Annotated in this window: 105 protein-coding genes, 1 tRNA gene and 2 other annotated features (1 of these 108 running past the window's edge); of the genes, 4 read left to right on the top strand and 102 right to left on the bottom strand. The window is 47.7% G+C overall.

Annotation, left to right across the window (positions count from 1 at the left end; genetic code table 11):
• The 20 genes from DWY25_RS11285 to nusB form a co-directional block, all read right to left on the bottom strand.
• Nucleotides 1-1264, bottom strand: the 5' portion of a protein-coding gene (locus tag DWY25_RS11285) for a LamG domain-containing protein (RefSeq protein WP_117895317.1). Its footprint begins 1094 nt before the window's first position; the window shows 1264 of its 2358 coding nt (coding positions 1-1264); it begins with the start codon at nt 1262-1264; its stop codon lies off the left edge, out of view.
• A gap of 4 nt (nt 1265-1268) precedes the next feature.
• Nucleotides 1269-1577, bottom strand: a complete 309-nt coding sequence (locus DWY25_RS11280; RefSeq protein ID WP_117895316.1) for a hypothetical protein — start codon at nt 1575-1577, stop codon at nt 1269-1271.
• 111 nt (nt 1578-1688) lie between these two features.
• The gene (locus DWY25_RS11275; protein ID WP_117895315.1) at nt 1689-2531 is read right to left on the bottom strand and encodes an ATP-binding protein; all 843 of its coding nucleotides are present in this window, start codon (nt 2529-2531) and stop codon (nt 1689-1691) included.
• Nucleotides 2532-3567: 1036 nt separating this feature from the next.
• A complete protein-coding gene (locus DWY25_RS11265; RefSeq protein WP_117895313.1) occupies nt 3568-3873 on the bottom strand; it encodes a hypothetical protein in 306 nt (101 codons plus the stop codon).
• Between the two features lie 62 nt (nt 3874-3935).
• A complete protein-coding gene (locus DWY25_RS11260; RefSeq protein ID WP_117895312.1) occupies nt 3936-4169 on the bottom strand; it encodes a hypothetical protein in 234 nt (77 codons plus the stop codon).
• Nucleotides 4170-4203: 34 nt separating this feature from the next.
• Nucleotides 4204-4500 carry a hypothetical protein gene (locus DWY25_RS11255; RefSeq protein ID WP_117895311.1) on the bottom strand — a complete coding sequence of 99 codons (297 nt, stop codon included), beginning with the start codon at nt 4498-4500 and terminating at the stop codon, nt 4204-4206.
• Nucleotides 4501-4563: 63 nt separating this feature from the next.
• Entirely contained in the window at nt 4564-4743 is a 180-nt protein-coding gene (locus DWY25_RS11250) for a hypothetical protein (protein ID WP_117895310.1), read from the bottom strand.
• Between the two features lie 186 nt (nt 4744-4929).
• Nucleotides 4930-6111 (bottom strand): phosphopentomutase, encoded by a 1182-nt coding sequence (gene deoB / locus DWY25_RS11245; protein ID WP_220412945.1) that lies wholly within the window; start codon nt 6109-6111, stop codon nt 4930-4932.
• Nucleotides 6101-7015 carry a tyrosine-type recombinase/integrase gene (locus DWY25_RS11240; protein ID WP_117895308.1) on the bottom strand — a complete coding sequence of 305 codons (915 nt, stop codon included), beginning with the start codon at nt 7013-7015 and terminating at the stop codon, nt 6101-6103. Before DWY25_RS11240 ends, deoB begins: the two co-directional genes overlap by 11 nt.
• A gap of 34 nt (nt 7016-7049) precedes the next feature.
• Complete coding sequence (locus tag DWY25_RS11235) at nt 7050-7670, bottom strand: stage II sporulation protein M (RefSeq protein ID WP_006060739.1); 621 nt, start codon at nt 7668-7670, stop codon at nt 7050-7052.
• 45 nt (nt 7671-7715) lie between these two features.
• Nucleotides 7716-8909, bottom strand: coding sequence for a DNA polymerase IV (gene dinB, locus DWY25_RS11230; RefSeq protein WP_244925969.1), 1194 nt, complete (start codon nt 8907-8909; stop codon nt 7716-7718).
• Between the two features lie 229 nt (nt 8910-9138).
• On the bottom strand, nt 9139-9972 hold the full coding sequence (gene spo0A / locus DWY25_RS11225; RefSeq protein ID WP_039865139.1) for a sporulation transcription factor Spo0A: 834 nt from the start codon (nt 9970-9972) through the stop codon (nt 9139-9141).
• 163 nt (nt 9973-10135) lie between these two features.
• Nucleotides 10136-11140, bottom strand: a complete 1005-nt coding sequence (gene spoIVB, locus DWY25_RS11220) for a SpoIVB peptidase (RefSeq protein WP_117895307.1) — start codon at nt 11138-11140, stop codon at nt 10136-10138.
• 210 nt (nt 11141-11350) lie between these two features.
• A complete protein-coding gene (locus DWY25_RS11215; RefSeq protein WP_117895306.1) occupies nt 11351-11641 on the bottom strand; it encodes a hypothetical protein in 291 nt (96 codons plus the stop codon).
• A 346-nt stretch (nt 11642-11987) separates the two neighbouring features.
• Nucleotides 11988-13658: a DNA repair protein RecN gene (gene recN / locus DWY25_RS11210; RefSeq protein WP_117895305.1), complete on the bottom strand. Its 1671-nt coding sequence runs from the start codon at nt 13656-13658 to the stop codon at nt 11988-11990.
• A 23-nt stretch (nt 13659-13681) separates the two neighbouring features.
• Nucleotides 13682-15547, bottom strand: coding sequence for a 1-deoxy-D-xylulose-5-phosphate synthase (dxs, locus tag DWY25_RS11205; RefSeq protein ID WP_117895304.1), 1866 nt, complete (start codon nt 15545-15547; stop codon nt 13682-13684).
• 24 nt (nt 15548-15571) lie between these two features.
• Entirely contained in the window at nt 15572-16414 is an 843-nt protein-coding gene (locus tag DWY25_RS11200; protein ID WP_117895303.1) for a polyprenyl synthetase family protein, read from the bottom strand.
• The gene (gene xseB, locus DWY25_RS11195) at nt 16411-16632 is read right to left on the bottom strand and encodes an exodeoxyribonuclease VII small subunit (RefSeq protein WP_006060764.1); all 222 of its coding nucleotides are present in this window, start codon (nt 16630-16632) and stop codon (nt 16411-16413) included. Before xseB ends, DWY25_RS11200 begins: the two co-directional genes overlap by 4 nt.
• Nucleotides 16629-17960, bottom strand: coding sequence for an exodeoxyribonuclease VII large subunit (gene xseA, locus DWY25_RS11190; protein ID WP_117895302.1), 1332 nt, complete (start codon nt 17958-17960; stop codon nt 16629-16631). The genes xseB and xseA overlap by 4 nt, the downstream gene beginning before the upstream one ends.
• The gene (gene nusB / locus DWY25_RS11185; protein ID WP_039865145.1) at nt 17957-18334 is read right to left on the bottom strand and encodes a transcription antitermination factor NusB; all 378 of its coding nucleotides are present in this window, start codon (nt 18332-18334) and stop codon (nt 17957-17959) included. Before nusB ends, xseA begins: the two co-directional genes overlap by 4 nt.
• A gap of 141 nt (nt 18335-18475) precedes the next feature.
• On the opposite strand from nusB, the gene DWY25_RS11180 reads away from it, so the two are divergent.
• The gene (locus DWY25_RS11180; protein WP_117895301.1) at nt 18476-19033 is read left to right on the top strand and encodes a DUF5662 family protein; all 558 of its coding nucleotides are present in this window, start codon (nt 18476-18478) and stop codon (nt 19031-19033) included.
• A 286-nt stretch (nt 19034-19319) separates the two neighbouring features.
• Entirely contained in the window at nt 19320-20912 is a 1593-nt protein-coding gene (locus tag DWY25_RS11175; protein WP_117895300.1) for a hypothetical protein, read from the top strand.
• A gap of 313 nt (nt 20913-21225) precedes the next feature.
• Here DWY25_RS11175 and DWY25_RS11170 read toward each other — a convergent pair whose 3' ends face one another.
• The 17 genes from DWY25_RS11170 to DWY25_RS11095 form a co-directional block, all read right to left on the bottom strand.
• Entirely contained in the window at nt 21226-23331 is a 2106-nt protein-coding gene (locus tag DWY25_RS11170; protein WP_117895299.1) for a LamG-like jellyroll fold domain-containing protein, read from the bottom strand.
• A 56-nt stretch (nt 23332-23387) separates the two neighbouring features.
• On the bottom strand, nt 23388-24626 hold the full coding sequence (locus DWY25_RS11165) for an amidohydrolase family protein (protein WP_117895298.1): 1239 nt from the start codon (nt 24624-24626) through the stop codon (nt 23388-23390).
• 152 nt (nt 24627-24778) lie between these two features.
• Nucleotides 24779-26179, bottom strand: a complete 1401-nt coding sequence (locus DWY25_RS11160; protein WP_117895297.1) for an ATP-dependent nuclease — start codon at nt 26177-26179, stop codon at nt 24779-24781.
• 38 nt (nt 26180-26217) lie between these two features.
• Nucleotides 26218-27675: an ATP-binding protein gene (locus DWY25_RS11155; protein ID WP_117895296.1), complete on the bottom strand. Its 1458-nt coding sequence runs from the start codon at nt 27673-27675 to the stop codon at nt 26218-26220.
• Complete coding sequence (locus tag DWY25_RS11150; protein WP_117895295.1) at nt 27672-28676, bottom strand: hypothetical protein; 1005 nt, start codon at nt 28674-28676, stop codon at nt 27672-27674. The genes DWY25_RS11155 and DWY25_RS11150 overlap by 4 nt, the downstream gene beginning before the upstream one ends.
• A gap of 147 nt (nt 28677-28823) precedes the next feature.
• The gene (locus DWY25_RS11145) at nt 28824-29750 is read right to left on the bottom strand and encodes a tyrosine-type recombinase/integrase (protein ID WP_462439532.1); all 927 of its coding nucleotides are present in this window, start codon (nt 29748-29750) and stop codon (nt 28824-28826) included.
• Between the two features lie 39 nt (nt 29751-29789).
• Nucleotides 29790-29912 carry an Arm DNA-binding domain-containing protein gene (locus tag DWY25_RS18110; protein WP_462439531.1) on the bottom strand — a complete coding sequence of 41 codons (123 nt, stop codon included), beginning with the start codon at nt 29910-29912 and terminating at the stop codon, nt 29790-29792.
• A 340-nt stretch (nt 29913-30252) separates the two neighbouring features.
• Entirely contained in the window at nt 30253-31560 is a 1308-nt protein-coding gene (gene guaA / locus DWY25_RS11140; protein WP_117895294.1) for a glutamine-hydrolyzing GMP synthase, read from the bottom strand.
• Between the two features lie 181 nt (nt 31561-31741).
• Nucleotides 31742-33244 (bottom strand): IMP dehydrogenase, encoded by a 1503-nt coding sequence (locus tag DWY25_RS11135; RefSeq protein ID WP_006060786.1) that lies wholly within the window; start codon nt 33242-33244, stop codon nt 31742-31744.
• Between the two features lie 147 nt (nt 33245-33391).
• Nucleotides 33392-34741 (bottom strand): dihydrolipoyl dehydrogenase family protein, encoded by a 1350-nt coding sequence (locus DWY25_RS11130; RefSeq protein ID WP_181981798.1) that lies wholly within the window; start codon nt 34739-34741, stop codon nt 33392-33394.
• Entirely contained in the window at nt 34732-35727 is a 996-nt protein-coding gene (locus DWY25_RS11125; RefSeq protein WP_181981797.1) for a lipoate--protein ligase, read from the bottom strand. The genes DWY25_RS11130 and DWY25_RS11125 overlap by 10 nt, the downstream gene beginning before the upstream one ends.
• Before the next feature lie 4 nt (nt 35728-35731).
• Complete coding sequence (gcvPB, locus tag DWY25_RS11120; protein WP_117895291.1) at nt 35732-37162, bottom strand: aminomethyl-transferring glycine dehydrogenase subunit GcvPB; 1431 nt, start codon at nt 37160-37162, stop codon at nt 35732-35734.
• Nucleotides 37159-38481 carry an aminomethyl-transferring glycine dehydrogenase subunit GcvPA gene (gene gcvPA, locus DWY25_RS11115; protein ID WP_117895290.1) on the bottom strand — a complete coding sequence of 441 codons (1323 nt, stop codon included), beginning with the start codon at nt 38479-38481 and terminating at the stop codon, nt 37159-37161. The genes gcvPB and gcvPA overlap by 4 nt, the downstream gene beginning before the upstream one ends.
• 3 nt (nt 38482-38484) lie before the next feature.
• Complete coding sequence (gene gcvH / locus DWY25_RS11110) at nt 38485-38868, bottom strand: glycine cleavage system protein GcvH (RefSeq protein ID WP_006060791.1); 384 nt, start codon at nt 38866-38868, stop codon at nt 38485-38487.
• 175 nt (nt 38869-39043) lie between these two features.
• A complete protein-coding gene (gene gcvT, locus DWY25_RS11105; protein WP_117895289.1) occupies nt 39044-40126 on the bottom strand; it encodes a glycine cleavage system aminomethyltransferase GcvT in 1083 nt (360 codons plus the stop codon).
• Nucleotides 40127-40245: 119 nt separating this feature from the next.
• Nucleotides 40246-42258, bottom strand: a complete 2013-nt coding sequence (gene feoB, locus DWY25_RS11100; RefSeq protein ID WP_117895288.1) for a ferrous iron transport protein B — start codon at nt 42256-42258, stop codon at nt 40246-40248.
• Nucleotides 42255-42488, bottom strand: a complete 234-nt coding sequence (locus DWY25_RS11095; protein ID WP_117895287.1) for a FeoA family protein — start codon at nt 42486-42488, stop codon at nt 42255-42257. The genes feoB and DWY25_RS11095 overlap by 4 nt, the downstream gene beginning before the upstream one ends.
• A 140-nt stretch (nt 42489-42628) precedes the next feature.
• Here DWY25_RS11095 and DWY25_RS11090 point away from each other — a divergent pair, with 140 nt between their 5' ends.
• Nucleotides 42629-44329: a proline--tRNA ligase gene (locus DWY25_RS11090; protein ID WP_117895286.1), complete on the top strand. Its 1701-nt coding sequence runs from the start codon at nt 42629-42631 to the stop codon at nt 44327-44329.
• Between the two features lie 447 nt (nt 44330-44776).
• On the opposite strand, the gene DWY25_RS17740 is transcribed toward DWY25_RS11090, so the two are convergent.
• From DWY25_RS17740 to DWY25_RS10790, 63 genes are all read right to left on the bottom strand, one after another.
• On the bottom strand, nt 44777-45523 hold the full coding sequence (locus tag DWY25_RS17740) for a TIGR04076 family protein (RefSeq protein WP_181981796.1): 747 nt from the start codon (nt 45521-45523) through the stop codon (nt 44777-44779).
• A complete protein-coding gene (locus DWY25_RS11080) occupies nt 45523-46347 on the bottom strand; it encodes a PfkB family carbohydrate kinase (RefSeq protein WP_117895285.1) in 825 nt (274 codons plus the stop codon). Before DWY25_RS11080 ends, DWY25_RS17740 begins: the two co-directional genes overlap by 1 nt.
• A 113-nt stretch (nt 46348-46460) precedes the next feature.
• Complete coding sequence (locus tag DWY25_RS11075) at nt 46461-46661, bottom strand: hypothetical protein (protein WP_006059257.1); 201 nt, start codon at nt 46659-46661, stop codon at nt 46461-46463.
• A gap of 457 nt (nt 46662-47118) precedes the next feature.
• Nucleotides 47119-47268: a hypothetical protein gene (locus DWY25_RS17880; protein ID WP_156788879.1), complete on the bottom strand. Its 150-nt coding sequence runs from the start codon at nt 47266-47268 to the stop codon at nt 47119-47121.
• A gap of 240 nt (nt 47269-47508) precedes the next feature.
• Complete coding sequence (locus DWY25_RS11070; protein WP_117895284.1) at nt 47509-48780, bottom strand: alkaline phosphatase family protein; 1272 nt, start codon at nt 48778-48780, stop codon at nt 47509-47511.
• Nucleotides 48773-49339: a hypothetical protein gene (locus tag DWY25_RS11065; protein WP_006059253.1), complete on the bottom strand. Its 567-nt coding sequence runs from the start codon at nt 49337-49339 to the stop codon at nt 48773-48775. The genes DWY25_RS11070 and DWY25_RS11065 overlap by 8 nt, the downstream gene beginning before the upstream one ends.
• 71 nt (nt 49340-49410) lie before the next feature.
• Nucleotides 49411-50748, bottom strand: coding sequence for an extracellular solute-binding protein (locus tag DWY25_RS11060; RefSeq protein ID WP_117895283.1), 1338 nt, complete (start codon nt 50746-50748; stop codon nt 49411-49413).
• A 47-nt stretch (nt 50749-50795) separates the two neighbouring features.
• The gene (locus DWY25_RS11055) at nt 50796-51635 is read right to left on the bottom strand and encodes a carbohydrate ABC transporter permease (RefSeq protein ID WP_006059251.1); all 840 of its coding nucleotides are present in this window, start codon (nt 51633-51635) and stop codon (nt 50796-50798) included.
• A 15-nt stretch (nt 51636-51650) separates the two neighbouring features.
• Nucleotides 51651-52571 carry a carbohydrate ABC transporter permease gene (locus DWY25_RS11050; RefSeq protein ID WP_117895282.1) on the bottom strand — a complete coding sequence of 307 codons (921 nt, stop codon included), beginning with the start codon at nt 52569-52571 and terminating at the stop codon, nt 51651-51653.
• Nucleotides 52564-53616 carry an ABC transporter ATP-binding protein gene (locus DWY25_RS11045; RefSeq protein ID WP_117895281.1) on the bottom strand — a complete coding sequence of 351 codons (1053 nt, stop codon included), beginning with the start codon at nt 53614-53616 and terminating at the stop codon, nt 52564-52566. The genes DWY25_RS11050 and DWY25_RS11045 overlap by 8 nt, the downstream gene beginning before the upstream one ends.
• 163 nt (nt 53617-53779) lie before the next feature.
• On the bottom strand, nt 53780-54709 hold the full coding sequence (locus tag DWY25_RS11040; RefSeq protein ID WP_117895280.1) for a transketolase family protein: 930 nt from the start codon (nt 54707-54709) through the stop codon (nt 53780-53782).
• Nucleotides 54702-55523, bottom strand: coding sequence for a transketolase (locus tag DWY25_RS11035; RefSeq protein ID WP_072684405.1), 822 nt, complete (start codon nt 55521-55523; stop codon nt 54702-54704). The genes DWY25_RS11040 and DWY25_RS11035 overlap by 8 nt, the downstream gene beginning before the upstream one ends.
• Nucleotides 55524-55860: 337 nt before the next feature.
• On the bottom strand, nt 55861-56127 hold the full coding sequence (locus DWY25_RS18045; RefSeq protein WP_117895279.1) for an IS66 family transposase: 267 nt from the start codon (nt 56125-56127) through the stop codon (nt 55861-55863).
• A 5-nt stretch (nt 56128-56132) separates the two neighbouring features.
• The gene (locus DWY25_RS17970; protein WP_181981795.1) at nt 56133-56633 is read right to left on the bottom strand and encodes an IS66 family transposase; all 501 of its coding nucleotides are present in this window, start codon (nt 56631-56633) and stop codon (nt 56133-56135) included.
• 45 nt (nt 56634-56678) lie between these two features.
• Nucleotides 56679-56843: a hypothetical protein gene (locus DWY25_RS17735; protein ID WP_181981794.1), complete on the bottom strand. Its 165-nt coding sequence runs from the start codon at nt 56841-56843 to the stop codon at nt 56679-56681.
• Nucleotides 56844-57255: 412 nt separating this feature from the next.
• Nucleotides 57256-57411 (bottom strand): hypothetical protein, encoded by a 156-nt coding sequence (locus tag DWY25_RS17730; RefSeq protein ID WP_181981793.1) that lies wholly within the window; start codon nt 57409-57411, stop codon nt 57256-57258.
• Nucleotides 57412-58302: 891 nt separating this feature from the next.
• The gene (locus tag DWY25_RS11020) at nt 58303-59340 is read right to left on the bottom strand and encodes an N-acetylneuraminate synthase family protein (protein ID WP_117895277.1); all 1038 of its coding nucleotides are present in this window, start codon (nt 59338-59340) and stop codon (nt 58303-58305) included.
• Nucleotides 59341-59360: 20 nt separating this feature from the next.
• Complete coding sequence (locus DWY25_RS11015; protein WP_117895276.1) at nt 59361-60959, bottom strand: cytidylyltransferase domain-containing protein; 1599 nt, start codon at nt 60957-60959, stop codon at nt 59361-59363.
• A 26-nt stretch (nt 60960-60985) separates the two neighbouring features.
• Complete coding sequence (locus DWY25_RS11010) at nt 60986-62386, bottom strand: lipopolysaccharide biosynthesis protein (RefSeq protein WP_117895275.1); 1401 nt, start codon at nt 62384-62386, stop codon at nt 60986-60988.
• Entirely contained in the window at nt 62383-63795 is a 1413-nt protein-coding gene (locus DWY25_RS11005) for a DUF6418 domain-containing protein (protein ID WP_117895274.1), read from the bottom strand. Before DWY25_RS11005 ends, DWY25_RS11010 begins: the two co-directional genes overlap by 4 nt.
• The gene (locus tag DWY25_RS11000) at nt 63779-64906 is read right to left on the bottom strand and encodes a polysialyltransferase family glycosyltransferase (protein WP_117895273.1); all 1128 of its coding nucleotides are present in this window, start codon (nt 64904-64906) and stop codon (nt 63779-63781) included. Before DWY25_RS11000 ends, DWY25_RS11005 begins: the two co-directional genes overlap by 17 nt.
• An 18-nt stretch (nt 64907-64924) precedes the next feature.
• Complete coding sequence (locus DWY25_RS10995; protein WP_117895272.1) at nt 64925-65905, bottom strand: glycosyltransferase family 2 protein; 981 nt, start codon at nt 65903-65905, stop codon at nt 64925-64927.
• Between the two features lie 101 nt (nt 65906-66006).
• Entirely contained in the window at nt 66007-67128 is a 1122-nt protein-coding gene (gene glf, locus DWY25_RS10990; protein ID WP_117895271.1) for a UDP-galactopyranose mutase, read from the bottom strand.
• 8 nt (nt 67129-67136) lie between these two features.
• Nucleotides 67137-67901: a DUF4422 domain-containing protein gene (locus DWY25_RS10985; RefSeq protein ID WP_220412943.1), complete on the bottom strand. Its 765-nt coding sequence runs from the start codon at nt 67899-67901 to the stop codon at nt 67137-67139.
• An 11-nt stretch (nt 67902-67912) separates the two neighbouring features.
• Nucleotides 67913-68896: an NAD-dependent epimerase/dehydratase family protein gene (locus DWY25_RS10980; protein WP_117895270.1), complete on the bottom strand. Its 984-nt coding sequence runs from the start codon at nt 68894-68896 to the stop codon at nt 67913-67915.
• A 291-nt stretch (nt 68897-69187) separates the two neighbouring features.
• On the bottom strand, nt 69188-69484 hold the full coding sequence (locus DWY25_RS10975) for a hypothetical protein (protein ID WP_220412942.1): 297 nt from the start codon (nt 69482-69484) through the stop codon (nt 69188-69190).
• Nucleotides 69485-69963: 479 nt separating this feature from the next.
• Nucleotides 69964-70725, bottom strand: a complete 762-nt coding sequence (locus DWY25_RS10970) for a tyrosine-protein phosphatase (RefSeq protein WP_117895269.1) — start codon at nt 70723-70725, stop codon at nt 69964-69966.
• The gene (locus DWY25_RS10965) at nt 70722-71477 is read right to left on the bottom strand and encodes a CpsD/CapB family tyrosine-protein kinase (protein WP_117895268.1); all 756 of its coding nucleotides are present in this window, start codon (nt 71475-71477) and stop codon (nt 70722-70724) included. The genes DWY25_RS10970 and DWY25_RS10965 overlap by 4 nt, the downstream gene beginning before the upstream one ends.
• Nucleotides 71477-72211, bottom strand: a complete 735-nt coding sequence (locus DWY25_RS10960) for a YveK family protein (RefSeq protein WP_244925968.1) — start codon at nt 72209-72211, stop codon at nt 71477-71479. The genes DWY25_RS10965 and DWY25_RS10960 overlap by 1 nt, the downstream gene beginning before the upstream one ends.
• Before the next feature lie 12 nt (nt 72212-72223).
• Nucleotides 72224-73282 carry an LCP family protein gene (locus DWY25_RS10955; protein WP_117895266.1) on the bottom strand — a complete coding sequence of 353 codons (1059 nt, stop codon included), beginning with the start codon at nt 73280-73282 and terminating at the stop codon, nt 72224-72226.
• A 114-nt stretch (nt 73283-73396) separates the two neighbouring features.
• A complete protein-coding gene (locus DWY25_RS10950) occupies nt 73397-73972 on the bottom strand; it encodes a transcription termination/antitermination NusG family protein (protein WP_147336686.1) in 576 nt (191 codons plus the stop codon).
• A complete protein-coding gene (locus DWY25_RS10945; RefSeq protein WP_117895264.1) occupies nt 73909-74589 on the bottom strand; it encodes a sugar transferase in 681 nt (226 codons plus the stop codon). The genes DWY25_RS10950 and DWY25_RS10945 overlap by 64 nt, the downstream gene beginning before the upstream one ends.
• Nucleotides 74590-74959: 370 nt before the next feature.
• Nucleotides 74960-76009, bottom strand: coding sequence for an endonuclease/exonuclease/phosphatase family protein (locus DWY25_RS10940; RefSeq protein ID WP_244925967.1), 1050 nt, complete (start codon nt 76007-76009; stop codon nt 74960-74962).
• 122 nt (nt 76010-76131) lie between these two features.
• Nucleotides 76132-77886, bottom strand: a complete 1755-nt coding sequence (locus DWY25_RS10935) for an NADH-dependent [FeFe] hydrogenase, group A6 (RefSeq protein ID WP_117895262.1) — start codon at nt 77884-77886, stop codon at nt 76132-76134.
• A 16-nt stretch (nt 77887-77902) separates the two neighbouring features.
• Nucleotides 77903-79789: an NADH-quinone oxidoreductase subunit NuoF gene (gene nuoF / locus DWY25_RS10930; protein WP_181981792.1), complete on the bottom strand. Its 1887-nt coding sequence runs from the start codon at nt 79787-79789 to the stop codon at nt 77903-77905.
• 21 nt (nt 79790-79810) lie between these two features.
• Nucleotides 79811-80305: an NADH-quinone oxidoreductase subunit NuoE family protein gene (locus DWY25_RS10925; RefSeq protein WP_006059211.1), complete on the bottom strand. Its 495-nt coding sequence runs from the start codon at nt 80303-80305 to the stop codon at nt 79811-79813.
• A 43-nt stretch (nt 80306-80348) separates the two neighbouring features.
• Nucleotides 80349-81104 carry an ABC transporter permease gene (locus DWY25_RS10920; RefSeq protein WP_006059210.1) on the bottom strand — a complete coding sequence of 252 codons (756 nt, stop codon included), beginning with the start codon at nt 81102-81104 and terminating at the stop codon, nt 80349-80351.
• Nucleotides 81105-81226: 122 nt separating this feature from the next.
• Nucleotides 81227-81991 carry a class I SAM-dependent methyltransferase gene (locus DWY25_RS10915; protein WP_117895261.1) on the bottom strand — a complete coding sequence of 255 codons (765 nt, stop codon included), beginning with the start codon at nt 81989-81991 and terminating at the stop codon, nt 81227-81229.
• A gap of 41 nt (nt 81992-82032) precedes the next feature.
• Nucleotides 82033-83469, bottom strand: a complete 1437-nt coding sequence (gene pepD, locus DWY25_RS10910) for a beta-Ala-His dipeptidase (protein WP_181981791.1) — start codon at nt 83467-83469, stop codon at nt 82033-82035.
• A 150-nt stretch (nt 83470-83619) separates the two neighbouring features.
• Nucleotides 83620-84582, bottom strand: a complete 963-nt coding sequence (locus DWY25_RS10905) for a substrate-binding domain-containing protein (RefSeq protein ID WP_117895259.1) — start codon at nt 84580-84582, stop codon at nt 83620-83622.
• Nucleotides 84579-86321 (bottom strand): threonine--tRNA ligase, encoded by a 1743-nt coding sequence (gene thrS, locus DWY25_RS10900; RefSeq protein ID WP_220412941.1) that lies wholly within the window; start codon nt 86319-86321, stop codon nt 84579-84581. Before thrS ends, DWY25_RS10905 begins: the two co-directional genes overlap by 4 nt.
• Before the next feature lie 45 nt (nt 86322-86366).
• Nucleotides 86367-86573 (bottom strand) — a binding site (T-box leader).
• Between the two features lie 75 nt (nt 86574-86648).
• Nucleotides 86649-87389, bottom strand: a complete 741-nt coding sequence (locus DWY25_RS10895) for a hypothetical protein (protein ID WP_147336685.1) — start codon at nt 87387-87389, stop codon at nt 86649-86651.
• Nucleotides 87390-87443: 54 nt separating this feature from the next.
• Nucleotides 87444-87953: a hypothetical protein gene (locus DWY25_RS10890; RefSeq protein ID WP_117895257.1), complete on the bottom strand. Its 510-nt coding sequence runs from the start codon at nt 87951-87953 to the stop codon at nt 87444-87446.
• A 65-nt stretch (nt 87954-88018) separates the two neighbouring features.
• A complete protein-coding gene (locus tag DWY25_RS10885) occupies nt 88019-88804 on the bottom strand; it encodes an aspartate dehydrogenase domain-containing protein (protein ID WP_117895256.1) in 786 nt (261 codons plus the stop codon).
• A 79-nt stretch (nt 88805-88883) separates the two neighbouring features.
• Nucleotides 88884-91517 (bottom strand): pyruvate, phosphate dikinase, encoded by a 2634-nt coding sequence (ppdK, locus tag DWY25_RS10880; RefSeq protein WP_117895255.1) that lies wholly within the window; start codon nt 91515-91517, stop codon nt 88884-88886.
• A gap of 208 nt (nt 91518-91725) precedes the next feature.
• Nucleotides 91726-92679 carry an alpha/beta hydrolase gene (locus tag DWY25_RS10875; RefSeq protein WP_117895254.1) on the bottom strand — a complete coding sequence of 318 codons (954 nt, stop codon included), beginning with the start codon at nt 92677-92679 and terminating at the stop codon, nt 91726-91728.
• Between the two features lie 86 nt (nt 92680-92765).
• Nucleotides 92766-93320: a dihydrofolate reductase family protein gene (locus DWY25_RS10870; protein ID WP_117895253.1), complete on the bottom strand. Its 555-nt coding sequence runs from the start codon at nt 93318-93320 to the stop codon at nt 92766-92768.
• Between the two features lie 529 nt (nt 93321-93849).
• Nucleotides 93850-96459, bottom strand: coding sequence for a valine--tRNA ligase (locus DWY25_RS10865; RefSeq protein ID WP_117895252.1), 2610 nt, complete (start codon nt 96457-96459; stop codon nt 93850-93852).
• A 55-nt stretch (nt 96460-96514) separates the two neighbouring features.
• Nucleotides 96515-96722 (bottom strand) — a binding site (T-box leader).
• Nucleotides 96723-96844: 122 nt separating this feature from the next.
• Nucleotides 96845-97513, bottom strand: coding sequence for a DJ-1/PfpI family protein (locus DWY25_RS10860; RefSeq protein WP_117895251.1), 669 nt, complete (start codon nt 97511-97513; stop codon nt 96845-96847).
• A 192-nt stretch (nt 97514-97705) separates the two neighbouring features.
• Nucleotides 97706-98482, bottom strand: a complete 777-nt coding sequence (locus DWY25_RS10855) for a LysM peptidoglycan-binding domain-containing protein (RefSeq protein WP_117895250.1) — start codon at nt 98480-98482, stop codon at nt 97706-97708.
• Nucleotides 98483-98557: 75 nt separating this feature from the next.
• Entirely contained in the window at nt 98558-99160 is a 603-nt protein-coding gene (gene yihA, locus DWY25_RS10850; RefSeq protein ID WP_117895249.1) for a ribosome biogenesis GTP-binding protein YihA/YsxC, read from the bottom strand.
• Nucleotides 99161-101479, bottom strand: a complete 2319-nt coding sequence (gene lon, locus DWY25_RS10845) for an endopeptidase La (protein WP_117895248.1) — start codon at nt 101477-101479, stop codon at nt 99161-99163.
• Between the two features lie 60 nt (nt 101480-101539).
• Nucleotides 101540-102814, bottom strand: a complete 1275-nt coding sequence (tig, locus tag DWY25_RS10840; RefSeq protein ID WP_117895247.1) for a trigger factor — start codon at nt 102812-102814, stop codon at nt 101540-101542.
• A 58-nt stretch (nt 102815-102872) separates the two neighbouring features.
• Nucleotides 102873-103604 carry a hypothetical protein gene (locus tag DWY25_RS10835; RefSeq protein WP_117895246.1) on the bottom strand — a complete coding sequence of 244 codons (732 nt, stop codon included), beginning with the start codon at nt 103602-103604 and terminating at the stop codon, nt 102873-102875.
• Nucleotides 103605-103749: 145 nt separating this feature from the next.
• Nucleotides 103750-103826 (bottom strand) — tRNA-Arg (locus tag DWY25_RS10830).
• Nucleotides 103827-104216: 390 nt separating this feature from the next.
• Nucleotides 104217-104690 carry a metallophosphoesterase family protein gene (locus tag DWY25_RS10825; RefSeq protein WP_006059184.1) on the bottom strand — a complete coding sequence of 158 codons (474 nt, stop codon included), beginning with the start codon at nt 104688-104690 and terminating at the stop codon, nt 104217-104219.
• Between the two features lie 40 nt (nt 104691-104730).
• Nucleotides 104731-105717 carry a GerMN domain-containing protein gene (locus DWY25_RS10820; RefSeq protein ID WP_181981790.1) on the bottom strand — a complete coding sequence of 329 codons (987 nt, stop codon included), beginning with the start codon at nt 105715-105717 and terminating at the stop codon, nt 104731-104733.
• 198 nt (nt 105718-105915) lie between these two features.
• Nucleotides 105916-106650, bottom strand: a complete 735-nt coding sequence (locus DWY25_RS10815; protein WP_117895244.1) for a glutamate racemase — start codon at nt 106648-106650, stop codon at nt 105916-105918.
• A complete protein-coding gene (locus tag DWY25_RS10810) occupies nt 106647-107660 on the bottom strand; it encodes a M15 family metallopeptidase (protein ID WP_117895243.1) in 1014 nt (337 codons plus the stop codon). The genes DWY25_RS10815 and DWY25_RS10810 overlap by 4 nt, the downstream gene beginning before the upstream one ends.
• A 59-nt stretch (nt 107661-107719) precedes the next feature.
• Nucleotides 107720-107923 carry a helix-turn-helix domain-containing protein gene (locus DWY25_RS10805; protein WP_006059179.1) on the bottom strand — a complete coding sequence of 68 codons (204 nt, stop codon included), beginning with the start codon at nt 107921-107923 and terminating at the stop codon, nt 107720-107722.
• Between the two features lie 48 nt (nt 107924-107971).
• A complete protein-coding gene (uvrC, locus tag DWY25_RS10800; protein WP_117895242.1) occupies nt 107972-109735 on the bottom strand; it encodes an excinuclease ABC subunit UvrC in 1764 nt (587 codons plus the stop codon).
• A complete protein-coding gene (locus DWY25_RS10795) occupies nt 109732-112065 on the bottom strand; it encodes an endonuclease MutS2 (protein ID WP_117895241.1) in 2334 nt (777 codons plus the stop codon). The genes uvrC and DWY25_RS10795 overlap by 4 nt, the downstream gene beginning before the upstream one ends.
• Before the next feature lie 2 nt (nt 112066-112067).
• Nucleotides 112068-112745 (bottom strand): CvpA family protein, encoded by a 678-nt coding sequence (locus tag DWY25_RS10790; protein WP_117895240.1) that lies wholly within the window; start codon nt 112743-112745, stop codon nt 112068-112070.
• Between the two features lie 88 nt (nt 112746-112833).
• On the opposite strand from DWY25_RS10790, the gene rnhC reads away from it, so the two are divergent.
• Entirely contained in the window at nt 112834-113736 is a 903-nt protein-coding gene (rnhC, locus tag DWY25_RS10785) for a ribonuclease HIII (protein ID WP_117895239.1), read from the top strand.
• A gap of 217 nt (nt 113737-113953) precedes the next feature.
• Here the strand turns inward: rnhC and DWY25_RS10780 are convergent, their stop codons facing one another.
• The gene (locus tag DWY25_RS10780) at nt 113954-114262 is read right to left on the bottom strand and encodes an RpnC/YadD family protein (protein ID WP_117895238.1); all 309 of its coding nucleotides are present in this window, start codon (nt 114260-114262) and stop codon (nt 113954-113956) included.
• An 88-nt stretch (nt 114263-114350) separates the two neighbouring features.
• Nucleotides 114351-115343 (bottom strand): Rpn family recombination-promoting nuclease/putative transposase (locus DWY25_RS10775; RefSeq protein WP_117895237.1); only part of this gene is annotated, 993 nt, incomplete at its 5' end.

The raw sequence follows: 115343 nt of genomic DNA, 5'->3' as shown, positions 1-115343 counted from the left end.
CCGTTGTATTAGGTGTATCAATAACATCCCAATCATCCCGATGCCAAACCAAAGACGGACAAGTAACATTAAATCCTAAACGATGAGCAAAAACCCAATTATCCTGTATAAAACGCCGAGTTAAAGCCGCTCCATACTTGCCGTTACGATCAATCGCATATGATGTCATAGCCTCACCATTTATAAACAAATTATGATAATTATTTAAAGGATACCAAATACCATCACCACTTTTTTTAGCAGGTATATTTGTTTTATTAACATCAGATAAATACGCCCGCCACTCAATACTAAAATCACCGTTCATTGATGTATCAACAGTAAATTTATGTTCGATATCCGGACTAAAATATAAATAACCTTGAAAATTACTATCTACCGTTAAATAATCGGTACTAGCACCACTATCCCATTTCAAGGGCAAATTATTAATACTACTATCATAAGTATCACCATTAAAATGATATAAAGCTAAAGTCCGATCATTATCATATACAGTATCATAATTTGTAATGTTATAATTAAGCACATAACCCTTTATATCATCCTCAGTCATATTAAAACTACTTCTGCCATCCGGCAATTCAAAATAATATTTTTTACTCGCTTCCTGGCCATTACTATCAATCATAGTATAATATGTATAATTATAAGTATATTGATATTTATAAGTATAATTGTTATTTGTAGTATAATAATAATTGTTTTTTATATCATAATACATATTTGTATAATTATTAGTAACATACTCATTATTATTAGTAACGTATGTATAAGTATTATTTGTTGTATTGACAAAGTTATTATAAACCGTATCACCAGCATTATAAATCGTACCATTGCCACCAGTATAATAATTTCTACCACCACTATAACCCTTTGTATAACGTCCATCTGCTTCATTTTCTTTTACTCGTTCATCCACGTACTTGCAAGACGTATAATTACCATCTGCAAAACATTTTAAACTATGCTCAAGTATCTTTTTCTGCGCGTCAGCATAAACTGAGTTACCGCCTAAAATACCCTTAACTAAACGATAAGCGCCATCAAGACCGCTTTGAAAAAAATCAGCCGCCGCTTTACGATTATCCGCCGCCCACTCCTCATAATTTTTATATCCATCTTGGATAATGCCCCAAATATCTACACCATTAACATTTAAAATACCGTTACTAGCGGCATAAGCTGGCGTTATTTGAGCAAAAAAACAAGGCGCTACTAAGCAAACACATAGCAACACCTTAACCCATCGTTTAATCATATAATCACCCCTTTAAAAAATCCCTTACAATAACGTAAACCAGCAACAACGCCAACAACGTCAAAAGTCCAAAATGTATTTCACGATCACGCTTATACAGCTGATCAACAATCAAATACTGATCAGCCTGATCTTGCCGTATCAGCTCAAGCGCCGCAGTAACCGGACTAAGGTCCACAAATTCCACCGCAGACGACCCAGCACCCTCAACAGGTGCAGGTGCTGGCGTACCTTCCAAATCAGACGTTTCATTATTCGTTTCACCTTCTTCAGGTAACGCCGTTTCTTCTGGTGCTTCTTCATATACATTCATTAAAAATTCGACCGTCCTTTCACCATTGCTATAAAAAAGCTTAAAAGTCTACTGCACACCGCAAATAAGACAGCAATCGGCGCAACTTGTGCCGCCATTGCTACCGCCATATCAAACCCCGCTTGTATCTCGATCATGATCGTATATATCTCCCTTCTTGAGTTCATTACTTACAAATTTAGTTTTAGATATTGTATAGTACGTATCGTAACGACCATACATTTTAGGATTATGTATACTCCAAAAATTGCGAAGCACTTTACCCTCAACATGCATATCATCTTTATTACTTTCTACACTATCGCGATCAACAAGGCTGTTTTTTTGTATACAGCCAAAATATTTTTTACAGCTGATAATCGCACTAAACTGCTCTCTTAGCGGCTTAGCCATACGCCCGAAGATCTGGCTTGTACAAACTATATGCTTACGCTGTTTCCTTTGTTGTGCGATCTGCGTCATAACTTCCGGATTGATATTTTTACTTTCTAAGCTGTTAAAATATAAATGGATTTCATCAATTAAGTATATAACCCCTTCCTCGCCATTTTCATAACGCGAAAGATCATCGGCGTCATTAAACGGGAAAACCCGGTTTGTACGAAGATATAAGTCATACATATACGCATGTTCCCAATACTCCATCTGTGCGGCAGTATAACGGTTTGATACCGCTATACTAAACTGTTTTAACCATGCGTCATAAGTGACAATAGGATAATCCTTAAGCATTAAGTTTGTTACAAGTTTTGCTTTTGGATACATCTCCATAAGCTTATAAACATAATTAACCGCACTTAATGTTTTGCCCGTACCCTGAGCACCTACAAAGCAAACAAGTCCATCAGGGTTAAAATAAGTCGGATGTGATACATTAAAATCAATCTTGTACCTAAACCACTCTAAAGCACTTTTTAAACTAAATGGCTCTTTAGCCGCTACTGCGTCAATCATCTAATCACCTCAATTACTAAATCCTTTACCTGTGCGACCTCATCCCCCGGATGGGTTAGATCAATGTATAAATCAATGCCAGTGATCAACCATAACAATTTATACGCTGGCAATATAAAGTCACGTAAATAAAACCGTGATGTAAGCGTCTTTAAGTCACAAACTTGATATTTTACAGATATTTTATAGACCACGTTAGCCCTCCTAACCGTCGGGGGCTGTCAGCGCTGTAACCGTCACACGTCTAAGACGTGTAACACAGCACCGACAGCAAGGAAGCATTATTTTAAATCGCTATCGCGATCTTTACCCCTAACGCTTTGCTAAATTTGCTTTAAAAAAACATATTTTACAAATTCAAAAAAGAAAATCGGCAAGAACAGAAAAAACCAAAGATAAATTAAAATTTTAAACATCATTTCTATCAGCATAACTATCTCCTGATTTATAAAAATACTCGCGTGAGCAACTATCCAAATACAAATCCCACTTCAAAACAGCAAAAAAGCCAACCAAAAAAAACGGGAACAGAAACAAATAAAACAATGAATCTCGGATTAAAAAAAACGTACAAATACAAGTGAAAAAATGGCAGAAAAATATCAATTGATATAATCTCCGGTTTTTCGATAACTTCGATTTTTTAAAACTTTCAACAAAAGAAATAATAGCCCATCTTATAATTAAACATATCAGAAAAGCAAAAGGCGAAAATAAAGCGACTAATAAAAAACGGATAGCTGAATTCATTTTTAAAATATCTCCTTTTTAATTTAAATTGATAAGCAACGTAATAAGTGCCAAACCTTAGGGGCGTGCCCCTCGTCGCAAGCTCCTCACCCACTCTATGGCCTGCGTCTCTATCTTAGTATTTGCCTGCGCAAATACAGAGATTGCCCGCCATCCGGGCAGACTACAAGCCAATGAACCGCCACTATAAAGCCGATAGGGTGCGCCCCACGCTCGCGCTCAAGGGGCGGGCGACCGTGCACCACCGCCGACCCTTTACGGCTGGCGGTGGTTCGAGCGGCGCTAGCTAGACTTCTTCGCCCATCCCAAGCAGAAAGCCACGTAAATACTGTACACCCTCTAACTCATTTAAATGACCAGCATATTTAATTGCCGCTTTAATTTGCGTAAGCTGATCAATAAGCATAATTGTGTAATGCACCATTACATTAAACTCATCAGCTTCAGATTGCGACATTTCTTCATCCGGCTCAATATATCCAATAACCTTATACCCAATATATTCCGTCGCAATTTTTGACGCTAACGCCGCCGCTAAGCGTACCAACTCAACCATCAGTTCATCATAATTCATTTCTGTAACTTTCTTCATTTTCTTTTTCTCCTTTAAAAATCAAAGGACTGGAGCTTTAAGCCCCAGCCCCTTGAAGGTTGTTAAACGCTAAGTCTGCCCTTGAATACAGCGGATTGGAACATCTGCTTAGACTTGCGGACGCCGAACCACATCAAGACAAAGCCCATGCCCACGCCGATGATCGTTGCCAACACTGCAAGCAACGCTTCAGGCGTTAAAGCACCCGTCATTGCCGTAATAAATGGGGTTAAATCCGGAATTGTTGCGCCGCCAACTTCTTCAGCGAGTGGTACTAAAGCCATAATCATTTTCATTTTTTTCTCCTTTTCGTTCTACACAAATTTCAATTTATATCAACGATTGCAGTTGCGCACCTGCATTCGGCGATACCGTCAATATCGGAACGATGTACCAAGTAAAATAGGTATCACCATCCCACTCATCAATCCAATCAAAGCTTTCGACGTATGCCGCCATAGACGGTAAATGCTTAACCCGCATATCTGCCGCAAACGTCATAACATCGCCCATTTTGATCAGATACCGCTTTGTTACGACCTTAGCGGTCATTGCGGCTACATCTAAATCCTGATATATCTGACATATCCTTTTTAGATCATCTTTATAAATGTGGTTGGTAAACATTTCCAGCCCTCTTTTATTGTAAAGCTTCGTTTACAAAAAAATTACTGGTAAATTCTAAAAATCTTACGCTTTTTGCTGATTACGAATCTGATCTGACAAAATGCCCTGAAGCATGTACTTCTCAGCAGGCGATAAAAAAATCATTTTGTCATAACCATTAGGGAAACTCAACGCCAAATACTCAAATGGCTTACCTGCCTTACTCACTCCTGTTTTTAATTCTGCTTCTAACTTGATTTTCATTTCTCTTTTTTCTCCTTTTCTATCGGAATAATAACTATTAAATTTTTTTGATATTTAGATTACTATTAAATATTTTTGCTAATGTATATTTATCCAATTTTTATATTTAGAATAAGGGATTTGATCGTTGTAATATAGAAAATAAACGCCGCAGAGAGAACACTCCCGTCTGCGGCGTCGCTGGTTTTATTTCAAATATGATAAATACGATTCGCCATATTCCGGCATAGAAACTTCAAAATTCTCGGCTACCGTCGCGCCCAGATTGGCAAACGTATTCGCCAGCGGCAATAAACCGGAGCCTTGATGCGACGGCGAATACAGGATCAAAGGCACCATCTCACGCGTATGGTCTGTTCCAGTATGACAAGGATCGTTGCCGTGATCGGCGGTAATGATCACCAGATCCTCTTCCCGCAGTTGTCCCAAGAACGTTGTTAACAGCTGATCATAATCCTCCAATTCCTGCGCATAACCCTGCGGGTTGCGGCGATGCCCCCATTTCGCATCAAAATCAACCAGATTCACAAAACACAGACCGGTGAAATCCTTCTGCGTCAATTCGATCGTCTGTTCCATGCCGTGATGGCTGCTTGTCGACTTATACGCTTCCGTAATCCCTTCACCGTCAAAGATATCTTTAATCTTGCCAACGCTGATCACATCATAGCCCTTATCCTTCAGCTCATTTAACACAGTGCGGCCAAACGGTTTCAACGCCAGATCATGACGATTGCTGGTGCGGGTGAAATGGCCTTTGCCTTCACCGATAAACGGCCGGGCGATGACGCGCCCCACCTTCCATTCATCCTTCATCGTCAGCTCGCGGGCAATCTCGCAGCAGCGATACAGCTCCTCTAAGCCGAAGACTTCTTCATGGGCAGCGATTTGCAGCACGGAATCCGCCGATGTATAAACGATCATATCCTTGGTCTTCATGTGATGCTCACCCAGTTCATCCAGAATCTCCGTCCCGCTGGCTGATTTGTTGCCGACAATCTTATAGCCTGTGCGTTTTTCCAGCTCGTCGATCAATTCCTGCGGAAATCCGGTGTCCGTAAACGTCTGGAATGGTTTATCGATGTATAAGCCCATCATTTCCCAATGACCAGTCATGGTGTCCTTGCCGACCGAAGCTTCCAGCATTTTTGTGTAATACCCCTGCGGATCGCGCTGCGGTTCTACGCCCAGGATCGAATGCAGGTTGCCATAGCCCAGCTTTTCCATCGCCGGCATCGTCAAGCCACCGACCGTTTTTGCGATATGACCGATCGTATCCGCCCCGCGGTCCCCGTAATGTTCGGCATCCGGCATTTCACCGCAGCCGACAGAATCCATTACAATTGTAAATATCCGTTTATATTTCATCGTCATTTTCTCCTTCTTGATCCATCAATTTTCCAAGCCCTTCATCATAAGCCGTCCGCAGCCGGTTGCGGTCGATGTGCGTGTAGATCTGCGTCGTCGTGATATCGGAATGACCTAATAATTCCTGAACGCTGCGCAGATCCGCGCCCCCTTCCAGCATGTGCGTGGCGTAGGTGTGGCGAAGCTTATGCGGCGTGATCGGCTTCTGAATTCCAGCCTGGATACACACTGATTTTATCATACTTTCGATGGAAGCAGTAGTCGTTTTCTTGCCCAGCCGGGTAATAAACAGCCAGGACGTCGGTTTTTTCTGATATAGCGGGCGGACGGTATCGACATATTCGCGTACAATTTTTATCGTCTGCTTCGGCATCGGCACTAACCGCTCCTTATTCCCTTTGCCCCAGACTCGCAGCATCCCCAATTCCAGATCCACCTGATTCATTGTCAACGCCGCGCATTCGCTGACGCGCAGCCCGCATCCATAGAGAAGTTCGGCAACCGCATGCCAGCGGATATCCTCCGGGCTATGTCCGAACTGTGCCATGATCTTCTCTATTTCATACCGCGTGCAGTAGACCGGCAAGGACTGCGTTCGCTGCAGCTGCTCCAGATATTCCGCCGGATCTGGTTCGTCAAAGCGAAAGGCCAAAAACTGATGGAATCCGCGGATTGCGGTGATTGCGTGATTAACAGAAGCGGCGGCGTGATCACGCGCCAGAACCCGCACATATTCCTCCAGCATCGCCGAATTAATCTGATCGATCCGGTCGATTTCTTTCTGCGCAAGAAACTGAAAATACCGGCTGAGATCATTGCGATAGCCGGCAATCGTTTTTTCTGATTTTGGGAACTGAATTGAGATGTAAATCAGATATTGCCGGAAGGCTTCCTCTAGCGTCATATTCTCCCTGCTTTCCAGCTTTATTATACCAGAGTTATTCCATCATGGCGAAAATTTCCATCAAGCGGATGACCAGCGTTGATTTAATCCAGGCGGAAAAGAAGATCAGCAGCAAGGAAACGATTAAAACGTTTAAGCGGCTGTTGATCAGCTGGATCAATGAAAAATCACTGCGGCTGTAACCCAGACAGCGCTGGATCAAAGCATAGGAGATTTCCGTGCTGATCACCGAGACGAGAAACAAGGCGATCAAATCGAACAGAATCTGCGGAATCAGCGTTAACAGGATCCCTAAGACCCCTTTCAGCTGATAGGTCAGAACGTATAAAACGCAGGAAAATCCGATCTGGACGCCCTTGGTGAAGACGATAAACCCGATCAGCGGAATCCCGGCCAAGGAGAAGCCGAGAAAAAAGATCGCCAGCATGAATAAAATGTTGGTGACAAACTGACTTGTAAAAAACGACTGCGGTTCCACGCTGGTGATCACCGTCGTCAATAAGTAAGAAGACAGCCGCTCGACATCGGCGCTGCTGATCCAGCGGGAAAGCAGGACGCCGGTAATCATGCCGAAAATCAACAGAATTAATAAGAAGTTGATGGAGTTTTTATGCTTATTGGAAAAATTCTTCAACTGGGGTTGTATTGTTTTCATAATTCCCTCCTGGTATCAATGTATGACAGCCAGGAAAGATTAGACTTATTTCTTATGCTTGTCAGCCGCTGTTTTTTTAATCAGTGCGGCGGCGGTTGTCAGCTTGCCGCCCAAAGTGAGCTGTTGATTAAGCTGACTGATGAGATCGAGCGTTGCGCAGGCCGGATCGACGGGCGGCGCTTCAAACAGATTCATCTGGATTTTCTGGTCATGGATGCTGCTGAGCGAACCGACGCCAATGCCTAAATGACGCATTGGCTGATCTTCATAGTTTTCATCGAACAGCTCCATCGCCAGCTCGAACAAGTCTTCGCTGCGGTACACCGGATGATCCAGCTTCCGCGAACGGACGTTGGTGTTAAAGTCGAAATAGCGGATGGAAATGGAAACGATCGTCCCCATTTTATCTTCTTCGATCATGCGTTCGCTGAGCTTATTCGCCAGCTTGCGAAACAGCGTCCGCACTTCTTCTTCAGTAGAGAAATCATAATTCAGCGTTGTTGACTGGCTCATCGACTTAATTTCGGCATCGCTGATAATTTCGCGGTCATCCTCGCCGTTTGCCCGCTGAATGTAGGTCATCGTATTTTTTCCCAGCAACGGCCGCAGCTGTTCTGGATCGGCCGCAGCCAGATCGCCGATCGTCTTAATCCCTAACGCTTTCATCTGCGGGGCGGTTTTCTTGCCGATTCCGCGCATGTCTTCAATCGGCAGCGGCCACAGCTTCACCGGAATCTCCTGTTTCCGCAAGACGGTGATCCCCATCGGTTTTTTCATATCGCTGGCCATCTTGGCCAGAAATTTATTCGGGGCGACGCCGATCGAACATTTTAAATGCAGATCGGTCAGCAATTCCTGCTGCAGCTGCCACGCTAAATCCAACGGCCGCGGGAAACGATGAATTGCCTGACTCATATCGGCATAGCATTCGTCAATGCTGGCCTGTTCAACACGGTCAGTGTACTTCTTTACATACGAAATGAACTGTTCGGAAAGCTGCTCATAATAGCCGTGATGTCCTTTGACGACGACTAATTGCGGGCATAATTTCAAGGCTTCGTTAATCGGCATTGCCGAGTGAACGCCGAACTGCCGGGCTTCATAGGAGGCGGTGGACACGACGCTGCGCTTGGTCAGACCGCTGACGACGACCGGTTTTCCTTCCAGCGAGGGGTCAAGCAGAATTTCTGCGCTGGCAAAAAAAGCATTTAAATCAATATGATAAATAACCCGGCCCACGCGGTGCTCCCCCTTTCTTTCTTTTCTATAGAACAATTTTATCGACTGCTTCTTCAGAAACTGAACCTGATTCACGTCGAATATTTCGGCTCAACGCAGAGTTTACGCAAATTGCTCAGATCCTATTTTAGCGAATCCATCGTGATTTATTATAGCACGGACTTGAAGATCTTTCATCTTTCAGGTTAGAAAAAACGGAAGATTTCTCCTCCGTTTACAGGTGATGCTGTTATCCGATTTTAGCGTAGCTGCCGGTATTGTTTTTAATCCGGTGTTCCAACCGCAGCTTGTCGGCGATCATGGCGATAAATTCTGAATTGGTCGGTTTGGCTTTGGACGCGCTGATTGTATAGGCAAAGATTTCGTCAATCGCATCGATGTTGCCGCGGTTCCAGGCGACTTCGATCGCATGCCGGATCGCCCGTTCTACGCGGGAGCTGGTCGTCATATAGCGGCGGGCAATTTCCGGATAGAGTACCTTGGTGATCTGACCGAGATAATCAACGTTTAAGTAAGTTTCCAGAATCGCGGTACGCAGATACATATACCCTTTGATATGCGCAGGAATACCGATTTCATGCAAGATCTCCGTGATTTCCCGTTCCAGCTGAAGGCGCATCATCCGTTCATCATCTTGATTTTCGTTGGCGTTGGCTGGCATCGCAGACGGTGTTGGAGCAGTGACTTTCTGATAGCTGCAGACCTGAGCGATTTTCTCGCTGACCGTCTTGGGATCCACCGGTTTCATCAGAAAATAATCAACTTGGTATTTCTGCATTTCCGTCACCATGAAGTCGTTGATAAAACTGGATGTACATAAAATTTTTCCAATCCGAATCCCCTCCCGGCTCAATGTGCTGAGGACTTCCATCCCGTCGAGTTTAGGCATAATGCAGTCAAGGACCAGAACGTCAGGATGGCTCACCCGTATTCGTTCAAGACATTCCTGGCCATCTTTGCAGCTGGGTAAAAGCAGCCAATCGTTTTTCTTCCGCAATTCCTGTTCCATTTGTTCTCTGATCTCGCTGTTGGATTCACACAACAGGATTCTGATCTGTTTCATCTTGTTCACTCCTCTGTTCGATGTTTCCATTTTATGGAATTTTGAATGAAAAAGAAGTCGAAACAGGTCGAAGTCCACGGAAAAGTTTCTGCTATTTTGCCTATTTTTGAGTTCAAGTCAAAAGAAATGCCTGAAATTCAGGCATTTCCTTAGTTTGTGTCTGTTATTCGCTCTGCGCTTCTTCCAGCATCCAGTCGATGTAAATCCCGTAACCGTTGTCGGGCTGACTGGTGACCATGTGTGTTACTGCACCGATAAGCTTGCCATTCTGCAAAATCGGCGATCCGCTCATTCCCTGGATAATCCCGCCGGTTTGGTTAAGCAGTGCAGGATCAGTAACCTGAAATTGGATTCCTTTCACGGCTTGTCCATTTTGCTTTCTTACCTCGGTAATCTGGATTGTGTAACGCTTTGGTGTAGTTCCCTGAATGACGGTATAAATTTCTGCCGGCCCAACAGTGACTTCCTCACGCGAGGCAACAGGGACGCTCTGCGCGGCAGAAGGCAATGTCTGAACTTTCCCATACAATCCGTAAATCGTGTTTTTACTGACGGTTCCAATGGGAACCAAGCTCTCCGATTGACAGATCTTCTCACCGGGGTTGCCGGAGGTTGAACGTCGGACTGAAACGACGGTGGCTTCAAAAATCTGCCCCATCGTCACATCCGCAGGATGACTTTGACCTTCTTCTGCGATTTCATGTCCCAAAGCCGCGAACGTCTTTGTCGAAGGATCATAGAATGTCATCGTACCGACCCCCTTGATCTTATCTTTGACGTACAACCCTGTTTTAAACACTTTCTCGGATTCCAGATAACAGACAAACAGCGAAGCAGCTTCCCGCTGTCCATTACGGATGACGGTGACAGGAACCTGGTTTCGTTCCTTCTGCAGCGTCTTCAGATTCGCAAACAATTCTTCCAAGGAAGTCACGGCTCGTCCGTTGGATTCGATAATCCGATCCCCTACCTGTACCGTTCCTTCCTTCGCTGCGGACAACGTCTCCCCCTTAACTTCAAAATCATACATACCGCTGACATATACGCCTTCGTAATTGACTGTGATCGCAATCGTATCGCCGCCCAGAATTACGGTTTTCTCCTGGGCTTGAACAGGCAAAAGCGTTAACGTCAATAGGAAGGCCGTCAGACTCAAAAATCTTCTCATGGCCTCACCTCCGCAGTACTGATAGTATGGCGCTTCCGCTAGTCAACTATATCCAGAAAATCTTACCAAGACTTTAAAAAACAGGAAAACAAGCGAACCTGGCCGCCAATAAATCACGGATTAACTTAACTCAAATCACTCTAAAGAAGCTCAGACAATAGGCCGAGCGAAAGATCGATCAAAAGAAAAACGCCGATTCAGTGTCAAAGATTACAAATCTTGGCGTTGCTCGGCTTCAATCTCAGCTCTTCGTTCTTCCTTTGCCAGCTGAGCCGTCCATTGACGACGGATCCCCCTGTAAATGAAATAAAACGGTATACCTCCAATATCAAATGCCAAAGCAATGAGAAACAAGAGCGGCTGGAAAAGCAAAAAACTGACAACTGTCAGAATGACTCCTAAAATAATCGATCCTTTCGCAACTTTTTCCGCGATGATCATCTTGTTTAGAAAATCGTTCGCTTTTTCCTCTTCTGAATTAGTATCATTACCATATCTCATCTTTTATCCCTCCGCTTCTTTGCTGCATTTTAACTCTCGATGCTGCGTCCGCGGCATCCATTACAATCTCTGAATTTCGCTAAGAACTTCGCATTTTTGCACCTTACTAATAAAGCTTCACGCTTTCGTTCATTCATACTTTATTAAATCATATAATGAATTCGTTATAAAGGAAAGTTATTTTAAGCCCGCTGATTTCTAATCCTAGACGCCGGATTTACCCTTTTCTTCCTTAATGATATTGTCTGCGCCGATGCTAAGTCCTCGTTCGCTCTGCGCTATGCCCCGGCGGGAAAAGCCAAGCTCCGGAAGACCGTATGGAGATCTTTGCGAAAGAAAAGCACAGTCAAGCTGACCGTGCTTCCGTTACTTTCTTTTGATTGCGTTGATATAACTCCTGGGCTGCCTGCCGGGCGGTATCGGACAATTCGCCCTGGGAGATCAGGGCCAGCTGATCTACCCGTTCATCTTCGCTCAAACATTGGATTTGGGTTTCCGTGAAATCCTGTCCCTGACGCTTGGTGACATGGTAATGTTGATCTGCGCACGCCGCAACCTGCGCCAGATGCGTGACCGAGAAAACCTGCGCATCGCGGGCCAACAGACTCATCTTCAAGCCGATCGCAGTTGCGACCTGACCGCTGACGCCGGTATCAATCTCATCAAAGATGACGGTCTGAATACCTTCCAACCGGGTAAAGATTGTTTTCAGGCCCAGCATTAAACGGCTTAATTCACCGCCGCTGGCAACCTGCGCCAGGGAGCGGACCGGCTCGCCGGGATTCATGGAAATCATAAAATCGGCTTCGTCCAGGCCGTGCGCCGACGGCTTCGCGTCTTTCAGCTGCAAAATAAACCGTGCGTGCGGAAGCATTAAATCATGCAGATGAATTTCAACTTCCTTCTGCAGCGCCAGAGCTTTCTGCTGCCGGACCTGGCGCAGTTTCATCGCGGTTTCTTCAAATTGCTTGTAGGCGGTCTGCACCTGTTTCTGCAGCTCTTGCAAGTATTCCTGACGGTGCTCCTGTTGATTTAACTGCAGCCGGAAACTTTCTCCTTTTTCCAGAATTTCATTCAGGCTGCGGCCGTATTTTCGCTTTAAACGATTGATTTCAAACAGCCGGCTCTGAACTTCGTTGATTTGTTCCTCGCTGAATTCCAGCGATTCAAAATAACGCTGCAGCCGTTCTTTCAAATCCTGCAGACCGTAATAGTGCTCGTTCAACGCTTCGCTGATTTCCGCCAGTTCCGTTTCTTCCGGAAATCCGCCAGTCAGCCGCGCCGCCTCGTACAGCTGCGGAACCGTGCTTTGTTCGCCGTCCAGAATTTCCAGACTTTCCGCTACCCGCTGGTAGATTTTCTCGCGGGCCGCGATCCGCCGTTCGATCGCTTCCAGCTCCTCATCCTCACCCGGTTTCAGCTGCGCTTGTTCAATTTCATTCAGCTGAAACCGCAGGAATTCCAAGTCCTGCTCAGCCTTCGGGCTTCGCGCTTCCTCAAGTTGATCCTTCAGCTGTCGGTACGCTTTAAACTGAGTTTTAACGCTGGATAATAACGCTTCGTCATCCAGATATTGATCCAAAAGATTTAAAAACGAACTACGGTTTAATAAATATTGCGTATCATGTTGGGAATGAATATCAATTTCATGCCCCAGCAGCTCGCGGATGAAGTTCGCCGTGGTCACCCGGTGATTCAGCCGCATCTGGCTTTTGCCTTCCGCGCCAATCTCCCGGCTGATGACCACGTCCTCATCCCCATCAAAGCCGGCTTCCTGCAATAACGCCAGCACCCGCGGATTCGCGGAAAAATCAAAGACGCCTTCAATCAGTGCCTTATTTTCACCCTTTTTAACAAATCCTGCCTGAGCGCGCTGGCCGCAAAGCAAACTGATCGCATCGATCAAAATCGACTTGCCCGCGCCGGTTTCTCCGGTGAACACGCTGAAGCCCGCATCAAAATCCAAATCGGCCTCATCGATCAGAATGAAGTTTTTGACATACAGATGTTTAAGCATCAGCTTCCTCCTTCCGGAATGATTTAAGCTTCGCAGTATTCTTTAATCACATCGAACAAACTCAGAATATCTATTGATTCCAGCCGTCGGATTTTATTCAGCGAGCCCTGCGGTACGTAAGTATCGCCGATGCCGACGCGCCGGATGGACATCGCTGCCTGATGATCTGCCGCCCATTCCAGAATTGCACTGGAAAGCCCGCCTGCCAGCATATCTGTTTCATACACGATAACCGGTTTGCCTTCCTCCGCCAGCCGCTGCAGCATGACTTCGTCCAGCGGCTTGAAGAACCGGGCATTGACAACCTGAACCGGCAGCGAATTGGTCAGCACTTTGGATACGACTTTATCGACATCCGGACCATAAGTCACGACGGTGCATCGGTGATCAGGCTCCGTATTGACAAGCGTCCAGCTGCCAACCGGAATTGGTTCAGCCTGCGCCAGCTCGTTATACAGCGCAGTCCCGCGCGGATAGCGGATCGCCATCGGATGCGGCTGGGCAAACGCCGTTGCCATCAGCTGCTGGGCTTCCCCAGCATCTTTAGGCTGAGCTAAAATCAGATTCGGCAAAGAACGCAGGATCGCGATATCGAAGACACCGTGATGCGTATCGCCGTCTTCCCCCACCAGTCCGGCCCGGTCAATACCGATCACGACCGGCAGATCCATCCGGCAAATATCATGATTGATCTGATCGTAACAGCGCTGCAGGAATGAGGAATACAACGAGATAAACGGCCGTTTTCCGCTGATCGCCAGTCCGGCGCAGAACGTCGCCGCATGTTCTTCGGCAATCCCGCAGTCAAACGCGCGCTCCGGGTAAACCGCGAAGAATTTTTCCAGCTTGCTGCCGGTGATCATTGCCGGCGTCACCGCGACGATATCTTTGTTGTCCTTCGCTAAACGAACCAGTGTCTCACTGATGACTGAGGACCATGAAAGATAGCCCGCCGGCGTTGCCGACAACGGTTTTCCCGTCTGGGGATTGAACGGTCCGACGCCATGCCAGACACCTTCTTTATCTTCCTCGCAATAGGAATAACCCTTGCCCTTTTTCGTCAGTACATGCACGACGACCGGCCCTTGATGGGATTTCGCAACCTTCAGGATCTGAATCAGGCTCTTGATGTCATGGCCGTCGACCGGTCCGAGATATTCCAGCCCGAATTCGCCGAACACACCGGTATCGATCACGCCTTTTTTCACGGCGTCCTTCATGTTCTGCAGACCGGTCAGCACCGCCTGACCGACATTGTTGCGGTTCAGCGCTGTCTTGAGATCGTTCTTTAACGCGTTGTAGGGCTTGGATGCGCGCAGCTTGGCAAAGTTCTGCGTCAAAACGCCGACATTTTCTGAAATCGACATGTTGTTGTCATTAAAGATGATGATGATGTTGCGCTGTTCGCTGCCGATTTGATTCAACGCTTCCAATGCCATTCCGCCGCCCAAGGCGCCGTCGCCGATGACCGGCACGACGTGGTATTGTTCATGGTTGAGATCCCGGGCAACTGCCATGCCTAACGCCGCCGACAATGACGTCGAGGAATGTCCTGCCTCCCAGACATCATGCTCGCTTTCGGCTCGTTTCTGAAAGCCGGACAGCCCCTCATACTGACGGAGCGAGTCAAACTGGCCGGCCCGGCCGGTCAAAATTTTATGCGTATAACATTGGTGTCCAACGTCAAAAAAGATTTTATCCTGCGGCGAATCAAACACCTTATGCAAAGCGATCGTCAGTTCGACGACGCCCAGATTGCTGGACAGGTGTCCGCCGGTCTTGCTGACATGATCGATCAGGAATTCCCGAATCTGTTGCGCCAGCGCTTTAAGCTGCCGCTGATCCAGCTGCTTTAAAAACGCGGGATCGTGTATATCGGTTAAATCCATTTCCGCTAACCTCCTTATCTTCACTTAATACTGACGGAATTCCATCGCGTCCAGAATCGCGATCAACCGCTGCGTATCCAGGTTCATCTGACGGATCGCATCGCGCGTCTGACGGTAAACCTCGGTCATCGCATCCTGCGCCTGACCTAACCCCAATAAAGTGACATAAGTCGATTTTTTGTTATCCAGATCACTGGCTGATTTTCCCAGCTCCTTGCTGCTCTTGGTGACGTCCAGGATATCGTCCTGAATCTGAAAGGCCAAACCCATTAAAGCACCGATCCGCCGCCATTGCGGAATGGCCGCATCCTGACCGGCCAGAATCGCGCCCATGACCAGCGGCGCAGTAAACAGACAGCCGGTTTTATACAAATGGACTTCTTTGAGCTGTTCCAGCGTCACAGCTTGGCTGTTTTCCGCCTCCAGATCCTTGATCTGACCTAAGATCATGCCTTCCGCTCCGCCGGCCGAGGCCAGCTCCTTTACGATTTTTAACGCTTTGACCGGATCGTTGCTGCTGTTGGCGGCTAAGGCAAAGGCCTGCGTCAGCAAACCATCGCCGGCCAGGATCGCCGTCGCTTCGTTAAACTGTTTATGACACGTCTTGCGGCCCCGGCGGTAATCGTCGTTATCCATTGCCGGCAGATCGTCGTGAATCAGGGAATACGTATGCATCATTTCCAGCGCTCCGGCAGCCATAAAGCCCGCTTGCGCTGATAGCCCATAACCCTCCGCGACCGCGAACAACAGCTGCGGACGGAGCCGTTTTCCCTTGCCCATCAGCGAATATTCCATGGCTTCGCTGACCTCGGAATGTTTCAGCAGCCGGCACTGGCGCTGCAGGAATGCTTCAAATTCATTCATCATAAGTTTTCATCCTGACTTTCTTTCGGCTGATGCCGCAGCATCAGTTCCTGTACCTTATTTTCATATCCCTGCAGCTGGGTATCGAGATCCTGAACTAGATTCAGGCCCTCCTCAAACAATCCGATCGCTTGTTCCAACGCGATTTCATTGCGTTCCAACAGCGAAACGATCTGATCCAGCCGGTCCATTGACTGTTCAAACGTCGGCTTTTCACTCATGCTTGTTCCTCCTTTTCCTTGACAAGGGCCTGGATCTGACCGTCATGCAGCCGGATTCGCAGCTCCTCGTTGATATTAACTTCCTGGATAGAACGGACTAAATGCCCGTTCTGAGCGATCAGACCGTAGCCGCGCCCCAGAATCTTTAACGGGGAATAGGCGTCCAGCAGCCGGATCTTTTCTTTCAGCTGCTGCTGGCGAAGCATCAGCTGTTGTTTCTCATGGTGATTCAGATTCAGCCGCAGCTGTCCTAAGCGCTGCTGCTGAAGATGGACCTGACGCGAGGTCTGGTTTAACAAAACCGCGCTCAGCTGATCCAGCCGGGCCCGCTGGCCGCGGATCCGCTGGGTTGTGTTCTGCAGCCGTGAACTGTCGTAATCCAGCCGCATCTGAAGCGGCTGAAGCAGACTCATCGGATCCTGAAAGATCCGGCTTTCAACCTGCTGCTGATAACGCTGGCGCTGCTGACGCAGTTTCTGATTCATCAGATAGATCAGCTGCTGCCGCTGGCGCAGGCAATGGCTCTGCACCTCCGCTAACTGCGGCGTTGCCATCTCAGCCGCGCCAGTGGGCGTCGGAGCCCGCCGGTCAGCGACCAGATCGGCAATCGTGACGTCGACTTCATGACCGACGCCGCAGATTACCGGTGTTTGCAAACCGGCCATCGTTCGGGCTACGCATTCTTCATTGAACGACCACAGGTCTTCAATCGATCCGCCCCCGCGGGCTAAGATCATGACGTCAAAGCCTAACGTGTCCGCCTGCCGCAGCGCTGCGCAGATCTGTGCGGCCGCGCCTTCCCCCTGCACCAACACGGGGACTTCGCTCACCTGGGCAATCGGCCAGCGCCGGGCCAGCGTCGTAACAACGTCTTGGCGCGCCGCGGTGTTTTTTCCAGTGATGACGACAATCCGCATCGGATACTGGGGCAGCGGTTTTTTCCGGGCCGGATCGAACAGACCTTCCTCATGCAGCCTGCGTTTCAATTCTTCATATTTTAAATACAAATCGCCTAAACCGGTCGGCTTCATCGCCGTAACATAAAGCTGAAGCTGTCCGCTGGCTTCAAAGATCGACGTGTTGGCCTGCACCAGCACGGAGTCGCCTTCCTTGGGAATAAACTTGCAGCGGGCCGCATTGGAAGCAAACATCACACAGCTGATGCGTGATTTCTCATCCTTTAATGTAAAATACCAATGACCGCTGCGATGGGCTGTGAAATTGGAAATCTCGCCTGCAACGATCACACGCTGAATCAGCGGATCCTGATCCAGCTTGCCTTTCAGATACCGGACTAAGGCGCTGACGCTCAGCTGCCGGTTTCTCATATTCTGTCCAGAACGCCGTTGATCAATCGGTAGGCTTCGTCGTCGCAGTAATCTTTCGCTAACCGCACGGCTTCATCAATGATGATCGCTGCCGAGGCCGTCTGGTGATCCAGTTCGCTGCATGCCATCAGCAGGATCGCCTGTTCGAGAACGCCTAAGCGCTCGAAGCTCCAATCCTTTAAGGTTTCGTTAATGTATTGGATATATCGGTTTTCATTGTCCAGGGTATCCAGGATCAGAATCCGGCTGAAATCATCCAGCTCTCCGGTTTTCATCTCCATGACTTCCTCAATGATTTCATCCATCGGTTTGTTCAGCAGACGATGCTGATACAAACAGATCATCGCTTTTTCTCTACAACTATGTCGGTTCATGTTAACCCTCCGCTCATTGTATTATTTTAGCATGAAAAACGGTTTGGTGAAACTCTTTCTCATGCCTTTTTGCGGACTTTTGATTTGCCTTTTTTTTAACATTCCTATAGAATGGAAAACAGAACAGAAAGAAGGATCGATATGCGTTCTTCCTCATTCCCCGCACGTTTCTGGGGACATTTAAAGACGATTACGCTGCACAAGCTGCGGGTGACGCGGCTGTGCTTTAAAATGGGCTTGATCAAGCAGGGTCTGCTTCATGATCTGTCGAAATACAGCCCGGTTGAATTCTGGGCGGGAGTTCGTTATTTCCAAGGCTACCGCTCGCCGATCGACGCCGAAAAAGAAGCCAAAGGCTATTCCGAGGGCTGGCTGCATCACAAAGGGCATAACAAGCATCATTGGGAGTATTGGATTGATCGGAACAAGCAATGTCAAGGCTTATTTTGCGTGGAAATGCCGAAGCGGTATGTCGCAGAGATGGTCTGCGACCGGATCGCAGCGTGTCAGACGTATCAGAAAGAGAAGTATACAAACGCTTCGCCGATTGAGTATTTCCTTCAGGGCAGCGACAAGCAGTTCATGCATCCGCATACCGCAGCGCTGCTTCAGCAGTATTTGGAATGGGTTAGAGATTTCGGGATCGACGCGGCATTTAAGAAAATTCAGCAGGATTTGCGGCGCTCGGAGGTTGTTTAAAGTATTTTGAATTCATGTTTTAAAGGCTTGATCGCTTGTTTAACAGATTTTTACAGAGGACAAGCAAGCGGCGCAGAACAGCCGCTTTTCTTCCTGTTGAAGACCGTTCTTCCGGCAAAAAAGATACATTCCTAAAGAAACAGTGCGCCGCCCTTCCCCCATTGCTTTGCTTTCAGCATTCCGCTTTCATTAGGATTTTAAGCGCAGACTGTTCCGTAAATCTCTTTTTATTTACAGTTAAGTTCTATATCAGAAACAATCCGTTGGATAAAAGCGAGGTGATCCCATGCGCTCTGTTGATTTATCCGGACTCCCCCGCGATGCGCGTCATTTCATAGCCTGGAATCAGTCGGAAGGCTATGACATTCCCTTTCAGTATGATGATCAACAGGGCCTGCTGACGATCCTGCGGGCTGGAAAAGGAAATCATGGCGAAGCGGTGCTGGATATCCTGTATGCCGGCCGGATTATTCCCGCGGTGCCGGCTAGCTCCGTCAAGCATTGTATTTTAGGCAGGATCCTTCAAACTCGCCATTTCGATTTTGTTACGTCGCTGGGGCAGCGGTTTGCGGACACCCGGCGGGATTATACGATTATAGATCAGCGCCGCGGGCGTTTAAAATCCAATTCCAGGATGACGCAGCGCGAAGTTCTGATCCTGTGTTCGCGGTGCGGCGCTAAAACCTGGATGGCGGAAGAACGAGTCCTGCCGCCAAAAAGCTGTGCCTGCGGACGCTGCCGGTATTCGCCTCTGTCCGGCAAGCGTTCCATCGCTCAAACCGATCGCTGGATGATCCCCTTTTTCCCCGGCGGTGAAGACGAAGCCCGACAATACACCCGCGGGCAAAACAAAAAGCTTCGCTTCCGTTGTCCCTATTGCGGTAACGTGCGCGAAAAAGCGATTGCGATTTCGACGCTGCATCATACGCATTCCATCGGCTGCGCCTGTTCTTGGTCTGTCGGGCGCTCCTTTCCGCACCGGCTGATTAAATCCGTGCTGGATTATCTTAGAATTCATTATATCCAGGAAGCTTCCAGAAAAGAGCTGCCTTGGGCGCAGTCGTTTTCCTATGATTTCTATCTGCCGGATTTCGGCGTGATCCTGGAAGCGCATGGAAAGCAGCATTATGAGGAAGGCACTGGTTATTTTAAGAATACGTTAAAGAAAAACAAAGTGAACGACGCGCAAAAAAGAAAGCTGGCCCTGGACCATGGCATCACCGCTGAGCGCTATCTTGAAATTAACTGTAAGAAAAGCGAAACCGAAGCGATCAAAGCTGATCTGCTTCGCTCCTCACTTTCTCAAATCCTGAAATGCGATCTGGCTGGTCTGGATTGGATCGAACTCACAAAAGCCGCGTGGAAATCAGAAAAACTGAACATCCTGGAAATGAGCGTTAAAAATCCTGAAATGTCAGTACGGGCCCTGGCGGAACACTTCGGCGTCAGCCGGGATTTAGTAAAAGAAGTCCAGGTCAACGCCGGAATTTATAATAGTCAGAAGGAACGAAAGCTGGGCGTAAAGCGGCAGCAGGCCCGTTATCATCATCGGACCCAAGCGCGGAATGAAAAGATCTGCCAGCTGAAAAAGGATCGTCCGCAAGCCTCCACTCAGGAAATAGCTGAGCTTGTCGGCATGGAGCGTCATGCGGTTTACCGGATTTTGAAACAGAGCGGGCTCTACGACGAACAGACAGAGAAACAAAACAAAAATAATAAAATTTCCACGTCTAAAAAGAAAATTAAAGATTGCGATATTCAGACGATCTGTCAGATGAAACTGGATCATCCGCTTCTGTCTGCCAGAGAGGCCGGCCGATTAACCGGTCACAGTCACAGTACAATTTTATCCGTCTGGAGAGAATTCGGATTAGCTTAAAGTGTCGAAGACCCTTTCCTTCCGGGGCAAAGAATGACAACTTGTTATCACTTGCCTGATCTGGTAAAAGGAAGACTTGCGGTGCAAGGAAGGCCTACATGAAATACGAAAAGCGAAGCAAAAGATCAGAGAAGAAGACGGAACTTTGATCTTTCCGCTGTTACAGAAAAACGTTTCTTAAATCAGTCCCGGTTGAAGCCAGGGCTCGAGTAAGAAACGTTTTTCATTAGAACATGGATGAATTAAAATTAAACTGTCCAACGCGGATTCGCGGCGATCTCAGCTGTCCTGTTCAATCCCTGACCGTTAAAAATCAGGAATAGGCTTGCAGAATGCGATCGAGTTCTTTCTGCGTTACCGGGATCGCGGAGCCATGCCGGACGTCGTTGTTGGGCAGCGTATAGTCGCCTTCTGCGAGCCACTCAAAATCAGCGTCTTCTCCTAATTGGGAAAAGCGGGCGACATAGAAACGCTGATTCGGGTAATTGTCTACGTACAGATAGAAAACGCCGGACTCATGCAGTGACGGCAGCGTAAACGGTCCTTCAATATACTTGCGGTTATAGATGAACAAATCATCATAACGGCGCGTAAACCCCGCAGTCAGATCCTGGGTGCCCGCATAGAAGATCGTCTGCGCCGCCTCACGTTCATCTTTATAAAGCATCCAATACTGACCATGCATGCGCAGGATTGTGCCGTCGATAACTTTATAGCCCGGATTGAACAATGATTTGGGATAAGTAAAGGTTTCAAAATCCTGGGTTGTCACCGCAAACATGGATCCGCTTTTCGGATCCTGCGCATCGGAATAATAAATCACATACTCCCCGGCAACGAAATCATACGTCATTTCCGGCGCCCAGGCCCGGCTTCCGGTGCTGTACAGTCCTTTATCGAACCAGGCGATCCGATGCAATCCATGATCGCTTAAATTTACAAGGTCTTCGCTTTTCCAGACATAGATCGAAGGATTATCATACCCTTCCGTCGCCAGAATCACAAATTGACCTTCGGCGTCGCGGCCGATAAACGGGTCGCGGACCCGTCCGGTTCCCAGCTTACTGGTCAGAATGGCCTGTCCCTGATTCAAATCAGTCCAGTGCAGACCGTCCAGACTGTACGCCAGCTTTCCCGTTTCCTTACCGAGATCGCCGTTGAAATACGATAAGATATAACCGGCATAAGCGTCAAGCACAACGGCTTCGATCGTCACCGTTTCCTGCTGATCCCCCTGCCGGAGCGTCGCTTCCAGTTGAACCGGCACACGTTCGTCTTCCGGATTTATTTTGATCAGAACATTGTTTTCCAATCGAATTTCACCTGAAACCACCTTCCATTCGATCACGCTGTCATTTTCGCCCACAGTTGGCAGCGGACTCCCCGCATTCAGCAATGTGCCCAATGTAATCGGCAGCGCTTTGACATCCCGAAGCAAGCGGGTTGCCGGCGTCTGGGCCCGGATTGTGATCGGGAAGTCGCGTTGGAACTGACGGTTTTTGATTTTAGTTGAGAGCGTCAGCGTAATCTGTTGATCTCCCTGTTCCGGAGTTGGAACGGTGATCACACCTTCATTGTTTTCGACTTTCAAAAAAGCTGGGTTGCTGCTGGTCCATTGAGCTTCGTACTGACTGTCCACCTCAGGATACAGCGTCAGGTTTTCTCGCAGATCTTCCGCATTCGGAATGGTGATTTCACTGAGCAATACCTCTGGATAAAAACGGTCGAACTCATCTTCGATTTCTGAAGCGCTCAGGGCTTTTTTCCGAATCTGAAAATCCTGAAACTGTCCTTCCATGCAATCGCCGTAAGCAATCGCATCCTTGCCGACGACAAGCCAAGATTTTTCGATCTGATTGATCGAAGCACCCATTTGCCCTGTCATTGCCGCCTGTCCATTGAGATAGACCGTTGCTTGCGTTCCTTCAAAAACAATCACAATTTGATTGTAACGATGGGTATTCAGCGTAAATTCGCTGTTGGAAATCAGCCACTGTTCCTGCCCTTCGGCTTTCATCTGCAGCGCCATTCCCTGCAAAGTTCCGTCTTCCCGGGCCGTCAGGTTGGTCAGCTTCATCATTTCCTGCTGCTCGTTGACTACGGAGATCAGCGGCAGATCCGGAACGTTTGTCGACGGCTTGATCCAGAAGCTGAGGGTCGCGGTATCGCTGCCGTTCAGGATCGTGCTTTCCATCGTATGCTCCGCGTCGCTGGTTAAAAGATAGGCATCCATTTTAATCCCTTCGCGCCATGTCCATTCCGGAGCTTTCGTTGAGTTGTAATATTCGACCTCCGCAGTATCCGCCGCCAGACTGGTATCGGCCACGTGTGTTGTCTTTGGGTTTTTCTGACAACCGCCGAGCAGACAGAGACTCAGCAGTGAAAGGATCATTTTGTTCAAGATTGACAGAGAAATCATTCCTTTCTTATTTTCTTATCTTTTAGTATACAAGAAAATAAGCATGAACACCATGCTTACTTCAAGGTTTCCGATATCAGTTTCTTCATCAGCTGCCGCTGTCGGGCAACAAGCTCAGCTTCGTTAAGAACGCAAACTTTCCGATTTTTGACTTTCCATTGCCCGGCGACCATGACATGTTCGATCCATTCAGAACGGCCGTCGAGGACCCAATTCTGCAGGACGTCGCTGAACTGCGGAGTGCTGATCAGCGGCTGAAAATCCGGCTCGTCCATTCGGATAAAAATGAGATCTGCCTGCATTCCAGGCTTCAGAAGGCCGGTTTCCGGCCACCCGCAGCAGCGCGCGCCCCACTCGGTCGCCATTTTCCAGACGATTTGCGCTGGATTGAGAACATGTTGATCCCGCAGAAGCAGATACTCACATTTCATAACATCCATAAACTGCAGTCTTCCCCAATCTGTGCCCAACCCGATTTCAATCCCCTGATCAAGCATCATTTTCAGCGGACTGACGCCGTTCTGCGACTTTAGATTGGAGATTGGACAGTTGATCATCCGTGCGCCTCGTTTTGCGGCAAGCTGGATCGCCTCTGCCGGAGCTTTACAGTTATGAATGAGAACGCTGTGTTCATCGAGCAGATCAGCTTGAGCATAAGCTTCAATCGTATGTTGATAGCCTTTGGATCGAATGGCCTCGGCGGCCAGATCCGTTTCCATGCAATGCGCTTTGAATATTGTCTGCGGATGATTTTGTTTCCAGAACTGTGCTTGACTGCAGCGATCCTGTGACCAGCTGCTTTCCTCCGGCAACGGCAGCGCTGCTTTCAACAGTGGCCGATCTTCTAATAGAGATGGATCGTCCGCTTCCAACGTCAGACGGATTCCGCACAGCTCGCCAGCTCTTTTCTTGGCTTGGTAATCTTGTTGAAACAAGCGGCAGTCAAAAACGGTCGTTACGCCTTGCTTTAGCATCGATATATATTCATACAGCGATAGTTGAATCTTTTCTTCTTCTGTGCAACGGTTTAACGCATTGATAAATCGTTGTTGAAGCTGTCCCTGCGACGTGTCGTTGAGCCATTGCGCCACTGGCATATCCATAAACAAGCCGCGCGTGATGGTGCTGGTACCGTGAAAGTGGGCGTTGACCATACCGGGAAGAACTAACAGATGACTGCAATCCAGTTCTTCTAAGTCATTGCAGAACTCAGCGATCTGATCCTGATGAATAACTAAATCACCTTGAATTAAGTGATCCTCCTCATTGAGATACCAAGCATTTTTTAATTTCATAGAATTTCCTCTTTTTTTATTTTGTGATTGCTCGATTTGAATCTCGTAGAAAATCGATATGATTACATTTCAAGCTATGCCTTCGGCTATATTCATTGTTACCCATAACTTACCCTCTCATAACCATTCTATATATAGAGTTGACTAATATACTAATTCTGAAAATACGAGTTAATCTTGGCAAACAATAAGGTTATCTCATCTTTATACTCGTCCTTCAAGTCACCACCTTGCGTCATCATACCTAATTTTTCTGGCTTGTTTACACTTGGTTTATCTCTTACATCTGGTGCAGAGATAATTAATCCTTCATATTCGGGAAATTGATCTTTAAATTTTTCCAAATCATTAGGCTTGTCCCCATCAAAAATGGCAACAACCTTTTTATAACCCAAATCTTTTAGAATTGTTGCTATTTTAGCTATATTTGAGGAACCTCCAGATCCCCATCCAAAAAACGTGCCATTTAACTGCAAATCTACGATATCTGCAGCTTTGCTATACATAATCACATCCTCTTGTCCTTCTGTAATAATGATTCTATCTTCTAGGAAGAACATTTCTCTTGCTTCAGTACCCAAAGTATGAGGCTGATTTATGTTTTTTAGAAACCCTTCAATGCTTTTTTGAGATTCATTCGAAAGATGGAAAACATCTATATCTCCATTCTCGTTTTTGATCGTGCGATAGAGATAGGCGCCATTAACCAATGAATTCATATCAACAAAACAAGGTGAATGGGTATTGATTATAATTTGTCTATCTTTCGCATATTCCTTGAACAATTGAAGAATTCTTTTCTGATATGCTGGATGGAGAGATAGTTCTGGCTCATCTATAGCTATTGTGCTATTTTGTTCTGAGTCATATAGTGCATCGCATATAGTAAATACGCTCCATATGCCATCACCAAGTCCTTCACTACTATGAGTACATCCATTTATTATTAATTTAAGATAAAACATTCCATTATCATTTTGCTCTATTGTCCACTCTAGGTCATATCCAAGAACTTGCTTTAGAATTGGATCAAATGCTTCTTTGTTTTTTTGCATCTTAAATAGCCGAGCATTGAATTCATATATAGATGATGTTCTATTGTGAATGTTTGCTTGTTGATTTCGAAGATAATCAGATCGTTCCATAAAATTCTGACCAAATTCATAATCAACGAAGCGCCTTGATTGAAGTACAAACACTCTGGGCCCATCAAACCATGTGCTCTCATCTGCTCCGACTTTGGACATAGTTGTAGAGCTACCACCGCCATTTATTGTATCAATTCTGTAATCTCCAATGTCAGTTGTCTGTAAAAAGAGATGTACTTTTCCATTTTCGCATTTACTATTCCTTTTCCTTTCGGAAAAAGACGGAGGATTGTCTTTTGATGAATTAAAAGAACGAAGTGCCTCCAAGATAGTGGTTTTTCCAGAGTTATTCGCACCCACTAAGATAGTAATGCCACTACCGAACTGACCGTTTGGAACAGCAAATTGAATTGTCTTTTTTTCGCCAAACCCTCTAAGTCCATGTATTGTAAGACTGTCAATCATATGTTAACCTCCTATTATGAACCCTTACGTCACATTCTTTACGCTTCTATAGTCTTATCCAGTAGTTGACCTTCCAACAAAATCACATGCTCGTTCGGTACATAGTGATAGATAGAAGCAATGATAATTTGATTATTGGGGAAATCACGCTGAAGAATCTGCATCATCTTACCAATGTTTATATCGTCTACTTCCTTGCCTTTTGGAGAATCCAAAAGAATCGGCAATTTGATCCCAAGTGCTTTTTCTATTTCGATAATATAAGCCAGGCGGAACGAGAATACAGTTTTATGAAGTATCGCACCCGACAGTTCTTTAAGATTGCTTGTAAAAAGATATCTCCAAGTCATCTTTTCTGCCTCAGAATCCCCAAGCTCACCCATGTATTTCTGCACAGTTTTTATCATAGACTGGGTCACATCATTGCTGTCATTCGTAAATTGAGAAATCTGATCTCCCAACGCTTTTCTCTCTTTTTCCAGGTCGCTGATCACTCTTTTCACATCAATAGGACTAATATCAACATCGGTCATCTTACGATCAAAGACATCTGCCAATGATTCAGTTGGAAACAGGGCTAATTGTTGTTCTTCTTCCTTAATCTCAAGCTCCAAAGTTTCTATCTCTTTAAGGATTCGTTCCAATCTTGGAATAAGCAATTTCTTCTTTGCCTGAAGGAGATCAATACTATCAGTTGCACCAACAACCATATCACGAGTAACGCAAATCTCCTCGCCACTGTCCAATCTGATTACCAGCTTCATGTTATCAATTAACTCGATGGCCTTTTTGTTATTCTTGATATTTTCATCCAAACGCTTGATTTCTTTTTTTAACACATCTCTCTCAACTCGAAACTGATCCAGTTTTAACAACCTTTTACGATTGTAGCTGTCCCGCGTAAACGAACCGCTGGCAAATGCGATAGATTCTCTGTACTCCGCAATATTCAATATCTGCTTATACTTCTTGAGATTTTCCTCTATTTTTTTCTTTCGCAATAATATATCCGCGCAGTTTCTACCAGACAAACCTCGAATCAGTTCGTCAATGTTGAAATGTACACCGGCTATTGCTTTTCCGCGATTCAACAGGGTCCATCCTTTTTCTTGATCAGCATATATGGCTCCAAGCAAATTATTGAGTATATCTTCGTTGTCGGTTCCATAGATTTTTTCATGCAGTTCCTTGGTCTGCACCGGAAGAGCATACGAATTCTGAGTATCGCCTTCTGTGAGTTCTATGGAATCAGATGTGTTTCTGTTAAGCACTAAAAGTGTCCCGTCATCTTTTTCAATGACAACCCTTATACTGCAGGTCTCAATATTAAACTTCTTTGTCCCCGGAACCGCATAACCAAGTCCGTATAGAATACAACGTATAAGTGTCGTTTTACCGGTACTGTTCTTTTCGCTGAAAATAAGGTTAAATCCTGGTTCAAAAGAACGTTCTGTGCAAAATAAACCTTGAGAAATGTATATTGATTTGATTTTCATAACGACACCTCTCTGCTGATATTATCGATTAAATATCTTTGGTGAATCACTTTTGCGAGGATTATTTTTGTAATCGCTTCCTGAACTTCGGTGTTTAATGATTCAAGAGAAAAAACAGAGATATAATCCTGCCACCTATCCTTTATAAATGTGCGAGTACGTTCCTTCATCGACAAAGTATCATACGATGAATTATAGTCAAACAGAATTTTCGTTATGAGATCATATCTTTCAATTATAGAGTTAATGAGATAGGAATACTGGGTTGTAACCTCATTTATAAGTCCTTGATCATATTCATCAATGTACTCAGAAGGTATGTGCTTATCCAAAGTCAGAACTATTACTGGCCATACAACTTCTTTTTTATTCAACTTAATTGCTGTATCGGTTTGAGAACCATTGTGAAATAGATCATTCTGCCATACTTGCATTAGCTCGGTTGCACTTATAATCTGTCCTAAGTTTAGCTGATTGATGAAATCTCTAATCTTCTCTTCAATAACCGCATATCGTGTCTTCAAATTATTTGTTTCAAACATAAAATAGTATATTTGAAACTTATTCTTATCAAACAGCACGCCGAGTCGTTCAATAATATCATCAATTACTTTCTTTGCTTCATCAGACAAATCGTTATAGCCTACTACCGCTGGAGGACCATAGAAGAAGCCTTTAGAAGTGTCCTCCTTCAACGGGTTCTTAGAATTGGTGATAAGGATCAATTCTTCTACCGACTTGTTATCGGCAGAAGAGAGCGTACCTATTGCTTTTCGAAGATTTCTTCTCACATTTGAAAAATCACTACTGCCTTTTACTATACCTTTCGCCTGAGCCATGATTTGTTTTCCATCATTCATGGTCAGTTCAATATCTTCAGAGGCTCCTTCCATGCGAACTGTTTTTACTTCTCTTATATTATCTAATAACAGGAAAATAGTGGCGTTGACCTGAAAATCAAAGCCAAACACTTCCGGACTAGCATTAGAACCTTTAGCCATGCTCAGTTCCTCCTTCGTTATTTATCTGTATATGGAATAATTATGAGTCTGTTATTCAAAGAAAACAAAAACCGCATGGAATCCCTTCCACACGGTTGACTTGACTGGGCCAAAGCCCACCGTTGATAAATTATACCACAAAAGTCGTCATTTTTCAATGCGATCCGCATTTTTGACAATCAATTCGTCGAGTTTTGCGTCAACTTCTTGCTGAGTTGACGCAAACACATACGCATACCGATAAGTAATATTAATGCTCTCATGCCCCACCCGTTCTGCGATGGCAACGGCATTGAAGCCCGTATCAATCAACAAGCTGATGTGGCTATGATGGATGTCGTGGATGCGTATGCGCTTTACTCCGCTGGCAGAACAGCCACGGCGTATCTCATGGTACAGATAAGATTTTGTGAACGGGAAGATACGGTCATTTTCTGCAAGATGCAGTGTTTCGATATAGGTTGCCATTTCGTCGGCATAGAAGTCCGGCATAAGGACACAGCGGATGCCTTTCTCTGTCTTTGGCGACGTAATAATATCCTCGCCTTTGATGATTTGAAAGGATTTGGTGACATGGATTATCTTTCGTTCAAAATCAAAGTCTGCAGGAGTTAATGCCAGCATTTCTCCCAGCCGCAATCCGCACCAGTAGAGTGTTTCAAAGGCATAGAAGGACATCAGCTTATCCTTGAGAACTGCAATGAATTGCAGACATTCTTCCTTTGTCCAAACCAGAACTTCGCCGCATTTCTCCTTACCCATATTACCAGCTTTGGCGACAGGGTTGTCGGGTAATCCATAAAATCGCACAGCATGATTGAACATGGCGCTGAGCTGATTATGAATCGTCTTGAAATACACCGGTGAATAGGGCATACCGTTTTCATCCTTCGTCTTCATAATCGTATTTTGCCAATGCAGAATGTCAATCGGTCGAACATCCCGCACACGCTTGTCACCAAAGTAAGGGAGAATCTTCTTTTCGATAATACTGCTCTTTGTTACCCATGTGTTTTTTCGTAGCCGATTCTTTAAGTCATTTTGATAGGCCTCGTAGAAGGATGCAAAGGTCATGACCAAGCTTCCTGCGGATTTCTGCAGAAATTCTCGTTCTCATGCCAACGCATCTCGTTTGGTGGTGAATCCTCGCTTCGTTTTTCGTAATGCTTCTCCCAACCAGTTTTTGTAGCGGACGTACACGTACCAACAACCGCCTTTGTCTTTGTAAGCTCCCATAAAAAGCTTTCTTGTGAATTCATATACTTGACCCCAAAGCCACTTGGCACAACTTTTTTACAGTACCAAATAATTTCTCTGGGACGGCAGGAAGCGTTACAAAATCGGTTCTTTTTTCTCCGAAAGCCTATTATGATGCAAAAAATCCGCACACCTTTACTCGCATAAGGGTGAGCGGATATACTATAAGGCCACTTGAATTTATTCTGTTTTTGGTATCAAATTGACCACAGCATTTTATCCGATTTTTGAGAATACGGAGAAAACGCGCGATAAATCAATCTTTTATGAGAAAAATGAGGCTTTACGATACCTCAGAGAACTGAGAGAATTTTGACCCTTATTCCCACTCAATCGTCGCACATGGCTTCGGCGACAAATCATAACAGACCCGGTTCACGTTCTTGACTTCCTTTAAAATCCGATCCGTGATCTTTGTCAGCACCGGCCAGTCGATCTGTTCAATCGAAGCGGTCATCGCGTCGATCGTGTTGACCGCGCGGATGATCACCGGATACTCAAAGCAACGCGCATTGTTCTTGACGCCCACCGATTTGAAATCCGGAACAATCGTGAAATACTGCCAAACTTTCTTATCCAGTCCCGCCTTCGCAAACTCCTCGCGCAGGATCGCATCCGATTCCCGCACCGCTTCCAGCCGTTCTCTTGTGATCGCGCCCAGACACCGGACACCCAGTCCCGGCCCCGGGAATGGCTGACGGAAGACCATGTCGTGCGGTAAGCCCAGTTCCAGACCACATGCCCGGACTTCGTCCTTGAACAGATAATACAACGGTTCTACTAAGTCGAATTTCATGTCTTCCGGCAGACCGCCGACATTGTGATGCGACTTGACGACCTTCGCCGTCTTCGTACCCGATTCCACGATATCCGGATAAATCGTGCCCTGCGCCAAAAAGTCAATCCCTTCCAGCTTGCGCGCTTCTTCCTCAAACACGCGGATGAACTCAGCACCGATAATTTTACGTTTCTGTTCCGGATCCGCTATCCCTTCCAACTTCGTTAAGAACCGTTCGCACGCATCCACATAAATCAAGTTCGCATCCATCTGATTGCGGAACACTTCAATTACACTTTCCGATTCACCCTTGCGCATCAAGCCATGATTGACATGTACGCACACCAGCTGCTTGCCGATCGCTTTGATCAACAACGCTGCGACGACCGAAGAATCAACGCCCCCGGACAACGCAAGCAGCACCTTTTTATCCCCGACCTGACGCCGGATCAATTCGATCTGGTCGGCAACGAAGTTTTTCATATTCCAATTCGCTTCCGCATGGCAAGTGTCAAACAAGAAGGAATTCACGACCGCTCGCATCGCATCTTCCTCCATCGGCCACTGATCAAGGCAATGCTCACCCTTGGCCGCCGCATAATTCACCGCCAGCACCGGAACGCCTGCGTTATAGATAAAATCACGAACTTCAATCGCCTTACCGTCGACGATGTTCAGCGGGCCACCGTTAAGGATGATCCCCTTGACATTATCCAGCTTCGTCAGTTCTTCTTCCGTGATATCATGTGGTTTAATCTCGCTGTAGACGCCCAGATCACGGATCATCCGCGCCAGTACGGTATTTTCATCACTGCCTAAATCTAAAATTAAAATCATATCCTGTTTCATCGCTGTTCCTCCTTCGACTTCCTTTTTATTCCAGTCCTAATGTAACAAAATTCGTGTTTCTTTGCAATCGCCGATTGCCTTTCTTACCAACTTTTGAATTTTGCCAACTTATCTTGATCCCCTAACTCCTTTAGAAAAAGACCGGAGGTTTCCGATCTTTCACTCAAGGTAAGGGAAAAGCTTATTTCATCGAACTCTTGTCTTTGACAATGACGTCGTGCGCCCCGCCTTCGACAATCGAGGTCGCGGAAACCAGGGTCAGCCGGGCGTTCTGCTGCAGCTCAGGAATCGAGAGCGCCCCGCAGTTGCACATGGTCGATTTCACCTTATACAACGTCAGCGTGACGTTTTCCTTCAACGTTCCGGCATACGGAACATAGGAATCGACGCCTTCCTCAAAGCTCAGCTTCTGAGCGCCGCCCAAATCGTAGCGCTGCCAGTTGCGGGCGCGGTTGCTGCCTTCGCCCCAATACTCTTTGACATAGGTGCCATTGACCATCAGCTTCGTCGTCGGCGATTCTTCAAAACGGCTGAAATACCGTCCCAGCATGACGAAATCCGCGCCCATCGCTAACGCTAAGGTAATATGATAATCGTAAACGATGCCGCCGTCCGAGCAGATCGGGATGTAAATTCCGGTCTCTTCAAAATATTCGTCACGGGCTTTTGCAACTTCGATGACCGCTGTCGCCTGACCGCGGCCGATGCCTTTGGTTTCACGGGTGATGCAGATGGAACCGCCGCCGATGCCGACTTTAATGAAATCTGCGCCGCTCTCCGCTAAGAACCGGAATCCCTCGCGGTCGACGACATTGCCTGCGCCAACCTTAACGGAATCGCCGTATTTCGCGCGAATCCAGGAAATCGTGCGCTTCTGCCATTCACTGAAGCCTTCCGAGGAATCGATGCACAGCACGTCGACGCCCGCTTCCACTAACGCCGGAACACGCTCTGCATAGTCGCGCGTGTTGATGCCCGCGCCGACGATATACCGCTTGTGGCAATCCAGGAGCTCGTCTGGATTTTCTTTATGTGTGGCATAATCCTTACGGAAAACAAGATACAACAGGTGCTGATTCTCGTCGATGATCGGCAGCTGGTTCAGCTTGTGTTCCCAGATCAGATCGTTGCAGTCCGACAAGGTATCGCTCTCATGACCGACGATCAATTTATCATACGGCGTCATGAAGTCCGCAACCTTGGTTTCCGGCGCCATCCGGGAAACCCGGTAATCGCGGCTGGTAACCATGCCGACTAAGCGTCCGTTGGCAGTTCCGTCCTCAGTGACCGGCATCGTGGAATGTCCTGTTTCCTCGACCAGTTCAAGAACCTGTGCCAGCGTCATATCCGGCGTAATGTTGGAATCGCTGACGACAAAGCCGGCCTTGTGATTTTTCACGCGGGCAACCATCGCCGCCTGACTTTCAATCGACTGTGATCCAAAGATGAACGAAACGCCGCCTTCCTTTGCCAGCGCCACCGCCATCCGGTCATCAGACACCGCCTGCATGATCGCGCTGACCATCGGGATGTTCATTTCGATCGCCGGTTTTTCACCTTTCTTGAACTTGACTAACGGCGTCTTCAGGCTGACAGACGTCGGGATGCACTCGCTGGAAGAATAGCCCGGAACCAACAGGTATTCGCTGAAGGTATGAGACGGTTGATCATAGTAATATGCCATAGTATTCGCTCCTTTTCCCTTTTTGTATTATCCATGATTATAATGAAATTGTGCCCCAAAGTAAAGGATTAAATGATCCGTTTTGAAAATTTTTACAATTCTTACGATAAAAGGCGGTCCTCCGGTAAAAGAAAGCCCGCCTTTTCGTTATTTTGTACGTTTATATAAGGTATGGATGGCATGCTGATCAAAGTCCATCAGCGCTTCGTGCAGCGCTTCGCTCCAGGTTGGATGAGCCATGATCACGCGCTGGCAGTCGTCAATCGTCAAATGCTGGCTGACGGCCTGGGCTACCGTGCCGATCCAGTCGCTGGCATGCGCTCCGGCAATCACTCCGCCAACCAACTGACGGGTGGCTGCGTCGGCAATCAGTTTGACAAAACCGCGCGGCGCCTGCTCAATCATGGATTTGGAATTGCTTAAGGTGCTGGTCTTGCCCACGATGACCGATAACCCCTGCGCCTGCGCTTCTTCCTCCGACAAGCCGACCCACGCCGCTTCCGGATGGGTGTACAGACATGACGGCACGCAGTTCAGATCAAACTGCGGCGAGCGCCCCAGCATCGTATCCACCGCATTGATCGCCTGCGCGCTGGCCAGATGCGCAAGCTGAATCCGGCTGGTCACATCCCCAGCGGCATAAATCGTAGGAACCGACGTCCGGCCGCAGGCATCCGTGATCAAACGGCCGCGCTCCTGCGCCAGCGCCTGCGCGCACTCGCATAACACCGGTTTGCGTCCGGTTGCGGCGATGATCCATTCCCCTTCCGCGCGCATCGGTTTTTCTTTTTCACTATAGTCTACGGCGTTTTCATGAATCTGGGTAATCGTAATGCCGCAATGCAGCTGCGCACCCCGGCGCTTGAGGATCATTTGAAGATTCTGCGCGATTTCTCGATCCGCCTGAATCAACGGCCGCGGAGCAGCTTCCAACAGCGTTACCCCAACCCCCAGATCCAATAATAAATCCGCGAATTCCAGGCCGATCACGCCGGCCCCGATAATCACAGCCTGCTGCGGCAGCGGACGATCCCACTGCAGCACCTGGTCCGAGGTCATCGCCAGTTCAATTCCCGGAATCGGCGGAACTGAAGTCCGGGAGCCGGTCGCGATCAAAATATGCTCAGCTTCAATAGTCTCATCATTCACACTGACCGTCTGCGGGCCGGTAATTTTCGCTTCGCCATGAAGAAACTGGATTGAATTGCCTTTGATCAACTGGGCAATTCCCTTCTGCAGCTTCGCCACGGTGTCTTCCTTCTGCAGCCGCAGCGCTTCGCCGTCGATCTCGATCTTGGCGTACTGCGCCGCAATCCGCAGCTGATGCGCCTGGTATAACAGGCTCTTGGTCGGAATGCACCCGCGGTTAAGACATGTGCCGCCGACCTGGTCTTTTTCGATCAGCACGACCTGCATGCCGCATTGAGCGGCGTGAATTGCCGCTTCATAGCCGGCCGGGCCGGCGCCGAGAATCACAAGCTCGGTTTTTAATCCCATTTTGCTTCCTGCCCTTCTATTTCTTGACTGATCCATGCAATGCATTCCGGGATCAGCGGATGGTGCGGACTTGCGGATAAAGCACGTTTCTGCAGCGCCTGGGACGTCAGCGGACAATCATGAAGCAAAGCTTCCAGCTCCGTGATCGCCGCCGCATCCATCGCGTCGGTATACAGCCGGCAGGCGCAGATACGCTGAGACTGCAGCTGCAGCTGCGCCTGGATCTCCCCCCAGCCGAAACGTTTCTCCAAGCATAAATCAGCCTGGAATTTCTCTGGAAACAGCCAGGCGTCGCTGCGGTAAAACTGAGCCAGCGCTTTGATTTCCGCAATCTGCGCCGGCGTCCATTCCCACATCGTTCCCGGTTCTCCATAAACCTGTTCCATCGCTTCCCGCAACGCGGTTTTCAGCTGGCTGATCGTCATCTTTGGCGCGCATTCCTTTAAATTGATGACGCGCTGACGGACGGAATCGACGCCGTTGCCTTTCAGCTTCGCGGCGGATACCTTCAGGTATCTGGCCACTTTCTCGCTGTCCGTATCGACGAGCAGCGTACCGTGATGAAAGCTGCCGTGGGGCCCGTGATAAAAGGCGTTGCCGGAAAATTTCCGGCCCTGCGCCGTCAGATCGTTGCGGCCTGAAAACTGCGCGTCCACCCCGAACTGACGCACAGCCTGCAAAAGCACGGAGCATTGCCGATGCAGATCAAACTGATCGTTGGGAACCAACATCGTAAAGTTCAGGTTGCCCAGATCGTGATAGACGGCCCCGCCGCCGGAACAGCGCCGGGCTAACAAGCCGCCGTCCTGCTTCAGCGCCGCCAGCCGGCATTCCTTCAGCGGATTCTGGTTTTTGCCGATGACAACGGTATGCTCGTTTTGCCACAGATAGAGAATTCGCCGGCCGTCGAGATGATCGCACAGCCACTTCTCCATCGCTAAATTAAAGTAAGGGTCAAAAGTCTGACCCTCTGTAAAATACAGCATTTTGCTATTCGTTTCCCTTTTGCCAGCGCAGAATCGGATGCCGGGCCGCCTGGACCTCATCGATCCGGCCGACCGGCGTCGTCGTTGGACACGCCCGCAGTGCCTGCGAATCGCTGGCCGCCAAGTCAAGCAGTTCACTCAGCACGCGCACCGCTTCATCGAGCACTCCCTTTGGTTCGGTTTCCGTCGGTTCCACCATCAGCGCTTCTTCCACGATCAGCGGGAAATACATCGTCGGCGGATGGATGCCGCGGTCGATCATCCCTTTGGCGATATCCATCGCACTGACACCCAGGTCGTGGTGCTGACGTTTCAGCGTCATAACGAATTCATGCATGCACGGCTGGTCAATCGCCATATCGTAGTTCCGGCTCAGTTCATGTTCCAGATAGCGGGCGTTGAGCACCGCGACCTGACTTGTCCGGCGCAGCCCTTCCTTGCCTAAGATCATGACATAGGTTAAAGCCCGGACCATGACGCCGAAATTGCCGTAGAACATTTTCATCCGGCCTAAACTTTCCGGACAGTCTTCATGAATCCGTCCGTTTTCGATCCGCGGCGACGGCAGATAGGGAATCAAATGGCGCTTGACGCCGATCGGCCCGCTGCCCGGTCCGCCCCCGCCATGCGGCGTGGAGAACGTCTTATGCAGATTCAAATGGACGACGTCGAAGCCCATATCGCCTGGACGCGCAATGCCCATGATCGCGTTCAGATTCGCGCCGTCGTAATAAACTAGACCGCCGGCGTCGTGAATGATTTTTGTGATTTCCATAATATCTTTTTCAAACAGCCCCAATGTGTTTGGATTCGTCAGCATCAGCGCCGCGGTCGTTTCATCCGCCATCGCCCGCAACGCTTCCACATCGACGTTGCCTTCCGCGTTGCTTGGAATCTGCTTGACCGTAAAGCCCGCCATCACCGCGCTGGCCGGATTGGTTCCATGAGCGGAATCCGGCACGAACACGACGGTGCGCTGATCTTCATGATGGCGTTTCAAATAGTTGCGGATCGTCATCAGGCCGCTGAATTCGCCATGCGCGCCCGCGGCCGGCTGGAAGCAGAACGCATCCATGCCGGTGATCTGCGTCAGATATTTTTCCAGCGTTGCGACAACTTCCAGACAGCCCTGCACGTCCTCTTCCGGCGCCAGCGGATGGATCGCCGTAAAGCCCTCAAGGTTGGCCGCGTCTTCATTGACTTTTGGATTGTATTTCATCGTGCAGGAGCCTAATGGATAAAAGACGTGATCAACGCCTTTGACACGCTGGGAACATTCGGTGTAATGACGCACGACCTCCAGTTCGCTGACCGAAGGCAGCTGCGGTTTCTCAGCGCGCAGTTTTGTTTTTAAAGTATACGCAGGAACCTGAAGCTTTGGCAGCGCCACGCCCCGATGTCCCTGGGTTCCGCGTTCAAAAATCAGCTGGCTCATGCGGCCACCTCCCCGATCAGTTCGACCAGATGATCCATATTTTCCTTATTGTTCACTTCCGTCGCGCACCACAGAATCTCGTGATCGCTCAGCGGCAGTCCGCCCAGGATGCCGTGATCTTCCAGATGTTTGAGCAGCACGCCGCTCGGTACCTCGCTGACCGTTACGAATTCATGGAAGAATTCGCCGGGATATTTCAGCCTGAGCTTAGTTTTTTCACATAGCTCGTGCGCTAAATAGTGGGCGTTGCTGACACAGTGCGCGGCGACCTGTTCGATGCCTTCCGTCCCCATCGCGCTGCAGTAGATCGCCGCTCTCAGCGCGCATAACGCCTGATTGGAACAGATCGAGCTACTGGCCTTTTCCCGGCGGATGTGCTGTTCACGGGCCTGCAAGGTCAGAACGTAAGCCCGCCGGCCTTCGTGATCGGTACTCTGGCCGACAATCCGGCCGGGCAGCTTGCGCATCATCGCCGATACGCTGGCCATAAAGCCCAGATACGGCCCGCCGAAGTTCAGCGGCATGCCTAACGGCTGGCCTTCGCCGACCGCGATCACAGCGCCGGCTTCCTTCGCTGACGGCAGCAACGCCGCAGCGATCGGATTGATGTGCAGAATCCCTTTTACCTTTTTCTCCGCCGCCGCTGCAAACAGCGTTTCTGCGTCTTCAATTAAACCGAAATAGTTCGGCTGCTGCAAAAGCAGACAGGCGATATCCTCGCTCAGCGCTTCCCGCAGCACGCTTTCTTCCAGCACGCCGTGCGGACATTCCAAGACAGTGATTTCCATACCGTAGGCTTCGCCGTACGTCCGGATCACCTGCAGGATCTGCGGATGCACCGACGCCGGCACCAGCACACGGCGATGCTTCGGATCCCGGCACATCAGCAAGGCTTCAGCCGCGGCCGTCGCGCCGTCATACACGCTGGCGTTGCTGACGTCCATGCCCGTCAGCTCGCAGATCATCGTCTGATATTCAAAAATGGACTGCAACAGTCCCTGACTCATTTCCGCCTGATACGGCGTGTACGCCGTCAGAAACTCGCCGCGGCTGGACAGTGCGTTGACGAGACTCGGGATGTAATGGCGGTAAGCGCCCGCCCCGCGGTAGAGATCTTCATAAATCCGGTTGTGCGAGGCCATTTTCTTCAGCTTCGCCAACGCTTCAAATTCACTCATGCCCTCCGGCAGATCCCAGCCGTCTTCTTTTAAAAGTACCGCTTCGGGCAGATGCCCGGTTAAAGCGTCTAAATCTTTAAGCCCCAGCGAATCGAGCATCGCCTGCAATTCTTCCGGGCTGGATGCAATGTAATCGCTCATGGGCTACTCCAGCGTCGTCAGATATTCGCTGTAGGCTTCCGGACTTAACAGATCGTCTAATCCGCCGACGTTCTCCATCACGCAGATCCAGTTGCCGTAGCAGTCCTCGTTCAGCTTTTCCGGAGCGTCGATCAATTCCTCATTCGTTTCTTTGATCGTTCCGGCGACCGGTGAATAAATTTCACTGACGGCTTTGACGGATTCGACATCGGCTAACGCGCCTTCCGCTTCGACTTCCTCGCCGGCAGGATGCATGTCGACAAACACGATATCGCCCAGACTGTCCTGCGCGTAATCGGAAATTCCGATTTTCACTGTGCCGTCCGGCAGCGTTTCAACCCATTCGTGCGACTTGCTGTAAAGCAGACCTTCTTTTACGACTGACATTTTGTGTGTCCTCCTTCATTTCTTATTTTATTTTTATTGTCCCAGTCCCGCCGGCTTTTTCCATTCCGGCAAGGACTGCAGGTTTCCTCGTTCAAGCGGAAGCTGAGGCCGCTGAGGCCTTGTTTCTGCGCTTCACAAACGATGGCCTCCGCCCTTTTCCGCCCTTTGATCCGCGTTATTTCCGTTTGTAAAACGGCATCGGCGTGATCAGCGCCTTCATGCTTCGGTTTCCATGAACAACCTCAACCTCAGCGCCGTCCTGAGCGTGATCGACGTCGACATAGGCCATCGCGATCGCTTTGCCCAGCGTCGGCGCCATCGTCCCGCTGGTGATATGGCCGATGACTGTCCCATCCTGGCGAACCTCGTAATGCTCGCGGGCAATGCCGCGGTCGAGCAGTTCCAGACCGATCCGGACCTTCGTCAGACCTTTTTCCTGAATTCCCTGCTTGCCGATAAAATCAGCTTTATCCAGCTTCACCGCGAAGTTCAGACCTGCCTCTAACGGTGAGGTCTCGGCGTCCAGCTCATGCCCATACAGCGGCATCGCCGCTTCTAAGCGCAGCGTGTCGCGCGCGCCCAGTCCGCACGGGATTAATCCCAGCGGTGTTCCGGCCTCCATGATCGCCTCGACGATCGCCATCGCGTCTTCATTGCGCATGTAAATTTCGACGCCGTCCTCGCCGGTATAGCCGTTGCGCGAAACCAGACAGGTCTTGCCAGCGACCGCGATCTGATCGGTAAACCAATACGATTTTGCCGGCAGCAAAGTCAGATCGGCAATCTTGCCCAGGATCTCAATCGCTTTGGGGCCCTGCAGCGCAACTTGCGAAATGAGCGATGAAACATTGCGCAGCCGGACGTCGTGACGGCAGTTCTGATTAAACCACTCCCAATCTTTCTGCTTGTTGGAAGCATTGACGACACATAAAAAATGCTCGTCGTCAAACCGGTAGACAATCAGATCGTCGACCGTGCCGCCGTTTTCATAACACAGGCAGCTGTAGAGCATCTGTCCATGTTTCAGATTGGCGATCTTGTTGGTCAGCAAATGATCGAGAAAAGCGGCCGCTTCCGGGCCTTCGACGAGAAATTCGCCCATGTGCGACACGTCGAACAGTCCCGCTTGTTCACGGACGGCCTGATGTTCTTTCAGAATGCCGGTTGGATACTGGACGGGCAGCCAGGAATCGGCAAATTCAACGAGCTTGCCCTGGTGGCTTTGATGAAAGTCGTATAACGATGTTTTTTCTGTCATCTTCGTTTCCTTTCCTTTTCAGGTTCCTCTTGTAGCTTTATTATAGCGAAAATGAAAGCGCTTTTCCATAAAGTTCTGCACTTCACAAGACAACTCTGTTCTTTTTCCTATCCAACCGATTACAGCCAGAACAGCAAGCGTCCTAATTGGAACAAAAGCAGACTGACCGCATACGGCAGTGCCAGCATAATCACGATGGATTTCAACATCAGCTTCGTTCCATATTCCTGCCGCAGAGCGTTAAGCGTCATGATGCAGGGAATCGAAAACAGACAGTAGACAAGGAAGCAATAGGCCCGCAGCTTGCCTAACGGATCCGGAAAGAGCGCGCCTAGTTCGCTGATCAAACCGGCATCCTGCCCTTCCTGACTGAAATCCGCCAGGTGCACGACACTGTTTTTCACCGCTTCGCCCAGACCTGAAATCAGGTTCCGGGATTCCTCGGCAAAGTCCGGCGGTGTTTCCGTCGACTCACTTAACACCGAAGCCAGAAACCCGACGACTGTTTCCTTGGCCGCGATGGATCCGGGCAGGCTGGCAACCAACGGCCATTGCGTGCCGAAGCCCAGTGGTTCGTAAATCACAGACGCTGCCTTGCCAAACTGTGCGGCGTAGGACGTGGCGATCTCCCCGGTCGGAAAATAGGTCAGGCCCCACAGCACCGTCATTGCCAGCATCACGACAGTCAGCGCTTTACGGGTGTAATTTTTGACTTCCTGGCGGACCTTGTTGAACACCACCGGCAGCGATGGGCGGCGATATACCGGCAGCTCCAGCACCATCCACGGCTGTTTGCGATGCTCCGGCAGCGACAGCACCAGCGATAACACCAACGCGCTGACCAGGCTTAATCCATAGAGCGTAAACACGACCAACCCGCCCTGCCCGGGAAAAAATGCCGCCGCGAACAACAGGTAAATCGGCAAACGCGCGCCGCAGCTGATTAATGGAACAACCAGCGCTGTCCGCCGGCGGCTGCTTTCTTCTTCGATTACGCGCGTCGCCATCACGGCCGGAACATTGCATCCCAGGCCTAACAACAAGGAAACAAACGCTTTGCCGCTGCAGCCAAACGGCCGCATCAGCCGGTCCATTAAAAACGCGATCCGGGCCATATAGCCGCTTTCTTCCAGCAAGCCGAGGAAGAAATACAAAAACGCCATTAACGGTAAGAAGCTGAGCACGCTGCCGATCCCGGCCAACAACCCGTCGCAGATCAACGATTGCACCCAGGCCGGCATTGAGGCCAATAAGAGCCGGCAGCCGTGCTGCATCCAGAGAGTTAATTGATTCAGCCAAGCCACATACGGCGCGCTGCCATTATAGATAAGCATCAGCATCCCAAAGCTCATCGCCAGAAGCAGCGGCAGCCCCCAGATCCGGTGCAGCAGCACCGCGTCGATCCGCTTGGTTTTTAACAGCCGCCGCTGAGGATCCTGATGAACATGGCTCATCAAGCTGTCAATCGCCTGGTACAGCGCCTCATGCATCGCTTGCGGCTGGCGGTCACAGAGCTTTTGATAGGCTTGTTTCTGCAGCGCCAGCGGCGAGGCAAAGGATTCTGCCAGCTGCAGGGCGTTGACTTCATCGACCCACGCCTGTTCCAGCGGTTTTGGCAGCAGCGGCCGGTAGCCGTCAAAGGGCTGATGCAGCATCGCCAGAACGGTGTCCTTCACCTGCCGGCCGGCCTGCTTGTCAAACGCGCTGGCGCAAAGAATCGGACAAGCCAAACGGCGGCTCAGCTTTGCCGCGTCGATCTCAATTCCATTTTTCAGCACCTCATCGTAAAAGTTAAAAATCAGAATCATCGGAATCTGCAGCATCCTTAATTTCAGCGTCAGCCGCAGCGCCCGCTGTAAATGCGTCGCATCCAGGACGTTGATCAGACAGTCGATTGGCTGGGATTCCAGAAAGTCCTGGGTGATTTGTTCCTCGTTGTTGGTTTTCTGTAAATCATAAATACCCGGCAGATCGATCAGAGTGATCGCTTCCTTATCCCATTCAACCTGTGCCTGCTTGCGCTCCACCGTAACGCCCGGCCAGTTGCCGACTTCAAACCCAGCATCCGACAGCGCGTTGATCCAGGCAGTTTTCCCGGCATTGGGATTGCCGACAAAAGCTACGATCTTCATTCGGTTTTCTTCAAAGCGACATGGATCCGCGCGGCATCCGGCCGGCGCAGCGCGATCAGACTGCCGCCGACGCTGTATTCCGCCGGATCCTGCAGCGGCGCACTGCGGACAAATTCAATGTCCTCGCCCACCCGCAAACCCAGCGCTTCCAGCCGGTCCGCCAGCGCCGGCGGCAGGTCGATTCGCGTGATGACCGCGCTGAGGCCGGACGTCAATTGTGTTAGTTTCATCGCTGACTCTCCTTTCCTTACAGACTATGCTTATAAAAAGCCCTTCCTTCCGCGCAAATTTCGACATCCTCACTCTGGTATAACAGGCAGATTGTGGTATAATCAGAAAGGTTAATTTCAAAGAATAGGAGAGAAGTGTTATGAGATTAAGTCAAAGTTTCTTTACGACTCTGCGTGAGAACGTAAAGGATGAAGATTCCGTCAGCGGTAATCTGCTGGTTCGCGCGGGCATGATCAAAAAAAGCTCGGCAGGAGTCTATATGTACCTTCCCCTTGGGTATAAAGTGCTGAAAAAAATTGAAAACATTGTCCGTGAAGAAATGGATCAGGCGGGAAGCCAGGAATTGTTGATGCCGGCATTGATCCCGGAAGAAGTTTACGTCGCATCCGGCCGGCGGGATAACTTCGGTTCCAGCATGTTCTCGCTGAAGGACCGGTTTAACAAGAGCTATGTTCTCGGTCCGACGCATGAGGAACTGTTTGCCGTTGCGGCCGGCATGAAAATCCGCTCATACAAGGACATGCCGTTCAATTTATATCAGTTTCAGACGAAGTACCGGGATGAAGCGCGGCCTCGCTATGGTTTGATCCGCGTCCGTGAGTTCATCATGAAGGATGCTTATTCCTTCGACAAGGATGAAGCAGGCATGGATGTCGCCTATCAAAAGATGTTCGACGCTTACAAGCGGGCGTTTGACCGGATGCACATGGATTACAAGATCGTCCGCGCCGATACCGGCGTTATGGGCGGACTCTTGTCCGAGGAATTCCAGGCGGTCACGGAAATCGGCGAGGATGTTTTAGTTCTGTGCGATCAATGCAGCTTTGCTTCCAACCTGGAAGTTGCGCCGTGCAAAGATGAGGGCACCGACAGCACAGAAGCGCATCTGCCGAAGGAATTGGTGGAAACGCCGAATGCGCGCACGATCGAGGAAGTTACCGAGTTTTTGCATGAAGCGGCTAATCAATTTGTCAAAACATTGATTTACAACATCGACGGCAAGCCGGTTGCGGTGATGGTCCGGGGCGATCGGGAAGTCAATGAAACCAAGGTTCTCAAGCTTGTCGGCGGATTGGAAATCGCGCTGGCAGAACCTGAGATGGTCGTCAAAGCGACGGACGCCAAAGTCGGCTTCGCCGGTCCGATCGGTCTGCATTGTCCGTTAATCATGGATCTGGAAGTTTCGCATATGGCGAATTTCATCACCGGCGCCAACAAGACGGGATATCACTATATCCATGTCAATCAGGAAGATTTCAAAGCGGATTACACGGCGGATGTCCGGCAGATCATGGAAGGCGACACCTGCCCGATCTGCGGCGGCAAGATCGTCTTTAAAAAAGGCATTGAAATCGGGAATACGTTTAAATTGGGAACGAAATATGCCCAGGCGATGGATCTGGAATATCTCGATCAGGAAAACAAACTGAATCCAGTCTGGATGGGTTCGTATGGCATCGGCATCGGCCGCTGCATGGCCGCGCTGGCCGAACAGCACAGCGATGAGCATGGCTTATGCTGGCCGATCAATATCGCGCCGTATCCGGTAGCGATCGTTGTCATTGCCAAAAAGGATGAGCAGCAGATGGCTGCCGCAGAACAGCTGTATGCCCAGCTGCAGGCCGCCGGCGTCGATGTCATGCTGGACGACCGGGATGAACGGCCGGGCGTTAAGTTCAAGGATATGGATCTGATCGGCACACCGATCCGGCTGACTGTCGGTAAGAAAATCGGCGATGGTCTCGTTGAGATGAAGCTGCGCAAGGCTGAAAAAGCGGAAGACATCAGCATTGACAACGTAGTCGCTAAGGTTTTAGAGCTCATTCATCAGGGCGAGTAAGCCAAAAGGACAATCAAGATAAAATAAAAAGTGATCTTCTGGATTCAATGTCAGAAATCACTTTTTTATTGGCGTGAATAGCGTCATTCACTTTTATTCTGATAGATGTTGGATCTCGCTTCCAAGCTTCATTGGCATGACTGTTAGTTTTTAATTGAAGCTCATAATCGGCAGAACCTGGCCGACTTGATCTCCTCCCCTTTTCCAGCTTCTCCAGGCCAGCTTTCGCTTCCAGGAATCAAGGAATCACAAACCTTACAAAACTGTGAGGATTTTGTCATGCCTGTCCATGGTAGATCCGCCAGGATAAGCATAGAATAAAGACAAAGGAGGAACATCGCTTATGAAATCATTGTTGGAAGTCATCACCGCTCTATTCGGCAGTCTTCTGTTCTTCCGCCGGAAGACCCCTTTCCGTTTAGGTCAGGTTCCGAAACGAACACAGCTTTAATTGATTATCCTGTGATAAACCAGAACGCTTTGATCCTCAAAATCGAAGCGTTTTTCCAATTTATAATTCAAACGGCTTAAAAGGCGCTGACAGGCCGTGTTCTCCATGGCAACATAGGCTTGCAGTACAGAAACATTCAAAGTTTGACTGGCAAAATCCTTTGCCCAGCTCAGCAATTCCTGTCCCAATCCGCAGCCCCAGGCTGGTTCATCCAGAAACAACGTCACATCCCGCATTTCAGGCTTCTCCGTTTGCTTTAATGCCAGCACGCCCACCGGTTCCTGCGACGATTTCCTGGTCACAAGCCAGGCATTGTTAATTCCCGCGGTCAGCTGCAGGATTAAGTCCACGGCCTCTGAATGAGATTTCAACGTCGAAAAGCGCATATAGCGGGCAACGGATTCCTTGCCGGCCATCGTCAGAACCGTATCAGCATCCTTGACAGTCAATGGCGTGAGCTCCAGTCGTTCTGTATCCTGACTCACCAGTTTTTCAATCCGGTAAACATTGATCGTGTCGACATCCGGGCAGCAGAACACCGCGCGGTTTTCCGGATTGCTGGGAATCTGTCCGCCATAGCGAAGAATATCGATGTAAGGAAACGCGACGTGCGCGGCCATGGGGCACAATTGTCCGCGTTCTGTGTCAAAGTCATAACCATCGCCGATCTGATGTCCCCGGTGACAGCCGTTGGGGCCCTTCCGATCGATCAGCGTGATGATGATCTTAGCTCTGGAATTCATCATAGAATCCCCCGGTTTTCAGTGATGGCCTGTTCGATCCGCAGGCCCCGATATAAATCGGAATTGTACTGATTTTGACGAATTAACGCTTCAACGGCATCCATTGCTTTTTGACACGCTTCCGGCAGCGTTTTCTTTTGCAGCAATGCCCCTGCCAAAACGGCGGAGAACACATCGCCGGTACCGGGAATCCGGACGTCAATCATTTCAAACGGGAGATCAAAGCTGATGCCCTGTTCATCCCGTCCACAAACATAATGACCGCCCTCTTCCGCGAAGACGACGCTGGTGATCACGGCCGAGCTGCAGCCTAACGCTGTCAATTCGTCCAGCAGCTGATCCTTCTGTTTCCGGGTCACGCTTATCCCCCAGTCAGGATGCGAGCATAACAGTGCTGCTTCCGTTAAATTAGGAACGATCACCTGCGCCGAAGCGGCTAATTCTCTGCGCAGTTCGACGGCGGAAGGATCCACACCCGGATACAAATGCCCTTCATCGCCCAGAATCGGATCGACGATTTTCAGCGCCTCCGGATGACGGACAAACAATCGTTTTAATAATTCTACCTGTTTTTCTGAAACGAGAAATCCTGTGCAGATACAATCGAAATGAAAGTTCAGCTGATCCCAGGCATTCAGCGTATTTTCCATGAATTTCGTCGTATCCTGAATATCAAAAACACCGTAATCCAGCGTATTGGACACCAGCGCGGTCGGCAGATTATGCACGATATGTCCCTGTGCTGACAACAGCGGAATCATAACGGACAAGGCGACTTTCCCAACGCCGCACAAATCGTTAACCAGTAGAATTTCTTTTTCCATATCCAACTCTCCCTTTAAATCACAGCGTTATTATAGCATGCCCTCAGAACAAACGTCCGCCTCAATCGCAGAGATTGAGAGAAAACCATTCTATCCAGCGAAATATATTTAGTCTATAATGAACTTTCCTTTTCAGATTTTTCGATATCACGTTGAATGAGTGATTTAATATAATTTGTTTTATCTGCTTGCTTTTCCAAGTGATCGATAATCGCTTGATCTTTTTTCAGACTGAAACGAAACGCATACTGTTTATAGAACTTTTTCTTATATTCATTGACATAAGCCGCTTGATTAAAAGTCTTTTTTTCCATTGTTTTCTGCCTCCTTTTTGCATATAATAGAGATGGGAAGGGAATGGCTTAAAATAAGCCAATTTCCCTTAAGAATGTAAGAACTACGCCGATTAAACTGATAATTGCCGTTATTAGTTTAATGATTTCAATGATCAAACTGATTTGGTTTTGATTATTGGGCGTAGTTCTTTTTTTCTTGCCCTTGGATTTTCCCATCTCTTCACATCCTTCCTCGGGCAACTTAAGTTTAGCATAGACTAGTCTATAACTCAATAGTGATCTTAACTTATTTGAGTTTGATAAAACGAACTAAATCTAATCCAATTCACTTGGCAAAATTTCTTAGTGGCGTTTATAGATGGCAACATATAACAATGACTTCATTTTAAGCTGAGTCCCAACGAATGGACTAAAAAATTTTGCGATTGTTTTCTATCTCTTTTTTGCATATAATAGAGATGGGAAAGAGAAAGGCTCAGAATAAGCCGATCTCTTTAAGAAAAGGAAGAAGCACACCGATTAAACTGATAATTGCCGTTATTAGTTTAACGATTTCAATAATCAGACTGATTTGGTCTTGATCATTGGGCGTGCTTCTTTTTCTCTTGCCCTTGGACTTCCCCATCTCTTCACATCCTTTCCTCGGGCAATTTAAGTCTAGCATAGACTAGTCTATAACTCAATAATGAAATCAACTTATTTGAGTTTTAAAAATAAGATATCCAAGGGTAAAAAAAAGCAATGATCGACGGACTTGGCAGTGTTTCTTTCACTAGAAACAAGCTCTTTCCGATCATTGCTTTTTTTACATTCTATTCGTTACTCTCTGAGTTATTGACCCTGATCTTCGATGAAAGCTGAAAGGCTAACGCACAACATCGAGCGGATGACCGTCAATATCTTCCATGACAATACCATAAATCTTCATAATCGTCGGCGCTTCGTCCACAAGCTTCGCCCCTTGAATCTGGACGCCCATCTTAATATCCGGACCGCTTAGAATAAACGGCGGCTGATCACCTTTCGTCGGCAGATGTCCATGCGTGGCAACTGAGAATTTATAGTCGGAACTATCAACGGACTCGATCAGATCGCCGGTCAGGTTCTTGCCAAAGGAAACGGAGGTCGCTGCTTCCACCACGAACTCGAAATCCCCCTTCATGTGCCACTGAGCCAGGGCTTCTTCAGCCGTCCAAACTTTTTCAATTTCCTGCGGATAGGTTTGTTGAATTTCTTTCAGAATCGCCGCCGCTTCATTCCGATCCATCGCCGGGCCTAAATGAATATGCGCAGAGAAAGCGCAGGATTGAGCATACATCCGCCAGCCTGTAATCTTCCCCTGTTCATCGACGTCGATCAATCCCCGATCATAAAACAACTTGTTCAGATTGAACAAATGGGATACATTGATCTGACCATGATCGCCCAGGATGACGATGTTGGTCTTGTCCAATAAATTCTGGCGGTTGAGCGCAGCGATCAGCGTGCCGATCTTACCGTCCACAAACCTCAGCGCTTCATTGACTTTTTCGCCTTTTACGCCGTTTTGATGTCGCTGATGATCGACATAGGAGAAATGGATAAACATCAGATCCGGCTGGAACGTTTCGATAATTTCCGCCCCGCAATGTTCGGCATAGTTATCAAACTCCGGCGTCAGCATCCATTTTAAACGGCCTTTGTTGCGTTCAAAAATTTCTGCGACTGCCGGACTGTTAGCCTGAGTGCAGATGTCTGTCGGGTCGTCGTGAATCGTCGGCGCCCAGATTTCCGCAATGTTGTAATCGGCGGCGGAACCGGCCATGACCGGCCAGGTCACTGTGGCGGTGCTCAGTCCCGCCGCTTTCGCGTAGTCCAGCATCGTCTTGACCCGGATATCCTTGTACCACCAGTTCCACTGCGGCTTCGGCACATTGACCTGCAGCCGCTCATTGTGAACGATGCCGTGCTTATCCGGATAACAGCCCGTCATGATCGAAACATGACACGGGTAGGTCAGCGTCGGATAGATGCACTCGATATCGCGCACCTGCGCCGCGCCTTTTACAATGGGTCCTAAATTCGGCAGCGTTTCCAACAACGGGATATCATCGCTGATCAACGCGTCGATCGAAATGACAAGCGTCTTTTTATTCATGATGTCCCTCCTGGTTCTCTGCCATCAGCGCCCGCAGCTGTTGCTTCCAGGTGTTTTCCTCCACCTGCACCTCAGGGATGACCTGACTGGCTTCATCCAGGAAATGCAGATAGCCTCGTCCCATCGCACGGCCTTTTTCCGTGTGCATGTCATACACGAAGTCCGGCAGCTCAATCCCCTTCGGATCGCTTTCCAGCTTCCGCTTGATCAGACTTTTCAGATTACAGGAATCACGGTTTTTATCGCACAGACAAAGATAACGAACCGCATGCACCGTGAACATCCAGCGATCGGATTCGCCATAGTCGAAATCCTTGCGGAAATGATCGAGGCTGTCGATCACCGGCGCCGCCTGCGGCTGACCCATGCCGATATCCTCTACGCAGATCGCTTTTAAGCGTTTCCAGACAAAGTCTTCCAACGCTTCGCTGCTCATGCAGCATTCCATTGCCACCGTCGCGGCCTGTTCCGTTTCTGCGCGGCGGATCAGCTTCTGCAGGGCGGAGATCAATTCCTCAGCCTGATATCCGTGTTTTGTTTTCAAACCTTTTAAATCCATGGCGTTGCGCCTCCTTTCATAAAAAGAAAGGGAAGCGAAGTCAAACCGGCACTCCCCTTCCCTGTCGTTGGTTATTTCAGGCTGTTCAGGCAAACTTCGATGGCCGCTGCCGGATCTTTGAAATTGACCAGCACTTCATCCATCATCGTCTTCACCGCTTCATAAACTGCGCTGGATGTGTAGTCGTCCGTCGAGAACGCCGGCAGGAAGAAGTAAGCGTCAGACTGAGCCGGACCGGAGATCTTCGTGTCGTTAGTGCCCGCTTCCACGAATGCTTTGTATTCCGCATCGTCAACCACGCTCTGGCGGATCGGCAGATACCCCGTGTTCAGCGTCATCGGCAGGTTGGATTCCTTGCTTGACATGAATTTGATGAATTCATAAGCCGCATAGCTCTGTTCCGCATTGCCGGATTGGTTCAGCGCCGCTAAAACGTAACCGTTGGAAATGACCTGCTTGTTGGCAGCATCAGCCTGCGGAATTGCTGCGGAAGCCCAGACAACCTGTTCCGGGTCCGCGATCTTGCTGGAAATGTACTGGCTTTCCACGGTTCTGCCGATATACATCGGAACGATTCCGTTGGCAAACGGACCCGAGAAGAACATGTCTTCGCCCGCTAACCGGAAATTGCCGTTCTGGATATTTTCCTGCATGTAGGTCAGCGCTTTAATCGCTGCCTCGCTGTTGAATAACAGTTCGCCCTTGACGTTGGTGTAATCGCCGCCGAACTGTTTGGTCAGCGTGATGAACATATCCGCCGGATAGTCGGTGCCAAATGCCGGCTTGCCTGTGATCGCCTGGATCTTCGCAGAAGTTTCAGCCAGCTCCTCCCAGGTTGTCGGCACAGTTAATCCGTTGGTTTCAAAGAATTTCTGATTGTAGTACAGCACTTCCGTATACATCGTAAACGGCAGCGAATACGTTCCTTCAACGGAATAATTGGCGCCGAATGTTCTGAACGATTCATAGATATCGTCGTAGTCCGTCATGCCGACCGCCGCATCATTGATATACGGCGTCAGATCGACCACCGCTTCGGAGGCAAGCAGATCTTCCACATAGGTTTGCTGAGACAGAACCACCGCCGGAGCGTTCTTTGCCTTGACCGCGCCGACAACCTTGTTGTTGACTTCCGCACTGGAGCCCTGGTTGATCGCGGTGACGGTGATGCCTTTTTCCTTACCGATCGTGCTGTTGAATTCCTCAACCCGCTGGTTGACGATTTCCTCTTGGATGTTGGTGCAGTTATGCCAGAATTCAATGCTGATCGGGCTGGTGATCTCTGTGACTAAAGCGGTCTTGTCCGAGCCGCTGTTCTCCGGTTCTGTTGTCTTGCCGTCATTGGACGAGCAAGCGCCTAAGCCGAGAACCATCATCAGAGAAAGAATGCAAATTAAGCCTTTTTTCATGTTTTCTTTCCTCTCTTTATTTTATATATCAAAGGGTCTGCCCAAGGCTACCCTTTAATACCACCGCGGGCAACGCCGTTGATAATCTGCTTTCTGAAGATCAGATAGAAGACGACCATCGGCAGGATGACGACACAGGCGCCGGCCATCTGCAGATTCACGAAGGATGAAGCGTCGTTGTTGAAGTACATCAAGCCGGTCGTCAGCACCCGCTTGTCCGGACTGTTGGTGACCATCAACGGCCACAGGAAGGAATTCCAGGTCGTGATGAAGTGCAGGATCGAGATCGTTGCGATTGCGTTCTTGCTCATGGGAACCATGACCTTCCACAGATAGCGCCAGTCGCTGCAGCCGTCGATCTTCGCGGCTTTATATAAGATTGGCGGTACCTGCATGAAATATTCGCGCAGCATATAGATGTAAAACCCGCTGGCCAGGGTCGGAATAATAATGCCCTGATAGGTATCCAGCCAGCCCAGATGGGAGACGGTGACATAGTTCTGGATGATCAAGAGCTCCGTCGGCACCATCATCGTCGACAGAAACAGCCAGAACCAGAATTTCTTGCCCTTGAATTCCAGAACGGAAAAGGCGAAGGACGCCAGCACCGTGACCACAACCGCCAGCAGCGTGGAGATCGTCGCGATGATGCAGGTGTTGATGAAATACTGCCCGAAAGGAGCGGTATCGAAAACCGTTTTGAAGTTTACCGCCATCCATTCCTTCGGGAACCAGATCGGCGGAATCCGGATCGATTCGTCCAGGGTTTTGAACGCCGTCAGAATCATCCAGAGAAATGGGAACAGCATCGTCAGCGCGCCGGCGATCAGGAAGGCATATTTGAGCAGTGTGCCCAACTGACCTGGCAGCTTGTTTTTCTTTTTCATCACGCTCTCCCCTTCCTAGTTATAATGGATGAACCGCTTGGACACTTGGTTCTGGATCATCGTCACAACCGTAATGATGATGAACAGAATGATCGCGGCCGCCGAGGCATAATGAACCTGATTGCGGTTATAGAACATATCATAAATGTAATAAACAACGGTGATCGCGCTGTTGGCCGGACCGGCCTGACCGGAGAACAGCGAGAAGATTTCATTATACAGCTTGAAGGCATAGATCACCGATACCATGATGACCATCCAGAGCGTCGGCGATAACAGCGGCAGCGTGACGTGAAAGAACGTCCGCAGCTTGCTCGCTCCGTCGATCCGGGCCGCTTGATAGTATTGCTCGTCAATTTTCTGCAAACCTGCCAGAAACAACACGATCTTAAACGCCAGGCCGCTCCAGATATAGAAGATCGTAACCGCCCAGATCGCCAGCTTCGGATCCGACAGCCACTTCATTGCCGGAATCCCGAACAGGCTCAGAAAATAATTGATATAACCGTATTCCGAGTGGAACAGCCAGCGGAACACAATGCCGATCGCGATGATCGAGGTGACATACGGAAGAAAATACACCGTTTGGAAAACGCCTTTGAATTTGACTTTGGAGTTGATCAGGACGGCGATCACCAGCGCGATGATCAGCGAAATCGGCAGGCCGACCCCAAAGATGATCAGCGTATTCTTGAGCGCCAGCTGGAAGGAAGGATCGCCGAGAACATGCTCGAACGCCTTCAGGCCAAACCCCTTGCCGACTTCCGTCAGGTAGTTATACTTTGTATAAAAGCCCATCCGGAACACTTTCACCAGCGGATAGAGTACGAAAACCAGCATGACTAAAATCGCCGGAGCGAGATAGAGATAGGCTTTATAGCTCTCGTAGAATTTCTTCCACGCGGAGCGCTTTTTTATCGCAGGAGCCTTATTCATACTTAAATTCCTTATTCAGCCGCCGGCCCGATTCTTTGTCAAACAGATAAATGCGCTTACCCTTAATAGCCAGGGAGAGCGGCGCGCCGGCTTTGACTAAATGCACGCTGTCGATCAAAGCGTGAACCGGAGTGGCGTTGAGCGTGAAGGTGATCAGCTGGTCGCGGCCGCGGATTTCCACGGATTCCACCAGGACCGTCAGTTCCTCTCCCAGCGTAAACGATTCCGGACGGATGCCCGCCAGCACCGTTCCGCTGATGTCTTCCTGCACCGGATACTGCGCTTCGTTCAAGCGGATCATCCCCTGCTCAGCCTGAACCTCCACGAAATTCATCGGCGGATTGCCTAAGAAGCCGGCGACAAACTGATTAGCTGGTTCCAGATACATCCGCTGCGGGAAGCATTGCTGCTGAATAACGCCTTTTTTCATCAACACGATTTCATCGGTAATGCTCATCGCTTCTTCCTGATCATGGGTCACGAAAATCGTCGTGACGCCGGTTTCTTTCTGAATGCGGCGGATTTCTTCACGCATTTCCAAACGCAGGCGGGCATCGAGATTGGACAGCGGTTCGTCCAGCAACAGAACCTTCGGCTGCTTGACCAACGCCCGGGCGATCGCCACCCGCTGCTGCTGACCGCCGGAAAGCTGCGACGGTTTACGCTTCAGCAGATCGTCGACCTTGACCAGTTTGGCCATCTCCATACACCGCGCCAGCGCTTCCTCTTTTTTCACTTTTGCGTTGACTAACGGGAACATGATATTCTGCTGCACGGTCATATGCGGATACAAGGCGTAATTCTGGAATACCAAGCCGATACCGCGCTCCTCCGCCGGTACCTCGGTCACATCTTCCCCGTCGAACAAGATCTTGCCTGAAGTGGGCTGTTCCAAACCGGAAATCATATACAGCGTCGTTGATTTGCCGCAGCCGGACGGACCTAACAATCCTGTCAGCGCGCCGTCTTTTATCGTCAGATTGACGTGATCGACCGCCACGGTCTGACCAAAATCCTTAACCAGATCCACTAATTGGACTTGCATGTTTCCCCTCCTGAAATATTTTAATTGAATTGTTTACATCATGAACATTATAAAGCATTTCACAGCCTTCGTAAATAAAACTAAAATGCTTTCTTTGTTAAAATTGTGATAATTGCGTAAAAAAAATCCTGGCTCGCATAAGAAGCAAACCAGGATAAGTGTGTTACTTTAAATTGTTGAGAACCGCTTCCACAATCGCGTCGCTGTCCATTTTGTATTTGTGCAGAAGTTCCGCCGGCTTGCCGCTTTCGCCATACACGTCGCGCTGCCCGACACGGACAAGCTTGCGCGGACATTGCTCGCTCAGCACTTCCGCCACCGCGCTGCCTAACCCGCCGATGATGCTGTGTTCCTCACAGGTGACAATCAGCTTGGCATCTTGCGCAAATTTCACGATTGTTTCCGCATCGATCGGCTTGATCGTATGGATATTGATCAATGTCGGCGTAATTCCTTTTTCATTCAGACTGTCGCAGGCTTTCATCGCTTCCTGAACTTCCAGGCCGGTAGCCAGAATGACGACGTCCTTGCCTTCTTTTAAGACATCTGCCTTCCCGATTTCGAAGTGGTAGTTCTCGTCATGGATGACTTCTACAGCGCTGCGGCCTAACCGGATAAAACATGGCCCGTTGATTGCCGCAACGGCTTTCACCGCGGCTTCCGCTTCCACCGCATCGCAAGGACAGATTACTTTCATCCCCGGAATTCCACGCATCAGCGCGATATCTTCAAAGGTCTGATGGGATGCACCGTCTTCGCCGACTGAAATTCCGGCGTGCGAAGCGCAGATCTTCACGTTTAACTGCGGGTAACCGATGCTGTTGCGGATCTGTTCATACGCACGGCCGACCGCAAACATCGCAAAGCTGCTGGCAAATACCGTGTTGCCGCAGGAAGCTAATCCCGCAGCCACAGCCATCATGTTACCTTCTGCGATGCCCATGTTGCAATGGTGATCCGGCGCCACTTTCTTCGCCATGCCTGATTTTGTGGAACCGCTGAGATCCGCGTCCAGCACGACAATATTTTCATTTTCACTGACCAGTTCAGCCAGCGCTTTTCCATAAGCTTCCCGGGTTGCAATCTTAGCCATTGATCTGTGCCTCCAATTCCTGAATCGCAGCTTCCGCCTCTTCCGGCTTTGGCGCTACGCCGTGCCAGTTTGCTTTGTTTTCCATGAAGGAAACGCCCTTGCCCTTCACCGTGTGTGCCAGAATCAACGTCGGTTGTCCCTTGCATTCTCTGGCCGCCGCATAGGCGTTTTCAAGCTGATCGTAATCGTGTCCGTCAACCTCGATCACATTCCAGCCAAACGCTCTGAACTTTGTATCAAAAGGAGTTGGATTCATAACGTCGGTAATCTTACCGTCAATCTGCAGTCCGTTAAAGTCCAAAATTGCGACGAGGTTGTCCAGTTTGTAATGGGCGGCCGCCATCGCCGCTTCCCAGATCTGACCTTCTTCGCTTTCTCCATCTCCGACTAACGCATAAACGCGGAAGTCCTGATGATGGATTTTATACGACAGCGCCATACCTACCGCGCAGGATAAGCCCTGACCTAACGAACCGGTCGACATATCGACACCTTTGATGCTCATGTTCGGATGTCCCTGAATGTGGGAATTGATTTTACGGAACGTCATTAAATCTTCCTGTGAAATAAACCCTTTTTCTTTTAATACGGAATAGAGCACCGGCGAAGCGTGTCCTTTGGACAGTACAAATTTGTCACGGCAGACGTCGTCAACATTCTCTTCTGTGATGTTCATTTCGTTAAAGTACAGGGAAACTAAAATTTCCACTGCCGACAACGATCCGCCTGGATGGCCTGACTGTGCTGCACAGGTCATGCGGATAATATTTTTGCGCACTTCGGCAGCAATCTTCTTCATTTCAGTTTGATTCATTTCCTTCACTCCTTTTAGCCTTCCCTATTCTATCATTATTGGTACAGAATGTAAAAAAGAAAACGGGTAAATTTCACAAAATAAAAAAATCACAGAAAGTTGTTGATCAACGGTGATAAGGAAGCACTTTAAAAATAATTTAACGGCTGGCAAACAGAGAACAAAAGAAAAACATCATATAGAAAACTTAGTTTAAGGAAATCTAGAAATAACCGTTAAACTCTTTAATTCTTTATAAGGAAAAGCGGGTTTTCAACTAATGCGCTCTTTTCATTTCCGCTGAATGGTAACAAAATATATTACTATTCACCGAGAAGTGAGGGAAAAGAAAACCGGATCAGCTTAAAACTGCCGGTTGATTCTGAGGCCATCCTGAATTCAGGATATTCTCGAAGGTTTCCAAGGTATTCTGTTTTTGTTTCGTTGCCGTTTGAAGTACACTCAACATGGCCATTTTATGCTTTCCTGTTTCCACAGTTGCGTACTGACCTGAGATCTTTTTAAAGATCTTACAGATTCTTGCCTGTCTTTCGGCTTCATTATTATCAAAAGCCACATTAAAATTCCGAAGGAACAGAAGATGTTCCTTGACGTATTCCTTCATCCGTTTCAAGGTCTTGATCGCCTCCAAACATATTTCGTTTCAATATCCGGATGTTCGTCATAGTATTCCTTGACCGTTTGTTCCGCGATGTTCAGAAATTTTTCTTCAATGGCCTTGTATTCTTCTTCTGCCATCTGCTGGATTCCCTGTGCCTGCAGTTCGTGTTTTCGATGCAGAGCTGTCTGAAGCAGAATGATCATCTCATGGCATTTTTTGACATCATCAAAATCAACGCCACCCTTCAAAGATCTCAAGATGTGTTCGTTACATTCGGCATGAATACAAGGCCCAAGATCATAGTAGGCTTTGTAATGATCATGAATTATGACGTTCTCAAACATTTCCAGAACCTTTAACGGTCCATTTTCTATATCTTTCCTTTTTTTAGTCATCATAAAATACGCACAGTATTCTGTGCTTAGAATATGGATCCAAGCTTGATCTCCGTTGATTTTGTAGCCTATTTCATCCACATGCACAACCCATGATTTTAAAATCTCATCCAAGATCCACTTCCGGTATCCTTCACTTTTGCGGCCAAACTCCGCCATCTAACAGGTGACGGTAGACGGCTGGATGGACAGCGCTCCATGACTTAACTCGTTGAGGATTGTGCACAGTCGATCCAGAACGATCACGCCCTTATTATTGAGATAAAGAAACTGGGCTTTCAAGGATGACGAATATGTGACACTGTTAATCGCATACTTCCTCATTACCGACTGTCCAATTGAATCCCTGTTTTCTTGAGGTGATATCGGGTCTCTGTCACCGAGGTAATGAACTCTGCATGAATTTTCTGGGTTCTATAATAGCGAACTTTTTCACGCTCCTTGACTGCTTGGGCTCCGGAAAGCGCTTTGACAACCCACTGATCAGAAGGATATCAGGATGCGTACTCATTTTATTATGATGGGCAACGTGTCCTTTTTGCCCGCCTTTCTTTTTGCCTGTAGCTTCGCGCAGGTTTACCGGCTGAGGTTTTCTCGGTTCCTTAGCTTGGGATTCCTGGGTTTTAACTTCATTATCAAAAGGATACGCTGAGATCGGATTATTCGTATTGGTCGTATCCGCGAATCGATATTTCTTTAACTGTCTGCGAAGCTCATTGATGACCTCATTCTGTTCTTAAATGATTTTATCCTGTTCTTCAATCGTTGTATCCCGACTTCCAATCTGATCATTAAGAATTTCATAAATCTCTTCGATTTCATGATCGAGATCCTCAATCGTAGTTTCCTTATCCCGCTCCTTGTTTTTCAGATTATAAAGCTGAACTTTCATATCTTTTGTTTTCAGTGTCAAGCTTTGAATTGTATTCTTATTTCTTAAAGCACTGACTTGATAGAGAGAGAAATACGATTGGAGAGAATCTGATTCTGTTTTACCTGATTTTCCAGAGACAGAATTAATCCTTCATCAAAATAATCGGCATTCGCAAAGTAGAGCTCAGGCGACAAACGATTAATATTTCGTGTTAAAGTGTTTGTATTTTTCATAGCTTCAGTGTAACACGCTAAGCACGGGCATGCAATGTGGGGAACTTTTGAAAAGCGCCGTCCATTCCGAGAGAGCGGAAGGATTTAGAAGTCATTAGAGGGAGCCATAATGACTCGAAAAGATTGAATATCAGCCCTAGAGCTATATATGTGAAATGACCTTAATCTGTATTTTTTTTTAGCCTTCCAGATTACTTTATCTATTCTTCCTTTTTCTTCTCTTTCTGTTGTCCTTTCTTCCTTCTCGGTGAATAGTAACAACTACTGAACTGCTTGATTCTTTTATTGGAGCTCTTTTGTCGCTTGATGGTATACTTACTATTGCAAGCACTTGCCTTAAATTCATTTTAGTACCCTCTCTTTTGTTAGATTGGGTGACCAAAAAGCAACTAAAGAAGCAATAGAAAATAAGTTTAGAATCACCCAATGATTGCTTTTTAAGTAATATATGGGCCCTTCACTTATCCACCCTTTGGATGCTTTATAGGCAAGCTCTCAAAATATATTTTTTTAAAAATTACAAATTTTCGCATTATTTTGAAAATCTATATTCTCAATAATAACGAACTTTGTAATACTTAGTCGATACAATTATTATTATATTCACAATCATTTGCATAAAAAAGCACAGGTTATAGCTTACACTATTTCCTGTGTTTTATATGTTATTTGATTTTTAAATCATATCCCATGTTAAAATTGTATCTTCTGGTAAATCTCTTGTAACTTTTCTACCTACTACAATTTCAACATATTCTGGAGAAATACCAGTTCCAGGTCTTTTTGGCATTAAATCAGTTTCTTTAATTACTTCTCCTGCTTTCATATCTCTAGTTAATACTAATGATCTTCTAGCTTCTCTTCTTGGAGTTAATTCGCAATCTAAAACTGTTTTTTCTGATGATCCTAGTACACTATCAATCCATTGGAAATTTGAAATAGCTTTTTTAAAATCGTCTGGATCTCCAGAATGATAATGGTCATTTCCCGGCAATGTTTTATCTAAAGTAAAATGCTTTTCTATTACTTCTGACCCAAGCATATATGCAACAGCCAATGTCATCATTGCATCATCAGGAGCTACATGATCAGAAAATCCTACTTTTACATTTGGGAATGTTTTCTTTAATGTTTCAATAATTTTTAAATTTGCATTCTTTGGATCAGTTGGATATGACAATACGCAATGTAAAATTGTAATATCATTATTACCAACTTCAATCATAGCTCTAATTGCTTCGTCTACTTCAGATAAGTAAGCAGCACCAACTGATACAATCATCTTTTTCCCTTTTTTAGCAACATGACGAATAAAAGGTAAATTTGATAAATCAGAAGAAGAAATTTTATAAAAATCTACCATATCTTCTAAGTAGTCTGCTGAAGCGTAATCGAAAGGAGTTGATGTAAAATCTAATCCCTTTGAATGTGTGTAATCACACAATTCTTTATAGTCTTCTTCATTAAATGAATCATGCTTTTGAAATAATGCATGTTGTGTTTTAGTTGGCTCTTTTGATAAATCCCAATAAGCAGGTGAGTTTTTGGATACAATAGTATCAGCTTTATATGATTGGAATTTTGCACAATCAACACCTGCTTCTGCTGCTTTATCAATATACATTTTTGCTGCCTCCATTGGAGTTATATTTAGTGCTTTTGCTGTATCATAAAAATTAACTCCCATTTCTGCAATTAAATAAGGTTTTTTCATTGTTTTTTCCTCCATTTTCTTTAAAGACCTTTAATTAAACTAATTACTCTTTTTCTTCCACCACGTAAATCATGACTTAATAACATACTGTGGTAATGCTCTCTACCTTTTTTCGACATCTTTAAATACATATCTAAAGTGCCTTTTATAACTTCATCATCAGGATTTAAACCAATATAACTAAAACCATTTTCATTACATACAAATCCATGTTTTTCTTCCCTTTGATTTTGAGCCATTGAAATAGATGGAATTCCTAAAATTGCTAGCTCATACCCCGTTCTTCCTCTAGAAGTAACTCCAATATCACACGAACTCATTAATTCTGGCATATTTAACACATCATATAATACTTCGATATTTTCATATTTGTTATATTCTAATAATTTATCAACATTGTATTTTGCTCTACCCAAAACAACAACAAATTCATAATCTTTATATTCGTCCTGACATACAATTTCAAGTAATCTATCAGAATAATTTTGAGGATCAGCTCCCCCAAATGAAATAAATACTTTTTGCACCTTATCTTTTATTTCTATTGGTTCATAAAACATAAATGTTTTAGCTGAAATATAATATTTTTCCCCCGCTTTTACTTGAGGTAAAGAATCATCGTGATATAACGCATTGAATACTAAATCGGCTTTTAATATACCTTCTCCATCATCTTCAAAGTTAATTATTTTAGCTTTTGGTAAGACTGATTTTAATCCAATCATGTAATCAATAGTTGTAATCAAAATATCATTTATAAATATTGTATATTCTTCTTTTTTACATCGTTCAAATAAATCTGCAATTCCATTTACCGGGATTAAATTGTGTGTAGTTTCTCCAAATACAGTTGGGTCTGTCTGATTTAAATCATAATATATATCTGGCTTAGAATAAAACTCATCAGCCATTTCTAGTGCCCTATATATATGCCCTATTCCTCTTTTGTTATTACCATTTACATAAATCGCTACTTTTTCACGTTCAAGAGTTGCAGCAACACTTCTTAAATCTTCAAAGTTATCTACATCTTGAGATTCATCTTCTGGTATTTCATAAACATCAACCTTAGCACCAATTCGTGTATCAGGTGTTACAACTGAAGCTTTAGAAATTACAAATGCCCCAGTCTCCATATAACATGGTGGTAAATATTGGCGATTTAATCTTTCTGTGTAATTTGGGACTTTTTTTCCATCTTTTTCTCCCCATGACAGATGTGGTGCATTAATAGCAGAAATAACTGTATCTAAATTTTTATCAATAGCATATTTAATCGCACAGTCTAGCGTTTCCACTCTTAATGTAGGTGAAGTAGGCTGCATTGTTACAATATAGTCCCATTCTTCATCAGTGACTGCATCTGCGATAACTGAGTCTAATGTCACAGCATCGCCACATAGTTTAGGATTTCTAATTTTAACCCTAGCGCCCATTTGCTCACCAATTATTCTAACTTGATCTGAATCAGTGGTAATTATTACATCCGTAATAAATTTTGAATTCAGTGCATTTTTGATTGAATAATATATCAGAGGGTGTCCTCCTACAATTCTTATATTTTTATTTGGAATCCCTTTTGAGCCTGCCCTCGCAGGTATAACAGCTAATATTCTCATATCAAAATATCCTCCTTGCTTTCATCTTAAAACAAACTTTTATTTAATTTTAATTCATATAGTATTTTAAATCCAATTAAAACTGCTAAAACCCATCTAATAATCGCAAAATCAATAAATAGATAAAAAATACACACAATTACTAAAATTTTAAATATATTAGTATAATAAAATTTAGGTGTAAACATATACTCATTATCACTAATTTTTCTAGCACAAATTTCGTGAAAAACAAATAATAATAAATAGGAAAGTAGTGTAGCTACAGCTGCTCCAGTAGCTTTATATTTAGGAATCAATAATAAATTCAGTAATATATTACACACTGCAGATGCTGTTGTTCCAATTGCAATCAGTTTAGTCTTCTTATGGTATATCTCGTAATTAACGGCAAACGAATACAAAAACACAAAATATGTTGCAAGAGCAACTAATGGAATTAGATATATTCCTTTCCAATAAGAATTATCGGCAAATATTTTAACAACCTCTGGCGCTAATAAAATAAACCCGAATACCAGATATGTAAAAAAATTATTGTATTTTTTTGCCCTTGAACACAACGTTAAGTTATCATTATTTTTTATATAGTCATAATATATTGGAACCCAAGTATTATTCAATGCAGTATAAGTCGAGTTTAATACATGAACAAATGTAACGATAAAACTATAAATTCCAACTATACTTGCATCACTTAAAAGTTTTTGAATCATTATTTTATCTGTTTGAGATAATACTATTTGCGATATACCATGTAACATCAACGGCAAACAAATAGGAATACAAAATTTCCAATATTCAATTTTTTTTGTAGACGGTATACCACGTTTAAATATAGAAAGTGTGGAAAATATTGAACAGATAATATAAGGCAAAGCAAGACCAATTATCCTACCATAATAATCAGGTATTAGATTTTCCAAAACATTCATACCAAGAAAAGAGAATACTATCATCATTATAGATAAAAGGAATGAAATAACAAATGTATTTTGAGATTTCTTTAAATAAACATATTTTATACTTATAAAATTAAAACAGAACACTCCATATCCATGAAACACCATTAAGAAAATAAGTATTGGGGACAATTGTGTAAAATTTGATATCTGTTTAATAAACAAAATAACTATAACTAGAATCACAAGCAGACTACCAAGCGCTAACAATAATATACTATAAAGATAACTATCTTGTTCTTTTTCATCAATATGAACAAACGCCGGACCAATTGTACCTTGAACATTTAAACCAACAATAGCTGCTATAAAAAGTAAATAAGCTTGATAAATGGAAACAATACCATAATTTTCAGTTGAAAGGAATCTTGTAAAAACCATTACTAAAACAAAATTAGTTCCATTTAATACAATTTGAGACATTATATTAAAGAAAGCTTGTGAATTTATACCATCTTTTTTCATTTACTCACTCCTCCATATTTATTTTTATAACGAATTAACATTAACTTTTTCTTTTTTATAACTAGCATTTTATTATTCATAAATAAAAGATATAAATATGATAGAAGCGATATAACATCGGTAATATCAGATAATACAAACATAGTCAAAAATGTACGTTCAATCATGAAAAATCGCAGTAAAATTAACGCTTTAATGTAGTCTCTTTTAGTCAAACAATTTATAAATCCGTTTATAGTTTTTACAATAATAAATCCAATAAAATTCGAAAATAAAATTAATCCAATTGGGCCAAAATAATAATTTATTAATGCCATGCCAGCCTCAGTATATCTTGATCCTGTAGAAAGCTTAAAATCAACCAATTTATTAGGAGCGCAATAGTACATCATTTTATAGATACCATAATCAGCACCAATATTATTCGAAACAGAATTATCTTGAGAGAACGCACTACTTATTTCTTCGTCAAATTCTTCAGGGTGTATTTCTCCGTTTGACAATTCGTATGATTTCCACCATAATTGCCCTTGCTGAGCCGCTCTAGTTGATATATACTCAAGCGACGTAAAATCACTACTCATTTGAGAAAAATAAATTGTAAAAGCAATCAATAGGGTAAATATAATTACTAGTAAACCAGTTACTCTTTTAATATATTTCTTTCCTTTTTCGATCAATTTATTGCTATAGATTAAAAGGAAGATACATATTAAAGTAAAAAATGGTCCAAATTTATTTCCAGTCCACAAAGCATAAAAAAAATACAATAATATTGTAATTGAACTAATCACCCTTTTTCCATTTATAAAATACAAAATAGGAAATACTAACAATAAAGGACTTATATTCGAAATAATAGACCATATGCCAGAAGGCTGGTAATACATAGAATATGCAAACCTATCTATACCAAGTAAAAAAGCAGGATACTTAATTACTTTAAGAAACATTAATAAAAATATTAAGCAAACACCCCAAACAAATATTCTCAATATTTTAATTTCAGAATTATTCAACTTTAAACTATCACTTAGATTTTTGATTTGTTTTCTTGTATCAAATATTCTAAAAGATACTAATAAGCACCAATAACCTAGTATTAACAATGGAAGCGATCCAACGTACGAGGATTCACATTGTAGTTCAACAAGATATAAGTTAAAAAACTCTATTACCGTAGTTCCTAGTATAGCGGAGAAAGCAATAAATATAAAAGCTAAATACTTAATATAATATAAAATATCTATTTTTAACAAATATATACAATATGCACCAAACCCAATCAGAGAAAGTATAGATGACCATTCACTTTCAGAAAATAATACGCAAGATGTAAACAATAAAAATAAAATACATGTCAAGGATATTTCTTCACGACTAATTGTAATTCTACATTTTGTGTTCATGTTTTCTCTTCATATCTTCCGTTTCATCTAGTATTGATACTAAACTACTCAAAAGTTCTGCTTCTGATTCAGGTATAATAATTTTTCCTTTATTTTGGTATACTCTTTTTATTTTATCAACTATGGGCTTAAATCGTTTATCTATCACCGTTTTATCTTTAGGATTAAATAATTTATATGTAAATATAATCCATGGTTCCTTTCCATACATTAATTTAGGGATTAACTGAGCAGTTGAACATGAAGAAATTAGTACATGATCATCTGTAATTGCCATATTACAAATCAATTCCCAAAGTGTAGATGAAGCATCAATTTCAAACATAGAAAACGATTCAGCACAATCTCTTGGGTGTAATCTAATTATTCCTTTATCATAAAAATTATTCAAGCAATTTTCTATTGACTTCTTACACTCTGTTGGTTTGACAAATAATTCTTCCAGTGGCTGCGTTAAATATACAAATTTCTTTTTATTATATTTATCACCATGTTCTTTTTTGTAATTAAATATATCAGAAATCATATTTTGATAATTTTCATTTGCCTCGTTAATTCTAATCAATTTTTCCTTTCGAAGTGATAAACTACACTCACAAAACTCTTTATTGTTTACATATAAAACTTCTGGGGAAATATTTTTTGTTGTCCTTCCCAATATTCTCCAAATTAAATTTAATTTGTGATCATGAACAATATCTCCAGTATAGCTTCCTAAACCATCATCATAGGCTATCGTTTTTGCATTTTTAAACACCCTTGTTAAAGCCACTTCTAATTCTGTGCCCGATGTAATTGTGATATAATCATAATTTTTATTACTTTTTACCCATTTATCTTTTACTATACTTCTAATAAATAACGCAGGGAAAGACGCTTGAAGAAAATCATTGAATAAATATGAAATTATTTTATTTTTGTTTTTAAGATTATATTCAAAAATGTTAATAACAATGTTGTATTCTCGTATTTTACTCAAAATTGCGTTTGTTTCTTCGGTAAAATTTCTAAAATATAGATCAATTTCATCTGATTCACTTAAATGATTGCACAATAAGTTGATTGCATTTAAAGTTTGATACGGAGTTGCACAACAAATAGCATATTTCATTATAAATTACCTCCGATTCTATTCTTTCATTTTTCTTTTACGATATTTACTCCATATCAACTTATACAAAGGATAACTAACGTTTAATATTACAACTGCGACTTTATCCCTTGTAGGAGCTTTTTTATCACTTAAAATATCAAAAGAGTGGCTTTTTACAAATTTAATTATCTCTTTTTTTTCTTTTTTGTGAGTTGTAATATCTAACATTTGATTTAAAGTACTAAATCTAGCATAAACCATACGTCTTAAAACAGCACGATTTAATAATGGGTATTTTTCAACAACATCTGCAGACATTTTATCAGTCATTTCTAGCAACTGTAATTTATTTTCATTAAAATTACTATTGACAATGGAATTAGAGCGAATTACATAATTGTATTTAGACTCATAACCAATTGCAATATCCTCACTTTGAATCATAAATAAATATGTAGTTCCTATATCTTCAAATATTTTTCCTTTTGGATATCTTATTTTATCGAACAAAGAGATATGATAAAGCTTAGCCCAAGCAGATGTATCAATAACATCATTATATAGCATTCTTTCCAATGCTTTTTCAGCACAAAGAATTTCTGATCCATCTAAATTTAATTCTATTACTTTACCATTGCTATAACATATTCTATGTTGACAAACCGACATTTTTGTGTTGTATTTTTTTATTAATTTAAACAAATATTCAATGTAATCAAGATCAACATAATCATCCGGATCAATGCAAGCTATAAATTCTCCACTAGCTCTTTCTATCCCATAATTTCTCGCGTCTGATAATCCGCCATTTTTTTTATGAAAAACCTTCACTCTACCATCAATTTGTAAATAATCATCACATAACTTAGCGCATACGCTATCAGAGCCATCATCTACCATAACAATTTCAATATTTTCATAAGTTTGGTTTATTAAGCTTTCCATACATTTTGGTAAATAATTCTCTACGTTATATAAAGGTAGTATGATTGATATCAAAGGTGTATTTAAATTCATATAAATTTCTCCTATCTCTGATCAATAATTTTTAGGCTCATTGACATTAATCAGAAAATTTATCCATTTGTTGGTTTTGTATTTTCTTACTGTAAAAAAATTTACATATTGCTATGAAATATATTGTCAACAAGATTTAATGACATGCTAATAACTTGATCCATATCATAATATTTATATTCGCCGAGCCTTCCACCAAAGATGACTTTTTCTTCTTTAGAAGCTAATTCTTTATATTTTTGATATAAAGAACTGTTCTTTTCATCATTGACTGGATAATATGGTTCATCCCCTGGTTTCCACTCAGAACTATATTCTTTTGAAATAATTGTTTTAGGTAAATCATTACCTTCTTCATCTTTTCCAAATTCAAACCATTTATGTTCAATAATACGTGTCCATGGTGTTTCTTCATCTGTATAATTTACTGCTGCATTTCCTTGATAATTTGGTATATCTAATACTTCATTTTCAAAGCGAACAGATCTGTATTCTAAAGTGCCTAAAGAATAATTAAAGTAAGCATCAATTGGTCCAGTATAAATAACTTTATCAGCTAACTTATCTAATTCTTCTTTATTTTCTAAGTAATCTACACCTAAGCGTACTTCGATACCTTCTAACATATTTTCAACCATTTTAGTATATCCACCTACTGGAATACCTTGGTATAAAGCATTGAAATAATTATTATCAAAAGTTAATCTTACAGGTAATCTTTTAATTATAAATGAAGGCAAATCTTTACAATCTCTTCCCCATTGTTTTTCTGTATATCCTTTAATCAGCTTTTCATAGATATCACGACCAACTAAAGAAATAGCTTGTTCTTCTAAGTTTTTAGGTTCCCCTTTGATTTCTTGACGTTGTTCTTCTATCTTAGCCATTGCTTCTTCAGGTGTAACCACACCCCACATTTTATTAAATGTATACATATTAAAAGGAAGTGAATATAATTCTCCCTTATAATTCGCTATAGGTGAATTTGTAAAACGATTGAATGTAGCAAATTGATTTACGTACTTCCATATTTTTTCGTTATTCATATGAAATATATGAGCACCATATTTGTGAAAGTTAATACCTTCTACTTTTTCTGTATAAACATTTCCTGCAATATTTGGACGCTTATCGATGACTAATACTTTCTTACCTTTTCTTTTTGCTTCATGAGCAAATACCGCTCCATATAAACCAGAACCAACTACTAAATAATCGTACATATACATAATCACCCTTTCAAACCAATTTTTCGTTTAACAAAATTAAATCCTTTTACTAACCAATTTTGTTTTTCCATAAAGATATAAGGTAAATCTTTATACTTGTAATTTTTAGTATAAAGCCAAACATCTAATAGTCTTTCACTTACAAAACCAAAAACTCTTGCATCATTAACACTATAGTTTGAAATATCAAGTCTATTTTCTAATTCAAATAAAATGTCAAATAACCAACTACAATATTCATCAAATTTATCTTTTTTCATAATAAACATGTTAAATCTATGACCAATTGTACTTTTCATACTTTCATCAAACGCTTTTAAATAATTAGGATATTTTCCCTCGATTATTTTTCTAGTTTCATCCAAGTCGATAGCATGATGAGCATGCACATATTGATTATAATTAGTTTCTATAAAATAATTTCTTGGTTTAGGCAGTAAAATATCAACATCTTTTAGCAATTCTTCAACTTGTTTTTTTGTAATTATGCTTTCTTTTTTACCACCTTTAATTTTATTTAAACAAAAATGTCTTCTATAATGCGCCAATCCAATAAAATCTGCATCAAGGTTTTTCCAAACCCAGTATAAACCAGTAAGTTCACAATAGTTTGCATTTTTTTTGCTTATATTCTCTCCAACATTATCCTTTTGATACCCAAGATCTAGTGTTTTGCCTTCTGCTCCAACATGAATTGGTAAATACATATCATCTTGTGGCATCCAATACTTTTTGTGTGTTGCAATAATAATTTTAATATTTGCCAAAATAGTATCTCCTACTTTAAATACTCTCTATTACAATCTTCAAACCAATCTTTGAATGATTCTTCTAAAGTCCAATGAAATTTATATCCAGAATTCTTTAACTTATCCCCATTAATATTTGTACTAATCATTAATTTCTTAACTCTTGCCGGATGAATTCCAACTGCTTTTCCACCAAGTGGACCAACAATTCTAGCAACAAACATCAAGAATTTTCCATTAACACTAGGATTCCAACTATTCATTCCTGTAGCCTTTTTCATAGTTTCGCAAATTTGTTCAATATTGTAAGCTGGTTCAAATGTACAATTCCATACACCTGATTTTCCACTTTCTAAACTCCACATAAATAAATGTACTAATTCTTTAACATAGATACATGCTTTGATAGTGTCTTTTCTAGTGTAGAAGAAATAATGCTTTTTGATTCCAGAGTAAAGACGCGTCATATTTCCATGCTCACCTTTACCATAAACAATACCTGGGCGAACAATTACAAGTTGCCCTTTAATTTTTTCTGCCCATTTTTCATGGATTTTTTCCGCAACAAGCTTACTAATGCCATATGCAGTATTAGGTGTTGGAAGAGTTTCTTCAGTTTTTAATTCTTCAGCTGCACCATATGGAGCAATTGATGATGTAAACAAAATTTTCTTAATTCCATGTTTTTCACACCATTCAGTTACGTTTTCAGCACCTCTAATATTTGTTTCAAAATATTCACGGTCTTCATGACCAGGTGTTCTATGAACTGCTGCCAAGTTAAATACAATATCATTTTCAGTTGTTTGAATATCCCACTCGATAGTTTTTCTAACATCTACTCTTTCGTAAATAACTCCATCATTTTTTTCTACAATTCCAGGCACAACACCTTCTTCACCTGGCATTACAATATCTAAATCGTAAATATTTGCTTCTGGATTTGTTTCTTTCAACAAATGAATTAAATGTGTCCCAATAAAACCAGATCCACCAAAAATAATATAATTCATAACATCCTCCTCAATCAATTAATTATAATGACTATATTTAGCTCATAAATTTGGGTGAAATAAGCTAATCAGAAAGTCATCCCTTCATTATCGACTTTTTCACCCTATAACAGTGTTCTTTTATTTAGTGTAGATATACGTAATAGCGCTAAATTATTACTTAAAAGGTACTCATTCCTGGTACCTTTGATTATATCTACGAACCCATGAACCGTTGCGATACATCTCTTGCCGAACAGCTTTGGCAGCCACGACATTGCACATGGTCCCTCTGCGTGGAAGTGAACCACATCATATCTTCCAAACACAGCTTTTAAAGCAGCAAAAAAAAGACGAATTCATTGCAGCCAAGCCCTTCTTATCAATCGTACAGACTGATTTAAGGTGAACACCCTTGTAATCGCTCAATGAGCTATCATCGAATTCTTTGCCGCTTACATGATGTCCTTTGCGATTATAGCAAGTTACTTGATGACCCTGCTCAACCATCCGGGTAGATAATTCTTCTACAACAATTTCAATTCCGCCTCCTCTCGACGGAATTCGTTTATGCCCCAATATTGCTATTTTCACTTTTTCATTCGTCATTTACTATACTCTCCCAAAAATAGTCCCATAATGGAAGCTTTTACTTTCATCTAAAACCATCCTCAAAACTGGTTTTGAAACTTTTTCTTCTTCACCCACGACAAAAAGCGGGTAGATTTCCTTTATCCGCTACGACATACCTACCCTCCTTATGTCGACCAAAAGTCCCGGTTTACGCTTTTTGTTTATTTTTCGGGTAAGAAAATATGAACTAAGAGACGAGCCTTTCATTCTCTGCTATCTCTTGTCCCAATTATAGTCATAATTATATTAAGATTACTGCTGGCTATATGGAGAAATACGAAATGGATTACACGAATTAAGAAAGTATCAATTGAACATAGATAATGAACAAGTTACTAAATAAAAAGGCCTACTTGCCAAAGTAGACCATTAAACAAATTTCTTTGAACTCTGGTAAATTTCGTTGATCTTTTGAATAATGAAAGATATACGCAGTAGTATGACCGGAATCAATGTCAGGAATAAAATATTTTCAAATTTAATTTCCATCTCTTTTTCTGAATTATCTTTCCATGATAATGAAGAATCTTTTCATTACTCAAAATCTTTCTTGGATTCTCCTCAATCAGTTGGAATGCTATAGTATTTCCGAATTCTTCTTCAAGCAATGCTTTTGCTTCTGAGAGTAGACAAGGTCGATGTTCGTTATGTGCATCACTAGCCACAAAGCTAACAAATCCATGTTCGATCATAGAAACAAGAGCTTTTTTCGTCTCTTTCTTAAACAAACTGTTTTGGTTAGCTTGTAAATAATATCCTTCATTCAGCCAGCGCAGACAGAAATTTGGATCTTCCTGAACATATCGATACCGTTCTGGATGTGCGATAATGATTCGATATCTTAGTGCCAGCTCATAAAGAATTTCATCATATTCATCTTTGTAGTCTCGGAATGGAAACTCGACTAAGATATAATCTGATTCAGCTAAGGTTAAGATTTCACCCTTTTCTAATAGCTCCGGTAGATCAGGATGAATATAAAGCTCATTTCCTAAATGAAGTTTAATAGGACCTTTATAAGCTTGTTTCAGTTCATTGAATCGTTGTACAAGCTCTGGCGCTTTTGTCCTGAACTCTCCATTCTTCATAAAATGGGGAGTTGTAATCAGTTCTGTGATTCCATCTTGTTCAGCCTGCTTCAATAAAGAGAGCGATTCTTCTAAGCTCTGACTTCCGTCATCCACTCCTGGAATCAAATGACTATGAATATCGATCATTTCTTTTTATCACTCTTTTTCGTAATGGATGAAATGATTGAATTCTTCTTTTTCTTCTGTGTTGTCTTTTTCTGCGTATCACTATATCGATAGCCATAGCTGTTATAGTATTTTCGCTGAACAGGCATCATGGTCATGACAATTCCAATGACATTCACTTGTGTCTGTTCTAACTGATCTTTAACTCGAAGCAATTCTTTCCGATCATTCCGATTCGAAGCACAAACTAAAATCGTTCCATCACAGTATGAAGCTGCCACGATGCCATCCGTCACCAATCCAACCGGCGGGCAATCTAGTAGAATTAAATCGTATTCTTTCTTTCTCTCCTCGATGAATTCTTTTAAGGCGTTCGATTGGATAAACTCGGAAGCAAATGGGATCTTGGTTCCCGCAGTGATCACATCCACGTTTTCGTAAGGTTGTAATACCACTTCTTCAAATTCAGCCTGATGACTAATGATATCAGAAATACCCTTTTTATTCTTTAACTTCAGTTTCTTGTGAATCGTTGGCATTCTTAAGTCTAAATCAATAACTAAGACTTTCTTCTGTAATTGGGCATAAACCATGGCTAAATTAAGTACACAGGTACTTTTTCCTTCCTGGGCAGTCGTTGAAATAATGTTGATGACCTTCATATCCCGATCGAAGTTCCGCATGAGAATATTAGTTCTCAACGTTCGATAAGCTTCGGATGCAGGCGCATCCGGGTCGATTAAGGTAATCAGTTCGTCGCCAACTCTCAGCATTACTCAGCACCTCCTGTTCCATGCGTCATATCAGGTATTAAACCGATTATCGGATAATCAAAGATCTGTTTCATTTCTTCTTCAGTCCGGATATTTCTGTCATTTAATAAGAGATAAACAACAATGCAGCCATCAATAACGCAGCCCAATAAGAAGCCAATCAGAGTATTTTTAATATTCGATGGACTGGATTTTTTCTCTGGAATCTTTGCGGAATTTAAAACAGTCACATTTTCAATATTCATAATAGAATAGATCTTATCTCGAAATACATCCACGATCTCATTCGCAATCACTGCGGCTTCTTTTGGATCTTTTGACGTTACCGCAATCGTGATGACTTCCGTATCTTTCACTGAGCTGATCTTAACGATCTTCTGATATCCTTCCGTATCTAAGTCTTCTAATTTTAGATTCTGAATTACCTCATCGCTGATTGCTTCACTCTTCAAAATCTCGCTGTAGGTATTCACCAGCTTTTGTGATATCTGAAGGTCGTTATAGCTGATCTGTTGACTATCTGGATTGGATTTCTGGACAATGATCAGCTTTGCTTCCGCCGTATATTTTTTTGGTATCAGAAACAGTGTGATCAAAGCCGCTACAATCGAAGCGGCCAGAATGATCAGTGCGAAAGGTTTGAAATGTTTTTTGATGATTTCAAACACTCGCGACAAATCAATTTCAATTTCGTCATTCTCATTCATTTTTCTTTTCTCCCTTTTCTCTCTCACTAAAAAAGAACCTTATTCAGGTCCTCCGAATTTCTCATAGATTGACTTCTCAAGTTCAATTACCTTTGTACTTGGCTGATAATTTTCCATTTCATAGATGTTCTCATGAATATCCTTCACCATCTGTTGATAACTATCCATTACATACAATGGACTGAAATCATTATATTCTACAGTTTTGTAGATGGCTTCCATTCCAGTAGAAGGAATCTGGTATTGATCAATATGTTTTAAATCAAAGGTCAATAAATTCATAATATAATTCTTAATTTGATCGTTAGTCAGATTCGTTTCGATCCAAGGCATCATGTCTTCAACGATATCCATCAGTTCCCAGAAGTTCTTCGTTCTGAGTTCTGTCAGGATGACCATAATGACGGTATTCTGACGTTTCATGCGATGAAAGTCATCGTCAATAGTCCGGATCCGGCAATACTCTTTCACTTGTTGACCATTCAGATGATAGACCCCATCATCACCGTCAATTTGTAAATCACGAATCTTTTGATGCGTTTCTTCGGCTGTCAGATAAAGATCAATTCCGCCGACTAAATCGACCAACTTTACCGTTGCTTCAAAACTGAATCCTACATATTGCGTAATATCCATATCAAAATTCGAATTGATCGTCTGAATCGCTAACTCAGGACCTCCGCGCCAATGGGCATGATTCAACTTATCATAATCATTGTAGGGTTCAGGAAGATAGACTAGAATATCTCGTTGCAATGAAGTAATTTTGATTTTCTTCGCGTTAAAATCTAAAGAGATAATCTTTGTCGCATCGGACCGCTGCATTTCAGTGTCAGTCCACTCGTTCCAATCCTGATTGTCGGAACCGAATAAAGCAATATTTACAATTTTATGGTCCTGCACTTGATCTTTAACTTCCTGATTTACCAAAGCTTCTTCATCTGTCAGTTTCTTTGAACGATTTGTTTTGTTTAATAAAGAATCTACATACAAATTTCCGCTGATGCCAATCACAGCGATTAAACCTATTAACGTGCACGCTACAATCAACAAAATCTTTGTTTTGTTTCTTTTCTGTTTTTTTTTCAATTTTGTCACATCCTTGTCGATTAATAAAAAAAGGTAGGCTTCGCCACCTCAAGCTTCCGATGAGTTTGTAAAAATAACCATGAAACTGAATTGGAAGTGCCCATGCAACTATCCAAATCAAATTCAATCACTTTGTTTAACAATCAATCCCAAGTAAAGCAACATCATCTGACCGCAGATCTGAAACTGAACCTGCGCGGTTCGCTGATGCCGGTCAATCTTCTTTATCCGTGATTCCACCCCTTGCAAGGGTCCGGATTCGACAATTAATTGCTTCTCATTTAAGACGCCGGTTGAAATCGGAATTACGCGCTGTTCATTCATTAATGAATTTAGAAAAAGCCGTTCATCTTCCTGGAGGAAGAAATATTCTTTTTCTTCTAAATGAATTAGCTGGGATAAATCGGAATGCTGAGAAAGCCATTCGTTGAACTGTTTTGTAAATTCAGCTTGAGGGAAATTACTGACAATCATGATCGTTCCTGGAAATAACAACCGCTCTACCCAGGTCACCAATTCCTGCTTTTTAAAATAACGTTGTTTCTTGGGCAGAAAAGCTTCGAAAGGTGAGCTTTTCATCAATTCCAGGACATCTTCTTCATGCTGCTTTTCAACTTCAACAAAATACCAGCGCATCACATTGCCCCCTTTCTTAAAAGGACAATTTGCAACGTTTTCAACAGAATCTTGAAATCCCACAACAGGTACCAGTTTTCGACATATTCTTTATCCAGTTCGCAGCGGTCGTGGAAGCTGAGATCACTTCGCCCCCGGACTTGCCACAACCCGCCTAAGCCGGGTTTGACCTGAATAATCTGATTATAATATTCGCCCATATCTTCTTTCTCTCGCGGCAGATAAGGACGCGGACCGATCAACGTCATTTCACCCTTCAGAACGTTGATTAACTGCGGAAATTCATCGAGCGACGTCTTTCTAAGAAATTCACCCGCAGCGGTAATGCGCGGATCCTGTCTTAATTTTTTATGTATTGTATATTCTTCCCGGATCTTGGGATCCGTCTTCATCAACTGTTCAAGGACGGCTTCTGCATTCGGAATCATCGATCGAAATTTGATCATTTCAAACGTCTTGCCATCCTTGCCAATCCGTGTCTGTTTAAAGAACACCGGGTCATAATCGCCTTCCTGATGATTTTTATGGCGAACATAGAAGTAAAGCGGAATCAGAAGCAGACATCCGACAATCCCCGCCAGAATATCGATGAGACGCTTAATCCCTTTGCCGATCCATTTTTTAATCGATAATGATACCGATATCCTTGTTCTAAGCTCGATGCTTTCACCTTTGGTCATGCTGCTCCCCCTCTCTCGATGGGAATCAGTTCATAAAAAAAGAACTGCTTCCTTCGCCCCCTGCGAAATCTCTAACAGTCGCTAACCGTCAGATAATGTACACTATTATTGACACAAGGAAATAAGCCATTTATAATGGGACATGTATTAAAAATAAACGATTTTACCAGTTTTTGGCATTGGATTTTGTTTGTCAAAAAATGTGTGATTTTTTTGCCATAAAAAGGGGCATAAATGTAATCAACAACCAAATTCATGTCCTGTATGGTTATTCATCAACGCAATTATAACGAAGCAATTCCTAACAAATTCATAAAAAAAGACCCCGGCCATTATGCCGGAGCCTCCTCTATCACGCTCTAACCTTCAACTAATTCATTCTGAATTTCAATACGACCGGATTATGATCGGAATACCGATAGTCATTCTGGATATTCTCCGCTGTCGCCGTAAGATTATCCGAAACCAAGAATCCGTCGACAATCGCCTGGTACGTGACCCCCGCCTCAAACGGAATATCCGCGCCGCGGCAGGTCGCGGTTTCATCAGCGTTATCTGCCCGAACAAAGTGATACCCTTCTGCCAAATCCGCGGTGTTCATCGCAAAAATCCAATCTGGAACCTGCTGCTGGGAAGGAAAGAAATCCAACGTACCGGCGATGTCATGATTAAAATCACCGCCCGCGATCACATAATTTCCCTGTTCGCGCTCCTGAATCAGCACCTGGTTGAGCAAGGCCAGCTGCTGCACGCGGATCGTTCCGCCCTGATCGTAGGCCGACAGATGAATGTTAATCAGCACCAGCTCTTTTCCGTTGTCTAATCCTAACCGACTGATCAGAAAACACCGGTCCAAGTCGGTAAACTTTGTAATAAAAGGGCCGTCGACAGGAAACTGCCGCCGCACATTTTCATCCACATGCCAATTCGACAGCGTCAACAATCCGGACTGTACCGAGCCATGCGGTTCCTGCAGCGGGACGATTAAATACGGACTATGGAAGTTCAAGGCAAAGACGCTGCCATATCCCGAAAATGCAGAGCGAAGGATTGCTGCCTGATCGACGCCATAACTCCGCGACGACTTCACATCGACTTCCTGCAGGAAAATAAAATCTGGCAATGATTGTTGGATCAGGGCGAGACTACCCTGCGTATTTGCAATCACTGCTTCCTTGCTTAAAGCCCGGCCATGCTTTCCCCGCGTTGCTTTCCCGTCTTTCATCTTTCCAGTATCCATGAAGAAAGAATAGTCGTCCGAATACGCTCCAAAGCCGACATTGTACGTCATCAGCGTATACTCCTGATCAGCATCGAGCCGCGCCGGCGGATTGTTCACCGTCTCCACGCTTTGAAAATCCGCGATCCGGTAATAATTAACCTGCAAGAAAATCCCATAGCCAACAATCAAAGCGATCAATCCGGCGATCGCCGCACCGACACCTTTTAAAATCTTTTTTAATGTCCCGCACTCCCTCCGCAAAAAGCAAAAGAAGGAAAAACATGAAGTCCTTCCCTCTTTGCTTTATCTTAATGACTATCTTATTTGAAACGTTCTTTTTTGGAATATGTCGTATGAAGCAGCTCATGCGCCAGCGGACTTCCCGGTTCTTTCAGGAATTGATCATACAGCGCGATGATCTGCGGATTCTCATGCGATTTACGCACGCTCTGCAGCGCATCCTCATCATATAACGCCTTTGCCCGTTCCTTCTTCCAGTCAATCGGCCGGAAGCCGTTGCGGATTGAAGCGTTGATAATCGGCTGACCGCCGCCGTTGATGCAGCCGCCCGGGCAGCCCATGATCTCGATGAAATGATACGGCGAGGTGCCGGCGCGGATTTCATCCAAAAGCGGCTTGGCGCAGCTCATACTGGAGGCAACCGCAACTTTAACCTGCATCCCCGCGACCTCCAGCTCCGCCGTCTTCACGCCTTCCATGCCCCGGACAACTGTGAAGTCCAGACTATCCAGCGGTTTGTTTTCCAGCGTTTCCTTGACGGTTCTTAGCGCTGCTTCCATGACCCCGCCGCTGGCGCCGAAGATCACGCCGGCTCCGGAATATTGTCCGAACATATCCTGATCAAAATCTTCATCCGGCAGATTCTCAAAATTGATTCCATACATCTTGATCAGCCGCCCTAATTCTCTCGTCGTCAGGACAACGTCCACATCCGCCACGCCATCCTTGCGCATTTCCGGACGGACAACCTCCGCCTTCTTCGCGGTGCACGGCATGATGGAAACGACCGTGATCTTGCGCGGATCCAGATTATGCGTTTGCGCGTAATAAGATTTCAGAATCGCGCCGAACATCATGTGCGGCGACTTGCAGGAACTCAGATGCTCCAGCAGATCCGGATATTCAAATTCACAATACCGGATCCAGCCTGGCGAACAGCTCGTGATCATCGGCAGCACGCCCTGATGCTGGACGCGTTCAATGAACTCATGCCCTTCTTCCATGATCGTCAGATCCGCGGCATAGTTGGTATCATAGACACGGTCAAACCCGATCCGCCGCAGCGCCGCGGCCATCTTGCCGGTAACCCGTGTGCCGATCGGCAGGCCGAACTCCTCGCCTAACGCCGCGCGTACCGCCGGGGCCGTCTGGACGACGACATGCTGCGCCGGATCGTTCAGCGCTTCGATGACGCGGTGAATGTCTTCTTTTTCAAACAAAGCGCCGACCGGGCAGGCGTTGACGCATTGGCCGCACTGCATACAGTTGACGTCGTTGAAGCTCTTATCAAAGACCGGCGCGACCTTAGTGTTGAAGCCGCGGTTGATAAAGCTCAGAATGCCCAGTCCCTGAACCTTCTTGCAGGTCTCGATGCAGCGTCCGCACAGCACGCACTTGGACGTGTCGCGGACAATCCCCGGCGCAACCTCGTCAAACGTCGGCGGTGTTTTCTCCCCTTCATAACGCACCTTGCGGATCCCCAGCTGCTGCGCCAGCTTCTGCAGCTCGCAGTTCTGGTTGCGAATGCAGGAAAGACAATCGCCGCAATGGTTGGACAGGATCAGCTCGACGGTGTGCTTACGCGCTTCCAAAGCGCGTTGGGAATTGGTGAAGACCTCCATCCCCTCGCTGACCGGATACACGCACGCGGCGCCCAGGCTTTTCGCGCCTTTGATTTCAACTGTGCAGACGCGGCAGGCACCCGTCTTGTTGACGTCTTTTAAATAACAGAGCGTTGGGATCTGGATGCCTGCGGCCCGCGCCGCTTGCAAAATAGTGGAACCCGGCTCGGCCTGAACCGGAATATTATTGATCTTTAAATTGATTTTCGTCATGTTTCCGCGGCCCTCCTTAATCGCGCTTGACCGCACCGAAGCGGCAGGTCTCCATACAAGCGCCGCACTTGATGCACTTGTCGTGGTCGATCACATATGGTTTCTGGCCCGGAACGCCGCTGATCGCGCCGACCGGACAGTTGCGGGCGCACATTGAACATTTGCGGCACTTCTCCGGATCGATCGAGTAATGCAGCAGCTTCTTGCAGACGCCGGCCGGGCAGCGTTTTTCTTTGACGTGTGCTTCATATTCGTCGCGGAATAAGCGTAGCGTCGACAGCACCGGATTGGCGGCGGTCTGACCTAAACCGCATAACGCGGTATCCTTGATCATCTTGCCCAGCGTTTCCAGCTCGTCCAGCGTTTCCATCGTTCCGCGGCCTTCGCAGATATCCGTCAGCAGTTCCAGCATGCGCTTGGTGCCGACGCGGCACGGCGTACATTTGCCGCATGATTCGTCGACGATAAACTCCATGTAGAAGCGCGCTACGTCAACCATGCAGTTGTCCTCATCCAAAACGATCATTCCGCCGGACCCCATCATTGAGCCCAAAGCGATCAGATTGTCAAAGTCAATCGGTGTATCCAGATCCTCGACGGTCAGGCAGCCGCCGCTTGGACCGCCGGTCTGGACCGCTTTGAACTTCTTGCCGTTCGGGCAGCCGCCGCCGATTTCATAAATCACCTCACGCAGCGTCGTGCCCATCGGAATCTCAACCAGTCCGGTGTTGACGATTTTACCGCCTAACGCAAAGACCTTGGTGCCCTTGGATTTCTCCGTGCCGATCGCACTGAACCAGCCGGAGCCCTTCAGGATAATCTGTGCCACATTAGCATAGGTTTCAACGTTGTTGATAATCGTCGGCTTGCCCCAGACGCCGCTGACCGCCGGGAACGGCGGCTTCGGCACCGGCATGCCGCGCTTGCCTTCGATCGACTGGATCAACGCGGTTTCCTCACCGCAGACAAACGCGCCCGCGCCCAGGCGGATCTCGATATCAAAGCTGAAGTCCGTGCCTAAAATATGCTCACCGAACAGACCCAGTTCCTTCGCCTGTTCGATCGCAATCTGCAAGCGTTTCACCGCGATCGGGTATTCCGCGCGGATATACACATACCCCTGCTGGGCGCCGATCGCATAGCCCGCGATCGCCATTGCTTCCAAGACGGCATGCGGATCGCCTTCCAAAATCGAACGATCCATAAACGCGCCCGGATCGCCTTCGTCGGCATTGCAGATAACATACTTGTCGCCCGCCGGCTGATCTGCCGCAAACTGCCATTTCACACCGGTCGGGAAGCCCCCGCCGCCGCGGCCGCGCAGGCCGGATTTCTTAATTTCGTCGATCACTTCCTGCGGCTGCATTTCATGCAGCGCTTTCGCCAGTGCTTCATAGCCGTCGCGGGCGATATATTCGCGGATATTCTCCGGATCGAGCTGACCGCAGTTTTTTAACGCGATCCGCTGCTGCTTGGCATAGAAGCGGATCTTGTCGATATCAAAGATCTTTTCCTGCGTGATTTCATCAATGTCGTTCATCTCCAGCCGTTTTACCGGCTGCCCGCCGATGAAGTGCTGTTCGATAATCTCACCGACATCGTCCGGTTTGACATGACAGTAGAAAATTTTATCGGGATAGACCGCAACGATCGGACCTTTCTGGCACAGGCCGAAACAGCCGGTCTTGATGACGCGGACTTCCTGATCCAGACCACGGGCGGTTAACTGCTGCTGCATCTGCTCCATGATCAGCGCCGAAGATGACGATGTGCATCCGGTGCCGGCACAGACTAAAACATGCAGCCGTTCTGGCCCCGCAGCAGCCGAAGCTCCTGGATTGCGCAATGCGATTTCCTTCGCCGCGCTCGCCCGGAGTTCGCGAAGTTCATTCCATGATTTCATGTGCTTCTCCTCTTTCTTCTTTTACTGAACGCCGGACTCGGTTTTAATGATCGCTTTGATCCGGTCCTCCAGCGCGGTGGAGCTGGTCGCGTTGCCGTATACCTGATCGTCCAGAATCGCTACCGGCGCTAATCCGCATGCCCCCAGGCAGCGCGTTGCATCGAGCGAAAACAGACCGTCGGCGCTCGTCTGATTAACCTTCGTTCCGGTCAGATCGCAAATCCGCTGCAGTAAATCCGCCGATCCTTTGACATAACAGGCTGTGCCCATGCACACATTGATGACATGCTTGCCCTTCGGTTCGGTCGTAAACTGCGTATAGAACGTGACGACGCCATACACCTCAGCGGCTGAAACACCTGACGCTGCGGCAATTTTCTCCATTGCTTCAAACGGAATATAGCCCAGCTCTTTCTGGACGTCGTGCAGCATCAGCTTCACCGGTCCCGGCCGGCCGCGATGCCGATCGACGATCCGATCGATGACCTGCACCGACTGTTCGTTGAGTTTCCCCATCCTTTCACCTCCACGTGTTATTTGGGTTTCTATATTGAAAACATCACAGGGATGATTCAACCTTTTTCTGCAGCCAGCTGAACAAGCCGTCCGCCGCCGCGCTGATCAGAATAATCCACAGCGTCCAGGCGAACAGACCCGTCATATCCAGCGCGATCCGCGCCGCATACGACATCTGCCGGCCGATTCCAATTCTCACCTGCGTCAGCACCTCCGCCATGACGCAGACCCGCAAGCCTAAGCCGAAGCCGGTTTTCATCGCCGCCAACAGATGCGGCAAAGCCTGCGGAAGACGCACTTTCCAGAAAACAGACACCGATCTTTCCGGGTAGCAGCGCAGCACATCCTGCAGCTCGCTGTCCAATAGATCCTGGCTTAACAAAACTGCCGTATAAAAGACCGGGAACAGCACGCAGAAGCTGGTAACCATGACACTGCCTTCGCTGCCCAGCCAGATCAGGAAAATCATAATGTAGGACAAATTGGGAATCGTTTTAACGATCACCTCAAGCGGTTCGATCAAGCGCCGGATCACCGGCTGCATCGCCGCCGCAAACCCGCAGACCAACGCGAGGATCAGCGAAATTCCAAAGCCTTTGAGCATCCGTCCCAGAGTGCTCAGCGTCTGCGCGTAGAAGGCCGGCTGCGATACATCCGCAAGCATCCGCCGCGCCACGTCCAGAGGCATCGGGATCAAAATGTCGTTATTGACGCTCAGCGCCAGCAGCTGCCAGAGGATCATCAGGATCACGATCGTAAGGAACTGTTCTTTTTTCAAACCGGTTCGCTGTTTTCTCATGGATTTATTATATCATCAGTCTGAATGAAAACGCTATCTTTATTTCCCATTTTTCGCCCTTTCCCGACCTTGCGAATCAATGCACAAAAAAGGCGGTCAGCTCCGCCCTTTTGCGATATTTTTCACACTTTATCCAGCCTGAAAACAACATGATTACTCGCGCCCAGCATCGCCGGTTTCTCGCACATCGCCCAGTGAAACGCAAGCCATTGCTGAAACTGTTCGGCGCTCAGCGTGTTCACTTTGTCCGCCAACAGCTCGGCCATGCCGTCCGCAGCGAAAACCTGAGCCGGTTTCCAGCCGAGCGTATCCAGCCAGCGGCGAACCTGATCCAGCGTCAGAAAAACAAACGGGATATCCGCCACCTTAAACGTGCTGCGGTCATACCGGCCGTTGTCCAGAAAATCCGGATTGTAGACCATCGCTTCCGTTATGAACACCATATCGTTATTGATAAAAGCGAAGAACGCGGATCCGCCGGGTTTCAGCACGTGAAGCACCTGTTCAAGACAGCGTGTCCGCTGCGCTTCATGCTCAAGATGATAGAGCGGTCCCAAACACAGGACGACGTCGAACGAAGCGGCTTCCAGCATCGTCAGATCGAGCGCGTTGCCTTCCAGGATCGTCAGATCCATGGCCGGCCGGCGTTTCGCCTTCATGAGCGCACAGTGCTTTTTCACCGGTTCCACCGCGGTGACCGCATAGCCCTCCTGGGCATAAGCCAGACTGTAGGCTCCGCTTCCAGCCCCCACATCCAGAATCTGCATTCCCGGTTTCAGCACTTTCGCAATCTGCATTCTCGTCGTCAACAGTTCAATGCTGCGGGCGGGCGTCGCGGTTAAGCGATGTTCCTCGTCAAAATAATCGTAAATCAGATCCAGATCCATACGCGTCCCCCTGCCAAGCAAAAACTAATCAGAATGAAGCGTTAATCTTCCAAGCTTGCCAACAGCTCGCAAAGCAGGTCGTATGTCCGTTTAAACGACTCCAGGTTCAGCTTTTCCTGCGGCGTATGCGCGCCGCTGGCTTCCGGTACGATCGTCACGATATCAATCCCCGGAATCATCTCGCAGAACACGCCGCATTCCGTACCGCCATGGCCGGCTTCCGTTTTTAATTCCTTCCCGGTTTTCTGTTGAACCAGGGCCGCCAGCTTCTGCCGCATCGCGCTCTTTTCACAATAATCCCATGCTGGATAGCCGTTAGCAAAGCTGCAGGTCCAGCCATACAATCCCGCCAGAATCGTCAGTTCATCGCTCATTTTTTCAATCCAGCTCTTTTGCGCTGAACGCATCGAGATCGTGACGATCAGACTGGATCCGCGCCGCTTGATCGAAGCCAGGTTTTCTGAAGCCCAGGTCAGGCCCGGAATTGCCATGCTTTTGGCGCGCAGACCGCTTGGCAGGACGGTGATGAAATTGATGAATGCTTTCGAATCCTGTGCGGAGTAAACCGCGCTGATCGTGGAATCGGCTTCCAATGTAATGGCAACATCCGGATCGCTGGCCTTCAGCTCCGCCTTCACCTGTTCCGCTACCTGCTCGACACACTTCTGGACCTTGCGTGAATCCTGGCTGGCGAACCGAATCCAGCAATCGCGCGGAATTGCGTTGTCCTTATTGCCGCCGTCCCAATCCGCGATCCAGACCTCCAGCTCGTTTTTGACCAGCTCCCGCAGACAGCGGACCGCGATTTTGTTCGCATTGCCCAGCTCTTTATCGATATTCGAACCGGAATGTCCGCCTTTCAGTCCGGAAACTGTCAATTTCCAGCCGCTGCCTTCAAATCTTTCCTGCGGCCGCACCATCGTCATCGTACAGACTAACCCGCCCGCGGTGGAAACCACGGTTTTATCTTCGCCTCCGCAGTCCATGTTGATCATCCGTTTCGCCGTAAAATAGTCTTTCTTTAACCCTTGCGCGCCATTGAGACCGATTTCTTCCATGACTGTGAACACGCATTCCAGCGGCGGATGCGGTTTCTGGTCCGCTTCCAGAAGCGCCAGCATCATCGCGACGCCCACGCCGTCGTCCGCCCCCAGCGTCGTGCCGCGGGCTTTCAGCCAGCCGTCTTCCACATAGGTATTCAACGCCTGCGTTTCAAAGTCAAAATCCACGTCCGCTTCCTTCTCGCAGACCATGTCCATATGCGCCTGCAGAATCACCGCGCCCGCCTTTTCCAGACCGGCGGTGCCGGCTTTATAAATGATGACATTGTTCATCTCATCCTGAATCCAGCGCAGGCCGTGATCCTTCGCAAATTGAACGAGCCAGTCGCTCAGCTGTTTTTCGTTACGAGATCCGTGCGGGATCTTTGTCAGTTCGTTAAAGTAATAAAAAATCCGTTCGTTTAAGTCCATCGTCATTGGTGTACCACCCTTTCTCTGATTTCTATTATATCGCTTGGTTTCATTCGTTTTCAACATATTCTGAAAATTATTTCTTTTCTTAACAAAATTTTTACAATCCATAAAAAAAGAAGGCCGGCTTGACCTTCTCTCAGTGAATCTTTTGTTTTATTCCGCCAGTATGCCCGCGAGTTCCGTAATCTCAAACAGCGTGAGGAAGGATTCCAGTTCGCTCTGGACTTCCTGTGCGTTAACGATGTTGAGATTCATCCGCGTCCACGTCTTAGCGATCACAGCACTGCCAGGCACGCCCAGCGTCTGAGCGCCCAGTGTTTTAATATCCGCTTCGACGATCGACGGATCCTGTTCCGCCTGATCCAGATAATCGCGCATCGACTGCAGCATGGTTTCAACGGCTGCTTTCTTTTCTTCCGGCAGATCCTGACGGACAAACAGCGCCGCCTGCGGATAGCCCTGGGTTCCGGTAGCCGTCTTCCATTGTTCCTGCAGATCCATGACGATCTTCAGCTCCTGACCTTTCTCCTTCGCCTTGGCGATTGTCGCCGTCGCCGCCGGCTCCGCCATCAGCGCTACGTCGGCTTTCCCCGCCAGCATAGCGCCCTGGACTTCCGCCACACTGGCATACCAGGTGATTTCCGGCGTAACCGGATTAGCCTGCAAAACTGTTTCCAGCACCTTGCCCGGTACCGCACCCTCGCCGAAAGCCGCAAAGACACCCGCGTTTTCCAAGGCCGCTTCATCCGCCGCGACCAGATACAGATTTCCCCAGGTTAAGACGCTTTCCATCCGGTAGGTTGTCTTGCCATTGGCGGCCAGCTTCGCACCCAGATTGCTCGGCGCGACGATCACGTCATATTCCGGATTCGGATTGACGAACGCGGCCTGCAGCACATCCGTACCGTCGACAAGCGTCACATCCTGTCCCGCCTTCATCGGCGCGATCAAGGCCAGCGCCGGAGCCCCGGTCGGACCCAGGATTGACAAGGAAGCCGGCGTGGTTTCCGCAGTCGGCTCCGGCGATGTTTCCGGAGTTGTTTCGGGTGTTTTAGGATTGGCGGCGCACCCTGCCGTCAGCGCAAGAACGCTGAGGAAACAAAGCCATTTCTTCATACGCGCGCCTTCGTTTCAATTTCGTTGAGAATGCTTTCCAGCAGTTCCTCTTTGCTGAGCGTCACGGAGTCTTTCTTGCCATACCGGCGAACCGTCGCCGTGTTGTTTTCAACCTCGCCGTCGCCGACGACAATCTGCATCGGAATCTTATGCGTCTGCGCTTCACGAACGCGGTAGCCCAGCTTTTCGTTGCGGCCGTCGACCTTCACGCGCACGCCCTTGGCCAACAACATCGCTTCCAATTCTTTCGCATAGTCCAGATGCCGTTCATGATGCACCGGTACGATGACGACCTGCTGCGGCGCCAGCCACATCGGGAAAGCACCGGCGTAATGTTCGATCAGAATGCCGATAAAGCGCTCGATCGAGCCGAAGATGACGCGGTGCAGCATGATCGGACGTTTCTTGGAACCGTCCGCGTCGACATAAGTCAGATCGAAGCGTTCCGGCAGATTCATATCCAGCTGGATCGTGCCGCACTGCCAGACCCGTCCCAGACTGTCCGTTAAATGGAAGTCCAGCTTCGGTCCGTAGAACGCACCGTCGCCCGGATTGATCTTGCAGGCCTTGCCCGCTGCATGACACGCCGCTTCCAGCGCCGCCTCCGCTTTATCCCAGATTTCAATCGATCCGATATATTTCTTTTCCGGCCGTGTCGACAGCTCGATTTCATAGCTTAAGCCAAACACCGAATACACACGGTCGATGAAGTTGATCAGCCGGACGACTTCACTCTCGATCTGATCCTCGCGCATGAAGATATGCGCATCGTCCTGAGTGAACGTTCTGACGCGGAACAATCCGTTCAAGGCACCGCTGGCTTCGTGACGGTGGACCTGTCCCAGCTCGCCGACGCGCAACGGCAGATCTTTATAGGAATGCAGACCGTTTTTATACACAAGCATTCCGCCCGGGCAGTTCATCGGCTTGATCGCAAACTCGCGGTCGTCGATCATCGTCGTATACATGTTTTCCTTGTAATTTGCCCAGTGTCCGCTCAGCTCCCACAATTCCTTGGAAAGCATGATCGGCGTCTTGATGAACTGATAGCCTTCCTTAGTGTGTTCTTCGTACCAGTAGTTTTCCAGCACATTGCGCAGGATCATGCCGTTCGGTAAAAAGAACGGGAACCCCGGGCCATACTCGCTCATCATAAACAGATCCAGCTCGCGGCCTAATTTCTTGTGATCGCGCTTCTTCGCTTCTTCCAGGAAATTCAGATAGTTCTGAACTTCCTCGTCGGTATCAAAGCAGATGCCGTAAACCCGCTGCAGCATCTTGTTGTTGGCATCGCCCTTCCAGTACGCACCGCTGACTTTCAACAGCTTGAAATGCTTCAGCTCCTTGACGCTCTCGACATGCGGGCCGCGGCACAGATCGGTAAAATCCCCCTGGGAGTAGCAGCTGATCACCGTATCGTCCTCGTCCATGTGCCCAATCAGATCGAGCTTGTACGGATCGTCCTTGAACATCTCCAGCGCTTCCGCTTTCGAGATTTCATGCCGGACAATACGCTTGCCATCCTTGGCGATCTTCTTCATTTCTTTTTCAATTTTCGCCAGATCTTCTTCATGCAGCACATCGTCGCCCAAGTCGATGTCGTAGTAAAAGCCGTCGGTAATCACTGGTCCAACCCAGAACTTTGCGTGCGGATACAGATGTTTGACAGCCTGCGCCAACAAATGCGCACAGCTGTGGTTGAGCACATGCAGATGCTCGTCTTCTTTGATGTTGATCATAGTTCCTTCCTCCTGTTTTTCTAAGACCACAAAAAAACGCCCTTGATTAAGGACGTTGTTCAACGCGGTACCACCTTATTTCCTGTTTCTTTCATGAAACAGGCACTCAAGCTCAATAACGATGAGAATCGTCGCTTTTTCAAAAGCGATACTCGCAGGCGGTAACCATTTCCCTTTTCAGCTTCCTCGCACCTTCCGGAAACCTCTCTGATCCAAGTTCTGAAACGATCATGTCCTGGTCTTTGTATGTACCTCTTTTATACACCGGTTTTCCCGCCTTGTCAATGGAAATGAATTTTTTCCAGAAATTCAGAACGATGAACGGGTTTAAGGCTGCACCCAGGTCGTTTGATCGATCTGTGAAAAATCAGCCTGGATATGCAGCTGATCCAGCGTCATCGACAAATTGCCGGAAAGTTCCTCCGTTCCGCCGCTGTCCAGCGTTAAGCGGACGGGTTCCCCGGTTTCCTCCTTTACCGCAAACCGAACAGTCAGCGTTTTTTGACTTTCGATCATTGCGGCGATCGGATCTTCCAGACCCCATTCTCTGAAAAAAGCCGCGGCTGAAACCGCATCCAACGTCAGACTGACCTCAGCACAGCGGACGTTCCCGATCGTTTCCTGCATCGACCAGCGGCCGGCTTTTAAAACAGCCAGAATGGCTTTCCAATCCGGCAAGGCTGGTTTAGCTCCCGGCTGATCAACCCATTGTTTCTGATTCAGATCATACTTTTGCCAGCGGTCCTCTTGCCAGCGCCACTGAGCTTGAACATGCAGCGGAATCTGAAGCACGCCGCTGCCGCCCTGCCAGCGCAAATCCAGCTTGACCGCGGGTTCTTCCTTTCGTCCCTGCAGCACGCCCTGCCCGGCAACATGATAGGGCAGCCATAGATAGCGGTTGCCAGCCTTACCTTCAGCCTCAATCGTGATGTCTGCGGTCACGGATTCCATCGTCGTCAGCGCCCGGCTCGTCTTGGCCAGAATCCACAGCTGATCCAGCCAGCCGCAAGCGCTCAGCATCACCATCATCGCAAGCAATGCCGCAATAAAGCTTCCTTTTCTGCGCATCGTCATCCCTGCCCTTCTGCCTTCATTATATCACGGGAAAGAAAAGGCAGAGTCTTATTGACCCTGCATTGTGGAATTGCGGTATTGCGAATAGATTTCCTTCAGGTCTTCGATCATTTCCTTACTGTCGTAGATCAAAGCTGTATTGCCGTTGACATACGCGTAGTATTCGGTTTCCTGACCGTTAGCGTTGACCTTCATCCGGCCGTTCTGACTCGCATAGTTCAGCATTTTCTGACTTTCCTCGTTGGCCGGATCAAAACGATAAAGGTAATAGACCTGATCGTTGTATTGAAACGAGGTGCCTTCCAGCGCGTTGAAATCCGTGTTTTCAATCGGCGTCACCTGGTTGAAGGTGTAATTGTTATTCTGGAAGTGATCCAGAACATCCTGAATGCTGGCAATCGGTTCCACCGTTTCCGTCGGTGTCATCGAGCTTTCCGGCGAGGCCGAAGGGGTCATCGACGGCGTGGGTGTGGTTGAATTGTTGTTTCTGCTGCAGCCGCCCAAAATCAAAGCAAATCCCAAGCAGACCGCAGCATACCGCAGAATTGTTTTTTTCATTATTGATTCCTCCTGCCAGTATTCTCGGCGTTTTTTTCCGATTTATACCTGCTGGGAAGGAAAAACTACTGGAACTGAATCGGGGAGGCGATGTTGTTAAGCAAAGCCACAACGCTGTAGCCGGCAATTGCACTGGTGCGGGAATAGATCGCAATTTCCGCCTTGATTTCCTCGCCTTCCACCCGGATCGTATGGGTATCGCCGATAAAGCCCGGCGTACTCTCGATCTTCACGCCGGTATGCTCTGGCCCATTGGTGGCCAGCGACGTGGCTACAGCGACGTTCACCCGGCGGGGAAGCAGAGCGATCGCTTCCTTAGCGCTGCCTTCAAAAGCAGTCAGCGTCGTTTCGCTGGCCGCCATTTCTTCACGATAGACCGGCGTTGTGCGCAGATACTGCGGTCCGGTCTCGGAAGTGATGGAGGCTTCGATCGGACTCATCACAGCCGCGGTGCGCATTAAATCAAAACCCCCGATCGCGCCGGAAGCGATGTAAACCTTGCGGCCGGCCGCGCGCGCCACCGCCTGCACTTCTTCATAAAAATCAGCGTCCGCAAACGCCCCGATCGCCAGCGTGACGAAATCCGCTCCGCCTTGTAAAACCGCGATCGCATTGGCTTTCACGGCCTCGACGGAAGCCGCTTCGGCAACGATCTGCGGTTTCCACCTCAGCAGCTCCTCCAGTTGGGTTGTCCAGGCCACGCCGACCTCCTCCGCCAAGGCTTGAGCGGAATCCGCCGTCCGGCTGAGAATGCCGACCAGTTCATATTCCGGCATCTTGCCGGCTTTCCAGGCCCGCGCCACAATGCTGCCCAGCTTGCCAGCCCCTAAAATCGCAAATTTTGTTTTCATGTTCTTCTCCTTTGATTCCCTGTATGATTGAGCTTCTATGAAGCAAAGAGCAGAGACATTTTCTCTGCTCTTCCTTAAATTAATTTTTATCGTTCTTAATCGCTGCCTGCGCTGCGGCCAAGCGGGCGATCGGGACACGGTACGGACTGCAGGAAACATAGTTCAGTCCGACGCGGTGACAGAATTCGATCGAGCTTGGATCGCCGCCGTGTTCGCCGCAGATGCCCAGCTTGATGTTCGGGCGGGTCTTACGGCCCAGCTCTGCCGCCATCGCGACCAGCTTGCCAACGCCATGCTGATCCAGACGGGCAAACGGATCCTGCTCGTAAATCTTCTTGTCGTAATAATGCGACAGGAATCCGCCGGCGTCATCACGCGAGAAGCCGAATGTCATCTGCGTTAAATCATTGGTGCCGAAGCTGAAGAACTCCGCTTCCTCCGCGATCTCATCCGCTAACAGAGCGGCCCGCGGGATTTCGATCATCGTGCCGACCATGTATTTCATTTCGATACCGGAAGCGCTGATGATTTCATCCGCAACCTTGGTGACGATATTCTTGACATATTTCAGTTCGTTGACATCGCCAACCAGCGGAATCATGATTTCCGGCGTAATGTGATAATCCGGATGTTTGCGGTTGACGTTAATCGCCGCTTCAATGACTGCGCGCGTCTGCATTTCTGCGATTTCCGGATAGGAGATCGCCAGACGGCAGCCGCGGTGACCCATCATCGGGTTGAACTCATGGAGCGAAGTAATGATGCTCTTGAGATCGTCGATATTCAGGTTCATGTCCTGAGCCAGCGTCGCGATGTCATACGAGGAAGTCGGCAGGAATTCATGTAAAGGCGGATCCAGATAACGGATCGTGACCGGACGGCCTTCCATCGCCTCATAGATGCCTTCAAAGTCGGAACGCTGCATCGGCAGCAGTTTCGCCAAAGCCGCACGGCGCTGTTCTTCCGTGGAGGAAACAATCATTTCCCGCATTGCTTTAATGCGGTTGGAATCAAAGAACATGTGTTCTGTTCTGACTAAGCCGATGCCCTGAGCGCCGAAAGCGACAGCCTGCTTCGCATCCTTAGGCGTGTCAGCGTTCGTTCTGACCTGCAGCACGCGGCGTTCATCCGCCCATTTCATAAACGTTTCAAAATCGCCGGAGATCTGCGCCGGAACTGTTTTCACGGCTTCGCCGTAAACATTGCCGGTCGAACCGTCTAACGAAATCCAGTCGCCCTCTTTATAAGTGTGACCGCCGACAGTAAAGGTTTTTTCTTCTTCATGGATGTCGATTTCACCGCAGCCGGAGACACAGCAGCGTCCCATGCCGCGCGCGACAACCGCCGCATGCGAGGTCATGCCGCCGCGAACAGTCAGGATCCCCTGAGCGACGTTCATGCCTTCGATGTCTTCCGGCGAGGTTTCCAGACGAACCAGCACGACTTTTTTGCCCTTGTTGGCTTCCGTGATCGCATCTTCCGCACTGAAGACAACCTGACCGCAGGCCGCTCCCGGCGAAGCCGGCAGGCCGCTGGCAATCAGATGCGCCTGTTTCAATTCAGCCGGATCAAACTGCGGGTGCAGCAAGGCGTCCAATGCCTTCGGTTCGACCATCATCAGCGCTTCGTCTTTTGTAATCAGGCCTTCCGCCACCATATCGCAGGCAATCTTTAACGCTGCAGCCGCGGTACGCTTGCCGTTTCGGGTCTGAAGCATGAACAGCTTGCCATTTTCAATCGTGAATTCCATGTCCTGCATATCGCGGTAATGCTTTTCCAGCTTGCCGCAGATCTCCACGAAGCTGTTGTATGCATCCGGCATGACTTCTTTTAATTCGTCGATCGTCTGCGGTGTACGGATTCCCGCGACGACGTCTTCACCCTGCGCGTTCATTAAGAATTCTCCGAACAGTTTATTTTCGCCGGTCGCCGGGTTACGCGTAAACGCGACGCCGGTGCCGCAGGTGTTGCCCATGTTGCCAAACACCATCATCTGGACGTTGACGGCTGTTCCCCAGGAACCCGGGATATCGTTCATTTTGCGGTAGTAAATCGCACGCGGATTATTCCAGGAACGGAATACCGCTTCAACGGCGCGGATCATCTGTTCTTTCGGATCCTGCGGGAAGTCCTCGTTCAGATTTTCCTTGTAGAATTCCTTGAAACGCGCAGTCATTTCCTTCATATCGTCCGCATCCAGTTCCGTATCGAGCTTAACGCCCTTGCGGTCCTTGAGTTCGTCGATGATCACTTCAAACTTGCTTTTCGGCAAGCCCATGACGACGTCCGAGAACATCTGAATGAAACGCCGGTAACTATCGTAAGCAAAGCGCGGATTCTCCGTCTTTGCCGCGATCGTTTCGACGACTTCATCGTTAATGCCCAGGTTCAGGATCGTATCCATCATGCCCGGCATGGATGCGCGGGCGCCCGAACGAACGGAAACCAGCAGCGGGTTTTCCTTATCGCCCATCTTCTTGCCTGTCATTTCTTCCAGCGTTTTCAGATTGCGGTTGATTTCCTCCGTAATCTCCGGCGCAATTTTTTCTCCGTCTTCATAGTAACGTGTGCAGACTTCCGTCGTAACGGTAAAGCCCTGCGGAACCGGCATGCCCAAATTGGTCATTTCTGCCAGATTTGCCCCTTTTCCGCCGAGCAGTTCGCGCATTTTACCATTTCCTTCAGAGAAAAGATAAACATATTTTTCGCTCATTGTTCCTCCTTATAGGCGTATTTTCCAGCCAACTTTCATAGACTTATTATAGCGGAACTGACCAGGAATTTCCATAGTTTTTGTAAACGTTTACATATATTTGGTCTTACCAGATTCCCTTAAAATGACAAAAAAGCCTTTCAGAACTGGTCTGTTAGGCTTTTTTCAAATTTAAACTTTTTTTCAAATTCAAGGGTTGTTTGCCTGCTTAGCGCAGAAAACGGCGGATAAAACGGAACAGCCGCTCGTCATAATGCGGGCTGCGATAGGCTTCGCAATGTCCGGCCGCCGGTACGGTGTACAGCTCTTTTTCGCTGGCGCACGCGTAATAATTTTCGAACACCATGTCATACGGAACAAAATCGTCCTCTTCGCCATGGATAAACAACATCGGAACACGGCACTGCCGCAGCTGCTCCACCGCGCTGGCTTCCCAAACAGAGTAACCGCAGCGCATTTTGATCAAGGTTGACAGCCCGATCAGAACCGGCTGGGTTGCGATTCCAAACGCACTGCGCACCTGCTTTTCCGCAATCGCCGGGATGCTGGTATAGCCGCAGTCCTCAATCGCGCAGACAACATGATCGCTGAGATCTTCTTCGCCGCAGGCCATCATCACCGCGGACGCGCCCATTGACAGACCAAACAAGACGATCTGGCTGGTCGGATGCTCGCTTGCGATGCGGTCCGTCCAGGCGATCAGGTCGCGCCGGTCATTCCAGCCCATGCCGACATAATCCCCCTCGCTTAACCCATGCCCGCGCAGATCCGGCAGGAGCACGTTAAAGCCGGCTTCGTCAAACGTTTTCGCTCTCGGCAAAAGCGCCAGACTGTCCGCGCCGTAGCCATGCGCCATCACGATCCATTTGTCGCTGTCGGGATGGTTGAGAATCTGGGTTGCGTGCAGCCGCAGCCCGTCAAAAGAAGTCAGCGTCAGATCCTGCACCTGACTGGCCGCAAACCAGCTCTGCACCGCTTCCTGGCGCTGCCGGTGTTCCGCCCGCTGTTCTTCAGTCAACGCGTCCTCCTGCGGACCCATCGCAAAGAATTTTGGGCCGCGGCGGATAAACCGGTTATACGCCAGTTCGCAGACGCCGTAATAGCTGGCAGCCGCGCCTGCGGCGGCGCCGGCCGCAATCATCAATTTCGTTTTTGTTTTCATGGTTATCACCCGTTCCTATTATACCATGACTTCCTACCGCCTGCCGCATCTTTTACTATCCCCATTCCGACAGTTCGCAGATTTTGTCACTTCCCCAAAGTCTCGCCGCGGCGGCGATAGCGCATCACCACGACGCCGTCATCAATCCAGAACTGTTCCAGATGCAGCGCGATCGATGCGAAGCCTTCATGAAATAACCGCCGGCCCTGCCCCAGCAGAATCGGAATAATCCCGATGATATATTCGTCAACAGCGTCGGCTCGAATAAAGGGATCCGTTACGCCAGCCCCGCCGAACAGCCAGATATCCTTGCCCGGCTGTTTTTTCAGCGCCAGCACCGAAGCGACCAGATCCCCGCTGATCCACCGGGCTGGCGGCTCTAAAGCCAGCGGCTTGGAGGAGGCGATCCAGAATTGTTTGGTTTGCGGCTCTGCGACAAAGTCCAGCCCGCAGTCCTCATAAGCTTTTCGGCCCATCACAATCACGTCGACCTGGCTGGCAAAAGCTTCGATGTCGTAATGAGGAACTGTGTCCAGCCGACGGTCTCCCTGACCGCTGATCCAGGCGAAACCACCCTCCGGATCGCAGATATAGCCATCCAAACTCACCGCCAGATTTAAAATAATTTTTCTTTCTGCCATATTTTTCCTTTCTGATAAGCGCCATCGCTTATGACCCTTTCCGTTATCCCGATTTCAATATCTCCATCTTCTGTCTTCTGTCTTCTGTCTTCTGTCTTCTGTCTTCTGTCTTCTGTCTTCTGTCTTCTGTCTATAGCTTAACCGATTTTTTATCTTTGCGCGATCAAATCACAGAAAAACCGCGGCGTTTCAGCTTTTATTCTGAAATGCTGCGGCTCTTTCACCGCTTATCACTTATCGAAAACTTTCGAGCAAGGAAGTGCTGAACCTAAAACGTGTCGCTTTAACCTCACCATTTATTTTTTCTGCATCTGATTACAGCGTCAAGCAACACATCAAAGTTAGTCATCTCTGTCGGGCAGATCAAACCGAGAATTCCGTCGTTCGCGGGATCGCGCATCCTCTGCATAAACACGCCTTTGTACTGCGTTTCAGACACTTTTGAACTCGATCGTTTCGCAAGAAAACCCGGTCTGTGGACCGGGTACTTGGTAATTCTGCATGAAAGCTGAGATTTTTTTGACAGCGTTTATTTCTCAATTTCCCGCAAGCGGGTCTGGACGATGTCCAGCTGCTGCTTATAGGTTTCCAGCTTTTTGCGTTCCGCTTCGACTTTCTCAGCCGGAGCCTTAGCGACAAAGCGTTCATTGGAAAGCATGCCTTCCGCACGCTTGATTTCAGCGTTCAGATGCTCGGCTTCTTTTTTCAGTTTGGCTTTTTCCTCTTCCAGATCGACAACGTCGCTCATCGGAATGCTTAAAGAACCGCCTAAGATCGGACGGACGAGCATTTCCCCGTCCAGCTCCGCTTTCCAGCTGGCCTTGCACATCTTCTCATAAATCGAAGCGATCGGAGCGTCGACAGCGACCGGCTGGTTCTGCGCGTTCCGGATTGTCATCGCCAGCGGCGCGGACGGCTTCAGATTGTAATCGACACGGACCTGACGGATCGTCTTGATAACGGAAATCAGCTGATCGACTTCCTCGTTATGGCTTAAGTCCAGGCCTTCCACCGGCGTCGGCCAGGCCGCCAGGCAGCATGCTTTTTCGGTATGCGGCAGGACGCTGTAAATTTCTTCGGTGACAAACGGCATGAACGGATGAAGCAGACGGATGATCGCGCGCAGGCAGACGATCAGCGTCGACTGGGTCGCCCGCTTGACCTGGGCATCCTCGCTGTTCAATCCAGCTTTGCTTAATTCGATATACCAGCTGCAGAAATCATCCCAGATAAAGCTGTACAGCTCGTTGCCGACCAGTGCGAACTCATACTTGTCCATGTTGGCGGTCACCGAGGCAATCGTTTCATTCAACCGGTTGAGAATCCAGGTGTCAGTGATCGACAGCGTGCTGAGGTCGATGTCCTCGAGCGTGAAATCCTCCGGCATGTTCATCATGACGAAACGGGACGCATTCCAGATCTTGTTGATGAAGTTCCAGGACGCTTCCAGCTTTTCCTCAATGTAGCGCATATCCTGACCCGGCGTGGAATTGGTCGTCAGGAAGAAGCGCAGGCTGTCGACGCCGTGCTTGGCAATGACATCCATCGGATCGACGCCGTTGCCCAGCGATTTCGACATTTTGCGGCCCTGGGCGTCGCGGATCAGGCCGTGGATCAGAACATCCTTAAACGGCCGGGACTTTGTAAAGTAGCGGGCCTGGAACGCCATCCGGGCGACCCAGAAGAAAATGATGTCATAGCCCGTGACCAGCACGTCATTCGGATAATAACGTTCCAGATCCGGCGTCTTATCCGGCCAGCCCAGCGTCGAGAACGGCCACAGTGCGCTGGAGAACCAGGTATCCAGAACGTCCTCGTCCTGATTCCAGTTTTCAAGATCCTGCGGCGCTTCCGTGCCGACGTAAATCTCGCCGGTTTCCTTATGATACCAGGCCGGAATCCGGTGGCCCCACCACAGCTGGCGGGAGATACACCAGTCCTCAATGTTTTCCAGCCACTGCGTGAAGGTCTTTTCAAAACGCGGCGGGTAGAAGTTGATCTTTTCCTCAGCCAATTCCTGATGCTTCAGAACATCCTCGGCCAGCGGCTTCATGCGGACAAACCACTGCTTGGAAAGCATCGGTTCGACGATGACGTCGGTCCGTTCGGAATAGCCGACCTGATGGATATGTTTCTCGATGTTGATCAAATTGCCTTCCTGACGGATTTTTTCCGTCAGCTGTTTGCGGCATTCGAAGCGATCCATGCCTTCAAACTCACCGCAGCGTTCGTTCATCGTCGCGTCCGGATTCATGCAGATGATCCGCGGCAGATGGTGGCGTTCCGCAATCGCGAAGTCGTTTGGATCGTGGGCCGGCGTACATTTCATCGCGCCGGTTCCGAATTCGATGTCGATGTAGTCGTCGCCGATGATCGGCAGTTCATCCCCGTTTGCCGGGTTGACGGCGTGCAGGCCGATCAGATGCTTAAACCGTTCATCGTCCGGATGCACAACGACGCAAACATCGCCGAACATCGTTTCCGGCCGGGTCGTCGCAACCTGGAAGCAGTCGCCGGTTTCAACGACCTTGTAGTTGAACGTATACATCGCGCCTTCGGTTTCCTTATGGATAACCTCGATGTTGCTCAGCGCCGTCTTGGCCGCCGGATCCCAGTTGATAATCCGCTCGCCCTGATAGATCAGGCCGTCGTTGTAGTAATCGACAAAAACCTTGGCGACGGCTTTGCTTAAGCCTTCGTCCAGTGTGAAACGCTCGCGGGTGTAATCCAGCGACAGGCCCATCTTCGCCCACTGCTGACGAATATGCCCGGCATATTCTTCCTTCCAGTCCCAAGCCCGTTCCAGAAATTTCTCACGGCCCAGATCATAGCGGGAAACGCCTTCTTTTTTTAGGCGCTCATCCACCTTCGCCTGCGTTGCGATGCCAGCGTGGTCCATGCCTGGAACCCAAAGCATGTCGTAGCCTTGCATCCGCTTGTAACGGGCGATAATATCCTGCAGCGTCGTATCCCAGGCATGTCCCAGGTGCAGCTTGCCGGTAACATTCGGCGGCGGGATCACGATACAGAACGGATCCTTGCTTTTGTCGCCGGCTGTGAAATAGCCTTCTTTGATCCAGTTGTCATAGCCCTGTTCCACATCCAGATGGTTATATTTCGGGGCCAGTTCCTTTTTCATCAGTTCTTCCTCCTGTTTTTTATTTTTCTTTCGTTGAACAAAAAAAGCGCCCTGCAACAAGGACGCTTCACGCGCGGTACCACCTTACTTCATCTTTCTTCAAAGATGCGCTTTCACCGGTAACGACGGCATTCGGATCTTCCTACTTAAATTCAGAAAATCAACTTCCGGACGACTTTTCACTGCTTTTTCTGACTCCCTTGCACCCTCCGGGAGCTCTCTGATTTCCCAAAGCCGCTACTTCTTCCGTTCAACGTAGATGGCTTTATTATAGGCATTGGATCCACGCTTGTCAATCGAATTTCAACGAATTCCGACATCTAAGGAAAGGAAAAAAGCTGGAATACATCGAAAAAGCAAACCAACGACGTGCTAGGCGAAAAGTTCAGCCGCGCTTCTCAAAAAACTGCGGGCATTCCCGTTTCAGCATCGCCAGCGCGTTTTTCCAATACGTTTTTTCAACCTCCGACTCCATCGTGAAGTTCAGCTTATCCCTAGTCCAGTTTTCAGCCAGCGGGCCGAAAGTATCCGCCGGCACTTCGAAGCCCAGTTTTTCCATCACCGCTAAGGCAAACTCACGGAACGCCCCGCCGAACGCCGTCATGATGTTGCCCTCAACGACGATCGGCTCAAAGCGGAAATTTTCTTTTTCCATAAACGGCAGATCATCCAGCACTTCCTGATAAAATCCGCCGCAGTAACAAATCCCCTCTAACAAACCTGCCGCCGCTAATAAAACCGGGGACACGGAGATCGATGCGATCAGAATATCCGGCCGCTCCTTGAACCGGGCTAAAAAGTCCAGCTGGCACTGATCCTTCAACACTTCCGGGAATTCGCTGATACCGGGAAGAATCAGGCAGTCGATCTCGTCAAGGTTGACTTCATCATAGCTGAACTCGGGCAACACGGTAAAGCCTTCTTCCGTTTTTACCGGTTGATGATCCGCTGCGCAGACGATCATCGGTTTACCCAATCCGGCTAACCAATCGGCCAGGCAGCTGATCTCCTGCATGCAAAATGCCCGGTAGATCATGACTGCTGTTTTTTTCATTCAATACCCCTCCCTTGTCTTGTTTACTTCACTGTATCTGAATTTCAGCTGAATCGCAAGCTATTTCCTTCTTTTCGTTCTTGTTAAAAAGACAGATAACTCCGGTTTTGTTCTGATTTTACTCAAATTCAGAAAAAAGGACTGCGTCCAGTCCTCCTTACAACCATGATTGGCAGCTTGCAGATTGACCACTTACAGCGGCAGCAGAATCAGCGTCTTTTCCTCCAGCGGCTTGTTGTGATTGACGGCGATCAACTGCTTTTCATTCACCCCGTAGCGTTGGGCAATCGAAGCATAGGTATCGTTGATCTGTGCCAGCATATACCGGCTGGTCACGATGACATTCTCCGCATCGTCAAACAAATCTTCAATTTCTCCAACGTCCTCGTTGACGGCCGCTTCCGCCGGATCGTTCGTTTCTTCATCCATGACCGTATTTTCTTTGACAGCCGGTCCCTCCGCAGCCAACGCCTCTTTCTCCTGCACAGGCGCCGAGGCCGGAATGATCGGAGCGTCAGCCGGTTCTTCAGCCGCCGGTGGAGTCAGTTCCGCGCTTTCTGCCGCGGTCTGTGAAATCTCCGGCAGCAGTGACGGCTCCGGTTCTCGTTTCTCCGGCTGAACTTCCAGAATTGAGGTCGCCCGTTCTTCTTTCATGCCGTATACATTCAAATAAATCGTCACGATCATCTCGCGGCTTTCGATCCGGGCGTCGTAATGATGCAGCCGGATCCGGAATTGCGATGGATCCTGCAGCTTATCCAAGGGCGCCAGGACGTCCAGCGTGATTTCTTCGTTCAGCGGATAAGCGCCCTGTTCATCGGCCGCCTGCCCCTTGACCCATAAGGAGCCTAAAGCCCGGATCCCGTCGGCCTCGGTATGATATTGAATCTCGTTGGTGATCTGGCATTGCAGAATTTGATCGACCGGACGGCTGAGCTCCAGTCGTTTCTCAATTTTCATTGGTTTCATCTATGGTTCCTCCCCAGCATTCCTGCTTCAATTTCAGTGTATGCCAAACCGAGGAAAATATGAAAAAAGCCCGAATCACTCGGATTCAGGCTCTTCTGGATTGAATAAGGCGTCAATCGCTTCCAGCAGTTCTTCCCGGCCCTGCTTCGTGATGGAAGAGAACGGAATGATCGCTTCCGGCGCGCAGGCCAGAGCCTTGGCGATGACGTTGATCTGTTTGTTTTGCTGAAAGCGCGGCACTTTGTCCAGTTTCGTCGCGGCAACTACAAACGGAATTTCATAATAACGGGCATAGTCCGCCATCGTGATATCGTCCTCCGTCGGCGCGTGCCGCATATCAACTAAGAGAATCAGACCTTTTAGCTGTGAACGACTGGAGAAATAGTCCTCCATCATTTCGCCGAACTGGATCAGCATCTGCTTGGATGCGTTGGCAAACCCATAGCCAGGCACATCGACGAACATGAAGCGGTGATCGATATCGAAGAAATTCAACAACCGTGTCTTGCCCGGGGTGTTGCCGACATAGGCCAGCGCCTTGCGGCCGCACAGCGTGTTGATCAGCGAGGATTTGCCGACGTTGCTGCGGCCGGCCAGCACGATCTCCGGCAGTTCGCTTTCAGGCCAGTGTGCCTTGGACGGCGCGCTGACGATAAGCTCGGCTTCCCTGATCTCCATTTAGCGAACCAGCGCTTCCTGAATAACCTGGTCGACCGTTTCGACCGGAATGAAATGAATGTCATTCTTAACAATTTCCGGAACTTCGTCAAGATCCTTGACGTTATTCTTCGGAATGATCACCGTCGAGATGCCGCTGCGGTGCGCCGCCAGCGATTTCTCACGCAGACCGCCGATCGGCAGCACGTTGCCGCGCAGCGTAACTTCACCCGTCATTGCCAGATTCGCATGAACCGGCATCCGGGTGATCGCGGAAACCAACGCCGTGGTCAGCGTAACGCCGGCGCTCGGCCCATCCTTCGGCACTGCGCCTTCCGGACAATGGATGTGGATATCGTGTTTATCGAAGAATGCCGGATCAATCTTGAATTCGACAGCTTTGCTTTTGACATAGTCCAGCGCGATCTCCGTCGATTCCTTCATGACGTCGCCCAGCTGACCGGTGACGATGAGTTTGCCCTTCCCGTCGAAGTAAGTGACCTCGACCGGCAGGATATCGCCGCCGAAGGACGTATAGGCCAAACCGGTTACCACGCCGATCTGATCCTTTTTCTCCTTGACGCCGTATTCAAACTTTTCTTTGCCCAGCCACTCCACGATCAGCTTCTTCGTGATCTTGACTGAACGTTTGCCATCCTTCATGATCGCCAGAACGCTCTTGCGGCACAGCGAAGCGATCACCCGCTCCAACTGACGCACGCCGGATTCCCGGGTGTAATGACGGATCAGATAAATCAGCTCTTCCTCGCCCAATTTAAACTGACTCGCCTTCAGACCGTTGATTTCAGCCTGCTTGCGGATCAGATGCTCCTTCGCGATGCTGACCTTTTCCACCTCGGTGTACGAGGACAGTTCGATGATTTCCAAACGGTCGCGCAGCGCCGCCGGAATTGTGTCGAGCGTGTTGGCGGTCGCGATAAACATGACCTTCGACAGATCGTACGGTTCTTCCAGATAGTTATCGGAGAACAGCTTGTTCTGTTCCGGATCCAGCACTTCCAGCATCGCACTGGACGGATCGCCCTTGTAATCGCTGGCCATCTTGTCGATTTCGTCGATCAGGAACACCGGATTGACGACGCCGGCCTTCTTCATTCCCTGAATGATCCGGCCCGGCAGCGAGCCTAAATACGTCCGGCGGTGACCGCGGATTTCCGCTTCATCGCGCACGCCGCCCAGCGACGCCTTGACAAACTTCCGGTCCAGCGCTCTGGCCACAGACTTCGCCAGCGACGTCTTCCCGACGCCCGGCGGCCCGACCAGACACAGAATCGGCGCGTTCAGCGAATGGGTCATCTGCTTGACTGCCAGGTATTCCATGATCCGGTTCTTGACCTTTTCCAGACCGAAATGATCCTCGTCCAGGCGCTGCTGCACCAGCTTGAGGTCTTCGTTATCTTCGGTTTCCTGCCACCACGGCACGCCTAAGAGCCAGTCGAGATAAGTCCGCACAACCCCGGCTTCCCCGGATGCCCCCGGCAGCATTTCATACCGCGCCAGTTCTTCCCGGGCCTTTTCCTTGATCGCTTCCGGATATGGATTTTCCTCGATCATCCGGCGCAGTTCCTCGGAATCGTCGCTCTGATTGGACACATCGCCCAGTTCTTCTTTAATCGCGCGGAGCTTCTCGCGCAGATAGTATTCCTTCTGCGATTCGTCGATCCGCTCCTTGACTTTTTCATTGATGTTGTTTTCAATGTCGGACAGCTGCTTTTCTTTTTCCAGCTCCTGGATGATCATCATCAGCCGTTCGTTGACGTTCAACGTCTCCAGCAGCACCTGCTTCTTTTCCAAAGGCAGCGGGAAATACTGCGCGAACTGATCGGACAGCGTCGGGGCGGAAACGCCCTTGGTCAGCTGCGCAATGATCTCCGGCGGGAAATTGTTGGCGCTGGACGCAATGTTCTCGAATTCCTTAGCCACCCGGCGGATTAAAGCCATCTCCTCGAGATTATCGCCGGCTTCATCCGCAACCGGCAGCACCGTCGCCATAAACATTCTGTCCTCATCCTGAATCGAAACAAGCTTTGCCCGTTCCAGGCCGCTGAAGGTAATCCGCATAAAGCCTTCTTTACGGCGGATATTTTTGATCCGGCACAGCGTGCCGAACGTGTAGAGATCTGAAGGAGCAGGATTGTCAACCATGATGTCTTTCTGGCAGACGAGCCAGACATGACCATCGAACTTTTCTTCTGCTTCCTCAACGGCACGAATGCTCTTTTCCCGGCCGACCTCAATCATGATGTCCTGCTGGGGAAAAACAATGATTCCTCGTGTAGCGATGACCGGAACACTGATTTCCATTTTTTCGTTGTTCATTGACACCCTCCTTGTCTGAAATAGTACGTGTTATAAAGGTCAAAAAAGACGCGAAGCGTCTTATTTGTTGGTGGAATCCTTAATCAGGTCCAGCGCCTTGCGCAGCCGGACGTCGTAGGAGATCGAAGACGCCGGAATCAGTTCCTTGACCTTCTCTTTTTCCATATTGTACTGAGAGGCGATCAGGCCGTATTCCGTATCGATATCTTCCTCGCCGACTTCCAGGTTTTCCTGCGTCGCGATCGCGTCCAGAACTAAGCGCAGCTTAACTTTGCTTTCAGCGTCCTTCGCCATCTGTTCGCGCAGCGTTTCCTCGCTCTGCCCGGTGATCTGGAAAAACTGCGTTAAGGAAATACCCTGCTGCTGCAGACGGTTGGCATAATCCTGAATCATATCGTCCGTTTCATTCTTGATCATGACTTCCGGAATTTCCACTTCGCAGGCGTCAACGACCGTGCTGATCAGCTTGTTGGTCGCTTCGTTTTCCGCGTTCTGCTGCTTCTGTTCTTCCTGGTTCTTGCGGATCAGCGCTTTTAAGTCGTCCATGGTTTCCACATCCGGAGCGTTGACGTCCTTCGCGAGATCGTCGTTCAGCTCCGGCAGCACCTTCGCTTTAATTTCGTGAACCGTAACCTTGAAGACAACCGGCTGACCGGCCAGTTCAGCGGCCTGATAGTTTTCCGGGAACGTGACGTTGATGTCCTTCGTTTCTTCCTTCTTCATGCCGATGACCTGTTCCTCAAAGCCCGGGATGAAGCTGTTGGAACCGATCTCCAGCGGATAGTTTTCACCCTTTCCGCCTTCGAACGCAACGCCGTCCTTGAAACCTTCAAAGTCGATGACCGCGGTATCGCCGTTTTCAACTTCGCCGTCTTCCTTCACTTCCAGCTCGGCGAAGTTTTCCTGGATCCGCTTCAGTTCCGCTTCGACTTCTTCCTCGCTGACCGAAGTTTCTTCTACTTCGTAAGCCAGACCCTTGTATTCGCCCAGCTTAACTTCCGGCTTGATCGCGAACGTAAAGCTCATCGTCGCGGCTTCTTCGCTGATTTCTTCAACGTTCAGCTCCGGCCGGGAGATCGGCCACAGGCTGTGTTCTTCGATCCCCGCATCCAGCAGATCCTGCGCGCAATGCTCAACGGCTTCCAGCATAATCTTCTGGGCCGGAACATATTTCTTCGCCATGGCGGCTGGAACGGAACCCTTTCTGAAACCCGGGATTTCCAGTTCTTTCGCTAATTTATTAAAAGCTTTTGTCTGAGCCGTTTTCCAGTTTTCACCCTCAATGGTGACTTTCAGTTCGCCTGTTGATTTTTCTTTTAGTGTCCAAGTTGACATAAACTTCTTTGTCCTCCTTATGTCTAGCCTTCCTATTATAACAAATGTTATCTGAATTTCAAATAAATTGGCTTTTTAAATCGAATAAATTGACATTTTCAAGCTGATGCTGGGACGCGAACTGATGCCAGCCTTCCTCATCCTGCATACTGCAGTATACGAGATGAACGCAGCTGGACGCAAGCGATATGCCCTCCGCTTCCTCAAAGCCCAGCGGCAGCGCCAGATACGCTTCGCGGATCAGCACCTGCTCGCACAGATTAAATAAGGATGGGTTCTCGTTTTCCAGCCATTCGCGGATCAAAGCACGGGCCTGAAGAAAGCCGTCGCTTTCCGCCGCCCCTTCCTGGTAGCGGGGAATAAACGTGTAGCAAAGCCCGTCCCGGTTCAACGTCAGCTCCTCGCCGATCTGTTGGTCGATCAGCGAATCGATCAGCAGCGCCGAAGCAAGTGGATCGGGATCCGTTTCCAGATAGGCGCGGATCAAATCCAGAAAGGAGCGCAAATTCATCCCATGCAGCGCATCGACCGCCTGCAGCTGATGTTCGCGATCTCCTTTCAAGCCTTCCTCAATCTCCTCCAGACTCATCACCCCAACGCCTGGTTTGCGGTTTTCCGCCGCGATCAAGCGCAGCTGCCGGTCAAAATCCTGCAGCGCCGGCAGCACGTCGGAAGGCACATAGGGCATCGCCAGCTCCGTATCCACTTTCGTCCGGGCTTCCGGAATACGGCCCTGGCGGATCAGCTGTGCGATTTCTTCAAGACATTCCGCATAAAATCCTGAACTCATCGTCATCACTCCTTGTTCAAAAATAAAAGAAGGAATCCTTCTTTTAGCTGATTCTTATTATAGCACACCCCGCTTGCAGCGGCATGTTTTTTGCCTGTGATCGTACAAAAAAATCCTTCAATGAAGGACTTTTGGTTTTTCAAAGTGGCGTCCCGGAAGGGACTCGAACCCCTGACCGTGCGCTTAGAAGGCGCATGCTCTATCCAGCTGAGCTACCGGGACATTGTTTTCTACCTCGTTTTGAACGCTCAATCATAATATCAAAAACCATCGAAGAATGCAAGCGATTTTGGCATATTTTGTTACCGCCGCCTAGACTTGAGGGCTGCGAAACAGGAACAACTGAGTGCCTTGGCGCAAAGAGAGAACCTTTGAATCTTTTTATGATCTTTCCTGACTTCCGTGAAAAGAACGCGAAGAACGGGTATGGCCGTCCGCTGTCTGAACACAGTTTAAAGAACACCCACTTTCATCGCTGGCGAAATCGCTGACAAAACGAACCGGCAGGCTCCCGGCCGCTCCGGCTCCTCGTCGTTGATCAGTGAAAAGTAAAAGTTGAAAATCAGCGCTCGTTGGTGATTTTCAACTTCTTCCCTGTACACTTATGAGCCTTCAGTCCCGCGGCCGCGTCCAGTTGACGCGTTCGATACTGACGTCGTTCCCGTCGATCGTAATCACCGCGTAACACGGCGGCGTGCCGTCGCGGTTGCGGGACAGCGCACCCGGATTCACAAGAATTACGCCGTCGCGCTGCTGGCTGGAAAAGATATGCGTGTGGCCGTAAAACACAAAGTCGCAGCCCTGCCGCCGCGCTTTGCTGACCAACATGTCAAGCTGTCCCATATACAGATGATGATGACCATGGACAATCATCATGCGATGATTCTCCAGCTCTAAAATTTTCATCTCCGGATATTCATAATAAAAATCATTGTTGCCCCTGACACAAACATACCCCTGTAAAAACTGCGGCGGCAGTTCGCTGTCCCCGCAATGGATAAACACATCCGCATCCCGATGAAGCTCTAAAATCTGCTCCAGCGGTTCAGTCCGACCGTGGTTATCGCTCACCACTACTATCTTCATTTTACCACCTGTACTTATAATATCAGATTTGCCGCCTTCCTTAAAGCAATATTTGATTGAGAATTAAGGAATTCAGATCAATCGGATCATCATTGACACCGCTGAGATTGACCGTGACGCCGTCGACCTGCAGCTGAACCTGGCTGACGCCCAGCGAGCTTTGGATGCTCAGAAGCAGACTGGTAACCAATTCCTCGTTGACCTTCTTTTCCTCATCCAGGATCTCGCCGCTGACATTGATCGTCAACAGCCCCTCATCCAGCGCACAGTCCAGCACTGTTAACGGTGTTTCGGCTAACGGCTGCTTCAGCTGACTGAACACGCTGATATCCGACAAAATCGAAGACAGCTTATCCTGCAGACTCGTCTGATTGCTGATGCGCAGCGTTTTCGGTACGTAGACGCTGGAACCGTTTTTCTGGCGCGTATAGAATACCGTCAATGAATGACTGTCGTGCAGACGATTGACCGTATTCTCAAAATTATTAATTCCGATCTGGCGGTTTAACGGCAGCGGCACCGGCGTTGACAGCTGCGGCATGTGCGTCAGCGGTTCACCGGCTAAATAAAGCAGGACCTCGCTGACTTCGTCAAACTGCGTGACCGCCCAGGTCAGTCCTTCCAATAACCGCATTTCCGTCTTGGGATCATAATTGCGGAAATTTTCCGGAAAGTAAAGCGAAAGCTGGCTGCCCTGCAGCGTACAGTTTTCCAGCTGCGCGTTGTTTGGCAAAAGCCCGCGCACTCCCTGTACCGGTTCGTTGCCGATCGTCATTAAGCGCAGGACTTCGGCGACTCTCTGATTTAAATCCAGCCCTTCCTCAATCCCCAGCGTATAGGGAATCAGCGTCGCGTCTTCATCCAATAAGTAGACTTGAACCATATCCCCGCCGCCGCTGGATCCGCTGACGGTCTGGACCGGCTGCGAACGGGAAGGCCACAGCACGGTGGTGAGGTAAGCGGCCAAGGCGACCGCGCCGAACATCAGAGCCGCGCCCTGCTTCAAAGTTTCAGGTTTGATTTTCATGAACATCCCCTCCTGTCACAGTCTATGCGCCAATGACGCAGGAAATGATGCCGCAGGGTCGTTGAATTTTCAGATTGGAAATCAAGCGAGCTTTTGTTTTCGACAAAAAAAGAACGGGTTCTCCCATCCTTTTCCAGTGTTATTCTATGAATCAGGGCATCGTTGGATTCTTTCGATCCATCCTACACGATCCCCCGCTCAAACTTCGATCTGAATTTGTTCGCAGGGAACATCCCAGTTCATCAATCCACGCAGCTGCCGGGCTAACAGTTCAACGCTGCCAGTCGTCGCGATCCGCAGCGTGCCCTGCCCGGGTTGGGCCGGGGCCTCGAGCGCGATGCTTTCTGAATCAATCAAAGGGATTCCCAGCACCTTCGCAAATTGATCGCGCGCAAACGGAAAATGCGTGCACGCCAGAACCGCAAGGTCAAAGCCATTCTGGTATGCGTTCAGTTCGCCCTTCAGATACGTTTCAATTTCCTGCTTCGGACAGAGATGCTCGATCATAAACGCCAGGCAGCTTAAGCCGACTTCTTTAACCTCCGCCTGCGGAAGCTGACGCGCTAAAACCTGCTGGTAGCGATGCGACTGGGCCGTAAACGGCGTCGCCAGCACGAGAATCTTCGCAGTCGAAGCCGGAATTTGTTCACATGTCTTGGAGATAATCTCCACGATCTGCGCCTGTCCGCGATAACGGCGGGCGATGCCGGTCGCGCTGGCTGTGTTGCATGCGACCACAATCCGGTCGGCGCCCTGTTTTTCCAGCCAGTTCAGATTCAGCTGCAATAAATCCAGTAGTGTATCACGGTCCAGCGAACCGTACGGGACATGCGCCTGATCCGCCAGGTAAACAAAATCTTCCTGCGGCCACCGTTGGCGAAGCTTATCCAATAACCGCAGCCCGCCAATTCCTGAATCAAAAACGCCGATCATTCTGTGCCTTCTTTCAATGTGTGATGTTCCTCAACCAGCTGCCGGGCCAGCGCCGGGCCGACATACCGGTAGTGTTCCGGCCGGGCCAGTTTGTTGGTTTCCGTGACCTTGTCTTCCGTATAGGACTGGACAAAGCCGAACCGCCAGGCGTTTTCCTGCAGCCATTGAGACTGCGGAGTCGTGCTGAAATCTTCCGACTGCTTGCCTGTTGCGGCAAAATCGACAGCCAGACCGAGCTGATGCTCGCTGTGGCCGGGATAATCAACATACAGAATCGCCGAGGAACCGTACTGTTCCTTCGCCTGCTTATACAATTCTTCCTGTTTGGGATAACTGACGTACCCTTCGGTAACGATCAGCCCGCCGCAGGCCCGCGTGCTGACCTCCGCCTCTGCCGCTTCGCACAGCTGCCGCAGCGGCTGCTGAAGCCGCGCATCTACCAGAATCGGCTTTTCCTCGCCGTTAACCTCGACAGTCAGCTGCGGGATGTCCGTCAACGCTTCCAAATGCAGCGGCACATGCGTGGCGATCGTGTGATCATCGTCCACCAGCGTATCCAGCGCGGAGGGATCGAGCACCAGCGTGGCGTTGCGGTAATACGGATCGCCGCGATCCAGCCAGTCCTTGACTTCCTCGTAGCTGTAAGCCAACATCAGCTGCGCCAGATCCTGCACTGCGATCTGATCGCGCGTTTCCTCTACCATCTTGACGATGAGGGCCGGCGCGTAATTGCGGTAGGAGAACGCCTCCTCCATGTAGTTGTATTCCGGGGCATGATAAACGCTGAACCGCTCCGCCTGGATATACGGTACAAACGTCGAAGGCGCAATCGAATATTCGATGATATACTCGATGTCCTCATCGCTTAAGTATTCGTCGATCAGCGCGCGGCTTTTCGGATCCTGATACGGATAGCGGGAAAGCCGGTCGTAGCGGATATTCATCACGATTAAACACCCGGCGCATAACGCGGCAACCGCCGCGACAAAAAGCAAGCGTTTGATTTTCAAAAAAACCACCTCATGTCTTAGTATAACATAAATCGAAAAGAATAGCCCCCTCTTGGGGGCTAGATTTCAATTTCGCGGCATCGGATCAGCTCCACCACGGCCTGCGCCCGCCCTTTGACGGCAAGCTTCAGGATCACGTTGGAGATGTGGTTGCGGACGGTTTTCTCACTGATGTTCAGCTGTTCACTGATCTCTTTCGTATCGTAATTGCTGACCAACAGATCAAAGACTTCCTTCTCCCGCCGGGTCAGAATCTTTTTCATCGCTGTCCTCCTCTTGGTTTCTAAACCATAGTATGCAGGACAACGGGGTTAAGGTTCCACATGCAGCGTATCAAAAATTCTTTCCGCGACTTCCTGCGGCACAACCTGGGCGATCTCCTCGATCGTCGCTTCTTTTAACCGCTTAAAACTCTTAAATGTGCTCATCAGCTTCTTCTTGCGGACTTCGCCGACCCCGTCGATTTCATCCAGAATCGACTTTGTCTGGGCTTTCTGGCGCAGCTTGCGGTGATAGCTGATCGCAAAGCGGTGGACTTCGTCCTGCATCCGCGTTAATAAGAAGAACAGCGGCGATCCCGGTTCGACGTCAACGATCTCCAGACGTTCGTTCATCAGGCTGGCCGTCTGATGCTTGTCGTTTTTCACCAGGCCGCAGATCGGGATATCCAGGTCAAGCGAACCGAGAATTTCCTTCGCCGCTTCAATCTGAGTCAGACCGCCGTCGACTAAAAGCAGGTCGGGGAACCGTCCGCCTTCGTTCAGCAGCCGGAAATAACGCCGATACAGCACTTCCTTCATCGAATCGACGTCGCTGTTTTCAGTATGCAGCTTAAACAGCCGGTAATCGTTTTTACAGGGCAAGCCGTCCTCAAACACGACCATGCCGGCAACGGTGAAGGCGCCGGAAATATGCGAGTTATCGAAAATCTCAATCCGGGACAAGCCGGGTATCCGCAGCTTTTGCGCCAGCTGCCGCATCGATTCCTCCGTCGTTTCATTCTGCCGCTCCATCACTTCAAATTTCTGAAGCAGGTTGGTCTTGGCGTTGTTGGACGCCATGTCCAGCAGCTTTTTGCGGTAGCCCTTGATCGGCTGAATCAGCTTGCAGGTGATGACCTCCTGCAGCGCTTCGATATCCAGCTCCAGCGGCACGATCACTTCCTGAGGCAGCGGATGGTTCTGATAATACTGCATTAAAAAGGAAATCAGTTCTTCCTCCGGATCGCCATACAGCGGCGTCAGCGACAGCTGGCGTTCCAGCAGCTTGCCGGAGCGGATGAAGAAGCCCTGGATCGCGAGGTAGCCCTTATCCGCGTAACAGGCGAACACGTCGCGGTCCTTGTTGTCCTCAACCTGAACCTGCTGCTTGTCGGTAATGTGCTCGATCGAAGTGATCAAATCACGATACTCGCGGGCTTTTTCAAACGCCAGTTCTTCTACCGCGGCGTTCATCTTGGTCTTGAGCTCGCTGACCAGATCCTTGACGTCCCCGCGCAGAAAGCGGGTGATTTTCTCGGAGATTTCCTTATAGATTTCCGGATCGACGTTCAGCTCGCAGGGCCCCAGACACTGTCCGATATGATAGTACAGGCACAGCTTCTTCGGCATTTTATCGCACTTGCGCAGCGGATAGAGCTGGTTGAGCAGCTTCATCGTCTGATGTGCCGCCGAAGCGTCCGGGAACGGACCGTAGTATTTCGCCTTGCGGTCTTTCTTGGCGTCGCGCACAACCCGCAGCGTCGGATAGGCTTCATGGGTCAGCTTGATATAGGGATAAGAGGAATCGTCCATGAACATGATGTTGTAGCGCGGACGATACTTCTTGATCAGATTGATTTCCAGCACCAGCGCTTCTTTCTCGCTGGAAGTGACAATGTAGTCGAAATCGACGATGTTGCTGACAAGCTTGGTCGTCTTGTAGTTGTGCGCGCCCACAAAATACTGGTTGACGCGGTTTTTCAGTTTCTTGGCCTTGCCGACATAGATGATCGTATCGTTTTTATCCTTCATCAGATAGCAGCCGGGCTCTAACGGCAGCGTCTGCAGCTTGGCCTTCAGTGCGGAGCTGATCATTTCGCTTTCCCCGTCTTCAGCGTGACGACGGTTGCCCCGGCGCCGCCTTCACCCGCGCCGCCGATCCGCCAGCTCTCGACGCGCTTGTCGCGGTTGAGCTTCTCCTGAACCGCTTTGCGCAGCACGCCGGTGCCCGCGCCGTGGATAATCCGGACGGAGCCGATCCGGGCGACAACGGCGTCATCGAGATATTTGTCGACGATTTCCAGCCCGTCCTGAACATGGCAGCCGATGATGTTGCATTCCAGATTCACAGTCTTCGCGCGCAGCGCCTTCATCGACATGCTGGAGGGCGCCGGCTTGTTTTTCCGCCGCTGGGTCGGCCGCATGTCTTCCAACTTTACGGTCGTGCGGATGCCGTTGAGATCGACGACAGCCTGATTGCGCTTCAGCTGCAGAATCTCGGCAATCTGACTGGATTTTTTCAATTCCACAAAGGCGCCGACCTGAAACTGCGGTTCCGGCTCATCGTTGGCTTCCTCTTCCAGCTGGGCTTCGCTTTTGCCCAGAGCGTTAAGCTGATGCTGCTTCTCGATGATCTCGTGCAGCTTCATCGTCTTTTGACTTTGACGCAATTCTTCCAACAGCGCTTCGCCTTCCGCCTTTACTTCTTCCAGCTGCTTCTGCGCCTGTTTTTCCGCCGCGTCGAGAATCCGCTGCTTTTCTTCGCTCAGCTTCTGCAGCTCGCGCTCCAAATGCTGCCGCTGCTGCTCCGTCTGCGCGATCAGCGCTTCTTGTTTTTCCTTCAATTGTTGATTTTCCAGAATCTGGGCTTCCAGCTTCTCGATCAGCTCATCCTCCTGGGAACGCTGCTGGCGCTTTAAAAACTCCGCTTCGCGGATAATCTTCTCTTTCAAACCGAACCGCCGGGCGATTTCAAAGGCGTTCGACTGACCGCTCAGACCTTCGATAAAATGATAGGTCGGCATCATCTTCTCCACGTCGAACTGTACCGACGCGACCAGAATGTCCTCATGCCGCTTGCCATAAAGCTTTAAGCGTCCATAATGGGTAGTGACAACGCTTAAGCAGCCCTTCTCGCGCAGATCGTTCAGCACGGCAATCGCCAGGCTTTCGCCTTCCTTCGGATCGGTGCCGGAGCCTAATTCGTCCAGCAGAACCAACGATTTTTTCGTTGCGTGCTGAGTCACGTCGGCCAGCTTCGCCAGGTGCGCGGAAAACGTCGACAGCGACTGCACGATCGACTGATCATCGCCGATATCGACAAACACCTGATCGAACAGCGGGATTTCCGCATCCTCGCAGCATACCGGAATGCCGCAGTAGCTCATTAACACAAACAGCCCGATAATCTTTAACGAAACGGTTTTACCGCCGGTATTCGGGCCGGTGATCATCAGCATTTTCTGCGGTTCGATAATCCGATACGTGTTGGCAACAACCGTCTTCGGATCGATCAGCGGATGACGGGCCTGATTCAGAACCAGCGTCCACCCTTCTGACAGCTTCGCGACGACGCCGTTATGACGCTGACCCCACTGAGCCTTGGCGAACAGCGCGTCCAGAATCGCCAGCGTTTCCAGGTTGGCCAGATATGGTTCGGCAACGCTTTTTAACAAACGGCTGCATTCGACGAGAATCCGGTCGATCTCATCCTGTTCGCGGGAGATCAGCGTCTGCTTGCGGTTATTCAGCTCGATCAGACAGCCCGGTTCGACATACGCTGTCGCGCCCGAGGCGCTCTCGCCGTGGACAAACCCGCCCAGACTGTTTTTCTCCGAAATTTTTGCCAGGACCACGATCCGGCCGTTGCGGGTCGTCGTGATCGAATCCGTCAACAGACTTGCATGCGACTGAACGAAGCGCTGGCTTTCCCGCACCAGCTCGGCTTCCGTCTGATGCAGACTGCGGCGGATCTGCTTCAGCTCCGGCGACGCGCTGTCGAGCACTTCGCCATAGGGCGTAAAGCAGCGTTCCAGCTGCTCGGCGACTTCCAGATGCGGCTCCATGGTATCCGCCAGCTCATGGATTTCCTTGCAGGGCAGCTCCACGGATTTCAGATACCCCTGCGCGCCGCTGACACCGCGGGCATGATCGGCCGCCTGAATGAGTTCCTGAGGCGTACAGACGCCGTCCCGCAGCACCGTATGCAGAGACCGCGAAAGATCGCGGATTCCATAAAACGGCATCGGACCGAATTGAATTACAGCCTGCAGCGCTTCCGCGATCCGCCGGTTTTCCTTCGCAATGACCAATGGCGAAAAGCTTGGCTGCAGTTCCTCTATTTTTTGTTTTCCTAACGAAAAGGCGCAGAGCTGAGCGATTTGCTGTTTAATCAGCGCCAGCTCCAGGCCGTTGCTACTGTTCATCGTTATTCTCCTTTCAGTGAATTCAGTAAAGCTTGAAGATTTTGAAAGGTCAGCTGATTGTCGTTCAGCCAGTCTTTTATCAAGGTGCGGTCCTCGTCGGTCAGCTGATCCCAGCCGTCCACCAGCTTCTGCAGCTGGTTTTCATCCTGCGGCATTTCCAGCAGTTTTTCATTGATTACCGCCGCGGCCTTGCCGGGCATCGACAACAGCGTCGCGTCGATCACCTGCTGCCCGTTTTCAAAAAACGGAAGCATCAGCACGATCGAAAAGACAACCAGCCAGATCCCGGTATTGACCAACCCGAACAAACCGCCTAACAGCTGATTGGCCTGTTTGACCAGCGGGATTTTCCCCAGCATCTTCACCACCGGACGGACCAGCAGCAGAATCAGCTTGCAGATGATAAACACAGCGATAAACCAGACGATCTGATTCATCAAACCATACACCCAGGGCCCCAGCACCGTATCCCGCGCCGGATTCAGCGACGCTGGAACGATTGCCGCCCACTCCGCCAGCACCGGCGAGAACAGCCATGCGGCAAACAGCGACAAAAGCAAACCCACGCAGTCCATCAGCTGGATTAAAAAGCCCCGTTTTACCCCGATCAAAATCTGAATCGCCGCCAGGATCAGCACCGCGGCGTTAATTACCATATAAGTCTGGCTCTCAATTACCATTTTCCATCACTCCTACCTGAGGAACATGATACCGAAAAACAAGCGATTTTGCAAATCCTGTGTTATCATAAGTACCAGAGGTGAATCCATGAACACGATAACACTGCTGCTGACAAGCTCCCAGATCGAGCGTTTGTACGCCGCCTGGAGCGAGTTTGAAGTCAAAGCCCCGGCCTATGCGCGCTATCAGCTCAAGCCGGAAAACTGCACGATTACCGCTTACCAATCCAATAAAGTCGTCTTTCAGGGAAAGGATGCGATGATTTACGCCGCGCCGTTTCAGACCGAAGATCGGCTGGAAAATACCAACCTCAGCCAGGGAAAGTCTGATTTTCGACGCTTCGCCAAACAAACCCACGCCGGCAGCGACGAGGTTGGCACCGGTGACTACTTCGGTTCCGTCTGTGTTTGCGCCTGCGCTGTCGAGCAGCAGGATCTGGCATGGCTGCAGGAATTAAAAGTCAATGACTCCAAGCAGATCAACGACGAAGTGATTCTGCAGACCGCGCCGCTTTTAATGGAACGACTGGCGTATTCGTTGCTGATTCTGCCGCCGGTCAAATACAATCAGATCCATAGTCAGTGCAATATGAACCAGATCAAGGCGATCCTGCATAATCAGGCGTATGGGCATCTCAAGCGCAAGCGCGGGAGTCTGCCGCAGGCGGCGATCGTCGATCAGTTCACGCCGGAAGTCAACTATTATCGGTATTGTCAAGGGCAGAAAGAAGTCGTCCGCGGCCTGCATTTTGAAACCAAAGCGGAAAGTCATTATCCTGCCGTTGCCTGTGCTTCCATGATCGCCCGCTGCGCATTCCTCAAAGCCTGGGACGCGATGGAGAAACAATGGGATATGTCGTTTTCCAAAGGCGCCGGCAGCGTTGTCGATCAGGACGGCGCTGCCTTTGTCAAAAAACATGGTGAACAGCATCTAAAAGAAGTAGCGAAGCTGCATTTCAAAAATACGGAGAAAGTCGCCGATTTGTTATAAAGAAGAAAATCGCTGAAGCAGGAGAAATCCTGCTTTTTATCAGCTGCAATTGAAAAAGACCCGTTCCGGGTCTTCTCATGAAAATCAATTTGTACGTTCCCCTGCTGACTGCCTCTGAAAAATTCTAATTGATCATCCGATGTTCTTGATTGCAAAATACAGCGAACTAACCGTAACCCAGGTTACTGATTTTTTCACCTGATCCCCCTCGCTATTTTCAGTCGCTTGCAAGATGGGATTGCTCTGAGTCGTCCTCAGTTTGATTGAAAACGGAAACGATTTCTTTTTTTAACTGTTCCAGTTGTTGAAGATTGATTTTGGTGCAAAGCTGGATGAACTGATCATTACAATGATTTCTCAGCATTTCCTTTGCGGTTTCTAATCGTTGCTTTTCGATGCCTTGTTCAATACCTTCTGCCAAGCCTTCCCGTTTGCCTTCATAGCGCAGCTGCGCCATGTCCATCATCCGCCGGTTATGCTCAAACGCCGCATCCCGCATCGCTGGATCACTGCTCATTCGCTTCATTACGCTATCTGCCTCCTTAAAGATTTCCTGCCCGATCAAGGATTTAGATCTTCTAGTCCTTAAACTTCATTGGCTCAGCTTCTTCTTTTTAGTCGCTTGCAAGATGGGATTGCTCTGAATAGTCCTCAGTTTGATTGAAACCGGAAACGATTTCTTTCTTTAACTGCTCCAGTTGTTGAAGACTGATCTTGGTGCAGAGCTGGATGAGCTGATCATTACAATGATTTCTCAGCATTTCCCTTGCGGTTTCTAATCGTTGCTTTTCGACACCTTGTTCAATACCACGCTCAATGCCTTGTTCAATGCCTTCTGCTCGTCCTTCTTCCCGGCCTTCTGCCAAGCCTTCCCGTTTGCCCTCATAGCGCAGCTGCGCCATGTCCATCATCCGCCGGTTATGCTCAAACGCCGCATCCCGCATCGCCGGATCACTGCTCATTCGCTTCATTACCCTGTCCGCCTCCTTAAAGATTTCATCCTCTTCCACTAACCGGGCTGCCACCGAATCGCTGTGTTCCTCGTCATACCGTTCGAGAAACCAGCACCACTTTTCCGCCCGGCTCAGCTCTTCATAACTATGATTCATCTGAATTATCTTCTTCATCTCTATGATAACTACCGAGATCAGATTTGTCAAGATGTCATGATCCAGGATCTCCGCTAACTGATAGACATGAATCGCTTTCTCCGGCTGATCTGCCTTCGCCGGAAAGTCGAAGTCCAGCAGAAACAGCTGATCCACCGGCGTCAACGCGGTATACGCCAGGCCTTTGTTATCCGGCCGGTTGACAAGCGTCGCAGCGTAATAAGCGCTGCGGTTGGGAATCTCCATCTTGTTGGAGCCGCACTGCATCTCGAAATCGATCAGCCGATCCGGCGTTAAGCGGGCGCAGATATCCAGACGGATATCCTTGGCCTGGAAGCCTTCGGTCAACAGCTCCGTAGAAGTCAGATCGACCTTGTCCACGACATAATCCCGAATACTTTCGGTCAGATCCTTCACCAGCCGTTTTCCAATCTCCGGATCATAGGTCATCAGGGATTTGAACACAAAGTCATTCGTACAGCGCAGCTTGTAGTTGGA

The organism is Holdemania filiformis (assembly GCF_003459085.1).
GTDB lineage: Bacteria > Bacillota_I > Bacilli_A > Erysipelotrichales > Erysipelotrichaceae > Holdemania > Holdemania filiformis.
Note: the sequence above shows the minus strand (reverse complement) of the source record. Positions and strands in the feature narration are given on the sequence as shown.

What these genes read in the sequence shown, in the direction of transcription:
- spo0A (WP_039865139.1), bottom strand. Translation starts at nt 9,972, where the DNA reads ATGAAACAGATCAGAATCCTGTTGTGTGAATCCAACAGCGAGATCAGA.
- DWY25_RS11155 (WP_117895296.1), bottom strand. Translation starts at nt 27,675, where the DNA reads ATGAAAATCAAATCAATATACATTTCTCAAGGTTTATTTTGCACAGAA.
- DWY25_RS10825 (WP_006059184.1), bottom strand. Translation starts at nt 104,690, where the DNA reads ATGAAGATAGTAGTGGTGAGCGATAACCACGGTCGGACTGAACCGCTG.
- DWY25_RS10795 (WP_117895241.1), bottom strand. Translation starts at nt 112,065, where the DNA reads ATGAACAGTAGCAACGGCCTGGAGCTGGCGCTGATTAAACAGCAAATC.
- DWY25_RS10995 (WP_117895272.1), bottom strand. Translation starts at nt 65,905, where the DNA reads ATGAATTTAAATACACCTTTGATATCAATCATACTACCTTTATATAAC.
- rnhC (WP_117895239.1), top strand. Translation starts at nt 112,834, where the DNA reads ATGAACACGATAACACTGCTGCTGACAAGCTCCCAGATCGAGCGTTTG.
- DWY25_RS10970 (WP_117895269.1), bottom strand. Translation starts at nt 70,725, where the DNA reads ATGATCGATATTCATAGTCATTTGATTCCAGGAGTGGATGACGGAAGT.
- DWY25_RS10805 (WP_006059179.1), bottom strand. Translation starts at nt 107,923, where the DNA reads ATGAAAAAGATTCTGACCCGGCGGGAGAAGGAAGTCTTTGATCTGTTG.
- gcvPA (WP_117895290.1), bottom strand. Translation starts at nt 38,481, where the DNA reads ATGAGCGATTACATTGCATCCAGCCCGGAAGAATTGCAGGCGATGCTC.
- DWY25_RS11095 (WP_117895287.1), bottom strand. Translation starts at nt 42,488, where the DNA reads ATGAAACTAACACAATTGACGTCCGGCCTCAGCGCGGTCATCACGCGA.
- DWY25_RS10890 (WP_117895257.1), bottom strand. Translation starts at nt 87,953, where the DNA reads ATGAAAAAAACAATTCTGCGGTATGCTGCGGTCTGCTTGGGATTTGCT.
- DWY25_RS10895 (WP_147336685.1), bottom strand. Translation starts at nt 87,389, where the DNA reads ATGCGCAGAAAAGGAAGCTTTATTGCGGCATTGCTTGCGATGATGGTG.
- DWY25_RS10790 (WP_117895240.1), bottom strand. Translation starts at nt 112,745, where the DNA reads ATGGTAATTGAGAGCCAGACTTATATGGTAATTAACGCCGCGGTGCTG.
- DWY25_RS10945 (WP_117895264.1), bottom strand. Translation starts at nt 74,589, where the DNA reads ATGACCAAAGGTGAAAGCATCGAGCTTAGAACAAGGATATCGGTATCA.
- DWY25_RS11255 (WP_117895311.1), bottom strand. Translation starts at nt 4,500, where the DNA reads ATGTTTACCAACCACATTTATAAAGATGATCTAAAAAGGATATGTCAG.
- DWY25_RS11240 (WP_117895308.1), bottom strand. Translation starts at nt 7,015, where the DNA reads ATGACGCTAGAGGAAGCCTTCCGGCAATATCTGATTTACATCTCAATT.
- spoIVB (WP_117895307.1), bottom strand. Translation starts at nt 11,140, where the DNA reads ATGAGAAGATTTTTGAGTCTGACGGCCTTCCTATTGACGTTAACGCTT.
- nuoF (WP_181981792.1), bottom strand. Translation starts at nt 79,789, where the DNA reads ATGAAATCATGGAATGAACTTCGCGAACTCCGGGCGAGCGCGGCGAAG.
- DWY25_RS11075 (WP_006059257.1), bottom strand. Translation starts at nt 46,661, where the DNA reads ATGGAAAAAAAGACTTTTAATCAAGCGGCTTATGTCAATGAATATAAG.
- DWY25_RS10860 (WP_117895251.1), bottom strand. Translation starts at nt 97,513, where the DNA reads ATGAAAAAAACAGCAGTCATGATCTACCGGGCATTTTGCATGCAGGAG.
- nusB (WP_039865145.1), bottom strand. Translation starts at nt 18,334, where the DNA reads ATGAACCGACATAGTTGTAGAGAAAAAGCGATGATCTGTTTGTATCAG.
- xseA (WP_117895302.1), bottom strand. Translation starts at nt 17,960, where the DNA reads ATGAGAAACCGGCAGCTGAGCGTCAGCGCCTTAGTCCGGTATCTGAAA.
- DWY25_RS11005 (WP_117895274.1), bottom strand. Translation starts at nt 63,795, where the DNA reads ATGAACACAAAATGTAGAATTACAATTAGTCGTGAAGAAATATCCTTG.
- DWY25_RS10855 (WP_117895250.1), bottom strand. Translation starts at nt 98,482, where the DNA reads ATGAAACCAATGAAAATTGAGAAACGACTGGAGCTCAGCCGTCCGGTC.
- DWY25_RS17730 (WP_181981793.1), bottom strand. Translation starts at nt 57,411, where the DNA reads ATGAAAGTTCAGCTTTATAATCTGAAAAACAAGGAGCGGGATAAGGAA.
- pepD (WP_181981791.1), bottom strand. Translation starts at nt 83,469, where the DNA reads ATGACGATGGACTTAAACGAACGGATTTTTTATTACTTTAACGAACTG.
- thrS (WP_220412941.1), bottom strand. Translation starts at nt 86,321, where the DNA reads ATGATCAACATCAAAGAAGACGAGCATCTGCATGTGCTCAACCACAGC.
- DWY25_RS11275 (WP_117895315.1), bottom strand. Translation starts at nt 2,531, where the DNA reads ATGATTGACGCAGTAGCGGCTAAAGAGCCATTTAGTTTAAAAAGTGCT.
- DWY25_RS11180 (WP_117895301.1), top strand. Translation starts at nt 18,476, where the DNA reads ATGCGTTCTTCCTCATTCCCCGCACGTTTCTGGGGACATTTAAAGACG.
- DWY25_RS11035 (WP_072684405.1), bottom strand. Translation starts at nt 55,523, where the DNA reads ATGAATCAAACTGAAATGAAGAAGATTGCTGCCGAAGTGCGCAAAAAT.
- DWY25_RS11135 (WP_006060786.1), bottom strand. Translation starts at nt 33,244, where the DNA reads ATGGCATATTACTATGATCAACCGTCTCATACCTTCAGCGAATACCTG.
- DWY25_RS10870 (WP_117895253.1), bottom strand. Translation starts at nt 93,320, where the DNA reads ATGGCAGAAAGAAAAATTATTTTAAATCTGGCGGTGAGTTTGGATGGC.
- DWY25_RS10885 (WP_117895256.1), bottom strand. Translation starts at nt 88,804, where the DNA reads ATGAAAACAAAATTTGCGATTTTAGGGGCTGGCAAGCTGGGCAGCATT.
- DWY25_RS11145 (WP_462439532.1), bottom strand. Translation starts at nt 29,750, where the DNA reads ATGACCTTTGCATCCTTCTACGAGGCCTATCAAAATGACTTAAAGAAT.
- tig (WP_117895247.1), bottom strand. Translation starts at nt 102,814, where the DNA reads ATGTCAACTTGGACACTAAAAGAAAAATCAACAGGCGAACTGAAAGTC.
- recN (WP_117895305.1), bottom strand. Translation starts at nt 13,658, where the DNA reads ATGCTTAAACATCTGTATGTCAAAAACTTCATTCTGATCGATGAGGCC.
- DWY25_RS11020 (WP_117895277.1), bottom strand. Translation starts at nt 59,340, where the DNA reads ATGAAAAAACCTTATTTAATTGCAGAAATGGGAGTTAATTTTTATGAT.
- DWY25_RS18110 (WP_462439531.1), bottom strand. Translation starts at nt 29,912, where the DNA reads ATGGGAGCTTACAAAGACAAAGGCGGTTGTTGGTACGTGTACGTCCGC.
- DWY25_RS11050 (WP_117895282.1), bottom strand. Translation starts at nt 52,571, where the DNA reads ATGAATAAGGCTCCTGCGATAAAAAAGCGCTCCGCGTGGAAGAAATTC.
- DWY25_RS10820 (WP_181981790.1), bottom strand. Translation starts at nt 105,717, where the DNA reads ATGAAAATCAAACCTGAAACTTTGAAGCAGGGCGCGGCTCTGATGTTC.
- DWY25_RS10965 (WP_117895268.1), bottom strand. Translation starts at nt 71,477, where the DNA reads ATGCTGAGAGTTGGCGACGAACTGATTACCTTAATCGACCCGGATGCG.
- DWY25_RS10935 (WP_117895262.1), bottom strand. Translation starts at nt 77,886, where the DNA reads ATGACGAAAATCAATTTAAAGATCAATAATATTCCGGTTCAGGCCGAG.
- DWY25_RS10920 (WP_006059210.1), bottom strand. Translation starts at nt 81,104, where the DNA reads ATGAGAAAACAGCGAACCGGTTTGAAAAAAGAACAGTTCCTTACGATC.
- DWY25_RS11215 (WP_117895306.1), bottom strand. Translation starts at nt 11,641, where the DNA reads ATGAGATATGGTAATGATACTAATTCAGAAGAGGAAAAAGCGAACGAT.
- DWY25_RS11055 (WP_006059251.1), bottom strand. Translation starts at nt 51,635, where the DNA reads ATGAAAAAGAAAAACAAGCTGCCAGGTCAGTTGGGCACACTGCTCAAA.
- DWY25_RS11090 (WP_117895286.1), top strand. Translation starts at nt 42,629, where the DNA reads ATGAGATTAAGTCAAAGTTTCTTTACGACTCTGCGTGAGAACGTAAAG.
- DWY25_RS11280 (WP_117895316.1), bottom strand. Translation starts at nt 1,577, where the DNA reads ATGAATGTATATGAAGAAGCACCAGAAGAAACGGCGTTACCTGAAGAA.
- DWY25_RS11040 (WP_117895280.1), bottom strand. Translation starts at nt 54,709, where the DNA reads ATGGCTAAGATTGCAACCCGGGAAGCTTATGGAAAAGCGCTGGCTGAA.
- DWY25_RS11260 (WP_117895312.1), bottom strand. Translation starts at nt 4,169, where the DNA reads ATGAAAATGATTATGGCTTTAGTACCACTCGCTGAAGAAGTTGGCGGC.
- DWY25_RS11160 (WP_117895297.1), bottom strand. Translation starts at nt 26,179, where the DNA reads ATGATTGACAGTCTTACAATACATGGACTTAGAGGGTTTGGCGAAAAA.
- DWY25_RS10925 (WP_006059211.1), bottom strand. Translation starts at nt 80,305, where the DNA reads ATGGGGAAACTCAACGAACAGTCGGTGCAGGTCATCGATCGGATCGTC.
- gcvT (WP_117895289.1), bottom strand. Translation starts at nt 40,126, where the DNA reads ATGACAGAAAAAACATCGTTATACGACTTTCATCAAAGCCACCAGGGC.
- deoB (WP_220412945.1), bottom strand. Translation starts at nt 6,111, where the DNA reads ATGAAATATAAACGGATATTTACAATTGTAATGGATTCTGTCGGCTGC.
- DWY25_RS17740 (WP_181981796.1), bottom strand. Translation starts at nt 45,523, where the DNA reads ATGAATTCCAGAGCTAAGATCATCATCACGCTGATCGATCGGAAGGGC.
- glf (WP_117895271.1), bottom strand. Translation starts at nt 67,128, where the DNA reads ATGTACGATTATTTAGTAGTTGGTTCTGGTTTATATGGAGCGGTATTT.
- DWY25_RS11125 (WP_181981797.1), bottom strand. Translation starts at nt 35,727, where the DNA reads ATGCTGTATTTTACAGAGGGTCAGACTTTTGACCCTTACTTTAATTTA.
- DWY25_RS17880 (WP_156788879.1), bottom strand. Translation starts at nt 47,268, where the DNA reads ATGGGGAAGTCCAAGGGCAAGAGAAAAAGAAGCACGCCCAATGATCAA.
- DWY25_RS10815 (WP_117895244.1), bottom strand. Translation starts at nt 106,650, where the DNA reads ATGATCGGCGTTTTTGATTCAGGAATTGGCGGGCTGCGGTTATTGGAT.
- DWY25_RS11015 (WP_117895276.1), bottom strand. Translation starts at nt 60,959, where the DNA reads ATGAGAATATTAGCTGTTATACCTGCGAGGGCAGGCTCAAAAGGGATT.
- DWY25_RS11170 (WP_117895299.1), bottom strand. Translation starts at nt 23,331, where the DNA reads ATGATTTCTCTGTCAATCTTGAACAAAATGATCCTTTCACTGCTGAGT.
- lon (WP_117895248.1), bottom strand. Translation starts at nt 101,479, where the DNA reads ATGAACAACGAAAAAATGGAAATCAGTGTTCCGGTCATCGCTACACGA.
- DWY25_RS10975 (WP_220412942.1), bottom strand. Translation starts at nt 69,484, where the DNA reads ATGACGAATGAAAAAGTGAAAATAGCAATATTGGGGCATAAACGAATT.
- DWY25_RS11045 (WP_117895281.1), bottom strand. Translation starts at nt 53,616, where the DNA reads ATGCAAGTCCAATTAGTGGATCTGGTTAAGGATTTTGGTCAGACCGTG.
- DWY25_RS10980 (WP_117895270.1), bottom strand. Translation starts at nt 68,896, where the DNA reads ATGAATTATATTATTTTTGGTGGATCTGGTTTTATTGGGACACATTTA.
- DWY25_RS11070 (WP_117895284.1), bottom strand. Translation starts at nt 48,780, where the DNA reads ATGAATAAAAAGACGCTTGTCATTTCGATCGACGCGTTGATCAGCGAT.
- DWY25_RS11010 (WP_117895275.1), bottom strand. Translation starts at nt 62,386, where the DNA reads ATGAAAAAAGATGGTATAAATTCACAAGCTTTCTTTAATATAATGTCT.
- DWY25_RS17735 (WP_181981794.1), bottom strand. Translation starts at nt 56,843, where the DNA reads ATGAGGAAGTATGCGATTAACAGTGTCACATATTCGTCATCCTTGAAA.
- DWY25_RS11250 (WP_117895310.1), bottom strand. Translation starts at nt 4,743, where the DNA reads ATGAAAATCAAGTTAGAAGCAGAATTAAAAACAGGAGTGAGTAAGGCA.
- guaA (WP_117895294.1), bottom strand. Translation starts at nt 31,560, where the DNA reads ATGAAACAGGATATGATTTTAATTTTAGATTTAGGCAGTGATGAAAAT.
- DWY25_RS11065 (WP_006059253.1), bottom strand. Translation starts at nt 49,339, where the DNA reads ATGGATTTAAAAGGTTTGAAAACAAAACACGGATATCAGGCTGAGGAA.
- gcvPB (WP_117895291.1), bottom strand. Translation starts at nt 37,162, where the DNA reads ATGAGCCAGCTGATTTTTGAACGCGGAACCCAGGGACATCGGGGCGTG.
- DWY25_RS11060 (WP_117895283.1), bottom strand. Translation starts at nt 50,748, where the DNA reads ATGAAAAAAGGCTTAATTTGCATTCTTTCTCTGATGATGGTTCTCGGC.
- feoB (WP_117895288.1), bottom strand. Translation starts at nt 42,258, where the DNA reads ATGAAGATCGTAGCTTTTGTCGGCAATCCCAATGCCGGGAAAACTGCC.
- DWY25_RS10915 (WP_117895261.1), bottom strand. Translation starts at nt 81,991, where the DNA reads ATGGATCTGGATCTGATTTACGATTATTTTGACGAGGAACATCGCTTA.
- DWY25_RS11175 (WP_117895300.1), top strand. Translation starts at nt 19,320, where the DNA reads ATGCGCTCTGTTGATTTATCCGGACTCCCCCGCGATGCGCGTCATTTC.
- gcvH (WP_006060791.1), bottom strand. Translation starts at nt 38,868, where the DNA reads ATGTCAGTCGTAAAAGAAGGTCTGCTTTACAGCAAGTCGCACGAATGG.
- uvrC (WP_117895242.1), bottom strand. Translation starts at nt 109,735, where the DNA reads ATGATCAGCTCCGCACTGAAGGCCAAGCTGCAGACGCTGCCGTTAGAG.
- dxs (WP_117895304.1), bottom strand. Translation starts at nt 15,547, where the DNA reads ATGGATTTAACCGATATACACGATCCCGCGTTTTTAAAGCAGCTGGAT.
- DWY25_RS10835 (WP_117895246.1), bottom strand. Translation starts at nt 103,604, where the DNA reads ATGAGTTCAGGATTTTATGCGGAATGTCTTGAAGAAATCGCACAGCTG.
- DWY25_RS10905 (WP_117895259.1), bottom strand. Translation starts at nt 84,582, where the DNA reads ATGAAGAAATGGCTTTGTTTCCTCAGCGTTCTTGCGCTGACGGCAGGG.
- DWY25_RS11130 (WP_181981798.1), bottom strand. Translation starts at nt 34,741, where the DNA reads ATGGGATTAAAAACCGAGCTTGTGATTCTCGGCGCCGGCCCGGCCGGC.
- DWY25_RS11080 (WP_117895285.1), bottom strand. Translation starts at nt 46,347, where the DNA reads ATGGAAAAAGAAATTCTACTGGTTAACGATTTGTGCGGCGTTGGGAAA.
- xseB (WP_006060764.1), bottom strand. Translation starts at nt 16,632, where the DNA reads ATGAGTGAAAAGCCGACGTTTGAACAGTCAATGGACCGGCTGGATCAG.
- DWY25_RS18045 (WP_117895279.1), bottom strand. Translation starts at nt 56,127, where the DNA reads ATGAAGGAATACGTCAAGGAACATCTTCTGTTCCTTCGGAATTTTAAT.
- DWY25_RS11265 (WP_117895313.1), bottom strand. Translation starts at nt 3,873, where the DNA reads ATGAAGAAAGTTACAGAAATGAATTATGATGAACTGATGGTTGAGTTG.
- DWY25_RS11150 (WP_117895295.1), bottom strand. Translation starts at nt 28,676, where the DNA reads ATGGCTAAAGGTTCTAATGCTAGTCCGGAAGTGTTTGGCTTTGATTTT.
- DWY25_RS10780 (WP_117895238.1), bottom strand. Translation starts at nt 114,262, where the DNA reads ATGAAGCGAATGAGCAGTGATCCAGCGATGCGGGATGCGGCGTTTGAG.
- ppdK (WP_117895255.1), bottom strand. Translation starts at nt 91,517, where the DNA reads ATGAGCGAAAAATATGTTTATCTTTTCTCTGAAGGAAATGGTAAAATG.
- DWY25_RS10865 (WP_117895252.1), bottom strand. Translation starts at nt 96,459, where the DNA reads ATGAAAAAGGAACTGGCCCCGAAATATAACCATCTGGATGTGGAACAG.
- yihA (WP_117895249.1), bottom strand. Translation starts at nt 99,160, where the DNA reads ATGGAGATCAGGGAAGCCGAGCTTATCGTCAGCGCGCCGTCCAAGGCA.
- DWY25_RS11165 (WP_117895298.1), bottom strand. Translation starts at nt 24,626, where the DNA reads ATGAAATTAAAAAATGCTTGGTATCTCAATGAGGAGGATCACTTAATT.
- DWY25_RS10875 (WP_117895254.1), bottom strand. Translation starts at nt 92,679, where the DNA reads ATGAAAACAAAAACGAAATTGATGATTGCGGCCGGCGCCGCCGCAGGC.
- DWY25_RS11200 (WP_117895303.1), bottom strand. Translation starts at nt 16,414, where the DNA reads ATGATGAATGAATTTGAAGCATTCCTGCAGCGCCAGTGCCGGCTGCTG.
- DWY25_RS11000 (WP_117895273.1), bottom strand. Translation starts at nt 64,906, where the DNA reads ATGAAATATGCTATTTGTTGTGCAACTCCGTATCAAACTTTAAATGCA.
- DWY25_RS11235 (WP_006060739.1), bottom strand. Translation starts at nt 7,670, where the DNA reads ATGAAAACAATACAACCCCAGTTGAAGAATTTTTCCAATAAGCATAAA.